The organism is Pseudomonas sp. SWRI51 (genome assembly GCF_014268825.1).
GTDB classification, from domain to species: domain Bacteria; phylum Pseudomonadota; class Gammaproteobacteria; order Pseudomonadales; family Pseudomonadaceae; genus Aquipseudomonas; species Aquipseudomonas farsensis.
Window position 1 is genome coordinate 1 of sequence record NZ_JABWRG010000008.1, and the last position, 100,778, is coordinate 100,778.

The following is a 100,778-nucleotide window of genomic DNA, read 5'->3' on the forward strand; positions in this document are numbered from 1 at the left end:
GAGCACCAGACAGGCTGCTTCGCGCTTGAACTCAGGGGTAAAGGTACGGCGTTGCTTGGTCATCAGACACCTCTTTGTGGCGAGCATTCTCGCCTAAATGAGTGTCCGGTTTCATTAGACCACTACATCTCAGCCTATCGTTTAGGTAAGCCTAGGGCCCCGCTGCGCAGATCTAAGCATCATTCTGCTCAAGCAGCGCCCAGAGGCGTGCAGCCTCGGCAAGCTCAAGCATGTCAGAAAGCTGCTCATCCTCAACATCTCTACGGCGATGCGCTGCCATCGCTAGCTCAGAAAGCACAGCAGCCCGCCAATCAGGGTCTGCGATCAAAGCCGACTGGTCGTTCATCTCCGCTATCCACCCCTCTGGCAGGCTCAGCATTTGACTGTCCACAACTGATTGATCCTCGTCGTATGAGACTGACTCATCATCTCCCGCCTCATGCCCCAGTCCGGCGCCGCCGCCACACTGGCGCTCCGCATCGTACCCCTCCCCCAGCGCTCGTTGATGTTATCCATCACATGCATCAGCCGGTCACACTGCACCGGCTGCTTGAGCGCAAACAAATCCTCCGAAAACTCGCCAGGCTGCCGCAAATCCATCAGCAGCACCTCGGCTTTGCTGTACCGGAACCCGGGGCGGTAGATCCGGCCGACCGCATCGGTGGCCAGCCGCGTCAGCAGCAACGTGTCGCACGTTGGATATGGCAGCTCCACCAGAGCGCCTTGGGCATGCTTCGGCGACTCCGCCTCATCCAGTTCAAGGCACGGCGTGCCGGCCAGCTCGCGGGCAGTCTTTTCCACTACCGCGCTGAATTTCTGCCGCAGGCCGGTCTGGGCGAGTAGACGTTTCGCGGTATGGTTGGCCAGCTTGGCGAGGGTCTTGGTACCGGCGATGCCTACGCGCACGGGGATGCCGGTGCACTGGAAGACACGCGATCGCACCTTCCGCCCTAACTGGATCAAGTTCTCCTGGATACCGCTCAGGTCAGCGAAACACTCGTCGATGCTGTAGATCTCGGTCGCGGGTACCATCCCCTCAATGACCGTCATAACGCGCTCGCTCATGTCGCCGTAAAGCGCGTAGTCACTGCTAAAGGCCATGATGCCGTGCTGGCGGAGCTTGTCCTTTGCCTGGAAATAGGGCTCGCCCATTTTTATGAAGGGCTTTGCGTCGTACGACCTGGCGATCACGCAGCCGTCGTTGTTGCTGAGCACCACAATCGGGGTCTTGGCCAGGTCCGGCCGAAAGACCCGCTTACAGCTCGCATAAAAAACGTGGTTCGGTCCCAACTACGATCCCGATAGTCCGGAAGTGCAGGAGCGGCGCCACATGTCAATCGCCATCATGGAAAGGGCAGCACGCCCACCGAGGCAGCATAAGCCATGATCGCCTTCGCTAGCATGGCCTATTCGGGGCTCTCGCGAATGACGTGCAGGGAAATGCATCGACCTAGACGTAATTATCGCTCCCAACATGATGTCACGGACGGTTGTTAAAAACGTTGATACTAGTACCACTTGCTGCAAAAATAGCCAATGGCCATCGATATGATGCAGTCATGCCTCACGGGTAGATGGATGGAATTTTGAAAGCACTTTGGCTCACCAAAACTTCATCCGCAATCGAATCAACATTATTAATCCTCACCAAGACCAAAACCAGCTACGAGATTATTACAAGGCTGAGAATGAATGCTTAAGCACCTCCCTAAGATTTTGATTTCCTCCGTGGCACTTTTTGGCATGCTCACCAACTTATACCTAATCAACACCCTAAGCTCTCACACTGCTTATACAGGGGTTGAGGACTTTCATCCACTTAGAATGTGGGAAAGAGGCCGTGATGTTACACAGTACACAACCGTAGGCGGCTTCATATCCTTTTCACTTATTGGCGCCGTCGTCGCCGCCTACGCATCACAAAAAAAAGGACTGTCATTGCGCATGACCCTACTAGCAATGGCTAGTGCATTTTTCATATCTGGAGCCGTATTAGGAAACATACAAAACAAAATAGTTTCGAGCATTGGCATAATACTTCTTGAGAATTATCCAGAGACAGCCAAACGAGCAATTTCCACTTATTACGTTCAACGCATGATCTGGAGAGACAACGAATTCAAGAACACCCTCATTCCAACTTATGCAGGAAGCAATATAAATACCACTGAATCAGAACTATTCCGTGTAAATATGTTTTATTTAATTGACGACCCCCTTACTGTAGTAGGCGATAAAGCCAGAAACAAACAACTCATGAATCTTTACTATTTCGATGCCGTCGATGCACAGCGACAGCGAGAGCCTTGGCGTGTCAGCGACAACTTTACCTTCGACGACTTCACCAAAAACTTCCAGACACCTCAACATGATGTGCAGAGAGTATACAATACAGCCGTTATCCCTATAGTCATGGCCTCTACAATACTCAGCCTTATACTGAGCATATTAATCTTTGCTGCCCAAATGCTGGGGCTAGGGGGCGGGCACTGGGTAAAAGTCAGACTAATCGGGGTGCTTGGAGTTGCCATACTACTGTTAACTACACCAGTTTTCATAAGAGCTGATTACCATTCAGTCCAAGGCGCACAGGAGCAGCTATGCAGCCAAGCATTTTGCAATGCAAAGAAATATGCAGTCGATTGGCTATTCAGGTTTGAGCTAGGGATTGTAAGGCTGATATCAGTAGTCGTGTAAAAGGGAACAATTCTTCGCAAAGCTGTACCAGGATTTGCAATTGTGCTTTCCACGCATAAGAACATACTGGTTGAGCAGGAAGTTAACGTGCTCCAAGACGAGAGTCGGCGACACGCGCTACACCTCCCGGCACTTGGACCCGTACTGCTGAAGTCTTAGCCGAGGTGCGCTCAGCCTGCGCGCGCGCCATCGGCGAAGGAAACACCTGCGATCGCAACCTGTGCAAGTACAGCTCGAGCAAAGTCGTGCCTGACTTTCACTACTGCGCTGCGCACCACGCCGAGTGGAAGGCATTTCGTTACGCCGGCAGCGTGAATCGCGAGCTCGAAAACCTCGTCCCACTCATGGACGCGTAACCCCCCCCCCCTACAATTCAAGCCCGCCGATATGCGCGGGCCTGGAGAGCTATTGCCGTGACAAAAGAAGAATTGGCTGGCCTGCACCAGAAAGTGCGCGTCGCCATTGAGGCCGGGAAAGCAGCTGTGGCTGCTTGTACCAATGACGGAGGCAGCGCCAACCTCGACCGCATCGTCATTCCTCTGCTTGGCCTGCGCGCCAGCCAGTTGCCTACCCTGCCTGGCTATTTGCAAAGGAGTAGCGGCTACCACCAACAGGGCATCCATCTCGATACGCCTTGGCCAGGCATCGCAATAAGCACAGCGCTGGCGTGCAAGCGATGCACGCATCACTCCAGGCCCAGGGCGTCGACTGCTACGTGTACTACCAGGTCGATTGACCACAACCTGCCGCCACCGGCGGCGTGGAGACCATCCCATGGAACATACGAGCGAGTTCCTCGAAGACGACGAGGTAGTGCGCATCACCGGCTACCAGATCCCGAGCAAGCAAATCGCCTGGCTGGCCAACAACGGCTGGCAGTACACGCTGACTCGGGCGCGGCGACCAGTTGTAGGCCGGGTGTATGCCCGCCTCAAGATGGCGGGCGTTAAGCCGGACGCTACGAACGCAACAACCGAAACCTGGACATTGGACTTATCGCGCGTGGGGTAGTGGATGCGCAACAGGAAGGCATCGAACAAGGACCTGCCGCCCAGAATACTGCGGCGGGTCCGCAAGATGAAAAGCGGAAAGCTGCGGGTTGGGTACTACTACGACGGGAGAGGGATGCAGACGGGAAGCGGCAGGAAGTGCTGCTCGGGACTGACCTCGCTGAGGCCAAGCTTGAATGGGCGCGCCTGGGGCACAAGGCGAAGCCGAAAGTGATGGCTACGATGGGCGAGCTTTTTGACCGGTACGAGCGGGACATCATCCCGCGCAAGTGCGCTTTCGGCGGCACGTCAACGGCGAGCTGACTGGCCTTGGCCTCTTCATCGAAGCGCTTCTGGAGCGGCGAAAGCTGCAAGGTGTGCGCAACTCACGCCTCATCACCAATGACTCGGGGCTGCGGATGAGCTGGGAAATGCTGAGGAACCGATTCAGCGAAGCGCGTGACAAGGCCGCCAGGAAGCTGACCGCCGATGGCAACGCAGACCTGGCCGCCAAGGTTCGGCAGTTCCAGTTCCGGGACATCCGACCGAAGGCGGCGTCCGAAATCGAAGACCTCACCCATGCCAGCAGGCTACTCGGGCACTCCAAAGAGGAGATAACGAAGCGGGTCTACCGTCGAGTTGGCGAGGTCGTGAGCCCGACAAAGTAGGATGAGTTGCGGAACACATGCCAAAAGTTGCGGAACACTTCTGCTTTTTTGAGCGCAAGAAAAAACCCCGCAGACGTTAATCTGCGGGGCTTTCGAATGTGGAGGCCGAGGTCGGAATCGAACCGGCGTAGACGGATTTGCAATCCTATACAAGAAAGCCCCGCTAATGCGGCTTGCGGCACGTTATCAGTTCCAAAACAAAGTCGAAACGGAGGGGCTACAGGCCGCATTCTACAAGGGTCGGGGTTTCAGTTTTGGAACCGATTTTTCTGCTGTCGCGCACCGTTGCAGGTGCCCCTTCCTGAGGCCTGAACAGGCCCTGCGCCGCATCATCTTCTTCGCCGCCCCCAAAGGGAGATCTCCCTATACCTAATAGTATGCAGACGTCCCGTTTACCAAATTTTCACGCTCGCTTAGGCAGCCTGAAACTATCCCTACGTGATAGACCTTGCCCGCCTCGGCGGGCTCTCTTTTGCCTGCCAGTTCTGTAAGCCACTTTGCTGCCATGGGGCGGGAGCATCCATAGCCGCCGGCAGCTATCGACCCATAGCGGCCACTCACAGCGGCCAGCATTGCCTCATTCTTTGCGGACAATACATTTGGCGCTTATGGAGCTTTGTGCGAAAGGCGCAGGGTGAGAGAATCTCCACCCCTCCAGCGCGGCAACAGGTTCGTTTCCAGCAAAAATAAAAGTGATCGGCACCTGTGCCCCCGAGGCGGCCATTACCTGCCAGACTCAATGCTGTTTGTCTGATGCGATCTTAGCGCCGCAGAGGACGAGGATCAGTAACGCTGAGGTGAAGAGCAAAGAGAAGCTTAGGGACGTCGCATGAGCGATCAATCCAATCGCAGCCGGCCCCATCAGTATGCCTAGGTAGCCGATCGCATTGACTATCGCCAGCGCTTGAGCCACGGGCATTACAGTCTGATGCCCGGCCGCGGAGCAAAATATCGGAACGAGATTCGAGATTCCTAATCCGACGAGCACGAACCCCCAAACCGAAACAATCCAGTGGTCGATGCCCACCGCCAACGCCATGCCGCCCATAGCCAACAAACTTCCTATCAGTAGCACTGTTCGCGACCCGACTTTGCTGACGATCCAATCACCTGACAGCCTCCCTACTGCCATGGTCACCGAAAACGCGGCATACCCGATGCCCGCAATATCAGAATCCACGTCCCGGTTTGAAGTCAAATAGACAGCACTCCAGTCGAGCATAGAACCTTCAACCAGAAAAGCGATGAAGCACAGCCCCGCCAGTAGCAACACTAGCCTGGTTGGCTTCATCTTAGCCGGCGCTCCCTCTAGCTCCGCGAACGGGAGCATGTGACGACCAAGAGATAAGAGCACCACGCCTAATCCAAGAGCTAATGTAAGTATTGACTGTACAGGATTGAGGCCTAACCAGAGCAGGAGGCTTACCGTGCCGGCGCCGAAAATGTTGCCGACGCTGGCCAGGCCATGAAAGCCAGACATCATCTGCTTGCCGTGGTGACGCTCGACAAGCGAGCCTTGAAGATTCATGTTTACATCGGCTGTACCGATGGCGGCCCCAAAAATAAACAAAAAAAACAAGAGTGCCCAATATGAAGTGGCAGTTGCCAGACCAACAAGGGCAACAGCGGTAACAGCGCTTGCAAGATAGACAGTTCTCCTGCAGCCAATTCGATTCGCTAAACGGGCCACAAACGGCATCATGCACATTGATCCGGTACCAAGGCCCAAGAGGAGCAGGCCTAATTCCGCCTCACCTATCTGCGCCCTTTCCTTAGCAAATGGAACCAAAGGTGCCCATGCGCCCATGCAAGATCCCGCGAGGAAGAAAGCATATCTGGAGGCGGAAAGCGTATGAGAGGTAAAAAAAGCTCGTTCCGTACTATTCATCTAATAAAGCCTGTAGTTCGCAAGCGGACACTAAGCCCGTAACTTATGGTTCAGATCGGTAATAAAATTTTTGCTGACGCGTGCGACCTAGAGAGCTAGAGCCTTTCCCAGGTAGAGCTAGCTAGTAAGGACGCCAGATGAGTAGCCGAATTTTTCGCCGACATCTTAGCTACCGTTCATCGCGCAACCATCAAAAATAGCATTGATGAGTTGTGACCAGAGAAAGTCTTCATAGGGCGTTTTGGCGTTGAACTGACTGCAAAGTGTCTTCGTCTACTTCCTCAAGCCAATAATCGATTCGTCGAACTTCGCGTCATACAAACAATCATCAATAACACCGGTCAATGTGTTCATCCAAAAAATTTCCTGACCCACTAGCTATTTGTTTCGGGCTCTTGCCCAGCGCAAGAAACCGTACAGGCGTACGATTTCTATCCTACTGCGAGCGCTGATCGAGGTCAATGAAATCGTACGGTTGTACGATTTCTTGCCCTATGCTAATGTCAGCTGGCAGAGATAGGAGTATGCATGACGAACGAGAAACGGAAGACTTGGCAGCAAGACCCTCATCGTAGGGAGAATATCCTCAAGGCAACCCTAGACTGCATCGAACTGCACGGGGTTGTATGCACAACGTACCGAAAGATTTCCGAACTGTCGGGCGTGCCTCTCGGTTCACTTACACACTACTTCCCGAGCATGCAGGAGCTGCTGCTGGAGGCATTCCAGCTGTTGGCTCAATGCGTATCTACTCGATTTGCAGCAGCAATTCGAAAAGCAAAGACTAAAGAAGACGCTTGCAATGCGATCGTGGATGTTATCTTTGAAAGATTCACATTCGGCACTAGAACGATCCAGCTGACTTGCGAGCTCTATATTTTCGCGGGTCGTAACTCTGTAATGAAGAATGTTATGAAAGACTGGATGCTTGAAATCAGAGGATCACTCGAACTCTTTTTCTCCCCCTTGTCAGCAGTCGCGTTAGATGCTCTGATTGAAGGAGTCATTCTTCATCGATCGGTAATCCCCATTGCTCGTGAAGACGCTTACAAAATGATAGCCAGGCTATCCGATTTGTAATAGTCATTGTTTGCAGACAGAAAAATAAAGCGTTATCTGGCCAGCATATCCAAACTACGTAGGTATAAGCGGCACGGTAACGTCCTGCCTGATGATTGAAAGAGGTTGCCGCTCTCGCTGCGGGATGTAAACCGACGCCGTTGCTGCGTTTCTTGTAAGGGTATGAACGTCCGCTCTGGGTCGGTTAGCGACCGTCCACCGTATCGAGTTCACCCTTGTTCTCCCCTAACGCGGAGGACAACCCATGAAAACCGCTGCTATCTACACCCATCGCCCATGGAACAAGGGAAAGCTAGTCGGGCAGAAAGCTCCGCTCCGACTCAGAGATATCTGGGCCATCCGGGTAAGGCTCCAGATCGCGGAGAAATCTAGGGATCTGGCGTTGTTCAACTTGGCAATCGACAGCAAGCTGCGAGCCTGCGACTTAACCAAGCTTCGTGTACGGGACGTAGCCCATGGAGAGCATGTGTCGTCACGAGCGATCGTGATGCAGCAGAAAACTCACCATCCAGTGCAATTTGAGATCACCGAGCAAACCCGTATGGCTTTGGAAGCCTGGATGCATCAGGCTCATCTCCGTAGCGAGGACTGTCTGTTTCCGAGCCGGCTACACGGTTCAGATCATCTCTCCACCAGGCAATACGCTCGAATAGTGAAAGCCTGGGTGACAGCCATTGGCCTTGATCCGGCGCTGTACGGCACCCACACGCTGCGGCGAACGAAGGCCTCGTTGATCTATCGTAGAACCAAGAATCTGAGGGCAGTCCAACTCTTGCTTGGCCATACGAAGCTTGAAAGCACCGTCAGATATCTGGGGATTGAGGTCGACGATGCCTTGGAGATGGCAGAGCAGACGGAGGTCTGACCATCCAAAGCGACGGTCAAGGGCAGACCGTCGCTAACCGACCCAAAGCTGCCGTTCGTTTGAGGGAATATGTCGGCCATAAGCGGACATATCGGACAATGATGTGGAGCTGCTCCCGTCACTTACGCATCTACTTCGTCAAACGCAACGCCTCAAGTACAAGAGCGAAGGCCGGGGAAGGTTGTCTGCGGCTGGGGTAGTAGAGGTGATAGCCAGAATAAGGCTCGCACCAGTCCTCCAGTACCCGGATCAATCGGCCCTCTTCAAGGTAAGGGAAAAACTCGTCTTCGGGCAGGTAGGCGATGCCCAGGCCTCCGACTGCTGCGTCAGCGATATGGGTGGTGGTGTTGAACACCAGTTGCCCGTCAACCCTCACCCTCAATTTCTTGCCTTTGCGCTCGAACTCCCATGCCTCCACTCCCCCGTAGGTGGGAAAACGGATGTCGATACACCTATGCGAAGCAAGGTCGTTAGGATGCTTGGGTGTGGGATGTTCAGTGAAATAGCTGGGGGCGGCAACCACGGCCATACGCAGATCGCCGCCGATCGGCATGGCGATCATGTCTTGCGCTACGGTACCGCCAAACCGCACCCCGGCATCGAAGCGGTCAGCCACGATATCTCGGAAGCCGTAGTTGATATCGAATTCGAGCTTGATGTCTGGATAGGTCGCCAGAAGGGGTATCAGCTTGGGCAGCAAGGTCGTCTTGATGATGTTGTCGCCACAGGTAATACGAATCTTGCCCGCCGGCTTGTCCCGCAATTCGGTCAGCGCATCTAGCTCGGCTTCGATCTCATCGAAACGGTGGCCGATGGTATGCATGAGGCGTTCACCCGCCGCCGTCAGCGAAACACTGCGAGTGGTGCGTGTAAGCAGGCGAATCTGCAACCGCGCCTCCAACGCTGACACAACCTGACTTACCGCAGATTGGGTTACACCCAGGTGTGCTGCCGCGCGGGTGAAACTGCCTTCGCGAGCCACCGTCACGAAGGCTTGCAGGTCGTTGAAATTGTGCCGAGGCATGCGTCAATCCTCTTATTCAGTAGCAGAGGTTATAGCGGCTTTTAGCATTAATTAGCTAATCAAAGTCTCAATCTTTCACGACAATGCTCTAGGCCCTCGTGTGTTTTGCACGCGAGCGGCCCAAGCAATCGTCAGAACACTCGACGATCGATCTTCAACCCGTGAGAGATGACCCAATGAAGAAACTCCTTGTAGCCCTGGGCCTTCTGCTCAGCTCGGTCACAGCCCTCGGAGCCGATATGTCCAACGGTGCAGACAATTTTTTCAAGAGCGACAAGGTGACCATGGAGAAGGTCGCCTTCAAGAACCAGTACCAAATGAAGGTCGTGGGCAACCTCTTCATCCCTAAAGGAGTAGGTATGACCGCCCGAAGCCCGGCAATCATTGTTGGCCATCCCATGGGCGCGGTTAAGGAGCAGAGTTCCAACCTGTACGCCCAGAAACTGGCGGAGCGAGGCTTCGTGACCCTGGCGTTAGATCTGTCGTTCTGGGGCGAGAGCGAGGGCAGCCCACGTAACGCCGTTCTCCCAGACCTCTACGCAGAAGACTTCAGTGCGGCTGTCGATTATCTCGGAACTCGGGCGTTCGTAGATCGGCAGCGCATCGGCGTGCTGGGCATCTGTGGCAGCGGCAGCTTCGCGATAAGTGCGGCCAAGATCGATCCGCGAATGAAGGCTATCGCAACGGTCAGCATGTATGACATGGGCGCCGCCAATCGCAACGGCCTCAAGCATTCGCAAACTCTGGAGCAACGCAAGCAAGCAATCTCAGCAGCAGCCGAGCAGCGCTATGTGGAGTTCGCCGGCGGCAAGACTCAGTACACCAGCGGCACCGTGCACGAGCTGAGGGACGATACCAATCCGATCCAGCGCGAGTTCTTCGACTTCTACCGCACGCCTCGTGGTGAGTACACGCCGGCAGGTTCCAGCTCCGAGCTGACCACCCACCCAACGCTGACGAGCAACATCAAGTTCATGAACTTCTATCCGTTCGCGGATATCGAGACCATCTCCCCTCGCCCGATGCTGTTCATCGCTGGCGAGAACGCCCATTCGCGCGAATTCAGTGAGGAGGCATTCCGCCTGGCTGGTGAGCCCAAGGAACTCTACATCGTCCCCAGCGCCGGACACGTCGACCTGTATGACCGGGTGAAACTCATTCCTTTCGAAAAGCTCACCCAGTTCTTCCAAAACGGCCTGAAGTGATCCGGTGGGCACCATGAATACCTCATTTACTGTTCACGCTGACCAGCCACTGTCCCGCCCTAGTCACTGGGGCGGGGTGTTGGCGATGACGCTCTGCGTCTTTGCCCTGATCGCCTCGGAGTTCATGCCTGTCAGTCTGCTGACACCGTTGGCAGTCGATCTGCATGTCAGCGAAGGAGCGGCAGGGCAAGGCATCGCGATCTCCGGTGCCTTTGCCGTGCTGACCAGCCTGTCGATCACCTGGCTAGCCAGAAGCATGGATCGCAAAACGCTCCTTCTTATCCTTACGAGCCTTATGGCGATATCCGGCGCTGTTGTAGCGCTCGCACCGAGCTTCACCCTCTACATGGTCGGACGAGCGTTGATTGGTGTTGTCATCGGCGGATTCTGGTCTATGTCAGCGGCAACGGCGATGCGCCTGGTGCCAGATGATCAGGTGCCCAAGGCGCTGGCTGTTTTCAACGGCGGTAATGCGCTGGCCACGGTGATCGCGGCGCCACTAGGCAGCTATCTGGGGTCGGTGGTCGGCTGGCGCGGCGCGTTTCTCTGCCTGGTGCCGGTAGCGGTCATCGCACTGGTCTGGCAATGGTTCAGCCTGCCCAGCATGCCGGCCCAGGTGCGCAAGCGAGGTGCGGCCAACGTTTTCAGGCTGCTTGGGACTCGTTCGGTGTCCTTCGGCATCGCGGCTTGCGGCGCCTTCTTCATGGGGCAGTTCGCGCTGTTCACCTACCTCAGGCCGTTCCTGGAAACGGTGACGAAGGTTGACGCCACAATGCTGTCGCTGCTCTTGCTGGTGATTGGCGTTGCCGGCTTGGGGGGGACGTTGTTGATCGGCGCCCTGCTGAAGAAGGGACTGTACCGCACGTTGATAGCTATTCCGCTGCTGATGGCGGTGATTGCCCTCTCGCTGATCCCAGTTGGCAGCGCAGTAGTGCCGGTGGCGATCCTGCTGGGCCTGTGGGGACTGATGGCCACGGCAGCGCCTGTGGGCTGGTGGAGCTGGGTCGCTCAGGCGATGCCCAACGACGCCGAGGCCGGTGGTGGGTTGATGGTGGCAGTGGTGCAATTTGCCATCGCCTCGGGTTCGATGTTGGGGGGCTGGCTGTTTGACCACAGCGGCTACCAGAGCACCTTTACTACCAGTGCGGCCATTCTATTGATTGGTGCGGCTATGACACTCATGGCCATGCGTGTACAACCAGGCCGAAGTCAGGATTCTCCATGATCAGCCTGCATTTGTGCCGTGCGGGCATCTGGCTCTGCCTGCTGCTGATGCTCAGTGGCTACGTAATTGCGGCGCCTAAGCCGAAGGAGAAACTTATGTGGATGACCATTGGTGACAAGCGCTTCGCTATTACCTTGGACGATAATGAAAGCGCACGGGCACTCGCTCAGTTATTGCCCTTGACTCTGGACATGACCGAACTCAACGCCAATGAGAAGTACGCGACCTTGCCGCAGCGGCTTCCTACCCGTGCGGCGAGGCCTGGCACCATCCGCAATGGAGATCTGATGCTATACGGCAACGATACGCTGGTGATCTTCTACCAAACGTTTGAGTCAATCTACGCCTACTCCCACCTGGGACGAGTTGATAGCCCCGATCAGCTTATCGAGACTCTGGGGAAGGGGAATGTGTCCGTTCACTTCTCTATGGACTAGGTGGTGCATCGCTAGACCTGATGAGTGTCTGATACAAGCCGTTTGCTGTCCTCCACGAACGGCAGCTATGGGTCGATAGCTGCCACTCGCCGAGAGATAACTTGACCTCAAAGAGTCGCGCAGCTTTCGTGTTCGAGGAGCGCCCAAAGCCGAGCAGATTCTGCGTATTCCAGCATGTCGGAAAGCTGGTTTTCATCAAGATCCCCTCGGCGATGCGCTGCCATCGCTAGCTCAGCAAGCACAGCTGCTCGGCCATCCGGGTCAACGATCAACTCCGGCTGGTCGTTCAGCTCAGCGAGCCAGCCCGCTGGAAGGCTCAACATTTCACCGTCCACAGATGATCAATCCTTGTCGTGTACGACTGACTCATCATCTCCCGCCTCATACCCCAGTCCGGTATCGCCGGCACACTGGCGCTCCGCATCGTCCCCCTCCCCCAGCGCTCATTGATGTTATCCATCACCTCCATCAGCCGGTCACACTGCACAGGCTGCTTGAGCGCAAACAAATCCCCTGAGAACTCGCCAGGCTGTCGCAGATCCATGAGCAGCACCTCGGCTTTGCTGTACCGAAACCCGGGGCGGTAGATCCGGCCGACCGCATCGGTGGCCAGCCGCGTCAGCAGCAACGTGTCGCACGTTGGATATGGCAGCTCCACCAGGGCGCCTTGGGCATGGCGCGCTTCGTCTGGGTTGAACATCCCGGTGCGGATGCTCACCCGCAGGCGCTTGCACACCGAGCCTTGGACCCGAAGCTTTTCTGCCGCGCGGCCGACGTAGGTGGCCACGGCCTGCTTGATCGGCGCCAACTCGGTCAAACGCTTGCCGAACATCCGACTGCAGCAGATCTCCTGCTTCGGCGGCTCCGCCTCATCCAGTTCAATGCACGGCGTGCCGGCCAGCTCGCGAGCAGTCTTTTCCACTACCACGCTGAATTTCTGCCGGAGTGTCCAAGGGTCGGCCTTGGCGAGATCCATTGCCGTAAGGATGCCCATGGCTTCAAGGTGCGCCGTCATGCGCCGGCCGATTCCCCACACCTCTTTGACCTCGGTGTTTCGCAGCACCCAATCGCGCTTGAAGGGATCGGTGATATCGACCACCCCGCCGGTCTGGGCGAGTAGGCGTTTCGCGGTATGGTTGGCCAGCTTGGCGAGGGTCTTGGTACCGGCGATGCCAACCCCCACCGGGATGCCGGTGCACTGGAAAACCCGCGAGCGCACCCTCCGCCCGAGCTGGGTCAAGTTCTCCTGGATGCCGCTCAGGTCAGCGAAACACTCGTCGATGCTGTAGATCTCGGTCGCGGGTACCATCCCCTCAATGACCGTCATCACGCGCTCGCTCATGTCACCGTAAAGCGCGTAGTTGCTACTGAAGGCCATGATGCCGTGCTGGCGGAGCTTGTCCTTTGCCTGGAAGTAAGGCTCGCCCATTTTCACGAAGGGCTTGGCGTCATATGACCTGGCGATCACGCAGCCGTCGTTATTGCTGAGCACCACAATCGGGGTCTTGGCAAGGTCTGGTCGAAAGACCCGCTCACAGCTCGCATAAAACGAGTTGCAGTCGATCAGCGCGAAGACCTGGTCACTGCGCATGGTCGCGCACGCTGTAACGGACCACGCCCCAGACGACCAAATCGTCGCCCTCCATGATGTAGCGCGGGGGATACGCCGGGTTTTCCGACTTGAGGATCACCGCGCCGTCGCGACGATGCAGCCTCTTGCACACCGGCTCGCTGTTCACGGCAGCGATGACGATGTCGCCATGCTCAGCCTCGCGCCCACGGTCTACGATCACGATATCGCCTGAGTAGATGCCGGCACCCTGCATGCTATCGCCCTCAACTTTCACCAGATACACATGCGGCGCGCGGAGGTCGAATAGCTCATCGAGGGAAATGTGACCTTCGAGGTGGTCAGCCGCAGGCGATGGGAAGCCGGCCGGAACTCGAAATGAGTAAAGCGGAAGAGGCTCGGCGCCTCCGGTCGGGGAACCCAGGTAGGTGACTGTCATGGTGGTAGGCTCAAGGCTGACTGTATGCATATACAGTAGATATGGCGTCGCGATATCGGTCAATCCAGAACACCGAATTTTCTGACGAACGAGAGGTGGGAGATGTGCGGACGTTATTCAATCTACGAGTCGATGGATCACTACCTTCGCCAGCTTTCGTTGGATCTGGTGGTTATCAATGGCTATGACCACGAACCCATCTCGCGTTACAACGTGGCGCCAGCGACTCGCGTCGAGGTCATTCGCCAGGCAGAGGACGGCCTGAGCGTGGAAAAGGTCAGGTGGGGATGGTCGCCGTTCTGGGCGAAGGGGAAACGTCCCGATCCGATCAATGCTCGGGCCGAAACGGTGGTGACGGGTAAGTTTTTCAAGGGGCTATGGCCTGCGGGCAGAGCACTTGCTCCTGCCAACGGCTGGTTTGAGTGGGTGCCTGACCCGTCCGACCCAAAGCGCAAGCAGCCATATTACATCACCAGTGCTGACGGGGCGCCGCTCTACTTCGCTGCGCTGGCTGAAGTGCATCAGGACATTGAGCCAAGCGAGCGCGACGGGTTTGTGATCATCACTGCCGCAGCTGATCAGGGGCTGGTGGACATCCACGATCGCAAACCCTTGGTACTTACGCCAGAAGTGGCAAGGGAATGGTTGGACCCCGCGACATCACCCGACCGCGCCGCCGCTATAGTTGAGAGCGGATGTCGGCCGGCGGAAGACTTCAGGTGGTATCCAGTGGGGAAAGCCGTAGGCAACGTGCGAAACCAAGGGCCAAAACTGATTGAGCCAGCTTAGTGACGAATGAGCGGCTGATGGTCGCATGGAGCTGGGAGGCCGTCACCGCTTGAGGCTATTGGCTCACAAAATCCCCAAATCCCTGAGTCATTCTGAAATAATGGCACTTCGTCATTATCTGAGCAAAGGACTCTCATGAAACGCTTTTTAATTCGGTCAATCGGCGCGATCTGTGCCCCCTCAATTCTACTTCTGGGCCAGTCATTTTGGGCTTCTGCGGCAGCAAAAGACCTGAAATGGTGCTCGGACGTTACGGTTACTGGCACAATCGGGCGCAGCATTTATGAAGCACACAACGGGATGAAACACTCCATTGAGTTCATGGATCTCAACGAAGCGATCAGAGTCCTACCGGCGGGGGGCGACTGCGATTTCGACAAAGTTGTGACTGACCGTATACAGCTGGCCGGGCACTACAGCAAACCCGAAACTGGCCAGACCCTGACAGTAACGGGTCGCCTTCTGCCGCAGGGGGCACCTGCCGATCGATATGAAGTAATTCTATTTGTGCCCGAGCAACGCTAGCATTGCCCATGCTGTGAACCGGTAATAACCGGTCTCTCGTGCCGAGGCGGCCGACGCCCACTTTAAGCAGGTTGCCAGCTTTCCAGGCCACTTCGATGTCTGATAAGGGGTTGGTGCCCAAGTGCGTAGAGCTGATAGTCCGTTACCGCTTGGTAGGCCGATTCAGCGATCAAGCGCAGGCGTTCCACCTGGTCCGGCGCCTCGCCGGCGGCCTGGACATCGAGGTAACGGCGAGGCGCCGCTATCGCCTCTTGAATCGGGGGTTCACCCGCCTCGATCATCCCTTCAATTGCCCGCTTCGCAATTCCTTCCTGAGGATTTCCTCAACGCATTATAGGCAAAGGCAGCCTGACGGTATCCATGCTTCCCGCCCAGCGACAAATCAGAACAACTGACCCAGCTCGGCAGGTTTCCAGTTCATGATTACCAACTCACCAGTGACGTCCGCTTTTCCAATTCGTTGATTAGCCGTCGTGTAGCGGATATGGCTGCAGGTGATCAGTCGATCACTGAGCGCCTACGCGTTGAGCGCGAGCAGCTCCATCGGGTCAGGGAAGCAGCCAAAACGATGACACTTGGTGAGGCCGTCCGCGAGCTAGGTATCGGCCGGACAGAGCTCCACCGCATGTCGAAGGCCCACGGTTTCCTGTTCAGGTCGAACAACAAAGAGCGCCAGCAGCGCGAGATTGCCCGCGAGGCGAGAGCCGCTGAAAAGGCGCGGATAGTGGACCTGGTGCGCGCCAACAGCGGCAAAGGCTTGAGCCGTCACTTCGTCGCTGGCCGTCTTGGCATCAGCGACGGATACCTCAAAAAGATCATCGAGGAAAACGGCCTCGACTTTCCGCTATACGGGGACCGACCTTGAAACGCATCACCGCGCGCGTTCGGCATGGCCGGCGCCAGCAACAAATCAATCTGCCGCCCAGCGGCTTGGGAGGTATCGGTCATGGCAATGGATCAGTCGGAGCGCGACAAGCGTCGGCGCGAGAAGGCAGCCAAGGTGAAGGAAGCGGATCTGCGCCTGAAGGTTCGACCAGGGACTAAACAGGCCCTCCTAGAGCTGATGGAGTGGGCCGGGATCGAGGAACAGGGCGAGGCGATGACGCTAATGATTCATCACGTGGAAGCGCTCGGGCATCACGCATTGTTCAGGATCGCGCGCCACGAAATCGAAGCTCACCGCTCTGTGGCGCGGACTGAGCCGCTTCGGCTGTCAGCCAGGAAACGAACCGGGCAGCACCTGCGCGCAATGTGCGGCTGGGCAGATGCTACATACAGCCAGATCATCGAGGCGCTGATCCACGGTATCCACGCACTGGGTAGGCTGCACGCGGCGAAGTTTCTTATCCCGCCGCGGCACGAGATCAGCATATCGCCGCGTCTAGTCCTGGCTTTCGACCGGAAGAGCATGCTGATGATTCAGCAGGAACCAGGGGACGAAATAGTCTACCCATCTTTTCAATGAGTTCTTAAAGAACTTGAATAGGAAACAGGTCCCTTCTAATCTTTGCGAGCGACTCCAAGCATGAATCAACACTAGACCTCAAATTGAGCTCATTGAGACTTGAATTATATTCACCGCCCGCAACAATCTGCTCCCATAGCCCCTTCACATTTGAAGCATTAAATCGAATATCCACAAAAGCTGCTGTATGCTCCGAAGACTCGAAGCGCAGAGCATCGACTGACGCAAGCATCAACTGACAGTCAGCAAGAGCATTAATTGCCCGAGGGAGCAGCTCTTTCGGATCATGCGGGCCGGCTGAGTGAGCTAGATTACTAATGCGCTCTATCAACCCAACGCAAATATCAGCTATGCCGAACGCCTTGACCACATACTCTCTCCGCTCGTTAAGATCATCGTAAATCTTTTGGCGCCTTTGCTGCCCAGCTATGTATGTTGCCCCGCCAATTGCTGCAATTGATCCGACAGCCTGCACCCAGCTTGCGATTTCACTACTATTTAGATCGTAAACTCTAATCATTAGTGAAACGACAAAAATAGACGCAAGCACCCAAACGAAATTCTGCACAGACAACCAAGGCTTAAACAAGCTTTTCCCATAATCATTCAACATTGTCTTCCAACTTTCGCTTTATTGTTACGAACCTGCCGAATTGTGGCAAACCCCATATTACCCCAAAAATTCCACCATGCCGCATCCGGCCACGGAGGGCGGCGCATGCATGGAGAAAACCATGAGCTACTTCTACAAAACCGAATCACCGACAGTGTTGGCTGCTGTGCGCGCCTGGGACCAGAAAAAGGCCGATTGGGACGCTCAACGAGTGCGGCTCGGCCGGGCCTTCGGCGGCGCTGCCTCTCCAATGTTCAGCGGGTCACGCAATTACGTCGGAGGCATCAAACTCGGCGCCAGCCGCGACCTTGATGTGCATTGGTGTCGACCTGACGATTACGGTTACCGGGCTCTGCGCCGAGCGCCAAAGCACGCCAAGGGTACCGGCAAGGACGTACGGGCCGCCGAGAAGGCAGAGCACCAGCGCTTAGCAGGTCTCTGGAAAGAGCACTGCCCGGAGGCTATCGACCGGGATGATATGTGGGAGGCCGTCGGCGTCGACCGCGGCGGCATCTGGCTTAGTGGCGGAGTGTGCTTCGAATACGGCGGCGTCGTATGGCTGAATCTTGGCTCTCGGTCTTCATCCGACGATGTCGATGGACTGACGGAAATTGTCGGCAGCGAGTACGAAGCAGCCCGCGAACAAGTGCTCAAGCTGCGCAAAGCCGCATGAGTTTTAGGCTGTCGGCTCGACTCGGTATTTCCTGATGACCAAGCCGGCGGGTAACTCAGTCATCCCGCGAATGTTCACAAGAATTTCAGATTCGCCTGGGTTCACAGCCTCGTCGGTGCCCTCAAAAAACTCTATGCCGCTTGCCGATAAGTGCTCGGTATCAACCTCATAAATCCATCCAGACTCAGAGTTTTCATATGTTGCGAACCAGCTTGCGACCTTTTCATTTGAAGTGAACGAAAGGTACGAAGTTCGGTTAGCGGAGCTGCAAGCGTTGTGAAGATATCTGGCATTGGATGCAGAGCGGCCGAATTCGATGACCGTCGTTCCGAACTGAACATGGGGATCACCGCACTGAGCCTCCAATTCATCATCGGTCCCACTACTGACAAGCTTCCCGCCATTTAGCAAATCCAGCGAAACGCTGACGCCTCTGTAGATTCTCATCCAGCCCTCTTTAGTAATTGATCTGGCATGAGCACGAATACCCCACTTCAACGAATCACGCCACCCCGGCGAGGGCGGCGCCTGCAATGGAGATTGCCATGGCCCAGTTCTACCTACAGGACAGCCGAAGCCATGTCGGTGACGGCATGATGTTCTGGGCGAAGGAAGGTCGCGGCTACGTGACCAACCTGGACCAGGCCGAGCTGTTCACCTTCGAGGAAGCCTGCCGTCACCGCGACACCGATATCCCGTGGCCGAAGGAATACATCGACGCCCGCGCGCATTACGGTGTCGACTGCCAACTGATGGATAATGATCGCCGAGTCGCCGAGCTCTCGGCCGGCGCCCGAGTCTACGTGCATGTGCCAGGCGACTGGAACGGGAACGACGTCTACTGGGTCAGCGAGATGCGCGGCAAGGTGACCGAGAACCTGCAGCACGCTCAGTGCATGGATCTCGAAAACGCTCAGTTCACGTACTTCAACCACGCCGGCCAGGGCACCCGGGTTTTCTGGCCTGCCGCCTACATCGACACGATCCGCAGGCGCCTAGTGCACCGCCAGAATGTCGACCACAAGCTGGCGCTGCGCGTAGCAGGCGTGAAGATGCCCCGGCCGCCCAAAGTCGCCAAGCGCCGCGAGCCGATGCTCAACTGCTGCGGCTGCGGGCGCTTTATCAGCTGGGATGGACGATTTCTCAACAACTGCAAGAACTGCGGCGCGAACAACTGCCCCTGATCCGACCACTATGCGGATGAACGCAGACTCTTTGCCACCGATTTGTAGAGTTCCCAGAAATTGGCGCGCATGCGTCGCAGTGCTTCGTCACTTATCGTACCAGCGTGAAGTTCTTTCCTGTACGCGTCTATCTGTCTGAAGTAACCAGTCTCCATAGGCACCGAGAAGTCAGATTCCTTCAAGTGTTGAACTTCGCAGGCCGCCTGCAGCGCGCACTCACGGTCGGTACCCGATCGAGCCACGAGGGCTTCGATTGCGTTCTCCAATGCATAGTAGATGTCGGAACGATTTCTCATAGCTGGCCCACTCATTAGCTGAACGCCACACCAATACCCCACTTCAACGAATCACGCCACCCCGGCGAGGGCGGCGCCTGCACGCAAGGACAACGACATGACCGAACAACAGCACGACGAAAGCAAACTCGAGCGGGTCATCCGCAAGATCAAGCGCTGCTTGGCCCTGTCCAAAAGCTCGAACGAAAACGAAGCGGCCACAGCGATGCGCCAGGCTCAGGCGCTGATGCGCGAGTACCGCCTCACCGAGTTGGATGTGCGCCTGAGCGACGTGGATGAGGTTCAGTCGGAGAAATCCAGGGCTAACCGGCGGCCAACCTGGGATCGACACCTGAGCGGAATCGTGGCCAGGGTATTCGCCTGCCGACCACTCTCGTACAAGCACTGGTGCAAGTCGTCCGGGCGAATGGTTGAGCGGGCCTTGTTCGTGGGCGTGACGCCTGCACCACAGATCGCGATGTATGCCTACGAGACCTTGCTCGCCAAGCTGACGCAGGCACGGCGCGACTATGTGGCTCAGGTCAGGAGCGGCAAGCGACGCAGAGACTACTCCCCTGAGACAGCCGGCGATCACTTCGCAATCGCGTGGGTTTCAGTGGTGCACGGCAAGATCCATGAACTTGTGCCCCGCGGCGAAGAAGGCCCGGCGCTCGAGCAACACTCCAATGGGCGCGACCTCGTGGCAGTAGAGAGCCAGGACAAGGCACTGATAGAGCAGTACCTGGGCGGTCGCGAGATCGGCAAGCAGCGCAAGTCGGGGCCCGTAGAGCTCGATATGGCTGCCCAGATTGCAGGGATGCTCGCCGGGCAGCGGGTACAGCTCAATCCAGGCATGGCTCACGGCGAACAGGAACAGTTCAGGTTGGGAAGCGCATGACGACGAATCCCTACCAGATCACTGGGCCGGCGCAGATCGGCTTCAGTGGCGGACGCAGTTCCGGGTACATGCTGTATCACATCCTCGAAGCGCACGGCGGCAAGTTGCCCGAAGGGGTACACGTCACCTTCCAGAACACCGGCAAGGAGCGCCCTGAGACGCTCGACTTCATTCTGGAATGCCAGCGACACTGGAATGTGCCTATCACCTGGCTGGAGTTCGACGGCGTTTACGGCCGGGGCCTGACCTGGAAGGTGGTCAGCCACGAGACCGCAAGCCGCAAAGGCGAGCCGTTCGACCTGATGCTGCAGTACTACACGGACTACCGACGCGAGGAAAAGGGCGAGCCGCCCATACTGCCGAACCCCGTAAACCGCATGTGCACGGACCGGATGAAGATCAAGGCCAGCACCTGGTACATGCGCGATGTGCTGGGCCTGGATTCGTGGGATGCGATTATCGGCATCCGGGCAGACGAGCCACGGCGCTATCACCGCATGATGGCTGCGAACGAGAAAGGCGGTAACCGGTGGGATAACGTGACGCCCATGTACCAGGCCGGCGTGCTGAAGGTCGACGTGAAGAGCTTCTGGGCCCGTCAGTTGTTCGACCTGGGCATCGACTCCGACCTGGGCAACTGTGATCTCTGCTTTCTCAAGTCACCAGAGAAGATCATTAGAGGAATCATAGAAAACCCTGACGCCGCCCGCTGGTGGATCGAGGCTGAAGAACGTACCGGCCAGGTTTTCCGCCGCGACCGCCCGAATTACAAAGCACTGGAGTGGATGGCTGACCAGCTAGACCGCCAGATACCGCTAGATCTCGACTTCGCTGAGGATGAAGACCTCATCGACTGCATGTGCGGCGATTAGCTAGGCTTTAAGGCAGAAATGATCCCCGTCACCATGCCGCCAGCCCCAAACAAGATGGCCACCCAAAACGTTACGGCCTCTCTACGAGCTTTTTCTTCTTCGCGAATAATCTTTCGAGCTTCAAGGACGCCCTTTTGAGTCAGGTACATTGGCTGTGACTGATCATTTTCAAAATCGACCCGATCCCAAAGGCTTTTATCCTGCCGATCTGGAAGCGGAACAAGTAGAGCCTCTGCTTTCCTCTCCAGATATCTAGTAACGATTGACTGCCGCCACTCATAGATGCTGTCAGAGATCCGTACGTATTCCTCCCAATCATCCGCGGGCTCTTGCGGGCGTCGAGTTTCATTCTCCGCTTCTGCGCGTCGAACTTTCGCAAGCTCGCGCCGGTGCTCCAACCAGTGAAAACCGAACATTCCTGAGTCCTTCAAATTTTTGTCGAAATATACCGGCGAGGTATCCCCATGCCCACAGAAATCCGCGCCAGAAGCCCTATCCTCTCGCACCCTGGAAAATATTGTTTCGGTGGTACTCGAGAAACTCCGTCTGCACGGAGTTAAAAGCCTTACCCTGCACTCTTGCTGGAAGGCCCCAGGCAGCCACAACTGAAGCCGCCCCAGGGGCAATGAGCAGAGCCCCCTCGTTCGTAAAAGAGATCCAGCCACGATCTAAAAGCTTGTCGACGTGGGGAGACAGAAGCAGACCATTGTCGCCGCTCAACCTCTCTTCGTTGGTCGCGTCTCGCCAGGGTTTAATATGGCTTGCGACGAGAAAGGCCAGGTTGTCCACGCCCGTTAGACGACACCGGCTTTCAATCTTTGCTACTCGTTGCCGAAAAACTCCCTGTCCAATCCGTGCACGGGTGAGTTGCTGCTTCTCTGTCTCGGTGAGAGCTTCGTTTTCCAGACTATCGACCTCAACAGCTTCCTTCCCTTCAACCTCTATGTCATGCGCCACCTGCAAAGCGGAAGCATCAACTTCAATGGCCAACTCAACAATCAATCGCCCAAGCTTAGGTGAGATTGCTGCCAAATAGCATCCCTGGTTTCCATGACCATTCTTCTGAAGCGGCGAATATTTGGTTGGAAGCAATGGTCTGATTCGATCAATAAAAGTCTTCGGTTCCACCCAAGTCGGCAGGGGCAGCCACTCGATTAAGACTTCCCAACCCGATTGCCCCCAGTACTCAGCTGCTTCCCAGTGAGTTTTTGGGATAGCTGCTTCTGTATGGCTCCTGGTGACAATACCGATGGCTTTCACTACTCCAGCCGCGTAGGAAATTACTTTGTCACCAACCCGCACTTTAGTTAGGTTCTGATAGGTTTCGTTGAAGCTACCGTCCCTTTTCGCCTTCGGGGACCAGATATAACCGCCAGCGTATTCATCCTGATGGGTTTGCTTATGATTGACCCACCAGAAGCGAGATATTTCTTGCTCGTGAAGAACGCGCTCAAAAACTACCAGCTCCGCTCCGAGGTCAAGCGACTTACGCTCCCAGCCAGCTTCGAGCCATAGATGGGCCCAGGTGTGGGAGTCATCAGTTCTTGAATTTGCCCACCAAGCATTGTGATTTCTCGCGACCGGGGGCAGCCCGCCTACAAGTTCATCAATTTGGGCGAAGGTCAGCGCAATCGAGTCGACTGTCTGAGATCGGAGAAAATCGGCCAGGGGCGTGTACTTACTCACCGGTCACCTGTAAGCGCGAAAACTGAAATCATATTGCCATCAGGGACCAACAGCAATCTTCCCGTTCCAACAACTCAGTCTCCATCCAACGCCATGATGTAGAGCAAGGTATCCCCATGCCCACAGAAAACCGATCCATCAACACCGATATGGTCAACGAGATGCTGCCGTGCCCCTTCTGCGGTCAGCAGGACTTTCTCATCGAGCGCCTAGACAGCGACGCCTCAGTGGTGATCTGCCAAGGCCTTACTGGGCCGCATGAGGCTTGCCTGGCGCGTGGCCCAGTCGGCGTGGCACAGGATGAGGGCGAAGAGCAGCCAGGCCGCGACAAGGCAATCGAGCTGTGGAATGCGAGAGCCGAGCAGCGCCAGGGCGAGCCGGTTGCCGTTCTGTACGCCGACGGCACGGTGCTGACAAAAGCAGATTGCGGCGACGCCTTCGCCACCTGTTGCAAGGTGGAAACACCGCTCTACTTGCACGCCGATCCTGACGATGTCGAGCGGCTGCGCGCAGAGGTAGAGAAACAGCGACGCCTCAAAATGCTCGTCGCCGAGAGCCTGCAGAACACGCTGAACAATTGCTCGGTCTACCGCTACCAGTTGGCGGAGCAGAGCGCGCTACTGCAACTGGGCTTGGCGATGATCAATCGAGGAATCGTCAGCTTCGACGACCAGATCGAATACCGGCAGAAGCTGGCCGCCCTATCCGCCAGCGCAGAGCCGAGCAAAATCGGAAATCCCGAATTATCTGCCAGTGCCGCGCCGGCTGCATCGATCCCCGAGGGCTACTGCCTCATGCCCAGGCGGCTCACTGCCGAGAACGGAGCCAAGGCTCTGCTGCTTGGTGAGTTCAAACTGAACGTCGTACGCGAATGCCCTGAGTGCCACGATCTGGAAGAGCCGGTGGAAGGCTGCGAAATCTGCGATGGCGAGGGTGAATATGCGCAGCACCACACGATCCCATGGGACCAGATCAAGTTCATCTACAGCGAAGCTGTGAAGGGTCTTGCAATCCAGCCCGACGCCGTCCTGGAACTCAGATCTGTAGGTGCAACCGATGGCCAAGCCTAAGCGCGGTCGCATAGTTGTTCAGTGCTACGGCAACGTCTGCCAGGCAATGATCTGGCGCAACGATGGGCATGTACACGCCACAGATCGAATGCGCGGCATGCGCCGAGCCTTAGAACACCTGTACGCCGACCGACATCGGTGCAGCAGATGCAATTAGGAATCCAAACAATGAAGGTCCACTGGGCTGTTCATATCGACTACGACCACGACGGGAACGACGATGAGCACTTTTCGGCTTGCGGTGTGGGCCGTGGCAAGCGCGACTGCGATGAGTGGGAATCGGCCAGGTTCAAATCCGAGGTCACCTGCAAGACCTGCCTAAAGGTCATCGCAAAACAAGAGCGCAAGCACTCCTGACCACCAGAGCACATTTGTACTCCACCCAGCTTTAACCCCTCTCCCCTCTATTCACTGCCGCGAGCGAGCGGCCAAGGAATCGTCATGCCTGAAGAAATCAAGCTGATCCAACGCGTTGCCGTCGAGCGCGATCAAGATGGCTGGTGGAGCCACCCCGACGAACCAGAGTTCGAAGAGGATCTGGCGGCCTTCAAGGCCTGGCTCGTGCAGCAGGGCCTGGAGCTGAAGCAGTGGCACATGGATTCGGATATCGGCGACCACCACCCTTACGACGACGGCGAGTGCCACTGTCTCGGCTGGGAGCCGGAATGCCCTGGGCCTGAATGGTTCCTGCTCGGGATCTTCGATACAGAGGAAGGCCCGTGTGTCAGCTGGGCGCGGCGCGAGGTGAAGCCATGACCCGCATAGCCCTCCTCCTCGCACTGCTGGCCGCCGGCGCTAGCGCAGCACCCAAGCCGCAAGACAACGTCATCGACGTGCAGCATGACAGCCAGGGCGGCGTCACCTGCTACTTGCTCAACGGGGTCGGCATCAGCTGCATCCCCGACAGCCAGCTGCAGGCCGGCAACGAGCGCCAGCTCTCACCGCACGAACAACAGGACAAAGGGCCAACACCGGCCGGCGCCCAGGTGCAGTTGATTGAAGAGAGGTATTCGCTGTGAGCAAGAAGAAGACGAGCTTCACGATCGTCCCCACCGAAGAGCTGGCGGAGCTGCGCCGCGATCGAGATCGGCTGAGCGCGATTGAGTCGTGCTGCTGGGATGTCAGGTTCGATAGCCATTCCAACGGCATGGACGGGGACTACAGCATTAGCATAGAGATCGTCGGTCACTACGAGGGCAAGCCGCACGAGCGGGTCATGGGCGAGAACTACAACGAGAATCTGCGCGCCGCCATCGACCAAGCGCTGACCGCTGAGGCGTATCCACCAGAGCGACCAGAGTACGACATCTACGGCAACCCAGAGCGGAGGCGCGCATGACCGACCTGATTGAAGTGAAGAACTCTACCTACTTCCTGCAAGCAGCCATCGACGTACAGGCCGAGCGCGGCAAGCAGTACGACGCACCGGACGGCGCGCGGAGCATGGCCAAGACGGTACAGGCCTTCAACGCCATTACCGGCCATAACCTCTCCGAGGCCGAAGGTTGGCTACTGATGCAGATCGTCAAAGATGTGCGTCAGTGGCAAAACCCGGACAAGTATCACGAGGACAGCGCGCTGGATGGTGTGGCCTATTCCTCGCTGAAGGCTGAGGCCCTGGCCGCCGAGGGCAAGCCATGATCGCCCTCGCCTACATGGCCTACCTGATCTACAGAGGGGCGCGATGAGCGAGCCACCCCTTATCAGCAGTCAGCGCTACCTGAATCGCCAGGTGATCATCAGGAAGGCCACCAAATTCAAGGTGTTCGTCGTCAGAACGGTCGACCTGAAAATGCGCGGCAGGATCTATCGCATCATCCTGGATGGACACCACAACCTTGCCGCAGCACGGCTTATCGGCGCCGAGCCAACCTGGAAAGGTCCGCCACCGAAGTTCCAGCGCATCATGAAGAGCATGCCCCCTGAGAGCTTCGCCGCTTTCATGATCAACAACCTCACCGACAGCGACTGGTACTTCCATGACACCGGCCAAGTAGTCGAAGAGCTGCTCGCGCCGCAGTCGTAACCCCCCCTTACAACTCAAGCCCGCCGACATGCGCGGGCATGGAGAGACTCATGCTCGATTTTCTGGCTCGCCTGTTCAAGCGAAGGAAGAAGTCCAACCAGCGCCCGGTGCTTGCACGGACAGGATTTGCGCGCGGCCACAGCCCGGCAACTGGTAGGCAAGATCCGGTGCTTGATCCGCTCAACCCGCTAAGCCCCGTCAGCCCGCTGCATACAGCCTACCAGGCCGACACCTACGAACCATCGCGGAGCACCAGCAGCTCCTGCTCAAGTCGTGACTACAGCAGCCATGACAGCGGCGGCAGCTACTCGTCGAGCGACAGCAGCAGTTCAAGCGACAGCGGGTCCAGCTCCAGCAGCTGCGACTGACCAACAACCTGCCGCCGCCGGCGGCGTGGAGACCATCCCATGGAAACCGAGATCCTTTCGGACGAAGAGCTGGTGGCGATCACCGGCTACAAACCCCGGGCGTGGCAGCGCCGTTGGCTGAATGACAAGGGCTGGCACTTCGTGGAGAGCCGCGGCGGTCGCCCCCTGGTGGGCCGCCAGTACGCACGCCAGAAGCTAAGCGGCGTGGTGATCGACACCGTGCCAGTCGCTGCAGCACCGCCCCCGGCGCCAGCCTGGGCCCCTGATTTTTCCCGAGTGAAGTGAAATGCGACCCAGAAGTACCGAGAACCGCGATCTACCGCCGGGCATGTACCGGCGCAAGCGCACCAGGAAGAACGGAAAAGTGTGGGTCGGGTACTACTACCGCGACCAGGCCGGCAAGGAAATCCCTCTCGGTACCGACCTGGTGCAGGCCAAGCTGAAGTGGGCCGACTTCGAAGCTAAGGCCACGCCGGCCGAACTGCAAACAATGAAGGGAATTTTCGACGAGTACGAACGCAAGATCATCCCAGGCAAAGCAGCGAGGACGCAGAAGGACAACATCTACGAGCTCAAGCAGTTGCGTGCCGTGTTCGACTCGGCGCCCATCGACGCAATCACGCCGTCAATGATTGCGCAGTACCGCGACTCGCGATCAGCCAAGACCAGGGCAAACAGGGAAATTGCCCTGTTCTCACACGTTTTCAATACCGCGCGAGAATGGGGGCTGACCACTCGGGATAACCCGTGCCTCGGCGTGAGGAAGAACAAGGAAAAGCCGCGCGATTTCTATGCCAACGAAACCGTGTGGGAGGCAATGTATGAGGAGGCTCCACCGGAGCTGAAGGACGCTATGGACTTGGCATACCTGACGGGCCAGCGGCCGTCGGACGTGCTGTCCATGCGAAAGGACGATGTGGAAGGGATCTACCTGCTGGTCAGCCAAGGCAAGACAGGCAAGCGACTGAGGATTGTGCTGGAGGTAGATGGCGCCAAGAACAGCCTTGGCTTGCTGCTTGAGCGGATCGCGCGGAGAACGAGCGAGCACTTGTCGCCGTTCTTCATCATCAACGAGCACGGAAAGCGCATGAGCTGGCCGATGCTGCGAAACCGCTGGGCGGACGCCCGCGAGGCTGCCAGGGTAAAAGCAGAAATTGAAAAGAAGCCTGACCTAGCCAGCCGAATTGCCCAGTTCCAGTTCCGCGATATCCGACCGAAGGCGGCATCGGAGATCAACGATCTGAGCGAGGCAAGCATCCTGCTGGGGCACTCGAAGGAAGGAATTACAGAGCGCGTTTATCGTCGCGTCGGGGCCATCGCCAAGCCTTCAAAAAGCTGAAGTTTCGGAACTCCACCCCTTTAGTTTCGGAACTCATGGCTTTTTCGACCCACAAATAAAAACCCCGCAGACGTTAATCTGCGGGGCTTTAGAATGTGGAGGCCGAGGTCGGAATCGAACCGGCGTAGACGGATTTGCAATCCGGAGCATAACCACTTTGCTACTCGGCCTCAAGTTGGAGTCAGCTTTCGCTATCTCCTTGAAACTGCTGCGCTTTTTCAAACCAGCTGCGTTTCAATGGACGCCATTATGTCGGCAATCGTTTCACCTTGCAACCCCCTTAAAGAAAAAATTCTTCAAGAGGTTCAAGGTGTTAGCGCAGTCGCCCAAGCTTGCTCCACAAACCCACTACGGTGTTTTCCACCGCTGCGCTGGCTGCCACCCCAATACGCTCCTGCAGGCTCTTGCGTTCGGCGTAATGCAAGTGGAAGACGTTGGCTTCGCTGGCACGCTGGCTGAGGTACTCATCGCTGGTGCCCAGTTGGTCAACCAACTGCATGTTCAACGCAGCAATGCCGAGCCAGACTTCGCCGGTGGCGACCTCATCGATATGCAGCTGTGGGCGATAGCGGGCTACGAAATCCTTGAACAGCTGGTGAGTCACGTCCAGGTCTTCCTGGAATTTCTCACGGCCCTTCTCGGTGTTTTCGCCAAACACGGTGAGCGTGCGTTTGTACTCCCCGGCGGTGAGCACCTCGACGTCGATGTCGTGCTTCTTAAGCAGGCGATTTACGTTCGGCAGTTGGGCGACCACGCCGATAGAGCCAAGCACGGCAAATGGCGCGCTGACAATCTTCTGGCCGATGCACGCCATCATGTAACCGCCGCTGGCGGCGACTTTGTCGATGCAGATGGTGAGCGGAATACCCGCCTCGCGGATGCGCGCCAGCTGCGAGGCGGCAAGGCCGTAGCTGTGCACCAGGCCACCACCGCTTTCGAGGCGCAGCACCACTTCGTCACGCGGGGTGGCGAGGGTGAGCAGCGCAGTTATTTCGTGGCGTAGGCTTTCTGTGGCAGAGGCTTTGATATCGCCGTTGAAGTCGAGCACGAACACCCGGCGCTTATCTTCGGGCTTTTTCTTTTTCTGTGCCTTGTCGGCCTTCGCCTGCTGCTTGCGCAGCGCCTTGAGCTCGGCCTTGTCGAACAGGCCCGACTCCAGCCGCTCACGCAGCTCTTTATAGACTTCGTTCAGGCGTGTGACCTGCAACTGCCCGCCCGGCTTGCGCCGCCCTTTGCCGCGCAGGCCGGCAATCGCCGACAGCACCACCAGAATGGCGATGACCAGCGTTGCGGTTTTGGCGAGAAAGCTTGCGTATTCGGCAAGAAACTCCACAGTGACTCCTTGATAGACCTGCGCCCCATCGGCGCGAAACAGTGCCAAGCATACCGGTGCGCAAACCCCACTGCCAGCCAGGGAAAACGCTGGCAACACAGTTCAAACAACCTTTTCAAACGCTTGTATGTTTTTTCGTTGACAGCCCGACTGGGGCGTCCTAACCTCGCAGCAACTCCACCCAGGCCGGACTTCTTTGTGGGCAACCTCTACCTGATCCGACATGGCCAAGCCTCATTTGGTGCCGACGATTACGACGTGCTCTCGCCCATCGGCGAGCGCCAGAGTGTCGCCCTCGGTGAGCACATGGCTCAGTTGGGGTTGCAGTTGCAGCGCTGTGTCGCCGGTAGCCTGCGCCGCCAGCAAGACACCGCGCGCCTGGCGCTGCAGGCCATGCAAGGCAATGGCGCCAACGTTCCGGCCATAGACACCGATACTGCATTCAACGAATTCGATGCCGACGGCGTGATTCGCGCGCTGCTGCCCGCATTGCTGCCCGATGAGCCAGAAGCGCTACACATCCTGCGCAACGGTGCCCAGCACCGCAGCGAGTTTCAGCGTTTGTTCGCCTTGCTGGTACAACGCTGGCACGCCGGCGACCATGCCACGGATGCGCATCTGGAAACCTGGCAAGCCTTCACCAGCCGTGTCGGCGCTGGCCTGCAACGCTTGCTGGCCCAGGCTGCCAGCGGTGACGACATAGCGGTCTTCACCTCAGGCGGCACCATCGCTGCCCTGCTCCACCTGACTACCGGCATTACCCCAGCGCAGGCTTTTGCCCTGAACTGGCAAATCATCAACACGTCGCTCAGCCAGCTGAAGTTCCGCGGCCGTGACGTGGCACTGGCTTCCTTCAACAGCCAAGCCCATGTGCAGCTGTTGCGGGCGCCGGAGCTCATCACCTACCGATGAACCCGGCCTGTTTAGTCCCCCCGGGACACAAAAATCACTTAATAAGGAATACACCATGACCTCCGTCGCCGATGCCGTGAAAAAGATGCAAGAGAAGTTCAACCCATCCGCCGCTGCTGGCCTGGACCTGGTGTTCGGCTTCAACATCACCGATGAAGACAAGCAGTACGCGCTGATCGTCAAGGACGGCACCTGCGACCTGCAAGAAGGCGAGAACCCAGACGCCAACTGCACCTTGGTCATGGACAGCGAAACCCTCAAGGGCATCGTCAGCGGTGAAACCGATGGCATGCAAGCGTTCATGGGCGGCAAGCTGCGTGTTGAAGGCGACATGATGCTGTCGATGAAACTCAGCGAACTGTTCCCGTCCTGATCGACGCAGTCACCGCCACCAAAAAACCGAAGCCTGATGCGCTTCGGTTTTTTTTCGCCTGGCCTGTGGTTATGCGGTTATCAAGCCCAGTGATCGCTCGGCAACACCCGAGCCTATATACGCCTGGCACGCTTGTACCAATAACGGCGGGAAATTAGATTAACCAATCGTCTCTGCCCTGGCCCATAAGGAAACCGCATGACGCTGACCGACCAGTCCACCCAGGTGCGCCCCGGCGAGGAGCTTGATGCCAGCGTCATCGACCCTTACCTCAAAGCTCACATTCCGGGCTTGATCGGCAACCCGGCCGTCAGCCAGTTCCCGGGCGGCGCCTCCAACCTGACGTACCTGGTGGCCTACCCCGGCAAGGAATTCGTGCTGCGCCGCCCACCGTTCGGGCAAAAGGCCAAGTCGGCCCACGACATGGGCCGCGAGTTTCGCATTCTTACCCAGCTCAACGAGGGCTTCCCGTATTGCCCCAAGGCGTATGCCCACTGCACCGACGCCAGCCTGATCGGCAGCGAGTTCTATGTCATGGAGCGGGTCAAGGGCATCATCCTGCGCTCGGACATACCCGCTGAGCTTGACCTGGACGCCAGCCGCACCGAAGCCCTGTGCAAGAGCTTCATCGAGCGCATGGTCGAGTTGCACCAGGTGGACTACAACGCGTGCGGGCTGGCCGATCTTGGCAAACCCGAGGGCTATGTGCAGCGCCAGATCGAAGGCTGGAGCGCACGCTACGAAAAAGCCCTGACCCCTGATGCCCCGCACTGGCAGCAGGTAATCACCTGGCTGCACGACAAGATGCCCGCCGATCACCCGCGCCCGGCCATCGTGCACAACGATTACCGCTTCGACAATGTCATCCTCGACAGCGCCAACCCGATGCGCATCATCGGCGTACTGGATTGGGAGATGGCCACCCTGGGCGACCCGCTGATGGACCTGGGCAATAGCCTGGCCTACTGGATCGAGGCGGGCGACCCGGCCCCGGTGCAATTGATGCGCCGCCAACCGAGCAATGCTCCCGGCATGCTGAGCCGCCGGCAATTCGTCGACCATTACGCAGAATGTGCCGGCATTCGCATCGACAACTTCGACTTCTATTACTGCTACGGGCTGTTTCGCCTGGCCGGCATCGTGCAGCAAATCTACTACCGTTTCTTCCACGGCCAGACACAGGACAAGCGCTTTGCCCAGTTCATCCAGATGAACCGCTTGCTTGAACAGATGAGCCTGCAACTGATCGGCAGGTCTCCCCTGTAACCCTGGCAACGCCCGACCATAAGGAAAACCGGCATGTCCAAGACCCAGCTGTTCGACCTCGACGGCAAAATTGCCTTCGTTTCCGGTGCCAGCCGCGGCATCGGCGAGGCCATCGCCCACCTGCTGGCCCAGCAAGGCGCCCATGTGATCGTCTCCAGCCGCAAGCTCGACGGCTGCCAGCCGGTGGCCGATGCAATTATCGCGGCCGGGGGCAAGGCCACTGCAGTAGCCTGCCATATTGGCGAAATGGAGCAGATTGGCCAGGTGTTCGCCAACATTCGCGAACAGTTCGGGCGCCTGGATATCCTGGTCAACAACGCCGCCACCAACCCGCAATTCTGCAATGTGCTGGACACCGACCTTGGGGCGTTCCAGAAGACCGTGGATGTGAATATTCGCGGTTACTTCTTCATGTCGGTGGAGGCCGGCAAGCTGATGCGCGAGCATGGCGGCGGCAGCATCATCAACGTGGCGTCGATCAACGGCGTGTCACCGGGTGTGTTTCAGGGGGTTTATTCGATCACCAAGGCGGCGGTGATCAACATGACCAAGGTGTTCGCCAAGGAATGCGCGCAGTTTGGTATCCGCTGCAACGCCCTGCTGCCGGGCCTGACCGACACCAAGTTCGCCTCGGCCTTGGTCAAGAACGACGCCATTCTCAACACCGCCCTGCAGCAAATCCCGCTCAAGCGCGTGGCCCAGCCTGGCGAAATGGCAGGTGCGGTGCTGTACCTGGCCAGCGCAGCCTCCAGCTATACCACCGGCACTGCGCTGAATGTGGATGGCGGTTTTCTGTCCTGAGGGTTACAGGCAGGTAGCCGCTGCCGCCTTGCGCTGCAGGGCCACCTGGTCGTCTTTCTGCGCGTAGTAGTCCACCCGCGTACCGCCGGCCTGGGCGTAAACATCGACGAACGACTCGGCTTCGCGGGTGTATACCGTGAAGCCTCCGGTTTTACGCGCTTGCAGGTAGCCGCTGGCGTCCACGCCAAAGGCCCGCTCTTCCTGCCAGCTGAACTGGATGCACTGGGCGACCAGGTCCGGGGCCTTGTGCGAGGCCAACTGCGCGGTCGGTGCGCCGTTGCGCGCCGCTTCCATGGTTGACGATGCGCAACCCACCAACAGCAGCGCCACAGTCATCGGCAGAATCGCTCGCATGTTCCATCCTCGGGGCAAAAAAGAACGCGACTCTAGCATTGCTGAGTAGCAGAGTGAATTCTGCGCCCCAAGCCGTTGTCGCAGAACAAGACACCGTAGATAACCTGAGGACACTCCATGAACCTTCGCCCCCTGTTCTGCGCCCTGCTGCTCACCAGCGCCCTGCCCCTCGCCGCCACGGCTGCCGAGTCAAAGCAGGAAAGCGTCCAGGCCCCGGAAACCCACAACCGGGAGCTGAAAGTCGGCGACAAGGCGCCCGACCAGTACAAGCGTGAGGACAAGGCCATCAAGGACTGGCGCGCCAAGGGCCTGCCGGCTCCTGAGAAAGAAAGCCACTGGGTGCTCATGGGCAAACAGTATGTGCTGGTGCAGATCACCAATGGCGTAGTGCTGGCAATCCAGCCTGGGTCCTGATCAACCGGCGCCCGCCAGGGCCACCAGGCGCACCGCGTTGCGCCCACCGGCCTTGGCCTGATAGAGCGCAGCGTCGGCCTGGGCCAGCACACTGGCGACGGTGTCTGCAGGCCCAGGCACGGCGCACCAAAGCCCGACACTGAAGCGCAGGCCGATTTCACGGCCGGCAGAGTGTGCAGGGTTGGCCGCAATGGCCTCGCGCATGCGTTGCAGCGAATCCAGTGCCTGTGCCAGTGGTACACGGGGCAGCAACACCAGAAACTCTTCGCCGCCGTAGCGCCCCAGCTGGTCTTGGGGCCGCAGTTGCTGCTGCAATTGGCGAACGCAGTGGCACAGCACCTCATCACCCGCCAGATGGCCATGCATATCGTTGATGCGCTTGAAGTGGTCGATATCGATCATCGCCAGCGCAAGGCTCGCCTGGGCGCTGCGTGCCTGCTCCAGCGCCTGGGCAACACTGTCGAGAATGGCCTAACGGTTATAGGTACCCGTCAGCACATCGTGCAGCGCCAAGTGTTGCAGCCGCGATTCGCTGCGTTCCGTGGGTGTAGCAGACATAGGCCAAGGCGTGGACGAGCAGACCGCAGCGGTCAACAGCAAGTTGTGCGACGGTTGATGAGCTGGCCGACCAGCAACAGGCAAAAAGCCAGGATGGTCGCAACCAGGGCAACAGCGGCGAACAGCGTCGGGGTATGGGCGATCATCGTGATTCACCGTGCAGGCAGTGGCCGTCTTGGTTGCAGCCTGAGAGCAAGTCTAGGGCGCATGTCCGCAGGCAGCCATGGCCCAGCGGGACAGAACAGCAGCTATCAAACCCGGCAACGGTCAAAAGCACGGCAATATTTTGCGCAACAGAGAACCAAAATGAACGTCTCAGGTCCTAGAAACTGCCCGGTAAACCGTTACCGATCATGGACCTAGCCAATGTTTCCACGTATCGCCAGCGTTTCTCTGATCGCCGCCATGCTGCTGCTCGGCGGTTGCTCTCACCACCATCACCATGACCGCGATGACGGCTGGCGTGATCGCGATCACCGCCACTCTTCGCGCCATGACCGTGACCGTGACCGTGATGACGACAATCGCCAGTACCGTGACCGCGGCTACCGCTAACGCGTCTTTCACTGCCTGACTGGCCGCTTTATAGCGCGGCACCTTCCCTGACTTGAGGTTTCACAACATGCGTCTGACTCTGCCCTCCCTCGCCCTCGGCCTGCTGCTGTGCCAGGGTGCCTTTGCCGGTGACGGCACTGCAGCAATTGGCGGCGGCCTCGGCGGCGCCCTGGGCAACGTGGTCGGCCAGCAGATCGGCGGCAGCACCGGTGCTGCCATCGGCGCGGGCCTGGGTGGTGCAGCCGGCAGCGCCGTGGGCGCGCGCAAGGGCAACCGCACCGAAGCGGCCCTCGGCGGCGGGCTGGGTTCGGCAGGCGGCTCGCTGCTGGGCGGCAAGCTGGGCGGCAGCAACGGCTCGACCATCGGCGCAGGCCTGGGCGGTGCGGCGGGTGGCGCAATCGGCAACCACATGGGCGACAGCGGCAAGAGCAAGAAACACAAGCGTCGCCACCGCCACTGACAAGTCACGCCAAGACTGCGGGGCTTGCCCGCGGTCGCTTGGCGCACAAAAACATTGCAGCACGTCAACGACGTTTGTCGCGCAAGCTGCCACACTGGTGCAACTGCCGTTCGTGCCCCTGTGTGAAGGAACACCCCCTCCCCATGAACCATGAGTTGCTCTGGGTCCTTGGCCTGCTGGCCGTCGTCATCGTCCTGTTCATCATCAACCGCCCACGCATGGACGTGGTCGCCTTGCTGGTGATCCTCGCCCTGCCGTTGTCCGGCATCCTCAGCGTAGAGCAGGCCCTGGCCGGCTTCAGCGACCCCAACGTAGTACTGATTGCCGCCTTGTTCGTGATCGGCGAAGGCTTGGTACGCACCGGCATTGCCCTGCGCATCGGCGACTGGATGAGCGAGCGGGCCGGCAACAGCGAAGCGCGCCTCATTGTGTTGCTGATGGTTTCGGTGGCCGGGCTCGGTTCGGTGATGAGTTCGACCGGCGTGGTGGCGATTTTCATCCCGGTGGTGCTGAGCATTGCCGCGCGCATGAAACTGTCGCCCAGCCGGCTGATGATGCCCCTGAGCTTCGCCGGCCTGATCAGCGGCATGCTCAGCCTGGTGGCGACACCGCCCAACGTCGTGGTGCACAGCGAGTTGGTGCGCCACGGCGAAAGCGGCTTTACCTTTTTCAGCTTTACCCCGTTCGGCCTGGTGGTGCTGGTGCTCGGCATCGGCTACATGCTGCTGACCCGCCACTGGCTCAACGGCGAAGTGCGCAAGGACGGCCGCGCCGAAACCCGGCGCACGCTGCTGGACCTTGTGCTCGACTACAAGCTCAACGGCCGTGAACGGCGCCTGCGCATCCGCCCGCATTCCCCGCTGATCGGCCACACCCTGGGTGAGCTGGAACTGCGCACCCGCCATGGCGCCAACGTGGTCGGCATCGAGCGTCAGCACAAGTTCACCACCCGGGTGATCACCGCCGATTCCGGCACGGTGCTGCAACAGGGCGATATTCTGCTGCTCGACCTGTTCGCCAACCGCGACGACCTGCGCAGCCTGTGCCAGGCCATGCAACTTGAGCCCTTGCACTTCAAGGCTGCGTATTTCATCGACCAGTCCCAAGAGCTGGGCATGGCCGAAGTGTCCCTGCCGCCGGGCTCGCAACTGATCGGCAAGAGCATCCTGGAGCTGGCCTTTCGCAGCCGTTACGACCTTAACGTGGTCGGCCTGCGCCGCGACCAGGAGGCCATCGAGGAGCAACTGGTCGAAGAAAAGCTGCGCCTGGGCGACACCTTGCTGGTGGTCGGGCCGTGGAAGGCGGTACGCCTGCTGCAATCCAAACCGCGGGACTTCCTGGTACTGAGCCTGCCAGCCGAAATCGACCAGGTCGCGCCAGCACGCGCCCGCGCCCCTTATGCGCTGATTAGCCTGGCGGTGATGGTCGGGCTGATGGTCAGCGGCGTGGTGCCCAACGTGGTCGCGGCGCTGATCGGCTGCCTGCTGATGGGCGCCGGGCGGTGCATCGATATGAACAGCGCCTATCGCGCCATTCACTGGCCAAGCCTGGTGTTGATCGTCGGTATGCTGCCGTTTGCCCTGGCGCTGCAGAAGACCGGCGGTATCGACCTGGTGGTCAGCGGGCTGGTCGAGCTGCTCGGGGGCGCTGGCCCGAGCGCGATGCTGGCGTGCCTGTTCGCCCTGACCGCCGTGATTGGCCTGTTCATTTCCAATACCGCCACTGCCGTGTTGATGGCGCCGGTGGCAATCAGCACCGCGCAGCAGCTCGGGCTGTCGCCCTACCCGTTCGCCATGACCGTGGCCCTGGCCGCCTCGGCGGCGTTCATGACGCCGGTGTCATCCCCGGTCAATACCTTGGTGCTGGGGCCTGGCCAGTACCGCTTTGCAGATTTCGTCAAAGTCGGCGTGCCATTCACGCTGCTGGTGATGGTGGTTACCGTGGTGATGGTGCCGTGGGTGTTCGGGCTCTGACAAGCGCCCTGCGGCGATTTGACATCAATTACAGACATGAAACACACTGGCGCGACATCGTCCCAAGTGCCTGCGGCTGTTTTCCGGGATTTTCGTTCTAGCCTGCCGGTCGACCCCATGGTGTTTCCCGTTCCCTCGCGCCTGTTGCCACTGCTCACCCTGTTCGGCCTGACCTTCGGCCTTACCTTGGCTGGGATTCTGGCTCGGCCAATCGAATCGCTGTCGCTGTTCTGGCCGGTCAATGCCGTGCTGGCCGGGGTACTGCTGCGCAACCCGCGCCATGCCAGCACAGGCGGCTTCGCGCTCGTGTACCTGGGCATGGTGGCAGCGGACTTTGCCTGTGGCAGCAGTTGGAAGCCGGCGCTGTGGTTCAACCTGTGCAACCTCGGCGCAATCGTCAGTATCTGGTACCTGATGTCACGCCTGCCGCGCATCCACCGCCGGCTGCGTACCCCCCATGGCACCCTGTGCTTGTTCGCCGCCTGCGGCGCGGGGGCGATGGTCGCGGCAAGCCTGGCGTGCGTCGTGGCCGCCCCCTGGTTCGAGCAATCGGTGCGGGCAACCTGGCTTGCCTGGTTCAGCGAGCAGTTCTCCACCAGCGTGCTGGTGTTGCCGCTGCTGCTCACCGCGCCCTCCCCACGAGCGCTGGGCCGCAGTAATGCCCAGCCGATTCGCCTGGCGCCGCTGCTGGTACTGCTGCTGTCACTGGCGCTGAGCATCGGCTTCGGCGGACCTGGCGCCATCGCCTTCCCGATTGCGGCGCTGCTGTGGTGCGCGCTGATCTATTCGCCGTTTTTTGTCTCGGTACTGACCCTGATCGCCGGCAGCACGTTGATCGTGGCGGTGGCGCAGAACCTGGTGCATTTCATTGTGCCGCAGAGCGAACCTGGGGTGACCACGCTGATGTCGGCGCGCCTGGGCATCGCCATGCTGGTGCTCGGCCCGTTGGTGGTTGCCTGCGTGAGCCACGCCAATCGGGGCCTGATGGCGCGCCTTGAGCATCAGGCGACCATCGACCACCTGACCGGCGCCCTCACCCGCAGCGCCTTTACCCGGCGGGCGAATGCGCTGCTCGATAGCCGCGTGCTGCACACTCCGCACGCGCCGTTGACCCTGATGATGCTCGACATTGACCATTTCAAGCACATCAACGACCAGCACGGCCACGCCGTGGGCGACCAGGTGCTGCAGCAGTTTGCGCTCACCCTGCAAGAACAGCTGCACGAGGGCGAGCTGTTCGCCCGGCTGGGTGGCGAGGAATTTGCCATCATCGTGCCAGGCCTTGCCCCGGAGCTTGCCCAGTTCAGCGCCGAACGCGTGCGCCGCGCCGTGCAGGACCTGCGGGTCAGCCAGGCCGAGCTGCAACTGACGATTACGGTCAGCATTGGCCTGGCCGGCTGTACAGACGCCACCCAATCACCGCCGCTGGATGTACTGCTGGCTCAGGCAGACCAAGCGCTGTATCGGGCCAAGGCGCAAGGGCGCAACCGCATCGAACACGCCGAAGGGCTGCGCCAGCGCGGCTGATTCAGCTGGCCAGCAAGTCCCAGGTCAGCTTGGCAATCAACACGCACAGCAGCACCAGGAACAGCCCGCGGACGAACCCCGCGCCTTTGCGTACCGCAAGCCAGGTGCCGGTAAGCGCCCCGAGAATATTGAACACCGCCATGGGCAAGGCTATCGCCCAAAGAACGTTGCCCGAAGGAATGAAGAACACCAGTGCGGCCAGGTTGGTGGCAATGTTGACCAGCTTCGCCGAGGCCGAGGCGTGAAGGAAATCCAGGGCAAAAAAGCGGATGAACAGAAAGATGAGGAAACTGCCGGTGCCCGGCCCGAACAACCCGTCGTAAAAGCCGATGGCGCCGCCTATCAGCACCGCCAGACACTGCTCGCGCCGGCCAATCACACGCGGGGTGTGCAAGGTGCCGAAGTCTTTCTTGCAGAAGGTGTACACCGCCATCAGCACGATCATCACCAGCACCAGCGGGCGCATCAGCCCGGCAGGCACCAGCGACACAGTGGCCGCGCCAAAAAACGACATGACGAACGCGCTGAGCATCGCCGGCACGATCAGCCCCCAATCGAGCTTGACCTTGCGGATGAACGAGCGCGCCGCAAACGCCGTGCCGCACACCGACGCCAGCTTGTTGCTGCCCAGCAGCGCCGCAGGCTGTGCGCTGGGTAGCACGTTGAACAGAGCAGGGATCTGGATCAGCCCGCCACCGCCAACGGCAGCGTCAATCAGGCCGGCGGCGAAGGCGAACAGCGAAAGCAGGGCTATATCCATCATGGGGCGAGGTCCAGGTTGAGCAGTACTGCCGGCAAGACTAATCAAAGGCCCCGCTTTATGTTGAAATGCCACATTGCAAAAACTGCAATCTGGAGTGGGTATGGCCTTGGATATGTTGCGAGAAATGGACGCCTTCGTCAGCGTGGCGCACAAGCGCAGCTTCGTCACCGCCGCCCGCGCACTAGGCCGCTCACCCAGTGCGGTGACCCGCGCAATACAGGCGCTTGAAGACCACACCGGGGCCAAGCTGTTCAACCGCAGCGCCAGTGCCGTGACGCTGACCGAAGCCGGTGAACGGTTGTTACCTCATGCCGAACGGTTGCTGGATGTGCAACGTGATGCCGCCGACGAGTTGGCGGCGCTGACGGGCAGCGCGCAGGGCTGGATCCGCATCGCAGCGCCTGAAGCGCTGGCTTGTCGGGTGTTGCCACAGGTACTCAGCGGGTTTTGCGCCAAGCACCGCCAGGTGACAGTCGATGTGCAATACAGCGACGAGGCCCTGGACCCGCTACAGGGGCGCTTTGATTTCGTGATACGCGGCGCGTTTGCGCAGTCCAGCGAACTGATCGGCTACCCGCTGTGGGGTTACCGCCGCCACCTTTACGCCAGCCCCGAGTACCTGGCGCGTGAGGGGACGCCCGAGGGCATCGATGCGCTGCAGGGGCACTCGCTGATCCTGCACACCGCACCGCGCATCCTCAAAGCCTGGCACTTCTGCCGTGAGGGCAGCATCAGCAGCTTCCGACCACAACCGCGGCTACGCCTGGGCTCCGGTGTTGCCGTGCTGCACAGTACCCTGGCGGGAGCCGGCATCGCCCGCCTGGCAGACTGGCTGGCAGAGCCAGAAGTGCAGGCCGGGCGGCTGGTGCGGGTGTGCCCGGACTACCACCTGACCTCCAGCAACGGCCAAGACCCACAGATGCATGCGGTGTACCCGACGGGCGAGGTCCCTGCCCGGGTACGGGAGCTGCTGCAAGCGGTCCGTGAGGCTCGGCCACAGCCGCCTAAAAAGCCTTGAACAACCGTGTTCATTTTCTGCTCAATCCAACAGAGGCCCCGTGAAGCCTGGCCTGTAGCGTTTTATCCACAGACCTACCCACGATTTTTGTGGACAGTTTCAGCAGCGCTTGCAGGAATTTTTACAGGCGCAACAACGCAGCGTTGGCCAGCCTGACCAATTCGACCCATTCACGGGTGCTGATGACACCGGCGTGCTCCAACGCCTCGGCGTTGCGTAATGCCTGATCGTAGTCATCCTCTTGCAGCACGCCCTCACTCAAGAAGCGATTGCGCCACTCCAACATTGCAGCATTGCCTTCGTTGCATTCCACAGTGCTCATCGACTCCAACCCAGGTGATTGGCCCGTATACCCGGAGCCTGGTTAACGGGGGCGGGAGAGTACACGAGCCCTTCGGGGTTTAGAACGGTTTACCGTGACCGCCCGTCCACCAGTAATAGCACTAGGCCACAACCGGGGTATTCCCCACAAATTGCTCGCCATCGGCAGCGCCATGGCGCACGCTTCACCCCTCAGCAAAAAGGACCGGCACATCGACCATGGCGAAATGGCTACAAGGCGGCGGGCTCATGGCCGAGCGCATCCGCACCCACGACTGGGCCAATACCCCACTAGGCGCGCTGGACACCTGGCCCGATGTGCTCAAGACCACTGTCGCCCTGTGCCTGGCCTCGCGCTTTCCCCAGGCGATCCTGTGGGGTGAGCAAATGCTCACCTTGCACAACGACGCCTTCGCGCAGATTCTCGGCGACAAGCCACCTGCCCTCGGCCGGCCATTCAGCGATGTCTGGCTGGAGGCCTGGGACGACATCGAACACATGGTCCTGCGCGCCTTTGGCGGCGAAGCGGTGTTCATCGAAGACTTCCCGCTGCTGATCGCGCGCAACGGTGCGCCGGAACGCGCTTATTTCACGTTCTGCTACAGCCCTATCCGTGACCATGACGGCCGCGTGGTGGGCATGCTCGATACAGTGACTGAAACCACCGCAAGCGTAGTCGCCAACCGCCGCCTGAATTTTCTCGACAGCCTTGGGCGCGCCGCCGCCAATGCCACCGACCCCGAACGGATCATGGCCACCACTACGCAACTGCTGGGGGAGCACCTGCAATTGTCCAGTTGCGGCTACGCGGTGATGGACGTCGACCAGGACGGCTTTACTATCTGTGGCGACTGGGTTGCGCCCGGCTCGCCGCGCCTGCTGGGCCAATACCGCCTGGCCGACTTCGGCCGCCTGGCGGTCAGCCGCCTGCGCGCGGGGTTGCCGCTGGTGATCGACAACAACCTCACCCAGCTACCGCCCCGTGAGTCGGCCACCTTCCAGGCAATCGGCATCACCGCCACCATTTGCATGCCGCTGATCAAGGACGGGCGCCTGACCGCGCTGATGGCGATCCACGACAAGGCCCCGCGTACCTGGACCCGCTACGAGCAGACCCTGATCAGCGAAGTTACCGAACGGTGCTGGGCGCACATCCAGCGGGGACAGGCTCACGCCGAAGTGCGCGAAACCCTGTCGGCGCTGGAAGCGCTCAATGCCACCCTCGAACAGCGCGTCGAAGAACGCACCGGCCAGTTGCAGCACACCGAAGCCGTGCTGCGCCAGACCCAGAAGCTTGAGGCGATCGGCCAGTTGACCGGGGGGGTGGCCCACGACTTCAACAACCTGCTGACTATCATTCGCTCGTCGCTGCACTTTCTGCAGCGCCCGGACCTGGACGAAACACGGCGCAAGCGCTACCTCAAGACCATGTCCGACACCGTTGACCGAGGTGCCAAACTCACTGGCCAGTTGCTCGCGTTCGCCCGTCGCCAGGCCCTCACGCCACAGGTGTTCGAAGCAGGCCCACGGCTGGAAGCGATGGCCGAGATGCTCGACAGCGCAACCGGTGCGCAGATCCAGGTGCTGCTCGAACTGCCCAGCGAGCCATGCCACGTGCTGGCAGACCTCGGCCAACTGGAAACAGCGGTGATCAACCTCATGATCAACGGCCGTGACGCGATGGCCGGCGAAGGTACCTTGCGCCTGCGTCTGCAGGCCAACCAGCGCATGCCCCAGCCAGCAGGCGTGCCCGCGCAACCCGGGCCATTCGCCGCCATTTCGGTCATCGACGGCGGCGCAGGTATTCCAGCGCACTTGCTCGAACGCATCTTCGACCCGTTTTTCACCACCAAAGCGGCGGGCCAAGGTACCGGGCTCGGTCTTTCCCAGGTATTCGGTTTTGCCAAGCAGTCCGGCGGCGACGTTCAGGTCATCAGCACCGAAGGCCAAGGCACCACCTTCACCCTGTACCTGCCGCAGGTGAGCAATGGGGGTAGCGAGCCCGATAGCCAGCCCCCCTCGCCTGCGCACCACGGCCAGCGGCGGCGGATCCTGGTAGTGGAAGACAATGTCGATGTCGGCAGTTTCACCGCGCAGATCCTGCGCGACCACGGCTACCAGATCAGTTGGGCAACCAGCGCCGAGGATGCACTTGAGCAGATCATCAATGCCCACGAAGGCTTCGACGCTGTGTTTTCAGATGTGCTGATGCCAGGTATCGGCGGCCTGGCACTGGGCCGTCAGCTGCGCCGCAGCCACCCGAAACTGCCAGTGATCCTGACCTCCGGCTACAGCGAGGCGATAGCCGAAGGCGGCCACCAAGGCTTTGAATTCCTGGCCAAGCCCTACTCGGCTGAACAGGTATGCGAGTTGCTCGGCAAAGTGCTGGACAACGAGCCCGGCTGAAGCCTGCACTCAGAGGGCCATGACCATCTCGTGCCAGGCCATGCCGCCGTGGCCAGACGGCGACGGGCGCACGTACTGGTAGCCCATCTTGCGGTACAGCTCCACATGCTGCTCTTTGCACATCAGGTGGATGGTCTGCTTGTGCAGCGCGCGCATGCGCTGGATGAATTCCTCCATCAGTTGCCTGGCATAACCCTTGCCCTGATGCGCGGTATCCACCACCACCGACATGATCACCACGTTGGGCGCCTGCGGGTCATGGCCGACCAGCTCCTTGAACGCTTCATCGGACATCACCACCTCGAAGGCACAGCCGCTGTTGATGAACCCAACGATACCGCCCTGCGCCTCAAGCAGCAGAAAACCCTCGGGGTACTGCGCAATACGCGTGCGGATCTTTTCAAGCGTGGCAGCTTCGTCGCCTTCGTAGGCGCCAATTTCAATGGCGTAGCAGCGTTCGGCGTCTTGCAGGGTGGGTGAGCGAAAAAGCGCGGTAGTCACGTGAGTTCCTGGGCAATCAAAGTGGGTTGGGCTGCCATGGTAGCGTGCATTGGCGGCGGGTGCTGGCCGCGCAAGGTTTTCAGCGGCAGGCCATGCCGTTATCCTTTATGGCCCCTAAGCAGATTTTGCAGGATGGCGCCCATGGTCAGGCCCCTTTTGCTGCTGACGGCAGCCTTGACAATGAGTACTGCGCCGCAGGCTCAACAGATGCAACGCCAGTTGGGCGATTACGATCTCAAACTCGGCACCAGTTCCTCGCGCAGCATGGCCCAAGGGCTGATTTCGCCGAGCGCCACGGGCGCCTTCCATGGTGGCCTGGATGTCAGTCACGCCAGTGGCTGGTACGTGGGCCAATACGCCCCGAGCATGGGGTTGTCGCCTGCCTCGACGCTGCGCCTGGACAGCTACATGGGCTACAAGCGGCGCTTTCACGACAGCCTGGGCCTTGAGGCCGGGTTGATTCATTACAGCCAGCCGACTCTGGCGGGCAACGACAGCTACGCCCTGTATGGCGGGGTTTCGGTGCTGGGCAGCCGTTTTGGTGGGGCCTGGCGCGACAACCCGGACAACCGCACCGGTACTTTGTTTGCCAACCTTGGGCGGCTGCCGCTGCTGGGGCTAGACCTGACCGTCAAGCTTGCCCATCACCAGTTGGGTACGCCCTACACCATCGGCGATGGTAGCCAGGTGGACACGTTCAACGACTGGACCTTGCAGTTGTCACGACCTTGGCAGGGCATTGACCTGGATTTGATCTACAGCAGCTCTGATTTGCAGGGCGGGGGCTGTGCGGCATATTCCGGCGTCAATACCTATTGCGAGGGCATGCTGACGCTCAAGGCGCAGCGGAGCTTTTTCTGAGGGTAGTTTTCAGGATCCGTACCGATAGACACCCATCACTACTGCGAGCCCCAAGGCGAACGGCATTAATAATGCAGCCAGGCTCTGCCTGGACTGTATCCGCAGTCACATTGGCAATCTCTCAAAGGCTGCTTGCCAGTTGTTCCAATTCCTCCCCGGCCAACCGGTAGCGAATCCATTCCGGTTGCGCTTTTGCGCCGATTAACTCGTAGAACTTTATGGCAGGCGTATTCCAGTCCAGGACGCTCCACTCCAGACGCCCACAGCCTTTTTCCACGGCCAAGCTGGCCAGATGCTTCAGCAGCGCTTTGCCTGCCCCCAAGCCCCTGTGCTGGTTAGAGACATACAGATCCTCTAGATACATGCATTGGCGTCCTATCCACGTGGAATAGCTCAGAAAGTACAGTGCGAAGCCCACCGGCTCCTCACCCTGCATGCATATCAGGGCCTTTGCCGGGGAGGCCTCATTGCTTAGGTCGCGTTCGATATCCGCTACGTCAGCCGTTACCTCATGCTCAGCATTTTCGTACCGAGCAAGCTCGGTGATGAAACGCAAAATCAGTTTTGAATCGCTGGCGGTGGCAGGTCGAATATGTAGACTCATAAAAAAACCTTCTGAGGGAGGAATGTCCATTGAATGGTTCGATCCGGGAACATCCGCCGCGATAGAGATGCCTGGCAGAGAACCCCGCGGCAGCGTCAGATCAGGCACCACACCCGCGCTTGGCGCTTTTTTTCAGCAAAGCCTTCACCCGCGCCGCCGCGCGCTGCACGGTGGCCATTTTTTCGGGGCGCTTCATGCCGCGCCATTTGCGGATTTCCTCACGGGTGCGGCCGCAGCTCACGCACAGCTCGCTGTTGAGCTGGCATAGCGACACGCAGGGGTTTTCGATGTCTTTGGCCATGGTCGTTCCTGTCGAGGGCGGGCATCATACCGCAGGCCAAACGCAAACTTTCAGCCTTCCCCTAAACTCCACACGCAGATGGCCGTTACCTGATTGTGCACTCACAGTGCCTTGTTCGCTGACGCTTGCAACCCGAAACCGCCCGGAACCCCCGATGAATGCCATTGCGCAAGCCACCGTTGAACTGCCGCTGAGCAAGCGCCTGAAGGCCAGTTCCAGCAGTGACCACGACAGCGTCGACAACCTGGTCATGGCCGCGCGCCCGTTCGCAAGCCTTCAGCGCTACGGCTGCTTTCTGCGTGTGCAGCACGCCTTCCATGGCGCCATAGACGCCCTGTACCAGCAGGCACCACTGAACCTTCTGCTGCCGGGACTGTGCGACTTGCCCCGCTATCAGGCAGTATGCGCCGACCTGGCAGACCTTGGCCTTGAGGTGCCGGCCAAGCCTGCGCCTGTGGCGCCAGCCGATGCCTGGCACGCCATGGGCTGGTTGTACTGCAGCGAAGGCTCGAACCTGGGGGCGGCGTTTCTGTTCAAGCAAAGCCAGCTGATTGGCCTGAGCGAGACCCACGGCGCCCGCCACCTGGCTGCACACCCCGAGGGCCGAGCCTTGCACTGGCGCCATTTCGTCGCGCTGCTGGACGGGCTGGCTCTGGACGACAGGCAGAACCAAGCCGCCATCCAGGGCGCTCGGGACGCCTTTGATTTTTACCGCCAGGCGCTCGCTCAGAACTTCTGATGCAATTGCGCCAGGCGGCGCAGTATAGCCAGCACCTGCCCTTGCTCAATCATCGTGGCCCAGTGGCCATCGCAAAAACGTTCTCCACGCTTGCAATAGGTCAGCAGCCCGCGTAGCTGCGCCAGGTCCATGTGGGCAATGGCCTGAGGGTCGTCGCGCAGGGCATTGCCGGCCTGGATGCTGTAGTTGACATCGGTCCAGCACGGGCGGTCGAGTACGGCAAAGAATGCCTGCACCCACGGCACATAGACCGGCCACGGATTATCGCCGCGCACCTCGCTGGCCTTGATAGCGACCCCACCTGGGTACAACAGGGGCAGATAGCCGAGCAACTCGTCCACCTCTGCCGGCCCCGGCCATGCCGCATCGGCCTGCGCCGAACTGTTGAACAGCTTGGTCATTCGCGCCCCGCTCCCCTTAGAAATCGACCGTTGCCGACAATTGCAACGACCGCGGATAACCTGGCGAGATCGCCCCGTACGAAGCCACCCCCGACCAGTACTCATGGTCCAGCACGTTTTGCACCGTGGCCCGGAAGGTGGTTGGGCGGCCTTCGATACGCGTCGCGTAGCGCGCCCCCACATCGAAGCGAGTCCAGGCATCGAGCGACTGCGTATTGGCTTGGTCAACGTACTGCCGGGCAGTGTATATCGCCCCGCCCGTCAGGGTGAAACCGTTCCACCACGGTGTGTCCCACTCACCCCACAGGTTGGCCTGGGCCTGCGGCACACCCACCGGTTTGTTGCCCTTGTTGGCGGCATTGGCCGAATCGGTCAAGGTGCCGTCAAGCGCAGTCACTCCGCCCATCAACCTCACACCAGGCGTCACTTCGCCGAACATGCTCAGTTCGACGCCACGGTTGCGCTGCTTGGCTTGCACCGAGAACAGGTTGTCCGCCCCCACCTCACCACTGGGTTTCTCGATCTGGAACAGCGCCAGTGTGGTCATGAAGGTGTCGCGCTCGAACTTCACCCCCAGCTCGTGCTGGCGGGTCTCATAGGGGGCGAAGGACAGGCCGCCATTGTCGGCCGTAGCCGGCGCGATATCACCTTTGCTCAGGCCTTCGACATAGTTGTAGTAAAGCGAGACGTTATCCCAGGGTTTGACCACGACACCCACAACCGGGGTGATGGCACTGTCCTTGTAGCGGGTGGATGTGGCGGGCGTGGCGCCATAGTTGCGCGATTCGATTTGCTGGCGGCGCAGGCCCAGGGTCAGTTGCGCGCGTTCATCCAGCACAGACAGCGTGTCGGTGAGCGCGACACCGGAAAGCTCCGATTCTGAAACCCGCAGCACTTTTGGTGCGCTCAGGTACTGCTGCGGTGTGTCCACCGGATGGTAGATATTCGACAGCACGTCCGTGCCGGTGGTAATGCCGCGTGACAGCTCATCCTGATACCGCGTGGCCATGGCTGTAACCGTATGGTTTACCGGCCCCGTCTCGAACAAGCTGCGCAGGCCAACGTCCACCGTGGAGCGGTCAACGTTGAACTTGTAATAGCCCGGCTTGTTGCTGGTATTACCCGCCGCATCGAGGATTCTGGGCACCTGGTCGGACAACCGTGCCACGTCTGCGCGCCCGCCGCCGGCATGGGCGAACACCGTGAGCGAATCGCTCACATCGTATTCGCCGCCCAGCAGCGCCGACTGCTCGCGGGTACGCGACCAGCCCCAGCTCTGTGGCAGGTTGGTGCGCCCGTTGGGGGCATCAGGCACACCGAAGCCAGGTGCAACGGTGAATGGCCGTGAGGCGCCATCCCAGTGCTCCTTCTGGCTGATGAAATCAAGGTTCAGGCGCAGGCGTTCGCCTTGGTAGTCCAAAGCGATGGCGCCGATGTCCAGCTCACGCTTCTGCTCGTCGATGGCGGTGTCGCCCTGGGCAAGGCTGCCATTGAAACGCACGCCCCACTGGCGGTCTTCACCGAAGCGGCGGCTGATATCAACGTGTCCGCCGGTCTGGCTGGCAGAGCTGTAGCTGGCGGTCAGGCGGGTCAGGTCCTCGGCCAACGGGCGCTTGGGCACGATATTGATCACCCCGCCCACGCCGCTGTTGGGCGAGATGCCGTACATCAGCGCGCCCGGCCCCTTGAGCACTTCGACGCGCTCGGCATATTCGGTGAATACCCGATAGTTCGGCGCCACCCCGTACACACCATCGAAAGCCAGCTCGCCAAGGTTGCCCTCGCCCACCGGGAAGCCGCGAATGAAGAACGAGTCGACGATGCCGCCGGTCTGCCCGGTTGAGCGCACCGATGGGTCACGTTCCAGGGCGTCGGCCACAGTCACGGTCTGCAGGTCGGCGAGGGTCTTGGCGGTGTAGCTGGTGACACTGAACGGGGTGTCCATCACATCCTTGTTGCCGAGCATGCCCAGGCGCCCGCCCCGGGCCACCTGGCCGCCGGCGAACTCAGCGGGCAGGCTGTCCTGTCGCTGCGTGCTGGCCTCGATGTTGGTGGCGTCCAGGGTAATGCCATCTCCCACTTGCGGCCGCAACAATTGGTAGCTGCCATCGCTGCGCTCGACCAGTTGCAGCCCACTGCCCATGAGCAGTTGCTGCATGCCGCTGGCTGGCGAATAAGCGCCGTCAAGGCCAGGGCTGTGCCGGCCATCGGTCAGCGCCGGGTCGAACGACAGGGCAACGCCTGAAGCTACGGCAAAGCTTGCCAGCGCGTGGCCGAGCGGGCCGGGGGCGATGGTGTAGTTGCGCACAGCTACGGTGTCCAGAGGCTGGGCCAGCAGCAACGGGCTGGTGCCACCTGCCACCAGGGCAATGCTGAGCACCAAGGCGGTGCGACGTCTTGCAACAGGCATGACTGAAGGGTCCTTTAAGCTGGAATAAGGGGTTTTCACACCTGTTGCCAGCCGAGCCCGAAAAAAGTATCAGCCCTGACGCCATTTATTTTCGCCGCCACCCTCAGCGCGCGGAAACCAACGTCCAATAACCGCCCATGTGCTGCTCCACGCTCAGCCCGTAGGTGGCCGCCAGCATGCCCAGCGTCTGCTGGCGATCTGCGACCGGGAACGCACCGGACACCCGCACGCCGGCAACCTGCGGGGCGCAACGGATGACGCCGCGGTGGTAGCGCGAGAGTTCGCCGAGCACCTGGTCAAGGCGCATGCGGTCGGCCAGCAGCATGCCTTGGGTCCAGGCGCTGAGGCTGTCGTCTGTGGGCTGCAACACGCCAACGGTGTGCGCATCAAAGTCGGCACGCTCACCGGCGCGGACCACCTGAAACGCACCCTCGCCAACGGCGCCTGGCTCGATACGCACAGCACCTTCAAGCACCGCAAGGTAGGTGCGCCCTTCACGCTCGCGCACAGTGAAACGCGTACCCAACGCCTGCATACGGCCTTCGGCAGTGCCCACGCGCAGTGGCCGTTGCAGGTTGTCGGCGCCGCTCTGCACCAGAATTTCCCCGCGCAGCAGGTGGATATAGCGCTGGGCCGCGTCGTAACGCACATCGATTGCCGAGTCGGTATTCAGATACACCCGTGTGCCGTCCGCCAGCGTCAATTGCCGGCGCTCGCCAACAGTGGTGCGGTAATCGGCCGCCCACCCGTGCTGCTGATACTGACGCCAGCCCAGCCAGCCTGTAGGCGCCAGCGCCAGCAACAGTGCCAGGCGCGTGATCGCCGCTCGCCGAGCGGGGTCAGCCGGGCGCTCAAGGGCCGATAGCGCAAGCTCCGGCGGCAGCCCTCCAAGCTTGCCCAGCAAGCGCTCGGCACGTTGCCAGGCACGCTCACGCTCGGGGCTGCTGGCGCGCCAACTGGCCAACCCGGCCTGCTCGGCCTCACTGACCTCGCCTGCGCTCAGGCACATCAGCCACTCAGCGGCTTCTTCCAACGCTTGGGTATCCGGCGCCTGCCGGGCAATGGGGCGCATTTAATCGAGCAACTGCAGGCACTGAAGAAAGGCCTGCTTCATGTAGCGTTTGACGGTGATCAGCGACACATCGAGCTGGTCGGCAATGGCCTGGTACTTCATGCCACTGAGCTGCGACAGCAAAAACGTACGCCGCACCAGCGGCGGCAAGGTATCGAGCATCGCGTCGATTTCATGCAGCGTTTCAAGAATGATCAGCCGGGTTTCCGGCGACGGTGCTTCGGGGGCCGGCAGTTGCACAATGGCAGCCAGATAGGCGCGTTCAAGGGATTTACGCTTGCACCAATTGGCCAGAATCCCGCCGGCGACGCAACTAAGGTAGGCGCGTGGTTCCTCGAACACATCCACCTTCGAGGCAAGAATGCGGGCGAAGGTGTCCTGGGCAAGGTCCGCCGCATCCATGGCGTTGCCCAGCCGCCTGCGCAACTTGGCATACAGCCAGCCATGGTGGCCGCTATAGAGTTGTTCGACGCTACGCACGTGGTTGCCGCTGACGGGCAGCACTTCGCTCATGGGGCGATGCTTTCTGCAAGTGAGAATTGTTACCAATGTTAATTGAGCAGCCGAGCACTGCGCAACCCGCAAATACGCGCCCGCCTGCCCCTCTATTAATCCCGCAATCAACCCATGCAGCCCACGATTGATCGCATCCGCGCATCAATTGATGAAAAAACAACGATTATCCCCAGCCCTGCTTTGGTCGAGAATCCAGGTAACAAGCACTTACAAATTTTAAAAAACGCTGGAGATCCACCATGAGTCTGCCTTCACATCCGGTGCCCCAGGGCAAATCCAAAGCCGGGATGGTGTTCCGGGTTACGTCCGGGAACTTCCTTGAACAGTTCGACTTCTTCCTGTTCGGCTTCTACGCCACCTACATCGCGGCTGCCTTCTTCCCTGCCGCCAACGAATTCGCCTCACTGATGATGACCTTCGCCGTATTCGGCGCAGGCTTCCTGATGCGCCCACTGGGCGCCGTGCTGCTGGGGGCGTACATCGATGACGTCGGCCGGCGCAAAGGCCTGATCGTCACCCTGGCGATCATGGCCAGCGGTACATTGCTGATCGTGCTGGTACCTGGTTACAACACCATCGGCCTGTGGGCCCCGGCCCTGGTGCTGATCGGGCGCCTGCTGCAAGGTTTCTCGGCCGGCGCCGAGCTTGGCGGTGTGTCGGTCTACCTGGCTGAAATGGCCACGCCGGGCCGCAAGGGCTTCTACGCAAGCTGGCAGTCCGCCAGCCAACAGGTCGCCATTGTGGTCGCCGCAGGCCTTGGTTTTGCCCTGAACCAGTGGCTCTCCACCGCCGAAATTGCCGACTGGGGCTGGCGCGTGCCGTTCGCCATTGGCTGCCTGATCATCCCAATGATCTTCATCCTGCGCCGTAACCTGCAGGAAACCGAAGAGTTCACCGCCCGCAAGCACCGCCCAAGCATGAAAGAAGTGATGGCAACCTTGCTCAGCAACGCCGGCATTGTGCTGCTCGGCATGCTGATGGTGGCCATGACCACCACCGCCTTCTACATGATCACCGTGTACGCACCTACCTTCGGCAAGACCGTGCTGCAACTGAGCACCAGCGATGCGCTGATCGTGACCCTGCTGGTGGGTGTATCGAACTTTATCTGGCTGCCAATCGGTGGCGCCCTGAGCGACCGTTACGGCCGTAAAACGCTGCTGGTGGCCATGTCGGCGCTGACCCTGCTCACTGCCTACCCTGCGTTGTCGTTCCTGGCCCAGGCGCCAAGCTTTGCGCACATGCTCGAAGTCCTGCTGTGGTTCTCGCTGCTGTACGGCCTGTACAACGGCGCGATGATCCCGGCGCTGACCGAAATCATGCCGGTCGAGGTGCGTGTGGCTGGCTTCTCCCTGGCCTACAGCCTGGCGACCGCTGTCTTCGGCGGCTTCACCCCGGCGATCTCCACCTGGTTGATCCACGAGACCGGCGACAAAGCCGCCCCCGCCTACTGGATGATGTTCGCAGCGCTGTGTGCCTGCACCGCCACGCTGGTGATGTACCGCCACTTGGCTACGCGTGCGCCAGTTACTGCCCAGGCATGACGCCACTGCCCCGTTACACTCAGATTTGGAAGTAGCCCTATGAAAGTATCGTTCAAGCCAGTACTGGCCCTTGCGCTTGCCGCCTGCTGCAGCCTGACCCAGGCCGCCGACCTGACTGTCATGACCTCCGGCGGCTTCACCGCCGCCTACCAGCGCCTCGGCCCGCAATACGCCGCCAAGAGCGGCGACACCCTGACCACCGTGCTCGGCCCCTCGATGGGCAAGGCACCCCAGGCCATCCCCAATCGCCTGGCCCGGGGCGAGCACGCCGACGTGGTCATCATGGTTGGCTACGCCCTCGATGAGCTGATCAAGCAAGGCAAGGTTGACCCAGCTTCGCGGGTTGAACTGGCCGACTCGCGTATCGGCATGGTGGTCAAGCAAGGCGCGCCCAAGCCTGCCATCGCCACCGCCGCGCAGTTCAAGCAAACGCTGCTGGCCGCCAAATCGGTGGCCTACTCCGACAGCGCCAGCGGCGTGTACGTGGAAAACGAGCTGTACAAAAAGCTTGGCATCCAGCCGCAAATGGCCCCCAAGAGCACCATGGTAGAGCGCCTGCCTGTGGCAGAGCAGGTTGCCAAGGGTGAGTACCAGATCGGCTTGCAACAGGTGGCCGAGCTGCTGCCGGTGCCGGGCGTGACCTTCGTTGGAAAAATCCCCGAAGAGCTGCAATCGGTGACCCGCTTCGCTGCCGGCATCCCTGTCGGCGCCGAGCACCCGGCTGCGGCCAGGCAACTGCTTGACTACCTCGCCTCCCCTGGCGCCCAGGCAGATGTGCGCGCCAGCGGCCTGGATTCAGTTGCGCGCTAAGGTCCCGGGCAGTTCGCGAATCAACCGCTCCATTTCCAGCGCCGCCGGTGTCAATGTACGCCCGCGGCGCTTGAGCAAGCCCATCTGCCGCCGCACTTCGGGTTCCACCAAGGCCACTTGGGTCAATACCGGATGCGCAGCCCCCGGCATCGCAATCGACGGCACCGCCGCCACCCCCAACCCTGCCTCGATCAGCCCCAGCACGGTAGTCACATGCCGCGCTTCACACACGCTCTCGCGCCCAGCCGACACACCACTCAACGCCCTGTCGAGCACAAGCCGGTTGCCTGACGAGCGACCCAGGGTGATGTGGGCATGCTGGTAAACCTGCGCCCACGTCACGCAGGCCTCCTGCGCCAGCGGGTGATCCTTGCGGCAGGCCATCACGTAGCGCTCTTCGAGCAGCGGGCTGAACTCGATTTCCGGCGCCAGGTTGCCGGTAAAGCTCAAGCCGAAATCGGCCTCGCCCGAGGCTACCGTAGCGGCCACTTCGTTGGCCGAGGCGTCGAACAGGTGGATCTTGATGCGCGGGTATTGGCTGTGAAAGCTGCGAATGGCATCGGGCATGAAGTAGTACGCAGCCGACGGCACGCAGGCGATGGTCAGGCTGCCGGTACGCAGTGCACCACCATCCCCAACGCTGAGCAGCGCCAGGTCCAGGTCGTCGAGCAGGCGCTCGACCTGGGGCAGGAACGAGCGGCCGACGTTGGTCAGGGAGACTTTTCGGGTGGTGCGTTCGAGCAGCTTGACGCCAAGCGCCGATTCAAGCTTCTCGATACGCCGGCTTAGAGCCGATTGGGTAATGCGAATGGCATCGGCGGCGCGCCGAAAGCTGCCCTGCTCGACCACGGCGCGGAAGGCTTGCAGGTCGTTGAGGTCGAAGTTGATGCTCACCTGGGGGTGGCTCCGCTGGTTTGATCGAAAATATGCATCAATGGTATTTCGAATAGGCCAGCGGGGCCAGTGTGCTCGGGCGTGCCGCGCACTCAACGCTTTATTTGATAAACCGCACCTGGCTGTTGATCTTCTCGATCACCGCACCTTTACGTTCATTGAAACGGGCCTTGTTCTGCTCGAACAGGTTGTTCCCCTTGGTATCGATCGAGATGATCAGCGGCCCGAACTCGCGCACCCGGTTCACCCAGAGGGTTTCCGGCATGCCCAGGTCTTGCCATTCGGCCCGCTCGATCTCTTCCACCTGGGTGGCCGCCAACACCGCACACCCTCCCGGAAACACCGCATGCACGGCTTTGTTTTCCAAGCAGCCGGTGGTGGTTTCCGGGCCCATGCCTCCTTTGCCAACAATCAGTTTGACGCCGGTCTGCTCGATGAACTGTTTCTCGAACTTTTCCATGCGCATGCTGGTGGTCGGGCCGATGGAGACCATCTCGAAGCTGCCATCGTCCTTCTTGCGCACGATCGGCCCGGCATGGAAGATCGCCCCGCCGCGCAAGTCGACGGGTAACTCGCGCCCCAGCTCGATCAAGCGCCGGTGGGCGACGTCACGGCAGGTCACCAACTGCCCGGTGAGATACACCACATCACCCACATTGAGGTCGGCCAGGTCTTCGTCGCTGATTGGAGTGTTGATGATCTTTTTCACAGGACTACACCTTCATGGGAGAGGATGTCATAGGAGAGATCGGCATTGATGCGGATCTTGCCGCGTCGGTGCGCCCAGCAACCGGTGGACACCGCTACGCCGATGGTCGAAGGGTGCCGCGCCGAGGACTCGATGTTCACACCCATGACGCTGCTGTTGCCGGTCAGGCCCTGCGGGCCGATCCCGATCTCATTGAGGCCGTCTTCGAGCAGCTTCTCCATCATGGCCGCGCTTTCGTTGGGGTGGGCCGAGTCCACCGGGCGCAGGATGGCTTTCTTCGACAGCCGCGCTGCGGTTTCCACCGAGGTCGAGACACCCACCCCGACCAGCAAAGGTGGGCAAGCATTGACCCCGCGCGAGGTAATCACATCGAACACGAACTCGGTCACCCCCTCATAGCCTTGCCCCGGCATCAGCACCTTGGCCGAGCCCGGCAAGGTGCAACCGCCACCGGCCATGTACACATCGACGATGGCGTAGTCGGCATCGGGGATGATCTCCCAGTCCAGCCAGGGGATCTTCGAGCCGGTGTTGGTACCGGTGTTCTTCTCGATGAAAGTTTCCACGGCGTTATGGCGCAGCGGGCCCTGAATGGTCGCTTCCTTGGTGGCGTCCTCAAGGATGCCTTCCATCTCACCGAGCAGCGGAAAACGCGCACCGGCCGAGATGAAGTACTGGATCACCCCGGTGTCCTGGCAACTGGGGCGGTTGAGCTTGTCAGCGTACTCCTGGTTATCGGCCATGGAGTCGTATACGGCGATCGCCAACGGGTTGGTTTCAGCTGCGCGCAGCTTGGCAGTTTTTTCTTTGACGTCCTTGGGCAGGCGCTTGCCGATATAAGCCGTAAACTTGGCCAGTACATCAGTGAGCGTTGCTACGGCGGCTTCTTTATCCAGGGTGCTATCCACGGTGTTGTCTCCTCTTTGCATCACAAGGCTTTGGTCAGGCGTTTCGGGGAAAGATCACGGCGCTCACAGGCGCTTCGGGTTCTGGCTCAGACTGCGGATCGTCCGGCACTTGGCCGTCGAGCACCTGGGTCATGCGGTGCTGGTCAAGGGCGCCGACCCAGCGGGCGATGGCCACAGTGCCGACGGCGTTGCCAATGGTGTTGGTGATGGCGCGTGCCTCTGACATGAAGCGGTCAACCCCAAGCAGCAGGACCATGCCCGCCACCGGAATGTTGTCCATGGTCGCGAGGGTCGCGGCCAAGGTGATGAAGCCTGAACCTGTAACGCCAGCCGAGCCCTTGGAGGTGAGCAGCAGCACCCCGAGCACGATCAGTTGGTCCATCAAGGTCAGCGGGGTGTTGGTGGCCTGGGCAATGAAGATCGCGGCCATGGTGTAGTAGATGCACTGCCCGTCGGGGTTGAAAGTCAGCCCTGAGGGGATCACCAAACCAACTACAGGCTTGGATACACCGACGCGCTCAAGCTTGGTCATCAACTGCGGCACGACCGATTCGGACGAACTGGTACCCAGCACCGTGAACAGCTCTTCCTTGAGGTACTTGAGCAGCTTCCACAGACTGAACCCCGAAAGCCGCGCAATGAACCCGAGCACGATGACCACGAACAGGAAGCAGGTCAGGTACATGGTTGCCATCAGCTTGCCCAGCGACACGATAGAGCCCAGGCCGTACTTGCCCACGGTGAACGCCATGGCGCCACAAGCCGCCAGCGGTGCCAGGCGCATGACCATGCCAACGATGTGGAACATGCCGTGGGAGAAGGATTCAAGTACATCCACCACCGGCTTGCCACGTGGCCCAAGGTGCGCCAAGGCAATACCGAACAGGCTGGAGAACAGCAGGATCTGCAGAATTTCGTTTTTGGCGAAGGCGTCGGTGACACTGGCCGGAATCAGGTGCAGCATGAAGTCGGTGAAACTGCCAGTGCCGCCTGCCGCAGCGCTTGTGTAGGTGGCAATGCTCTTGGCATCAAGAGTCGCCGGGTCGACATTCATGCCCTGCCCCGGCTGCACCAGGTTGACGACCACAAGGCCCAGTACCAAGGCGAAGGTGGACAGCACTTCGAAGTAAATCAGCGCACGCGAGCCAACACGGCCCAACTCCTTCATGTTTTCCATGCGCGCAATGCCCAGCACCACGGTGGCAAAGATCACCGGGGCGAAGACCATCTTGATCAGCTTGATGAAGGCATCGCCCAACGGCTTGAGGTCGGTTGCGAACTGGGGCCAGAGCACCCCGAGCAGAATGCCCAGGGTCACCCCGATGAGCACTTGTACATACAGTTTTCCAAGGTATCGCTTGGCCATTGCCGTCTCCGAATTATTGTTGTGAGTCGGATTGATTGGCGTCTGGGCAGCCCCGGCAGGCAGCTGGTTAGCCCAGTTTTTTTGTGGTTAATCACGCCAGGCAACGGTAATGGTTTTTCCAGAAAGCTGTAATACAATCGAATTCACATCATTAGTTCCCTGGAGTTACCAATGAACCCGGTCTCGGAACTGGCTTTCTTTGCCCAGCTGGTGCGCCTAGGGAGCCTGGCGGCCACCGCGCGCGAACTGAATCTCACCCCGCCTGCGGTTTCCAAGCGCCTGGCGCAGCTGGAACAACGCCTGGGTGTACGGCTGCTCAACCGCACCACGCGCAGCATCAGCCTGACCGCCGAAGGCGAGACCTACCTGGTCAACGCCCGGCGCATCCTCGAGGAAATTGCCGAGCTTGAGCGCCAGGTGTCCAGCAGCCGGGCCGAGCCCAAGGGGCTGCTGCGGGTCAATGCACCGCTGGGCTTTGGCCGCACCCATGTGGCACCGGCCATTGCCTCGTTCGCCCGGCGCCATCCGCAGGTCGAAGTGCAGTTGCACCTGACCGACCGGCCGATCAACCTGCCCGACGATGCCATCGATGTCGCCATCCGCTTTGGCGAGCTGCCTGACTCGCGCCTGATTGCCCGCCGTATCGCCGTCAACCGCAGGCGGCTATGCGCAAGCCCCGATTACCTGGCCGCCTGCGGTACGCCACAGGCCCCCAAAGACCTGGCACAGCACAACTGCATCGTGCTGCGCCAGAACGATGCAGCCTTCGGCCTGTGGCGTTTCGCCCGCGGCAAGCAGAGCGAGTCGGTAAAGGTGCATGGCCGGCTGAGTACAAACGATGGCGAGGTGGCGTTGAACTGGGCGCTGGATGGCCAGGGCATTCTTATGCGCGCCGAATGGAATCTGGCAGAACACCTGCGCAGTGGGCGGCTGATAGAGGTATTGAAGGACTACGACACACCGCCTGCGGATATCTATGCGGTGTATCTGGAACGGCTGAACTTGTCGGCGAAGGTATCGTTTTTCATCGAACACCTGCGCGCGTTCTTCAGCCAAGGGGCCGATTGGCCGCAGGTGTAAGCAGCGGCCACTGGCCGCCCTCAATTGCGCAAGGGCCCCAGCCCGTTCCACAAGCGCTGGGGGTTCTATAACAAGCTGCGTTCAGTCGACGATGAACAACTTGGCGCCGCTCGCCGTCGAAGAGCGATGCGCCTCGGCATTGTCGGCCACCTGATAGCTCATGCCTGCGGTGAGCGTGAACTGCCGGCCATCATCAAGCTCGGTGTCCAGTTGGCCCTCAAGGCACAGCAGGATATGCCCCTTGCTGCACCAGTGGTCAGCGAGATATCCAGCGCTGTATTGCACCTGGCGCACACGCACAGCGCCAAACTGGCAAGTCCGCCAATGGGCCACGCCTTGCTCGCCGGGGTGCTCGGTGCGTTCGATCTGCGACCAGTCGGTGATACCGAACGGGATAGCGTTGATTTCCATGGTTGCCTCATGCAATGACAGGTGGCCAAACGTACCCACACCCCACTGCCGGCAACAGATACAGAGCGCTCGTTTTTACGCCATACACCCTGCACGCGCAGGCTAGCGAAACGCTTTCCAGTTCTGCAGAACAGGGTGTGGAGCGCACCCGAAAGCTGGCTCGGCAAACCAAACCAGAACAGGGCTGTAGTGATCGTACTCTCACGCGGATTGCGGGCATTTTGCCATTATCTGACACCCCACTCTCGCCCAAACATCTGTTGACAACCCCAAGATAGAGCGGCAACCATCCCGCCCCTTTTTATGCGATGGATTATCATTAGCATTACTATTATTTCTAATGAGTACGCCTTATCGAACAATCAGGAGTCAATGGATGTCCGCTCGCTTCACTCCCCTCGCTGTCAACGTTCGCCAAGCCGCACTGGCAATCGGCCTCTCTGGATCGCTTCTAGGCAGCGCTTGGGCAGCGCCCGTCAGCTACAGCATCCCGGCGGGCTCGCTGGCAACGGCCATCAACGCGTTCGCCAAGGCCAGCGGCGTCGTCGTCAGCTTCAGCAGCGAGGATAGCGCCGGCCTGCACAGCGAAGGACTGCAGGGGAGCTTCGAGCCCGAACAGGGCCTGGCGCAACTGCTACAAGGCACCGGCCTGCAGGCCCAGCAAGCCGCCGAAAACCACTATTTGCTGGCCCGCCCCAGCAGTGGCGCAGCCTTGGAGCTGGGCGCAACTACGGTCTCCAGCGTGCAACTGGGCGCCACCACCGAGGGCACCGGCAGCTACACCACAGGCTCGGCCAGCACCGCTACCGGGCTGCGGCTCTCGCCGCGTGAAACCCCGCAGTCGGTCAGCGTGGTAACCCGTCAGCAGATCGAAGACCAGAACCTCACCAACGTTACCCAGGTGCTGGAGCAAACCCCGGGCGTGGTGGTCGACAGCATGGGCCCGGCCGGCAGTGACGCCAACCACATCTATGTGCGGGGCTTCGAGGTAAACAGCATTCAGGTCGACGGCATCAACCGGCCCACTAGCTTTGGCGCCAAGGACGACCTCGCCGACATGGCGACCTATGACCGCGTCGAGGTGGTGCGCGGCGCAACAGGGCTGATGTCCGGCACCGGTGACCCCGGCGCTACCGTCAACCTGATCCGCAAGAAACCAACCTTCGAGACCCAGCGCAAGCTAACCCTTCAGGCGGGCTCCTGGGACAGCTACCGCACCGAGTTGGACGTCTCCAGCAAATTGTCGGAAAGCGGTCACGTACGTGGCCGCCTGGTCGCCTCGACCACCGACAATAAAAGCCATGTCGACCGCCAGAGCCTGGAACAGCAGGTGGGCTACGGTGTGGTCGAATGGGACCTTACCGACAGCACACTGCTGACGGTAGGTGCCGAATACCAGGAAATGGACAACCAGGGCGCTGGCAACCACGGCTTCCCGATGTTCAATACCGACGGCAGCCACTTCAGGCCTTCGCGCTCATTCAACTCGGCCGCAGACTGGAGTTACCACAAGCGCCGCACCAAGACGCTGTTCACCACCCTGGAGCAGCAACTGGACGATGGCTGGCAGCTCAAGCTCAGCGCCGAACATAACCGGCGCAGCTATGACGATGCGTTTGCCACTGCGGCCGAAGGCACGGTCAACCCCGATGGCAGCGGTATCAACACCTGGACTGGCCGCTGGGCCGGCGCGCCTCGGCAGACCTCCTTCGACCTGTCGGCAAACGGCCCGTTCGAGCTGCTGTCGCGCGAGCACCTGCTCTATGTGGGCGCCAGCCACTACCGGTCCTACTACCGCAACGATGGGTTTGATTTGTGGACTAGGCAAAGCATCGACGACATCAACAACTGGGACGGCTCGCTGCCAATACCGGCCTCCATCTACGCGAAGACCACCAAGGACGCACTGGATGAAACCCAGGACGGCCTGGTGGCGTCGGTGCGCTGGAGCCTGGCCGACGACCTTTCGCTGATCACCGGGGCACGGGTCATCGACTGGCAACGGGACGAGTCACACTATCGTTACTCGACTGGAGAAACACAACGCTCGTCGCGCAGCGAAACCGGCGTTGTCACGCCTTACCTGGGGCTGGTGTATGACATTGACGACAACTGGTCGGCCTATGCCAGCTACACCACTATCTTCAAGCCGCAGAGCAACAAAACCGCGGCCGGCAGCTACCTCGACCCGCTGGAAGGCGTGAACTACGAACTGGGCCTCAAGAGCGAGTTCTGGGACAAGCGCCTGACTGGCGCACTCAGTGTGTTCGAGGTGCATCAGGACAACCTGGCAGTCCCCGACGGCCTCCCGCCGGGGCCGAACGGCGAGCAGACTTACCGCTCGGAGTCAGGCACTAAAACCCGTGGTTTCGAGATGGAAATGGCCGGGGAAATCATGCCGGGCTGGCAGGCTTCGGCCAGCTACACCTATGCCGAAGCCCGAGACGCCGATGACAAGCGCCTGCTCACCGAAGTCCCGCGCGACACGTTCAAGCTGTTCACCAGCTATCGCTTGCAATCGCTGCCGCAGTTGAAGGTTGGCGGTGGGGTGCGCTGGCAGGGCGCCGAGTCCTACAGAAACTCTGGGCCAAATAAAGAGACGTTTTACCAGGACGCCTACAGCATCGTCGACCTGATGGCGCAGTATGCGTTCACCCCGCAAACCAGCGTCTCGCTGAACCTCAACAACGCCCTGGACAAGACCTACTACACGGCAATTGGCGCGCGTGGTTGGTACGGCACCCCACGCAGTGCCACGGCTACGTTGGTCTACGCCTTCTAACCCAAGCCCGGCGCCCAGCAGCTGTGCAGCTGTGCGCCTCGGAAAAGCGTGATCCGTCGCTCGCCATGGGATATCTTGCCGTCCGCCCCTTGAGGGATCAGGCGAATAAAGCGGCGAAGACAGGATGGCGGCAATGCACCACACAATGGAACGTAGTTCGATAGCGGCCGCTGGCAAACGGCTGGCTCTTCTGGTGTTGATCGCCGTGGGCGCAGGCTTGGTCGGTTGCGCATCAAGCGGCTACGACCGTGGGGATGGCCTTGCCGGCACGGTGGGCCATAAAGTCGTGCGTACCTACTTCGCCACCGACCGGATGCTCACCCACGATCCGGACCCGCGCAAGATGTTCACCGAGGCAGGCAGCGAAATCAGCTACGGCGTATGCGAGGTCAGCATTCCGCCCGACCACGATGTCGGGCGCCTGGAGTCGCCTTCGGTATGGCGGCTCGAGTTCAAGGAAAACCCTGACCGGCATGTGGTGTTGCTCGACACCTGGGTCAAACCCAGGAACGAGTTCTACGCAGGCCTTGCCAATCGCGTTGCGCAAAGCCAGGGCAAGAACCTGCTGGTGTTCGTGCATGGCTACAACGTGTCGTTCGAAGATGCCGCGCGGCGCACCGCGCAAATGGCCAATGACCTCAATTTTGATGGCGCGCCGGTGTTCTACAGCTGGCCCTCGAAAGCCCGCGAGTCCCTGTACTTCGTCGACCGCCAGACGCTCGAGCGCTCCACGCCCCGGCTCAAGGCGTTTCTGGCCGATGTGTTCGCGCAATCGAATGCCGAGAACGTTTATATCGTGGCGCACAGCATGGGCAATCAGGGGCTGACCAAAGCCCTGGCCGAGCTGCGCGAAGAAGACCCCGGCATCAAGAGCAAGCTCAAGGAGCTGATCATCGCCGCCCCCGATATCGACACCGCCGTGTTCAAGGAGCAGATCGCCCCTGGCCTGGTGGCGGCGGCGCAAAATATCACGCTGTACGCGTCATCCCGGGATGTCACCATGACCCTGTCGCACTACTTCAATGGTGAGTACCGCCTGGGCGATACCCGAGGCGGGGTCCCCGTGATCCCCGGCATCGAGACCATCGATGCCTCCAATGTGGACACTGACTTCTATGCCCATTCCTATGTGGGCAACAGCAAGTCGGTGGTCATGGACCTGTCGGCGCTGATTCAGTCCCACGCAAGGGCCGCGCAGCGAGCCAAGTTGAAAGCGACGAAAGCCAAAGGCGGCAATTACTGGACGTTCGAGCCCTAAGCGCTCAGGAAGTCAGCATGGGTATCAGCGCCGCAATGGCTGCACAAGCCTGGACTACCACAGTGGCCAGCAGCCATTTCGGCCATCTGCGGATCCACCAGTAGATAGCATTGAGGATGAGCGTTATCAGGTTGGTGAGCCAAAGCACCACCAGCGCGAGGGCGCCCGACAGGTCGACCGGCGATGAGCTGTTCATCTGCAGGGCGTAAAGCGCCAAGCCGAGCCCCAAGATCAACGCAGCAACCGAAAGGTAGCCAATACAACGGGTGAGCTGCAGTGCACTTGAAGGGTTCATAGGCCGGCCGATGTGTCCAGGTTGACGTCATTCAGGGGAAACTCATGGCGCACAAAGTTTACACATTCGCCTTCGTACCATTGCACCATCAACCTGCACAGTTCCAAGCCGGTTGTTGCAGTAGCTTGCGAGGCGCGCTGAAAGTCCTCGCCACTGCTCCCGTATGCCTGGCTTGTGGATTGGATGAACCCATGGATGGCGGTATTGCGCGCCTTGCGCCAGACGTCCACTTGAGCTAATAACTGTTCCGGGTCGTCAAAGGCAGCAGTACGGTGTTGTGATACCTCGTTCAGTAGCGCGTGCAGCGAAGCCCCGTCTCGGGTAATGTCGTTCGCGATGAGGAAGTTGAACAGGCAATTACTGAACAGGCACTCCTGCAAAGCGATGGCTTCAAGGTAAAACCCGCTCTCCAAGGCGCTTCCCATGCGACACAAGGCCGCCTGATAGGCCTGATGTCGCGCTTTGAGTTCGCTCACCGCGGCGCCGTACTCGATATTTTTATGCCGGCTGAGCTGCAAGGCTTCAAACAAAGAATACCCAGATCGTTGTATCTGAGCCCGATCAAACTGCTTCTGAAATTTATAAAACGCATTATGGTAGCCATTAATGAAAGTCTGGACCGCGTACCCGATATCGTCTGCCCAGGCGAAGTACTTGCTAGGTGATTCAGGCTCAGGCAATCCTGCAAGGGTATGCCCTATCGCATAGATCCAGTCATTGGAAACGTGCACGAGTGCGCCGATATGGATGCAGGTCATACGCTTTTCAGGAAAAACATACGCCAGCCCAGGCTGCCAATCAATGATGCCCTGCCGCTCAATTTTCTGAGCGGCTTCATCGGCGCCCAAACGGTCATGAATCAATTGCAGCAAGAGCGCATACACCGCGATGGGCTGCGGAGCCAAATGAAGCTTTTCATCAAAACCGAAGCAGTGCGACAAATACACGCAAAAGGGCTCCAGCACGAGCCGCCCATCGCCGCGAATAAATGTATAGTTGGTGATGTCATCTATAAAAGCCTGACGCTCAGGAGAAACATCAATGACCATTGCACAGCCTCCAGTTCCACTACGCCCCACGGCGCAGGGTCAATTCCATGTCAACCCAAGGGTCAAATCAACGAGTCAATTTTCCGGACAATCAAACCGTTCTTCACGCGTAAGCGCACATAGGGTATCAGCGTTTCAGGGTTTCGATACACTGCCGGGGAATACCCTAGCAACTCGGCATAGTCGGCCGCTTGCTTGCCCAAATCACCGAACTTGGCATCAAACATTTGATCCTCAGCGCTGCCCTGTAGCCGTTTGTATTGCCGTTTGCAAAAAGCGCAAATCTCGACATAGAGTGGCATGAATAGCGGGCCGGCTGTGTACTTAGCACCCTGTAGCGCACGATAGAAAAAATCTCTCGCCTGCTCATGTTCACCCTGCCCGGCAGCTTGGACTGCCTGGCGCCATTGGTCCATCCAATGAGTAGGCTGCGCAATGCGCTCGTACCATCGCTCTGCGCCTAGCGAGCGGTACGCGGAGCCGTAAATGAAGTCTAGTGCGCGAGGAATTTTGAAGTCACCGTCCTCCAAACAGCTCCATTTCATGAGTGTTTGCGTGTACGCTCGATAAATGCTCATCACAGGGTCGATATCGCCTGGTTGTAAACTTTCCAACCTTTCAGAGATTTTATCCAACGTATGACTTACAGGGAATACCGCTCCGAGGCTTGCTGGCGCTGGATAAGGATTACCGTGCCAAGATGGGGCTCCTGCGGTACAGGTGGTGAGTTGAAGATTGAGGTTGTGACGCATGAACGCCTGGAACACGCGCGTCGCAAAGGTTCTAGAATCTATCTTTTCAGTGAGTAACGACGCGAGTGGACGGATCGTCTCGAAGACATGGCTGAACTTAATCTTGTTTGCCTTGGAAAATCGGGCTAACGTTTGCTTGGATCGGGTATCAGCAGCTATTGATTTCAGATCACGAGCCCATACATCAGCGGCGCTTGCGGCGGGTGTCTTGGCGCTTTCGTGAAACTGAAATAATCGATAGCGAGAAACCCCGCACTGCTGCAGCGCGCCATCTATAAAATCAAGCAGGGGCCACTGACTACTTTTGGACATGCACGATGGCCATATTCTGCCTGCTGGGGAGTCCTCGACCAAAACATCCAGCACCTGCATTAACGTAAACTTTATAAAAAAGGCATACGTATTGACACCGGTCGCCGGGCACTCCCGCAAGAACTCCTGATAGTGCAGCATTGCAGCCCGATAAAAACAGATTGCCAGTTGCTGAACCTCATAGCGCTCATAGCGTTCAGCAATCAGTGCTTCAACATAAACAGTCAGTTCCGTGCACTCTTCATAGGAAGCAAAATCGGAGCGGGCAGCCCCCTGCACCAGACTTTGAACAGAGCGGTCTTTCCTGATAAGCGTGGCCGCTTGCGGAGCGATCTGCGAAGTGACTGCAACTAGTTCACCCAAAGATCCATACCTGCCATCCGGCCTTTTGATCGCCTCAAAAGCCTGCCCCAAGACTCTACGCCTTGTTTGTTCCGTCGCCGGAACAGTGAAGGTGAATTCACTATTGTCGCTATTCCATATCCCCAAGCAGTCACACAGCGTCTTGTGGAACTCGCCCAATGACGGCATTTTACTGTCAGTTAGTGTCACGATATCGCCCCGCTGCTCTATATATTTCCATATTAAGCGAACGCGCGTTCAATTCTAGGTATCAAAACCGCGATGGTGGCATTCACGATGCACAGGGCATAGGTTACCCTCTCACGGAACGCTATGGCTTTGTACGTCGGGCTTGGAAGCCGAGCCAGCATTGCACAAGCTCGAACACGCTGTTGAGGGAACAAATATGACACCCACTGGAAGCTGGCTGGATTGGCTAAAGGCAAAACAGACACCCGCCGCGTCATGGGCTGACCAGCGCCGCAACGAGGCATTGGAGCTGATCGCCAGCACCGCGCAAAGCGGCAGTTGGGCGCAGTTGAGCCGGCATCACAATGGCTTTGTACGTGAAGTGGCGGTGCGTGAGCTGGCCAGCACGCCATCGCCTGAAGCACTGGTTGAACTGATCGAGCGCCTCAATGACTGGGTGCCGCAAGTGCGGGAGCTGGCCGCCGCTGGCATCAAGGCCTACCTCAACAGCCCCGGTGCACCCGCATTGCTTTGCGCCCTCGACCCACTCATGGCGCTAGCTGCTCGCCAGCGTGCCGACCACGGCCCGACGCTGGCCAAGGTGCGCGCGGTGCTGCAAGGCGCCGATGTGCGCGAGGTGGTCTACGCGTGTTTCCAGGTTCGCCATGGCAAAGCCGCGTGCTACTTGTTCGCGCTGTTGCTGGAGGTGGTCGAGCCGCCTGGGCCGCTGCTGCGTGATGGCCTGGCCCACCGTGAACTGAACGTGCGCCTGGCGGCGATTGCGGCCTGCGAAGCCAACGCCGGTGCCGAGGCCGTGGGACTGCTGGAAGCTGCGCTGCCACGCTCGACTGCCCGTGTGCGGGTGCGGCTGCTGCGCGCTCTGGTGCCCCTGCTCGAAGACCCGAAGGCGGTGCTGCAGGCGGCGCTGCTGGATGCCTCCCCGGCGGTACGCAGCTTTGCGCGTTGGGAAGCGCCACGCCATGGGGTGGACGCTCACGCCGTGCTGGCCGCGCAACTGGCACAGCCTATGCCGAGCCTTAAAAAACACTGGCTGGGGCTACTGGGGCTTGCCGGGGAGATTGGCGGCGAGCTGCCCGAAGCCTGGCGCAGTGCGGCATTGTTGGCTGGCTATCCGTCGGTGCGGCTTGCCGCCGTGCACCTACAGGATGATGCATCGGCAGGCACCCTGCTCGGGCTGCTCGAAGATGACGCCGACAAGGTCTTCGATGCGGTGATCGCGCGCCTTGGGAAGCTGCCCTGGGCTGCGCTCAACGCGCCGGTCAGCGCAAGCCTGGACACGCACTGGCAGCGTTTGCCAGAGCAGCGCCGGCGCCAGGTGCTGGGGTTGATGTCGCCGTGGCAACAAGCTGCCTACCTCGTCAAGCGGATGCAGGCAGAGCCTGTGCTTGAGGATTTCTGGTTGCAGGAAATCACCCGCTGGTGCAACCGCCAGTACCGGATAGTCGACCCGGTAACGCCAGTTGCCGAGCGTGAGACGCTGGAGCAGACGCTCAAGGGCCTGGCTGCATCCGGGCTTATCGAGCGGGGATGCGTGGCGCGTGTGGTGAAGTGATCAGCACCTGGGCCAGCCTCCCGCAAAATCACAAGCGACGCGTTCGCGTGCAGGAGCGCGTCAGGCTCTAATCTGGAGCTACAATCCGTAACCTGCGCCACGCCCGAGCCCACCCGCATGCACATAATCATCCCAGACGACTACCAGAACGTCATCCGTACCCTCGACTGCTACCGCCGCCTGGCTGGCCACGAAGTCACCGTGCTGCATGACCGCGAACCTGCCTCGCTTGATGAACTGGCCGCACGCTTTGCCAATGCCGATGCACTGGTACTGACCCGAGAACGCACGCGTATCGACGCGGCCCTGCTGCAACGCCTGCCGCGGCTCAAACTGATCAGCCAGACTGGCAAGATCGCCGGCCACCTCGACCTTGCTGCCTGCACCGCACACGGTGTGGTGGTGACCGAGGGGCGCGGCTCACCCGTGGCGCCGGCAGAGCTGGCCTGGGCGCTGATCCTCAACGCCCGTCGCCAACTGGTGCCCGCCATCGACGCAATGCGCCAGGGGCTGTGGCAGGTCAATCTGGGCCAGGCCGTTGCCGGTCAGGTGCTGGGCATCTGGGGCTACGGCAAGATCGGCCAACGGCTGGCGCGCTATGCCCAGGCATTCGATATGCAAGTACTGGTGTGGGGCAGCGAGGCCAGCCGCGCCGCTGCCCAGGCTGACGGGCACCGGGCGGCGGTCTCGCGCGAGGCGTTTTTTGCCGAGGCGGATATCCTCAGCCTCAACCTGCGGCTGTCCGACAGCACTCGCCACCTGGTGACGCTGGATGATCTTGGGCGGATGAAAGCCGACGCGCTGCTGGTCAACGTCAGCCGCGCCGAACTGATCGCACCAGGCGCCTTGGAGCAGGCATTGGATGCCGGCAGGCCGGGGTTTGCGGCGCTGGATGTGTTCGAGCAAGAACCGCTACTGAACCCTCATCACCCGCTGCTGCGTAACCCGCGCGTGCTGTGCACGCCGCACCTGGGCTATGTGGAAAAAAACGGCTATGAGCTGTACTTCGGCGATGCGTTCAACAACGTGCTGGCCTATTGCGCCGGAGCCCCGACCCAGGTGGCCAACCCCGAAGCACTGGGTCACTCGTAGTCGTCGCTGACCTCCAGCGGGTAGATGCCCACCTGACTGATCGGGTAGATGCCCAGCCGTTTGCCGGTGACCTCGTCGTGGGCCACGGCCTGGCGTGCCGGTAGCGCATTGCCGGTGGTAAGGTCCTTGGCGGGCGCCTTGTCATTGGCGGCGAAAATCAGCCTGCCTTGCCTGCCCTTGACCACCGTGCCGGCCGGGTACTCCATGCCCTGGAGTTGCAGCGCCTGGGCAAGCTGTGCCGACCAAGAGACAACCTCACGGCGCTCGCTATCGAGCACCAGGCGCAGCGCCAGCACGCTCATGCGGCCCAGGCGGATGGGCGTTTGTGACTCATCGGCCTGTAACTGCCACCCGTCCTTGCCGATGGCATTCAACGTGACCGCGTCCGGCCACTGGATGCCGCCCGCGTGGCTGCCAGCGGCGAGCGTGCAGCGCCCCAGGCGCCAGTCAGCGAAGACGAACGGTGCGTTGAAGGGGTAGACCATGTGCACCTCGCTTTGTGGCGAGCATTGCCAGCCTTCAATCCAGGCTGGGGCCGCGATGGCCAGGTCAGCCAGGCCACGGGCGCCGTCGAGTTCGAGGCGGCTCACCTGCATGCCGAGAATCTGCCCGGGAGTGCGTTTGAATTCGGCGCGCTTGAGGCTTGCCAGGCCGTACGGTAGTGGGTTGCCGCTGAGGTCGCTGAGTGGCGCAAGGCGTTGCAGCCAGACGTTGGTACCTGCTGGCAAATGCAGGTCACCCAAGGTTTGCGCCTGCCCAAGCGTTGGATTCAGCGCCTGGCTTTGCTGCCACTCTTCAAACCACTGATAGAACAAGCTCAGCATCGGCAAGCTGCCCAGCAGCAAGAGCACGGCCAAGGGGATGAAGCGGCGGCGCAGCGACCAGAAATAGGCTCGCCGGCGGGGGATGCACAGGGCGACCAGGCCTACCGTCAGCGCCAGCAAGCATTGCAGGGATAGCAGCAGAAGCAGGAAGGCGACAAGCATGCCTGCGGGGTTTACCGGGATCATCGACTTCCTTGTGGATTTGCACGCTGGCTGGCGCAGGGTATTACAGAATTTGAAAGGAGCAAGCGTTTTAGGGTTACTGCCCCGCGATGAGCATGGGTACCCATGCGACTCTGGCTGGATGCTGGAAGCCAAACCGTTGTGGCGAGCGGGCTTGTACAAAACCATGGAACCGCCCACTGGAAAGACCCAGCAAATGAACTCGCGACGAACCCAAGGTATACTCCCCAACCGTCGCGCCCTTGAGCGCTGCGTTGCCCAACTTCTGCAGGATGCACCATGTCGAGCCAGCAAATCGCCCCCCTCCCCGACACCACCCTCACCGCCCCCCCCGCGCCGCTCACTGAGGCTCTGAACCTGCTGCAGCAGGCACAGGCACGGCTGGCCGAGCGAGTGCGCACCATCAGCCGCGGGTTCCTGGCCGTTATTTCGGTGTTCTGTGCCTTCTTGCTGATCAAGTGGGTATGGGCCGGGCACTACTTCGGCGGGCCAATCCTCGCAGGCATCATCTGGTGGGTACTGGGCTTTCTTTATGGGCCGGTGTCGCTGCTGTGGCGCCCGCAGCAATGGGCGGTCGACAAAGCCTGGAAGCATGCCGATGAAGTGCGCCGCGAGGCCGGCAAAGCGTTCATGGAAAGCCAGGCCCTCGGCGCCTACCGCTGGATCACCCGCAACGGGCGCATGCTCGGCGTTTACCCCGACAGCGGCATGCTCTACCTGCTGGCCGACTACAGCGGTGAACGCCATGCGTTGATGGACGCCACCCGCGTGGTCAAGCAGGTGCGCGTCGATGAACAGGCGCAAACCAACGTCACCAGCAATACCACCACCACCCACAGCAGCCGCCACGTCTACGGTTTTACCAACAACTGGGGCATGCTCGGCGGCGGCAAGTCACGCTCGACCACCACGACCACCAGCACCACGGTGCGCAGTTTCACCCTGCAGGTGCAGTTGCAGTGCGAAGGCCAGCACCCGTTCTGGGTGGAAATGCCCTTCGGCGCCGACTGGCAAGAAGCGCAAAACTGGAAACTGCTCATCGAGCAGGCCGTAGGCCGATAAGCCGGCCCGATACCCACTCAGGCCCCGCCATGGACGAACTGCGCAAGATCGACCTGAACCTGCTGCTGGCGCTCAACGCGCTGCTCAGCGAAAAGCATGTCACCCGCGCAGCCGTTCGCCTGCACCGCAGCCAGCCCGCTGTCAGCCACGCGCTGGCGCAGTTGCGCACGCACTTTGACGACCCGTTGCTGGTGCGCCAGCAAGGCCGTATGGTCCTTACGGCGCGTGCCCAGTCGCTGGCCAAGCCACTGCAGGATGCGCTGGCCAGCCTCAATGGCCTGCTCGCTGCGCCCAACTTCGACCCGGCCTCGGCGCAGCGGCGCTTTCGGCTGTCGCTGTCTGACTATGCCTCGCGGATCATCCTGCCGCCGCTGGTGAAATTCCTGCGGCGCAACGCCCCCGGCATCGACCTGGCCATCAGCCAGGCCAGCCGCGAGGTCATGATGGCGCAGTTGCAGGACGGCGAACTGGACCTGGCCCTTGGGGTATTCAACGACGTGCCCGAAGGCATCACCTTGCAAGCGCTGTTCAGCGAGGACTTCATCAGCGTGGCAGACCGCAACAGCTTGCCAGCCAGTGGCGCGCTGCCGCTCGAGCAATGGCTGGCGCGCCCCCATGTGCTTTTGGCGATGCGCCCGGATGCCTTCGATGAGATCGAGCGCGCCCTCGCCGCCCTCGGGCTCAGCCGCCATATCGCGCTGGTGTTGCCGCACTGGAGCGCAGCCCTTGAAGTGCTGCCAGGCACCGACCTGGTGCTGACCGTCGCCAGCCGCGCAGCAGCCTCGGTCGAGTGCTACGACGCCCTCGCCCGCTTTGCCCCTCCCTTTACCGCGCCACGCATCGCGTATCAGCAGGCCTGGCACGCGCGCAAGGACAACGACCCCGCGCACCGCTGGCTGCGCGAAGCGCTGTACGCCTGCAGCCAGCCGCAGCAGGGCTAGGCCGGCCTACTTGCCGCCGTGCACCGCGACAGCTGCCGGCGCAGAAGTGCCGACGCCCTGCACCAGCAGCACGCCACCCATAATCAACAGCACACCCGCCACCTTGGCGATGCTGACCGGCTTCTCGGCAAGCCCCATCAAACCGAAGTGATCCACCGCCACTGCCGTGAATATCTGGCCGGCAACGACCAGCATCAAGAAGCCCCCAGCGCCAAGCTTGGGTGTCAGCGCGGCCGCGCCCGCCACATACAACGCACCCAGCACGCCGCCGATCCACAGCCACCAAGGGCCTTGTAACGCCTTGCCCAGGTTGGGCGCCGCAACCCGCAGCACCAACAACGCCGCCACCACAACCACGGTACTGACCAGCAACGATGTCAGCGCGCCCCACAATGGGTGCCCAAGCGCACGGCCCACAGCGGCATTGCTGGCGGCCTGGAACGGAAGTGCTGCGCCGGCTAGCAAGGCCAGGCCTGCCGGAAGGAACGCAAAAAAAGTGGCTTTGCTGAACATGGTCTGCCTCTGCATAAAAGTGGTTGGCAGACGATCCAGCATAGCCATCATGGATGGAAATCGAAAATATGCACCCTCCATATTCGTATCCCGAATACCACCAATCACCCGAAACCTGTCCCGGACGCCGACGCACGGCTATCTCGCCCATGGTGAAACCGCCCCTGCCCTGTGTATGCTGCTCGCGCCCCATGTACCGGACGTTCCTCTCCCATGCCCGTTGACCTGCAAGCCCTCTACCCGAGGCTGATCCACCTGATGCTGGACGCCGTTTTCGTGGTCGACCGGGACAACACCATCGTCTTCGTCAGCGATGCCTGCGAGGCCCTGCTCGGCTATCAGGCCTGCGAGCTGATCGGCACACCGATCACCCGCTACATGCACCCCGACGACCTCGAAGCCACCCGCGCATCGATTGTGCGGGTGATGAACGGCCAGCCCCACTTTGACTTTCGCAACCGTTATGTCCGCAAGGACGGCGCGGTGGTGCACATCCTCTGGGCGGCGTTCTGGTCGGACGAAGTGGGTGCGCGCATTGGTGTGGCGCGCAACGTAACAGCACTGACCGAGGCCGAGCAGGAGCTACGTTTTCTTGCCCATCACGACCCGCTGACAAGGCTGAGCAACCGTTCGCTGTTCAATCAGCGCCTGGCGGCTGCGTTGCAGGCAGCGCAGCGCCAACAGCAGCCACTTGCGCTGTTGTTTCTGGATGTCAACGGCTTCAAGGCAATCAACGACCTGTACGGCCATGCCTTGGGCGACCGCGTGCTGTGCGCGGTGGCGCGGCGCCTGGAAAGCTGCGTGGGCAGCTCGGGCACTGTGGCGCGGATGGGCGGCGACGAGTTCACCATATTGCTCACCGACAGCTACACCGCTGCCGCGGTGAGCGAGCGCATGGCGCAGATTCTGGCGGTAATGGCCGAGCCGCTGGGCGATGCGTTTGGCGGCCTGGCAATGCCATCGTGCAGCATTGGCGTGGCCTGCTACCCGGCAGATGGCTTGGATGCAGACGCGCTGCTCAGCCATGCCGATGGCGACATGTATGAGAAAAAACGCCGCAGGTATAGCGCCCGAGGCTAGATAGGCTCCGGGCTTGGACGGTCGATGCGAACGCTATGCGCTGTAGGAGCGGCCTTGTGTCGCGAAAGGCCCGCTTTGCGGCCCCGGCAATATCAGCTGGGTGCACATATCCTGGGGCCGCTTCGCAGCCCATCGCGGCGCAAGGCCGCTCCTACAATTTAGGTGCCTGGCCTGACATAGGCCTTACTTGGCGGCGTAGCCGTTGCAGGTACCCTTCTCCACCGCCATTTTGCCCAGCGGCGAGCCAGAGAGTTGAGTAACCATGCCGTCAACTTCAGCCTTGTACTGCGGCTCGGACTGCACTTTCAGAATCTCGGCCTTCAGCGGCGCCTCGACAGGCTCCTTGGCCAGCAGGTTGGCGACTGTGCCATTCAGGCCGGGTACGGCCTTGTTGCAGACCTGCTCCATGGCAACGATGGTGACCGCTACCTGGTGGTTCTCTGCCTGCGAGCTGGCCAGAGCGACGTTGCCAAGGCCAAGTGTTGCCACGCAGAGCGCCGCAGCGCTGATCCGTGCTGAGAACATGCAAAACTCCTTTTCCCGAAAATGAACGAGGCCGATTGCGGCCTCGGAGTCGTCGGACCACGGAATCTGCATTAGGTTGCATTAAACGCTTCGAGTCAGCCCGCCATCGACCTTAAGGTTCTGGCCGGTGATATACGCCGCCCCATCGCTTGCCAAGAACGCTACCGTCGCAGCAATTTCCTCGCTGGTGCCATAGCGCTTGAGCGGCACCATGTCGCGGCGTTGCTCGGTGGCCGGCAAGCTGTCGATCCAGCCCGGCAATACGTTGTTGATGCGCACATTGTCGGCCGCGTAGGTGTCGGCGAATATCTTGCTGAATGCCGCAAGCCCCGCACGGAACACGGCCGATGTGGGGAACATCTCGCTGGGTTCGAAGGCCCAGGCGGTCGAGATGTTGATGATCACCCCGCCCTTTTGCTGCTGCATGATCGGCGTTACCAGCCGCGCCGGGCGGATTACATTGAGCAAGTACACCTCCATGCCCGTATGCCAGTCATCATCGCTGATCTGCAGAATCGGTGCGCGCGGGCCGTGGCCTGCGCTATTGACCAGCACATCCACCCGCCCCCACTTGGCCATTACCGCATCGACCAGGCGTTGCAGGTCGTCGACCGACTGGTTGCTGCCCGTGACACCAATGCCGCCCAGCTCGGCCGCCAGCGCCTCGCCTTTGCCCGAGGACGACAGAATGCCCACCTTGAAGCCATCGGCGGCCAGGCGCCGCGCCGCTGCTGCGCCCATGCCGCTGCCGCCGGCGGTGATGATTGCCACTTTCTGAACTGACATGCTGCCTCCTGATGAACTGCGTTCGAGTGCAGTCACCCTAGCAGCCAGGTGCAGAGGCAGGCAGACAGCGCAGCAAGCGTCAGCCAGTAGCTCAGCTATTGGCTGCCTGCTGCCGGAGCCAATCCCTGACCACCCGCAGCGCATCCCCAGCCTGAGCCTTGCGTGGCCAGACCAGGTAAAACGCCTTGTCCAGCCGCCACTGCAAGCTGAATACCTGCTCAAGCCTGCCCGCCGCCAGGTCGGCCTCGACGAAAGCACGGCTGGCCAACGTAATACCTTGCCCGGCCACAGCGGCCTCGATGGCCAGCGACGTCTGGTTGAAACGCACATTGCGTGCCGTTGCCGGCGGGTGGCCGGGAAACACCGCAGCGCTGAACGCGGGCCAATAGTCATGGGCATCGTGCAAGGCTACGAAACGTTGCAGGGCTTCGAAGCTATCGGGACGGCCCTTCTCGCCCAGCAATCCGGGGCTCGCGACCGCCACCACGTGCGGCTGCATCAATAGCTCGACGTTCAAGCCGGCGCCGAACGGCGGTGTGCCATAGCGTACAGCCAGGTCTACCGCATCGGTGTGAAAGTGCGAGAGCCGGTCGGTGGCCAGCAGCCGCAGGTCGATATCGGGGTGGGCATCGGCAAAATGGCCAAGCCTTGGGATCAGCCACTTCGAGGCAAAGGTGGGGGTCACGCTGACGGTCAGTTGCAATGGCTGCGGCCGCAGCAACTGGGTTGCCTCATCGATTATCGCCAGGCCGCTACGCACGCTGGTGCTATAGGCGCGCCCAGCATCGGTCAGGCCCAGGCCACGCGGCAGACGCTCGAACAGGCGCACTTGCAGGCTCGCCTCCAGGCCCCGAATCTGCTGCGCCACGGCAGCCTGGGTCACACCCAGTTCCTCGGCGGCAAGGCGAAAATTGAGGTGGCGGGCGGCCACCTCGAACATGCGCAGCGCATTGAGCGACGGCAGCGCTGGGAATCCGGCAGGCATGGGGTGCAAATCTATTGGCTGAGGTCACAGCAGGCTAACGCCACGCTTGCCCCATGGGAAGGCCAAGGGATCAGGTAGGTGGCACGAACGGCTTGTAGTTCGGGTCGCGGTACAGGTCGTTGCCGTATGAGGTTGTTCTCTCCGGGCCGCCATCGGGGTAGGTCACATCGGGGTTTGGCTTGAGCGTCCAGGCCCCGTCAGCACCCTGTTCAACGGTTGTCGGGAAAAGCTTGCAAGACCCCTCGTCGCCGGACGTCATGCGGAACTGATAATAACGACCGGGCTGGGGTGTGAACTTGGCGGTGACGAAGCAGTAACGCGTTTTTTCGCCTTCCCAGCTCATGTGAACCTCGGTTTCTTTACCTGGGTGCACAGCGGTTTCATAAAAGTCGAAGGTCAGGTCCTGGCCGGCTTTAGGCATGCCGATGTCCTGGGTGTGAATGAACGGCAAGGGCCCGGTACGCACCACCCCGCCTGAGCGCACGCCATTGCTGTACTGATAGATGCTGGCATGCTGGGTGAAGTTGATGATGCGTATGAACGCCGGGTTCGGCTCGTTTTGCGGTGCGGAGAAATACTCGGTACGGGGCAGGTACTGACAGCCGGCCAACAGCGGCAAGGCGAGTAAATAGACGTGCAGACGCATGGTCGGGTCCCTTGACTTGTGTGCCAGCAAAGACCACTCAAAAGCTCGATGATTCCCTGAACAGTTGTACGGTCACAATCCTCTGTTCAACTGCACCCGCCGTTTTGCTGAAGACGCCACCGGCGCAAATCCTACGCAACGCGACGAAAAGCGCCCTGCGCCCTTTCGAACTGTGGCAAGTGAAGGCACAATGCGTGTCCTTTTTTTGGCCGGCCTGGCCGGGGGCCTATTAGATGATCAAAACGCCGTACTACCTCATCGATAAACAAAAGCTGCTGGGCAACATGGAAAAGATCGCCTACGTGCGCGAAAAATCCGGTGCCAAGGCCCTGCTTGCCCTCAAGTGCTTCGCCACCTGGTCGGTGTTCGACCTGATGCAGCAGTACATGGACGGCACCACGTCGTCTTCGCTGTTCGAGCTCAAGCTCGGCCGCCAGAAGTTTGCCGGCGAAACCCACGCCTACAGCGTGGCCTGGGCCGACGATGAAGTCGAAGAGATGCTCGAAAACTGCGACAAGATCATCTTCAACTCGATCGGCCAGCTGCAACGCTTCGCCGAACAGTCCCAAGGCAAGGTCCGCGGCCTGCGTGTCAACCCACAGGTCAGCAGCTCCGATTACCTGCTGGCAGACCCTGCGCGCCCCTTCAGCCGCCTGGGCGAATGGGACCCGGTGAAAATCGAGCAGGTCATCGAGCAGATTTCCGGTTTCATGTTCCACAACAACTGCGAGAACGGCGACTTCAGCCTGTTCGACAAAATGCTCAGCCACATCGAAGAGCGCTTCGGCCACCTGCTGCACAAGGTCGAATGGGTAAGCCTGGGTGGCGGCATCCACTTCACCGGCGAAGACTATGCCGTGGACGCGTTCTGCGCGCGCCTGAAGGCATTCTCCGAGCAGTACGGCGTGCAGGTTTACCTGGAGCCTGGCGAAGCGGCTATCACCAACAGCGCCTCGCTGGAAGTGACAGTGCTCGACACCCTGTACAACGGCAAGCACCTGGCCGTAGTCGACAGCTCGATCGAAGCACACCTGCTCGACCTGCTGATCTACCGCCTCAACGCCAAGATGGCCCCCAACGATGGCGAGCACACCTATATGGTCTGCGGCAAATCGTGCCTGGCCGGTGACATCTTCGGCGAGTACCAGTTCGACAAACCCCTGGCCATCGGCGATCGCCTGTCGTTCATCGACACGGCGGGCTACACCATGGTCAAGAAAAACTGGTTCAACGGTCTGAAAATGCCTTCCATCGCGGTCAAGCAACTCGACGGCAGCGTCGAAGTAGTGCGCGAGTTCGGTTTCGACGACTACGTTTCCAGCCTGTCCTAAGACGGCTACCACAGTAAGGAGCATGGGATAAATTGAAGAAGAACGTTCTTATCATTGGTGCAGGAGGTGTCGCCAAGGTGGTGGCCCACAAGTGCGCACAGCATAACGACGAACTGGGTCGTATTGCGATTGCGTCACGGAACATCTCCAAATGCCAGGCCATCATCGACAGCGTCAAGGCCAAGGGTAGCCTCAAGGTACCCGCCGACATCCAGGCCTTCTCGCTAAACGCCCTCGATGTCGAGGCAACCAAGGCACTGATCCGCGAGACCGAATCGCAGATCGTGATCAACGTAGGCTCAGCGTTCCTTAACATGTCGGTGCTGCGTGCCTGCATCGATACCGGTGTGGCTTACCTGGACACCGCAATTCACGAAGAACCGGGCAAGATCTGCGAAACCCCGCCCTGGTACGGCAACTACGAGTGGAAACACCTCGAGGAATGCCAGCAGAAGAACATTACCGCCATTCTCGGCGTCGGTTTCGACCCGGGTGTGGTGAACAGCTACGCAAAACTTGCGCAGCAGCAGTATTTCGACCGCATTGATTCGATCGACATTCTCGACGTCAATGCCGGGTCCCACGGCAAGTACTTCGCCACCAACTTCGACCCGGAAATCAACTTCCGTGAGTTTACCGGGCAAGTCTGGAGCTGGCAGAACAGCCAGTGGACCAGCAACAGCATGTTCGAGGTCAAGCGCACCGACGACCTGCCGGTAGTGGGGTCGCAGAACCTGTACCTGACCGGCCACGACGAAGTGCACTCGATCTCGAAGAACCTCGGCGTGCCGAACGTGCGGTTCTGGATGAGCTTTGGCGAGCACTACATCAATGTGTTCACCGTGCTGAAAAACCTCGGCCTGCTCAGCGAGCAACCGGTCAAGACCGCCGAAGGCCTGGAAGTGGTACCGCTGAAAGTGGTCAAGGCCGTGCTGCCGGACCCAGCCTCGCTGGCCCCGGGCTACACCGGCAAGACCTGCATCGGCGACCTGGTCAAAGGCACCAAGGACGGCCAGCCGCGCGAGGTGTTCATCTACAACGTGGCTGACCACGAAGAGGCCTACGCCGAAACCGACAGCCAGGGCATTTCCTACACCGCTGGCGTGCCGCCAGTCGCTGCGGCGCTGTTGGTTGCCCGCGGCGAGTGGGATGCCGGGCGCATGGTCAACGTCGAGGAACTGCCAGCCGAGCCGTTCCTCAAGGCGCTTGATGTAATGGGCCTGCCGACCCGTGTCAAAGATGAAAAAGGCGACCGTCCGTGGGACGCTGAAGCCTGAGTAACACACCGCAAGGGCGCCATCTGGCGCCCTTTCTGCATCTATAGGCCAGCCACTGCCCAGGCGCTCGGACCTTTCGTTCAGGCCACGCCTGCGCTATCTTCGCCGCGCTGCCGGCAACCCCGCCATGACCTGCGCAGCGAAGGAACCGCCTGCATGCTTTCCAGCCGTACCCTCACCCTGATCCTGGGTGTCGCTTTCATCATGCTCGACCAGTGGGTCAAGCTCATCGCCCTGGTAGGCCTCAAGTCCCACAGCTATGTGTTCGGCAACCAGCATGCCTGGCTGGATGTGGCGCTGAGCCTGAACCCCGGCGCCTTCCTGAGCCTGGGCGCCGGCATGTCGCCGCTGGTAAAGCAATTGATCTTCGTGGCCATGGTTGGCGTGGTGTGCTGCTGGGCGATTGTCTGGGCACTGCGCAACTGGGCAGCCACCCCCCTCAAGGCAGGTGCGGCGTATTTCATCGCCATGGGCGGTGTTGCCAATCTGATCGACCGGGTGACCCGCGACGGCCATGTGGTCGACTACCTGGTGCTCAACCTCGGGCCGCTGCACACCGGCGTGTTCAACCTCGCCGACATTGCGATCATGGCCGGTGCCGGTGTGCTGCTGTGGACAGGCCTGAAAAAGCCACAAAGCTGAATAAGGTGATCGGGCGCTAACCTCAAGGTCGTGATGTTCATACCTGAAACGGCTGCACGCTCTGTTATAGCTGCCACACCTATAAAAAGAGACGCCTGTATGACCGCGCCCACCCCTGCCCCGCAGCGCCTGTTCGCGCTGTTCTGCCTGGCCAGTTTCCTGCTTTCGCTGTCATACGGCTGCACCTTCCTGCTGGCCAAACTAATGGCCGCCCACGGCGGCGGCGAGTCGGATGCCGGAAAGGTGATTGCCAGTGCCATGCTCAGCACCTTCGTGGCGGTGGTTTCCTGCGGGCACCTCAGCGACCGCATCGGCGCACCCCGCACCGTCGCCGGCGCGGCACTGTTGCTGGCCGGGGCCTGCCTGGGCTTTGCCTGGGCACCGGCGCATGCCAACGTGCTGCTGCCGTTCGGCGTGCTGCTGGGGTTTGGCTGGGGCACGTTCTACACCCTCGGCCCAATCATCGTGGCGATGACCATCGAGCCGTCGCAACGGATGAAGTACTTCGCCCTGCTTTCGGGCAGCATGATGACCGGCATCGGCAGCGGGCCACTGACCGGGCGTACCTTCGAAGCCCTCGGCCTGCCCCTCGAAACCGCGTTCGTCAGCGCCGCTTGTGCCAGCGTGTTGGGCGGGCTGCTGTTCGTTGCCATCGCCGCGCCGCTGCGCCAGGCCCAGGCCGGCGTGGGGCCGCTTGGTGCGAGCCGGCTGAGCCTGCGCGCGGCACTGCGGGTGCTGGCGTCACCGGCAGTGTTCCCGATCATCATGGTCGGCCTGGGCGGCGCCATTTTTGCTGGGTTGTCGAGTTTTCAGACCAGTTATGCAGCCGCGCGGCAACTCGACTATTCGCTGTTCTTCGTGGGTTTTACCTGCGCCGCCATCAGCTGCCGCCTGCTGGTAGCGGGGCTGATCGTCAAGCGCGACCCGTACCTGTTTGCCTGCCTGCTCAGCGGGCTGATGGTGCTGGCGGTCTTGATGCTGAGCTTTACCGTGTACAGCGGCGCCGCGTATGTGCTGGCCGCAGCGGTGCTGGGGGTGGGCTACGGGCTGACCTACTCGGTAATCAACGGCCAGGCTGCCAATCAGGCACCGGCTGGTCATATGGCCCAGGCATTGGTGCTGTTCAGCCTGGCGTACTTTATCGGTGTATTCGGTTTTCCGTGGCTGGCCGGGCAGGTCATCGAGCAGGCTGGGGTGGCTGGGTTGCTTGAGGTGGTACTGCTGCTGGCACTGACCAATTGGGCGATCAGCCTGGGGCGGCTGGGGTGGCGCTGGCGGGCTCGGCGGCTGACAGGGGCGCTGGGGATAGGCAGTAAGCAGCGCGAGATAAACTCATAGGATGTGGCCTACATAGAGCGAAGAAAAGCCCGGTCTGGACCACAGCCTCATCTTAAGAAGGTCCCAGCTCCCCAGCCCATCTCACCCTGAAGAAGATCGCTGACTCGTTAGAATTCACACACTCGACAAACAAATTGGCGATGCCGTTGGCCTACTGAATCAGTCAGGCATTTCGACAACTGGCGCTTGCTATCAGAACAATCTCGAAATACTGTATGAATACTCAGTATTACTGGATTGCGCCCATGCAGCTTATCGCCAAACTCGGCATCCTCGCCGACGCCGCCAAGTACGACGCCTCCTGCGCCAGCAGCGGCGCGCCCAAGCGTAGTTCGCGCGGGCGTGATGGCCTTGGCGCTACCGACGGCATGGGCATCTGCCACAGCTATACCCCCGATGGCCGCTGTGTTTCGCTGCTCAAAGTGCTGCTGACCAACTTTTGCCTGTACGACTGCCAGTATTGCGTCAACCGCCGCTCCAGCAACGTCCCCAGGGCACGTTTCACCCCCGAAGAGGTGGTCCGCCTGACGCTGGACTTCTACCGGCGCAATTGCATCAGCGGCCTGTTCTTGAGCTCCGGCATCATCCGCTCGGCCGACTACACCATGGAACAGCTGATTCGCGTGGCCCGGCTGCTGCGCGAGGAACACAACTTCCGCGGCTACATCCACCTCAAGACCATCCCCGACGCCGACCCGCTGCTGATTGAAGAAGCCGGCCGCCTGGCCGACCGGCTCAGTGTCAATATCGAATTGCCCACCGATGCCAGCCTCAAGCTGCTGGCGCCGGAAAAACAAGCCAGCACCATTCGCCAGGCCATGGGCGTGATCTACCAGGGCCAGCAGGCGGTGGCCAATGAGCCGCGCGCACCGCGCTTCACGCCTGCCGGGCAAAGCACCCAAGTAATTGTCGGCGCCGACGCCACCGATGACAGCACCCTGCTGCGCAACGCTGAATCGCTGTACCAAGGGTTTGGCCTCAAGCGCGTGTATTACTCAGCCTTCAGTCCGATCCCCGACAGCCCCGGCAGTGTGCCGTTGGCCGCCCCGCCGCTGCTACGCGAACACCGCCTGTACCAGGCCGACTTCCTGCTGCGCGGTTATGGCTACAAGGCCGGTGAGTTACTCGGTGAAGTGGGCAACCTGGCGCTGGACATCGACCCAAAGCTTGCCTGGGCGCTGGCCAACCGCGAAGTCTTCCCGCTGGATGTAAACCGCGCCGAGCCGGCGCTGCTGGCGCGCATCCCAGGCATTGGCCTGCGCAGCGTGCAGCGCCTGGTGGCATTGCGTCGCGAGCGGCGCATCCGTTACGACGACCTGATTCAACTGCGCTGCGTGCTGGACAAAGCCCGGCCCTTTATCGTCACCAGCGACTATCGCCCGGCGCAGGCAGAACTGCGCAGCGGCCTGTTGCGCGCAAGGCTGCGCGAGCCGCAGGCACCGGTGCAGATGGGGTTGTGGGGGTGATAGCACTCGACTGCGACGACTGCTTCGCCACCTGGCGCGACCAGGCCCGGCGCCTGCTCGGCCATGGCATCGACCCTGCCGAAGTCACCTGGGGCCAAGGGCCGATGGACGACCTGCTGGCCGTACCCGCGCCTTTGCCCGAAGGCGACGGGCCGTTTCGTGCCCGCATTCCGGCGGCATTGCTTGCGCAACTGGAACAGGCCAGCCGTTACCGTGGCGAGCAACGCTGGAACCTGTTGTATGAGGTGCTGTGGCGCGTCGCCCACGGTGACCGCACTGCCATGCTGGCGGGTGAGCGCCTGGGCAGCGAGCTGCATCGGCGTATCAAGCAGGTCAGCCGCGAAGCTCATCACTTGCATGCCTTCGTGCGTTTCGTGCCGCTGCCCGAGGCCTTGGCCGAAACGCTACAACTGGACCTGATCGCCTGGCATGAGCCGGCCCATGACATTCTCGACAGCGCCAGCGGCCATTTTGCCGAGCGCCTGGGCCGCCAGCGCTGGCTGATCGCAACGCCGCGTGATGGCATTCGCTACGACGGCAGGGCGCTGGATTACCAGCGCAACTGCCCGCCCCAGTGGCAAGACTGGGCGCGCAACGGCGAAGACCCAGGCGCCGAACTGTGGCTTACCTACTACCGCAATATCTTCAACCCGGCCCGGCTCAACCCCGACGCCCTGCGCCAGCACTTGCCTGGGCGCTTCTGGCGCAACTTGCCCGAAGGGCCGTTGATACCGCAACTGGTCGGCCAGGCCCGCCACGGCAAACAGCGTGACGGGCAAGCGCTGGAAGTCGGCATGCAGCGCGGCAAACAGGTGGCCAAGACAGCCGAGCAGATGGCTGCTGAATTGTCAGCCCAGCGCTTGGCGAAAACGCCTGCTGCTGGCTAGCGCCAGCACCAGCCCCACCACTGCAACGCTGCCGCCCACCAGGCCAATATCAGCCACGCCCAACTGGCTGCTGACAATACTGCCCAGCAACGCCCCGCCCCCAATGCCGATGTTGTAGATGCCCGAGAACAAGGCCATGGCCACATCGGTGGCATCGGAGGCCAGCTTCAGCGTCTTCGATTGCAGCGCCAGGCTGAAGCTTAGAATCGCGATACCCCACACCATGCTCAGGCCGGCGAACAGGTAGAAGTTGCCCGACAGCGGCAGCAGCAAAAGCAGGCATGCCGCCAGCGCGCCAATCGAGCCCACCAGAAAACCCTGTGGGAAACGCTCGCTGTAGCGGCTGAACAGCACCGAGCCCACTACCCCGGCACCGCCGAACAGCAATAGCAGCAATGTGGTGCGATCGCCGCCAATCTGCGCCACGTGCAGCGCGAACGGCTCGATGTAGCTGTAGGCGGTAAATTGCGCGGTGATCACCAGCGTTACCAACAAATAAGTAATCACCAGCGCCGGGCGTTTGAACAATACCGGCAGGCTGCGCAGCGAGCCTGAGTTCTGGCTGGGCAACAACGGTAGCGACTTCATCAGGCACAGCATGGTGGCCAGCGCCACCCCGGCAATGCACAGGAACGTCACCCGCCAGCCCAGCGCTTCGCCCACGACCCGACCCAACGGGATACCCAGGACCATCGCCAGGGTGGTGCCGGTGGCCAGCAGCCCCAGGGCCTTGGCCTGCTGGCCGGGCGGTGCCACCCGCACCGCGAGCGAGGCCGTGATGGCCCAGAACACGGCATGGGACAACGCGATACCGATGCGGCTTACCAGCAGCATGGCGAAACTCTGCGACACCCACGACAACAAGTGGCTGACGATGAACACCACGAACACGAACAGCAGCAGGCGCCGCCGCTCGATGTTGCGCGTGATCAGCATCATCGGCAACGAGGCCAGCGCCACCACCCAGGCGTAGATGGTCAGCATCAGGCCGACCTGGGCGGTGCTCATGTCGAAGCTGCGGCCGATATCGCTAAGCAGCGCGACCGGTACAAACTCAGTGGTATTGAAGATGAACGCCGCCAACGCCAGGGCGATGACGCTAAGCCAGCTGCCGCCACCGGCGGTGGGCGGCATTTGGGTTGGAATAGGACCATTCATGGGTAAAGGCTTTTCTCCACAGACAGGGCAACAGAACGCGCACCCCAGGCGATGATTCAGCCTGGTCGACGCACGGTTTATTGTTGGAAGGATGCCCGCATGGTACGCATCAAGCCTGGGCCTCACAACCGCGCGCGCAGACGGAGTAACATGCACGTTTGCATGGCAACACCCCCTGGTAACAACGCGGAACAAGGAGCGCGATCCGCCCATGGACAAGCAACACCCGCAGCAGCAGTGGCGCGAAGCCGTACTGGCCTACGCCGAAGCCATCAACCACTATGTCGAGCAAGGCCGCAGCCAAGGCTGGGATAACCTCAAAGAGCCCAGCCACGCCAACACCGAGCACTTGCTCCCAGCCTGGCGCGAGGCGCTCGAGGCGATCAACCAGCCGGGTACCAGCGCGGCGCAGCGCCAACAGTTCCGCGAGGCCTGGCCACCGGCGCACCAACCGCTGGTGCCCCTGCTGGACGAACACGGCCAAGGCATCAGCCAGGTGCTGATGCTCGATGACGGCAGCCTGCTGGCGCGGGTCGGCATGCCCTACGAAAGAGGTCAGGTGCTGCGCATCGATGGCGATGTGGTCACCCCCCTGATCGGCGTCGAGCACTTCGGCCGCTGCCCACAGCGTCGGTTCTATGCGCTGGCCAACGATGAGGGCATTCGTGTCACCGACGGCTGGGGCGGCAAGCTGGTAACGCGACTGCCTTGGCCAAATGGGCTCGAAGGTTTGCCGGCCGGTTACCCGTTCGAGCCGCTGGACATGCCGCCACGCCCCAGCGCGCTGATTCCCTTCCCCGATGGGCAACGGGTGTTGCTGGCCAGCAGCGATGGCATCTTCGTACTTGAAGCCCACGGCGCGACCCGGCTGCTGCCCAGGGGTGACGATATTCTCGAAGAGCTCAACAACGGCACCGACCCGGATGACGTCGGCCTTGGCCTGAGCATGGAGCATGTGGCGATGTCGCCGGATGGACGCCTGATTGCACTGGGCGAACAGTGCGGCCGGCATCTGGTGCTGGGTGAACAGTTGCAGCGCCTGGCGGTGATTGGCCCGGCCAGCGAGTACCCGCACTTCGCGCTGTTCAACCAGGCCGGCGACCAGGTGCTGTTGAATGCCTGCCATTTCTACCATGGCGCCAGCGTCGGCGTGCGGGTGGCTGACCTGCCAGGGCTGGATACCGACTACTACAGTGAAGATGCCCGAGCACCGCTGTTGCAGGACGGGGCGCGGCTGTATGCGGGGGTGGCGCGCCAGGACGAATACATCGTTGGCGATGCCCACGGTTACCTGCGCGCCTTCAGCGAGGACGGCACCGAGCACTGGCAGCATTACCTGGGGTCGACCATCAGCGCCATGGACATCAGCGCTGATGGCCGCACCCTGGTGGCCGCCAGTTACGCCGGGTTCATCTCGGTCATCGCGTTGGATCGCGGCCGGCCTGCATGGCAGATCGGCACCGGCAACCACACCGAGCTGCGGCGCTGGCTGTGCTGGAAAGGGTTCGAACAGCCACTGGCTTGGTAAGCCGTGAGGGTGGGGCAGCCTGTGATGGCCCTATCGCAGGCTGTCGCCAGCTCCTACAGGGATCTGCGCAAGACGCCAATATCGCAGCTGACGCGGTCTCTGTGGGAACTTCTGTGGTTATGTACAAGCACACATCTCTTTGTGGCGAGCGGGCTTGCCCCGCGTTGGGCTGCGCAGCAGCCCTAAAACCCAAGGAAAACCCTCAGGGCTGCTGCGCAGCCCAACGCGGGGCAAGCCCGTTCACCACAACTGTCTCTGTATGGCGCCAGCCTGCGATAGGGCCATCACAGGCGCACTCGGCCTCGCGATCAGGCCTGCAGGGTTGCCATGTCGATGACGAAGCGGTACTTCACATCACCGGCAATCATGCGTTCGTAGGCTTCGTTGATCTGGCGGATATCCAGCATCTCGATATCGCAGGTAATGCCGTGCTCGGCGCAGAATTCCAGTACTTCCTGGGTCTCGGCCACACCACCGATCAACGACCCGGCAAGCACCCGGCGCTGCATCACCAGGTTTGCGGCATGCACCGGCGGCTCGATCGGCTCGATCAGGCCAACCAGAATGTGCACGCCACCAAACGCCAGGGTTTGCAGGTACGGGTTCAGGTCGTGTTGCACCGGGATGGTATCGAGCAGGAAATCAAAACGCCCGGCCGCAGCGCGCATCTGTGCTTCGTCGCTGGACACGATCACATGGTCCGCACCTTGGCGGCGCGCCTCTTCGGCCTTGCTTGCCGAACGGGTGAACAGCGTCACCTCGGCGCCCAGCGCCTTGGCGAACTTGATGCCCATGTGGCCCAGGCCACCCATGCCAAGCACACCGACCTTGTGGCCAGGGCCTACACCATGGGCCTTGAGCGGCGAATAGGTGGTAATGCCGGCGCATAGAATAGGCGCGGCGCTGGCCAGGTCCAGGCCCTGCGGGATGCGCAGCACGAAGTGCTCGCTGACCACGATGCTGTTGGAGTAGCCGCCCATGGTGTTGCTGCCATCGACCCGGTCGGGGGTGGCATAGGTCATGGTCGGGCCTTCAAGGCAGTACTGCTCCTCATCCTGGCGGCAGGCTGCGCACTGGCGGCACGAGTCGACCATGCAGCCGACGCCAACCAGGTCGCCAACCTTGTAGCGGCTGACTTCGGCGCCCACAGCGGTAACCCGGCCAACGATCTCGTGGCCCGGCATCAGCGGGTACACCGCGATGCCCCACTCGTTGCGGGCCTGGTGGATGTCAGAGTGACATACGCCACAGTAGAGAATTTCGATGGCCACATCGTCGGCGCGCGGGCTGCGGCGCTCGAAGGTCATGGGAGCCAGAGGGCTGGTTGGGGTTTGCGCGGCATAACCGATGGCTGTGTACATGCAGGGCCTCCTAAAGTGAAACGGTTCAGGCGAACCATTTTGCGCACTCAAGCCGCCCTCGCCCACCGCCGATTCTCCGGTATGCATGCCTGATTCTCCGAACCAGCTAAAAGCTGCTGGCGCTGACCGGCTATTCTGCGAAGATCGCACTGTCCGATTCTCTGCCCCAGGTAGACCATGCACCTGACTCGCCACGTGGATGCCAACGCCACACTCTGCACCCTGATCCGCACCCTCGCCACCCGCCCCGGCTTCGTGCCCACGGCGCTGCCCGAAGTCCAGGTACTGACCTGGGACCATTACGTGGCCAGCAGCCCGCAGATCTACGAACCCAGCCTGATCATCCTCGCCCAGGGCAGCAAGTTGGCGCGCCTGGGCCCGCGCACCCTCGAGTACGGCGCCGGGCATTATCTGGTGCAGGCGTTGTCAGTGCCGTTCATGTGCGAAACCTTTGCCACCCGCGAGGCGCCGCTGCTGGGCGTCGCCGTGGCCATCGACCGCGCCATGCTGGGCGAACTGGTGCAACGCATGAACCTGGCGCCAGACCCAGCGGTGCAGGTGCAAACGCCGCAGTCGATGAGCTCGGCAGCGCTGGATGGCGCCATGCGCGCCAGCGTCGAGCGCCTGTTGCACTGCCTGCAAGACCCGCTCGATGCCAAGGTGCTGGGCGCTGCGCGGGTCCGCGAGGTGCTCTATACCGCCCTGCGCGGCCCGCAGGCCGGGGTGTTGCGCGCGCTGGTGGAACAGCAGGGGCACTTTGCCCGGATCGGCGCCGCCATGGCCTACCTACGCGCTCACTACGCCGAACCGCTGGGTGTGGACGAACTGGCCGGGCGTGCCAACATGAGCGTGTCGACCTTCCACGAACATTTCAAACGCGCCACCGACCTGGCCCCCATGCAGTACCTCAAGCGCCTGCGCTTGCTCAAGGCGCAGCAGATGCTGATCGGTGAAGGGCTGGGCGTGGCGCAGGTGGCGCACCGCGTGGGTTACCAGAGCACCTCGCAGTTCAGCCGCGAGTACAAGCGCGAGTTTCAACGTGGCCCGGGGGAAGAGCAGCCGTATCAGAGTTTGCCGGTCTAACTCAGCTTCTCCAAAGTGCGAGTTGCGGCGCGGTTTCAACGCCACTCAGCCATCCAACGCCCACTCGGCCAACGGCAAATAACTCCCCTTGCGCGACTCATACAAGGCAAAGCGCCGTGCATTGAGAAAGAACGCCGGCGCTTCTGCGGCCTCGGGCGGTTCGCCGCGATAGTCGCGCGACAAGGTCAGGTGCGGCCGGTACTCGCGACTGGCAACCGCAAACCCCAGCGGCAGCAGTGCCTGCTCTAGCGCATACACCAGTTGCAGCAAGGCCGGCGGGTTCTGCTGTGGCGCCAACACCAACGCGCCAGCGCGTGGCCATGCCTGCAGGCGGTCGAGCACCAGGCGCACGGGCGGCGGGCGGCGCTCCAGCCGCTCTATCGCCGCACAAATCGCCGGCACCTGCGCCGCGTCGATATCGCCCAGAAACAGCAAGGTCACATGGAAATTGTCAGCCGGCACGGGCTTGCCACTGCGCAAGGCCAGACCGCGGCGCCAATTGGCTAGGTCGCGGCGCTGGGCATCACTGATGGGCAGTGCAAAAAACAGCCGTTTGAAGGGGGCGCCGCTAGGACGTTGCTCCTGAGCCATCGGTTGCTCCTTTAGGGCGTGGGGGGGGGTGAAACGATTGCGCTATCTGTAGGCCATTAGCCCTAAGTCGCCCGGATTTATCTTAACAAGACCCAGCTCGAAGTTTATGCTGGCGGGCTAGAGCCATGGCGCATGGCCATTTTTTGACAAGTAAACGTCCATGAAAATTGCACTCGTACTGATCTTCGCCCTCTCCATCGCCTATGTTCACTTGCGCGGCCGGGTGCGGCACAAGCTGACCCGCCAGCTCGGTGACCATTCAAGCTTCCTCGCCCCGATCAACAGCTTCCTCTACCTGTTTTCCAAGCTGCCGGCCAAGCCTTACCTGCCGGTCGAGGCGTTTCCCGAGCTGCAGCCGCTCAAGGACAACTGGCAGGAAATCCGTGCAGAAGCCCAGCAACTGCTGCAGGCAGGCGAAATCAAGAAGTCCGAGAACTATGACGACGTTGGCTTCAACTCGTTCTTCAAGACCGGCTGGAAGCGCTTTTACCTGAAATGGTACGGCGAGAGCCACCCTTCGGCCACCACCCTGTGCCCACGCACCACAGAGCTGCTGCAGGGCATCGGCACGGTCAAGGCGGCGATGTTCGCCACCCTGCCGCCCGGCGCCAAACTGGTCCGCCATCGCGACCCTTACGCAGGCTCCTATCGGTACCACCTGGGCCTGGACACGCCGAATGACGACGGCTGTTACATCAATGTCGATGGCGAAAAATACGCCTGGCGCGATGGCGAAGCGGTGATGTTCGATGAAACCTACATCCACTACGCCGCCAACACCACCGAGCACAACCGCATCATCCTGTTCTGCGACATCGAACGCCCGCTCAAGTACCGCTGGGCCACGGCTTTCAACCGCTGGTTCAGCCGCAACGTCATGGCCGCTGCCGCCGCACCCAACGACGCCAATGACAAGACCGGCGGCATCAACCGCCTGTTCACGCGCATCTACAAGATCCGCGAGCGTGGCAAAGCGTTGAAGAAGCGCAACCGCACCCGTTACTACCTGGAAAAATGGGCAGTGGTCGCAGCCCTGGTGCTGGTGTTCATTTACATCTGAGCCTGCCCACAAGCTTGCGATGGGCCGCAGTGCGGCCCAGACTGCACGGCCCCGCCCGCACAGGTAGCCCCATGATCCATATACGCCCAATGACCGCGGACGACTTTCCGCGTTTCTGGCCCACCTTTGAGGCCATCGTCCAAGCCCGCCAGACCTACGCTTTCGACCCCACCCTGAACCAGGAGCAAGCCCGCCAGCTGTGGCTGGATGCGCCTCTGCATACCTGGGTGGCGGAAGATGACGGTGAATTGCTGGGTTCGTACTACCTGAAGGCCAACGCTGCCGGCCCCGGCAGCCATGTCGGCAACTGCGGCTACATGGTGTGCGAGAACGCGCGTGGGCGCGGTGTGGCCCGCATCATGTGCGAACACTCGCAGAAGCTGGCGCGCCAGGAAGGGTTTCTGGCGTTGCAGTTCAACTCGGTGGTGGCCAGCAATGAGGTGGCCGTGGCGCTGTGGCACAAGCTTGGCTTCGAAACGGTCGGGCGCCTGCCCAAAGCCTACCGGCATGCCCAGCTAGGGCTGGTGGACTGCCTGGTGATGTACAAGTGGCTGGCCGACGAGCCGGTGGTGGAAAAGCCTGCGCTGCTGATCGGGCGCAAGAACATTGAAGCGCGGGTGTCGCGCCGCCGCGGGCGCTAGGGCTGCGATAACACGCGGGCCTGCTGCAGTGAACAGCAGGCCCGCGTGCAATGGCCTTAGAACGCCAGGCCGACTTTGACGCCGAACTCGTCGCGCTTGAGGGTGGTGTTGTCCAGCACCGGCGAATCACCGTCAGCCTTGTATTCGGTGCGGGTGTAATACACGCCCGCCTGCACCGGCATGCCGCCCTGGCGGTTCATCAGCAGGCTGACTTCAGCGTACGGGTTGGTGCGGTCCTTGGTATCGACGCTGTCGCTGCCGAAGTCATCCACTTTCAAACGTGCCCGACCGTCGATGCTGCGGCGCGCGCCCACTTCGACACGCAGGGTCGAGGTGTCAAACTGGTGGTTGTAGCCCAGCGCGGCCTTGGCAAACGGCGATTTGTAGGTCAGGCGTGTATCCAGGTCGTTGATCTCGGGCTCGAAGCGCGTCCAGCTATAGCCACCGCCCACCACCACATCGACAGCGTTGCGCGCATCCAGCGCAGCACGCCAGCCGAGGTCCAGGTCAACCTGGGCTTCTTTGAGCTTGTTGTCGTTTTTCTTGCCGAACTTGGCTTCGCCGCCCAATTGGTAGATCAACCCCGATTCGGCAGTCATCTTGTTGCCGAAGTTGGCGAACACACCGCCCTGGCCCATGTGGGATTTGTCGGACTCGCTACCACCTTCGAACTTGAACGTGTCGTACGAGCCGAGCAGGCCGAAGGTGAACAGCGGGTCGGTTGGGGCGGCGCTGGCGGCCAGTGGGGCGCCGAGCAGCGCGAGCAGGCAGGCGTGACGCAGCGGGTTGCGGGTAAGCATTGGCGACGGTCTCCATGACGGTAAAGGTTTGACGAACGAGCGCTTCGAGACCACACAACTTGAAAAAGTTCGGAAAAAATTCAGCAAAAGCCGATAAATCATTGCTGTGTCACATATTTGTGTCTGGCGTACTGGCGTCGGGCCTCTTTACACATTGCCCATCGCTGCGAACCCGTGGCATAGATAGCTGCCCACCCCGCCTGCACCTTGTCTTTCAGGAGCCCGCCCCATGAGTAATTCCCCCTACGTCCCGCCCAAGGTCTGGCGTAACGAAGCAACCGCCGGTGGCCAGTTCGCCAGCATCAACCGCCCCGTTGCCGGCCCCACCCATGAAAAACCGTTGCCGGTCGGCAAGCAGCCGCTGCAGCTGTACTCGCTGGCAACACCCAACGGGGTGAAAGTCACCATCCTGCTTGAGGAGCTGCTCGCCCTTGGCCATAGCGGCGCAGAATACGACGCCTGGCTGATCCGCATTGGTGATGGCGATCAGTTCGGCAGCGGCTTTGTCGGGGTCAACCCGAACTCGAAGATCCCTGCCCTGCTCGACAGCAGCGTGCAGCCGGCGGTCCGGGTGTTCGAGTCGGGCTCGATCCTGCTGTACCTGGCCGAAAAGTTCGGCGAGCTGCTGCCCACCGACCTTGCCGCACGCACCGAAACCCTCAACTGGCTGTTCTGGCAGATGGGCGCGGCGCCCTACCTGGGGGGTGGTTTTGGCCACTTCTATGTGTACGCGCCCGAGAAGATCGAATACGCCATCAACCGCTTCAGCATGGAAGCCAAGCGTCAGCTCCATGTGCTTGAACGGCGCCTTGTAGAAAGCCCGTACCTGGGCGGCGAGCACTACAGCATTGCCGATATCGCCGTGTGGTCGTGGTACGGCCAGTTGGTGCTCGGCAACCTGTATGGCGCCGCTGAATTCCTGGCAGTACACGAGTACCCCAACGTGCAGCGCTGGGCCGAAACCATCGCCCAGCGCCCGGCAGTGCAACGCGGCACGCGGGTCAACCGCACCTGGGGCGATGAGCAGACCCAGGTGCCGGAACGCCATTCGGCGGCCGACCTGGGCTAACCCGGCAAGCGGCCAGCGGCGCGGCTAACGCAGCGCGCCGCAGCCCAGCAATGCCGCGCTGCAACGAAGCATTTCCCCCCTGCATGCCTGCGTTCGACAGGGCCTTCTTGCTACACTCGCCGCCATGATTTTCCACCTGCACAACTGTGGTGACAGCATGATCGAGGTAACCGAGGTTTCCATCGCCGAACTGCGCGAGGCGCTGCAGAGCGGGCGCACGACAGCCGTTGAACTGGTCAAGGCCTACCAGGCGCGCATCGACGCCTATGACGGCAAAAACACACCGACCGCACTCAACGCCGTGGTGGTGCGCAACCCACAGGCGCTCGAAGAGGCCCAGGCCTCAGACGCCCGTCGCGCCCTGGGCAAGACCCTCGGGCCGCTGGACGGCATCCCCTACACCGCCAAGGACAGCTACCTGGTCAAGGGCCTGACTGCGGCATCCGGCAGCCCGGCATTCAAAAACCTGGTGGCCCAGCGCGACGCCTTCACGGTCGAGCGCCTGCGCGCTGGCGGCGCCATTTGCCTGGGCAAGACCAACATGCCGCCGATGGCCAACGGCGGCATGCAACGCGGCGTCTATGGCCGCGCCGAAAGCCCGTACAACGCCGCCTACCTGACCGCACCGTTCGCCTCCGGCTCCTCTAATGGCGCCGGCACCGCGACCGCCGCAAGCTTCAGTGCCTTTGGCCTGGCTGAAGAAACCTGGTCCAGCGGCCGCGGCCCTGCCTCGAACAACGGCCTGTGCGCCTATACCCCGTCGCGTGGCGTAATCTCGGTGCGCGGCAACTGGCCACTGACGCCGACCATGGATGTGGTGGTGCCGTTCGCCCGCACCATGGCCGACCTGTTGGAAATCCTCGACGTGGTGGTGGCCGACGACGCCGACAACCGCGGCGATTTGTGGCGCTTGCAGCCATGGGTGCCGATCCCGTCGGCATCCAGCGTGCGCCCTGCGTCCTACCCGGAGCTTGCGGCGGGCACCGAGCCGCTCAAGGGCAAGCGCTTTGCGGTACCGCGCATGTACATCAACGCCGACCCCGAAGCTGGCACCGCCGAAAAACCCGGCATCGGCGGCCCGACCGGCCAGCGCATCCACACCCGCGCCAGCGTTATCGACCTATGGCAGCAGGCGCGCCAGGCGCTGGAAGCAGCAGGCGCCGAGGTGGTCGAAACCGACTTCCCGCTGGTGTCCAACTGCGAGGGCGACCGCCCGGGCGCCCCTACCGTGTACAACCGTGGCATGGTCAGCAAAGCCTTCCTGCATGACGAACTGTGGGAATTGTCCGGCTGGGCCTTCGATGACTTTCTGCGCGCCAACAACGACCCGGCCCTGAACCGCCTGGCGGACGTCGACGGCCCGCAGATCTTCCCCCACGACCCAGGCACTTTGCCCAACCGTGAAGACGACCTGGCCGCCGGCATGGACGAGTACGTCAACATGGCCAAGCGCGGCCTGAAGCGCTGGGACCAGATTGAAACCCTGGCCGACGGCCTGCGGGGCCTTGAGGCTACGCGCCAGCTCGACCTCGAAGCCTGGATGGACGCCCACGGCTTGGATGCGGTGCTATTCCCAACCGTGGCCGACGTCGGCCCCGCCGACGCCGATGTGAACCCCGCCTCGGCCGATATCGCCTGGAGCAACGGGGTGTGGGTGGCCAACGGTAACCTGGCGATCCGCCACCTGGGCGTACCGACCGTCACCGTGCCAATGGGCGTCATGGCCGATATTGGCATGCCGGTTGGCCTGACCTTCGCTGGCCGCGCCTATAGCGACAACAATCTGTTGAAATTTGCCGCTGGCTTCGAGGCCACCGGCTCGCGGCGCATGATCCCACCGCGCACGCCCAAGCTGGCATAAACCGGCGTCGGCTGGCCCAGTTGGAATAATCAACAAATGGTGGAATAATCACCAAAATGTTGAACTGGGCTAGCCCGCATGTCCCCCGCCGAACAACGCCACCTCACCTTCACTGTGCTCAAGGCCAGCCTTCAGGCCTTGGGCAGTGTTGCGCCGCGCAACGTCGAAATTCTTCTACACGACCTCGACAACCCCGAACATTCGGTGGTGGCAATTGCCAATGGCCATCTTTCCGGCCGCCAGGTCGGCAGCCCGATCCTCGCGGCCCCGGAGCAGGACCAAGGCTTCAAGGCCTTGATGCAGGCGGGCCACGGCGAGCCCGGTGACGGCCCGGTGGTGTTGCCCGACTACCCCACCACCGTCAAAGGCCGCAGCCTGCGTAGCGCCACGGCGATTTTCCGCGATAGCAGCGGCCACCCGTTCGCCAGCCTGTGCATCAACACCGACATCACCGGGCTCGAGGCTGCCAAGGCGTTCCTGCAGCACTTCGAGCCACTCGGCGCTGCACCTGCGGCAGCGGCCAACGAGCCGGCTGACATGGCTGAGCTGATGGCCGAGATCATCCAGGCCTCGCTGCACAGCAGCGGCCAGGGGCGCATGAACAAGCAGGCCAAGGTCGAGGCCGTGCGGGTGATGCAGGACCGCGGCCTGTTCATCGTCAAAGGCGGCGTCGAGAAAGCCGCCGAGGCGCTCGGGGTGACGCGCTACACCATCTACAACTACCTGGAACAGCTGCGCGGCGAATGTGCGCCGGCAGATCATACATAAGGATTGAAGCCTTCATGCCCTTGCACATCCAAACGCCATTGATCGAATCCCGCCCGCTGTCGTTGACTGCAGGTAGCGCCGTCTGGCTGAAGCTCGAAGCCCTGCAACCGTGCGGCTCGTTCAAGTTGCGCGGGGTCGGCCACGCCTGCGAAGTGCACCACGCCAGTGGTGCGCGTCACCTGGTGTCGTCTTCAGGTGGCAATGCCGGGCTGGCGGTGGCCTACGCCGGGCGCCAACTGGGCATGGCTGTCACGGTGGTGGTGCCGGAAACCACCAGCGAACGGGCACGCGAACTGCTGCGCCTGGAAGAAGCCAAGCTGGTGGTGCACGGCAGCTCATGGCAAGAGGCCAACGCTCACGCGCAAACGCTGCTGGGCCCGGGCGATGCGTTCATTCATCCATTCGACGACCCACTGCTGTGGGCCGGGCATGCCAGCATGGTCGATGAAGTGGCAGCCGCTGGCCTCAAGCCCGACGCAGTGGTGCTGTCGGTGGGCGGCGGCGGGTTGCTCAGCGGCGTCGTGCAGGGTTTGCAGCGTAATGGCTGGCACGATGTGCCTGTGCTTGCGGTGGAGACTGAAGGCGCCGCCTCGCTGCATGCCGCGATGGCTGCCGGGCACACGGTGGAACTGCCGTGTCTAAGCTCTGTGGCTACCTCGCTGGGCGCCAAGCGGGTCGCCGAACAGGCGCTGGCGTGCACCCGCGAACACCCGGTTCACAGCCACCTGGTCAGTGACCGTGAGGCGCTGCTGGCCTGTGAGCGGCTGCTGCATGACCACCGCTTGCTGGTGGAGCCTGCATGCGGCGCGGCCTTGGCCTTGCTGGAGCGGCCTGAGGTGCTGGCCGGGTATCGGCGGGTGCTGGTGATTGTTTGCGGGGGGGCTACGGCGACACTTGGGCAGATCCGTAGCTGGTTGGGGTAATCATGAGGCTTTGCTCATGCACAAGCCTGTGAAGGCCTCATCGCAGGCTGGCGCCAACTTGTAGGGTAGAACTTGAAGGGAGGAGGAGGCAGGAAGCCAGCTTCTGACTGTTCACAGGGGCTAGAAGATGATCGGCGAAACCCTTTCCGCGCCCCTCAAGCCAGTGAACTCAAGGCGCTCCAAGCGCCATCCACCCCCATTCGAATACCGATTGTGAAAATTTTGTAAATTTTCCACTCGACTGGACTGTTCCGGCCGGTCCTTTCCTGACAAACTTATTGCCAATCGTTCTCATACGCACTAGCAATAAGGATACGTCCGGCATGTCCCGCCCCACTTCCCGCCGTTGCACGCCCGCACGCAGCCTGCTGGCCATGGCAATCTGCATGGCAACCATCACCTCGGTAATGGCCGACGAACCCGCCAACGGCAACGCACCAGGCGTGCTCGAACTCGGCGCCACCGCGATCAACGACAGCAGCCTGGGCAGCACCACCGAAGGGTCGCAGTCGTACACCACCGGCAATATGTCCACCGCCACCAAGCTGCCACTGAGCATGCGCGAGACTCCGCAGGCGGTCACCGTCATCACGCGCCAGCGCATGGATGACCAGAACATGAGGAGCATCAACGACGTGGCCAAGTACACGCCGGGATTGTTCCTCAACCAGTCCAGCGGCCCCGGCCGGCAGACCTACACCGCCCGTGGCTTTGACGTCGACAACATCATGTACGACGGCATTCCCAGCTCGTACTCCGGCTGGGAAGTCGGCGCGCAGCCCAACCTTGCAATGTTCGACCGCGTCGAAGTCGTGCGTGGCTCGACGGGCCTTGTTACCGGCGCTGGCACCCCTTCGGCGGCCATCAACCTGGTGCGCAAGCGCCCGTTGGCAGAACAGAAAGTCACCCTCACCGGCGCCGCCGGCAGCTGGGACAACTACCGTGGCGAGCTGGATGCCTCCAGCCCACTCAACGACGAGGGCACCCTGCGTGGCCGCGTGGTGCTCTCGTACAACCCGAGCAACAGCTTCCGTGACGGGCAGAAAGAGGACCACGGGCTGTTCTACGCCGTGACCGAAGCCGACCTGAGCGACGACACCACCCTGACCCTTGGCTTCTCCCATCAGAAGGACAAGACCAATTCCTTCTGGGGTTCCATACCGGTCGGCCTGGACGGCCATCACCAGGACCTGCCGCGTTCGTACAACCCGGCCACCGACTGGGAAAAGAAAGACCAGGAGATCAACACCCTGTTCGCCGAGCTGCGCCATCAGCTGGTCAATGACTGGAAGCTGCAGGTCAACACCACCTACAGCCAGCAGAACGCGCTGTTCCGCGGCTCGTACCAGTCACGCTGGTACAACCCCGTGCCGCTGGGGCGCACCACGTACCAGTCGGGCTACGATGAAACCCAATTGGGCCTGGACGCGTTCGCCAGCGGCCCATTCCAGGCCTTCGGCCGCACCCATGAATTGGTACTTGGCAGCAGCAAGCGCGTCTACGACGTGAATTTGCACGACTACGACAATTACCTGGACAACTACCCACTCAACGGCGCCAAGCCCAACTTCAAGCACATTGGCAACAGCCGCTCCGTCATCGACCAGGAAGGCGTCTACGCCACCACCCGGTTGAGCCTGGCCGACCCGCTGAAGCTGATCCTCGGCGGCCGTGTGGACTGGTACGACTACGACCAGCATGACGGCGACGGCCGTGCCGACTACAAGGTAACCCGCAATATCACCCGCTACGGCGGCCTGATCTACGAGCTGGACGACCACCACTCGGTGTACATGAGCTACACCGACATCTTTACCCCGCAAAGCGGCAGGGACGGAGGCGGCTCGCCGATCGTGCCGATCGTGGGCAAGAACTACGAGGTGGGCATCAAGGGCGAGTACTTCGACGGCGCGCTGAATGCCAGCCTGGCGGTGTTCCGCATCGACCAGGAAAATCGCCAGGTGGCGGTCACCATCCCGAATTGCCCGCAGCAAACCTGCTATCGCGCCTCGGGTGAAGTCAGAAGCCAAGGTATCGACGCCGAACTGCAAGGCGCACTGACCGAGAACTGGCAACTGGGCGCGGGCTACACCTATGCTCGCGTGCACACCATCAAGGACAGCGAAAACCCAGATTCGGTGAACAAACCGCTGAAATCCGACACCCCGGAGCACCAGTTCAAGCTGTTCACCACCTACCGCTTCCAGGGCCCGCTGGAGAAGCTGCGCGTGGGTGGCGGAATGACCTGGCAAAGCCGCATGTACAACGATTTCGCGGTCAACGATGGCAGCACCTACCGCCTCAAACAGGGCGCGTATGCGGTCACCGACCTGATGGCCGGCTATCAGGTCAGCCAGCACCTGGACCTGCAGCTCAACGCCAACAATATCTTCGACAGGAAGTACTACTCGGCTATCTCCAAGTCGATCGTCTACGGCGGTGACGTTTTTGGCGACCCACGCAACTTCATGCTGACCGCCAAATACACCTTCTGAGGCCTGCCAGGCGCATGGACGCGCCTGCCCTCAAGTCCGAAGCGCACGCGCCGATACAGGCCCAAGCCCTGATGGGCGCCTCCGTTTCCGACATTTCAAGGATGAACCATGTTGCGCCGCACCCTGCCCGCCATCCTGACGCTGCTGCTGGCCCTGCTGGCCGTTGGCTGCAGCACCACCAACCCTCAAGCTGAAGCTACCCCCGCGCTAGGCCCACGCCTGCCGCTCAGCGAAGCCCGCCAGGCCTGGATCGCACGCATTCTGGCCCAGGACCCGCTGTACACCCAGACCAGCCAGCCAGCACCGCGCCAAAGCAACGCGCAGATCGTCGCCAAGCACCGTGCCGAGCGCAGCCTCGACTTGCCGGATGCCTACTGGGCGACGTGGAAGGACAACCTCGATGCGTTCAACGCCGATGCCGCGCAGCACAAAGAGGCCCAGCGCCAGCGCTATATCAGCACCTTCATCGACCAGCTCAACCGCGCTGACGACCTGACCCTGGAGCGGCTCGCCGAAGCCCCCGGCGACCTCGACCCGGCCAGCAGCCGCGCCTGGAAGAACCGCCTGATCGAGCGCTACTCGCGCTACATCATCGACTCCGAACTGGACCGCCCGATCATCGACGCACACCTGCAACGCATGGCGCTGATGGACCGCCAGTACGGTGTTTGCGCAAAAGACCCGGACTGCTGGGACAGAGCGCCGCAGCCGTAGGGTTTGACGCGCGCCAGCGTAACGTTCAAGGTCGACCCTTCGTGCTGGACACCAGCCCCCCTGACACGGAGAGCGACATGCATTTCGACCTGATCCAGAGCCTGAGCCTGGCCGGCAAGCGCGATGTGCCCAATGACGACCGCATCGGCTGTGGCGAACGCCATGCCTGGGTGATTGACGGCGCCACCGACCTGGGCGAGCCCGGCCTGCTCGGCGCACGCGGCGGCGCTGCCTGGCTGGCCAGCGCTGCACAACGCGCCTTCAGCGGCGCATCCGGGCCTTTGCCGAGTATGTGCGACAGCGTGTTCGAGCGCCTGGCCGAGGACTTTGTCCGCGACCGTCAGCGCGAGCCACTGGCGGCCTGGGAACTTCCGCGTGCAGCCTTTGCCGCCGTGGCGCTGGAAGACCAGCAGTTGGTCTGCGCGCACTTGGCCGACTGCGTGGTACTGCACCGCAGCGCCAGCGGTATCGCCTTCCTCACCCCGGAGCCAGACCGCCAGGCAGAGCGTGCCGAAGCTGCGGCACTGGGCCCCGGCACCGGCGCCTATGGGGTACGCACACCCGCCGTACTGGCCGACCGCCGCGCAGCCCGCGAGCGGCCTCGGGCGGTCCTTGGGGTTGACCCACAGTTGGCACGTTCAGGCACGCTCTATAGCCGCGTGGCGGTTGCGCGAGGCGATGATGTGCTGCTGATGAGCGACGGTTTTGCGGCGCTGTTCGACACCTACCAGGCCTTTGACCCGGCGGGTTTCGTCGAGCGCTTGCTGGCCCACGGCCTGGATGATCTGGCCCGCACCCTGCGCGACATCGAACAGCAAGACGCAGCCTGTTTGCGCTACCCACGGTTCAAGATGAGTGATGACGCTTCGGCGATATGGTTGCGGGTGGGTTAGCGCGACAGGCGCACAGCCTGGCGTTGCCCCAGGCTGCGATAACCCAGGCCGAGCACAGCCAGTGCCAGCACTACCAGTAGCGCTACCAATTCACGGCTGTAGCGCGCAGCCCACGCCGGCAAGCCCACCACCTCGCGATAGACCTGGATATCCGCATTGCCGTTTGCATCGTGAATACCGATGCCGCCCTGGCGGATTTGTGAGTAGTCCGCGTCGAAGTACACCCACACCCGCGCAGTGCCTGCCGCGGCAATGGCTGGAATCTCGACGCTGTTGACTGGCGCCTGGATCAGCGTGTCATTGCCGGCATCGTCGCGCACCTGTACCAAGCCTTTGGCCGGCAGGCGGATCTGCACGGCTGTCACTGGCGCCTGGCGAGGGTTGACCAGCTCGATCAATAGCCCTGTGCGGTGATCCACAAGCCCGGCTTCGAACGGCCTGGCGAACAGTTGCAGGTAAGGCGCCTGGGCCAGCTCGACCAGTTTTTCGAGCTGGCCGTGGTCAAGGGCAGCGCCGCCGATATCGCCGATACGGGCCTGCAAACGCTCGTACTTCAGCAAGTCGTTGGCCTGGCTGATGCGCTCGTTGAACTGCCCAGGGTAAGTCAGATGGGTGTAGGTGAGGCGCGCTTGCAGGCGGTCGTCCTTGCTCGACAGCCCGTAGACCACGCCAGCGCTGGCCGCGACGACCAACAAAGCAACGAGGGCTTTCCCGACTTTTTCCCAGCTCACCTTGGGGTTCCTTGTTTGTCTGGCGGTGATTGAAACGTAATGGCTGGCAAAGGGTGCCAAGAACGGCAGGCGGGGGCAAGCTTTCCCCGCTCTGCCATGGATGCTGATGCCGGGGTGGATCAGGAGAAGATGGTGTGGTGCTCGGCCGCGAAATCCCCTGCTGCGAGGATCGGTTGCAGGTACACCTGATAGTCGTCCCAGGTTTCGAACAGCGCCGTATGGGGGATGAAGTCCTCGCCGTCTGCGGTGATGTTGAGCAGGATCACCCCCTCACCTTTGCGCACGATCTCCCGCGCGGTGGCTGCAAACGGGGCGTGGGTGATGAGATAGCCCAGCGCCACCAGGCCGAGCACAGAGCCCTTCTGCGCGGCGCTGGCGCGTAGCAGGGGTTCTTCGGGGGCGTCGGACAGCAGCAGCGTCAGGGTGTGCAGATGGCGGGCCGCATCCTCGACCGAGGCGGCGATCTTGCTGCCATGCTGCAGGGCTTCTTCGGCACGCGGGCGGGCGATGATGTTCTCGTGGGCAAAATGGTCGTAGGACGTGAGCAGTATCGTGCCGAGCGTCGAAGGGTTCCGTGGGAAATGACGGGCCTGTTCCATGTGCACACTCCTCGGGTAGGGATAACTCATCAGAGCACGGCGGGGGCGAAACGCCAAGGGTTGATCGCGGTGGCGGACGGGGTCCCCAGGGTGGCGGCCCCGGCGGCCCTTGTCGCGGGCTGTTGCCAGCTTCCACAGGAATCTGCGTCAAACCTCAATATCGCGGCTGTACAAGGGCTCTTTGGGAGATTCCATGGTTTTGTACAAGCCTCCTCTCGCCTGACATATCTCTTTGTGGCGAGCGGGCTTGTCCCGCGTTGGGCTGCGTAGCAGCCCTGAGGATTACCCTTGGGTTTTCAGGACTGCTGCGCAGCCCAACGCGGGACAAGCCCGCTCGCCACA

109 protein-coding genes, 1 tRNA gene and 3 pseudogenes are annotated in these 100,778 nt (G+C 61.0%); 67 read left to right on the forward strand and 46 right to left on the reverse strand.

Annotated features, from left to right (window positions below):
- Positions 1–172: 172 nt before the first annotated feature.
- Both HU720_RS04655 and HU720_RS04660 read right to left on the reverse strand, forming a co-directional pair.
- Positions 173–346 (reverse strand): hypothetical protein, encoded by a 174-nt coding sequence (locus HU720_RS04655; protein WP_238337623.1) that lies wholly within the window; start codon positions 344–346, stop codon positions 173–175.
- 26 nt (positions 347–372) lie between these two features.
- On the reverse strand, positions 373–1,290 hold the full coding sequence (locus HU720_RS04660; RefSeq protein ID WP_186517667.1) for a DUF4113 domain-containing protein: 918 nt from the start codon (positions 1,288–1,290) through the stop codon (positions 373–375).
- 402 nt (positions 1,291–1,692) lie between these two features.
- On the opposite strand from HU720_RS04660, the gene HU720_RS04665 reads away from it, so the two are divergent.
- From HU720_RS04665 to HU720_RS04680, 4 genes and pseudogenes are all read left to right on the forward strand, one after another.
- Positions 1,693–2,697: a hypothetical protein gene (locus HU720_RS04665; protein WP_186517669.1), complete on the forward strand. Its 1,005-nt coding sequence runs from the start codon at positions 1,693–1,695 to the stop codon at positions 2,695–2,697.
- Between the two features lie 413 nt (positions 2,698–3,110).
- Positions 3,111–3,433 (forward strand): annotated as a pseudogene (locus tag HU720_RS24590) (hypothetical protein).
- A gap of 38 nt (positions 3,434–3,471) precedes the next feature.
- Positions 3,472–3,708, forward strand: coding sequence for a DUF4224 domain-containing protein (locus HU720_RS04675; protein ID WP_186517673.1), 237 nt, complete (start codon positions 3,472–3,474; stop codon positions 3,706–3,708).
- A 3-nt stretch (positions 3,709–3,711) separates the two neighbouring features.
- Positions 3,712–4,354: pseudogene (locus tag HU720_RS04680) on the forward strand (hypothetical protein).
- A gap of 736 nt (positions 4,355–5,090) precedes the next feature.
- Here HU720_RS04680 and HU720_RS04685 read toward each other — a convergent pair.
- Positions 5,091–6,242 (reverse strand): MFS transporter, encoded by a 1,152-nt coding sequence (locus tag HU720_RS04685; protein WP_104926638.1) that lies wholly within the window; start codon positions 6,240–6,242, stop codon positions 5,091–5,093.
- Positions 6,243–6,770: 528 nt separating this feature from the next.
- Between HU720_RS04685 and HU720_RS04690 the strand changes: the two genes are divergently transcribed.
- Together HU720_RS04690 and HU720_RS04695 are read left to right on the forward strand one after the other, a co-directional pair.
- Complete coding sequence (locus HU720_RS04690) at positions 6,771–7,322, forward strand: TetR family transcriptional regulator (protein ID WP_104926637.1); 552 nt, start codon at positions 6,771–6,773, stop codon at positions 7,320–7,322.
- A gap of 244 nt (positions 7,323–7,566) precedes the next feature.
- Positions 7,567–8,187 carry a tyrosine-type recombinase/integrase gene (locus tag HU720_RS04695; protein WP_033698632.1) on the forward strand — a complete coding sequence of 207 codons (621 nt, stop codon included), beginning with the start codon at positions 7,567–7,569 and terminating at the stop codon, positions 8,185–8,187.
- A gap of 130 nt (positions 8,188–8,317) precedes the next feature.
- Here HU720_RS04695 and HU720_RS04700 read toward each other — a convergent pair whose 3' ends face one another.
- Positions 8,318–9,211, reverse strand: a complete 894-nt coding sequence (locus HU720_RS04700; RefSeq protein ID WP_104926636.1) for a LysR family transcriptional regulator — start codon at positions 9,209–9,211, stop codon at positions 8,318–8,320.
- A gap of 176 nt (positions 9,212–9,387) precedes the next feature.
- On the opposite strand from HU720_RS04700, the gene HU720_RS04705 reads away from it, so the two are divergent.
- Genes HU720_RS04705 through HU720_RS04715 form a run of 3 tightly spaced genes read left to right on the forward strand, consistent with a single transcriptional unit; the run spans position 9,388 to position 12,078 of the window.
- A complete protein-coding gene (locus tag HU720_RS04705; protein ID WP_110606498.1) occupies positions 9,388–10,416 on the forward strand; it encodes an alpha/beta hydrolase in 1,029 nt (342 codons plus the stop codon).
- Between the two features lie 13 nt (positions 10,417–10,429).
- Positions 10,430–11,641 carry an MFS transporter gene (locus HU720_RS04710; protein WP_104926634.1) on the forward strand — a complete coding sequence of 404 codons (1,212 nt, stop codon included), beginning with the start codon at positions 10,430–10,432 and terminating at the stop codon, positions 11,639–11,641.
- Between the two features lie 47 nt (positions 11,642–11,688).
- Positions 11,689–12,078: a cyclophilin-like fold protein gene (locus tag HU720_RS04715; protein WP_225806722.1), complete on the forward strand. Its 390-nt coding sequence runs from the start codon at positions 11,689–11,691 to the stop codon at positions 12,076–12,078.
- Positions 12,079–12,185: 107 nt separating this feature from the next.
- Here HU720_RS04715 and HU720_RS04720 read toward each other — a convergent pair whose 3' ends face one another.
- From HU720_RS04720 to umuD, 3 genes are read right to left on the reverse strand one after another with little or no spacing between them, the layout of a single operon-like run.
- Positions 12,186–12,413: a hypothetical protein gene (locus HU720_RS04720; RefSeq protein ID WP_346656554.1), complete on the reverse strand. Its 228-nt coding sequence runs from the start codon at positions 12,411–12,413 to the stop codon at positions 12,186–12,188.
- Positions 12,395–13,669: a Y-family DNA polymerase gene (locus tag HU720_RS04725; protein ID WP_186517676.1), complete on the reverse strand. Its 1,275-nt coding sequence runs from the start codon at positions 13,667–13,669 to the stop codon at positions 12,395–12,397. The genes HU720_RS04720 and HU720_RS04725 overlap by 19 nt, the downstream gene beginning before the upstream one ends.
- Positions 13,659–14,087, reverse strand: a complete 429-nt coding sequence (umuD, locus tag HU720_RS04730; protein ID WP_186517678.1) for a translesion error-prone DNA polymerase V autoproteolytic subunit — start codon at positions 14,085–14,087, stop codon at positions 13,659–13,661. Before umuD ends, HU720_RS04725 begins: the two co-directional genes overlap by 11 nt.
- A 102-nt stretch (positions 14,088–14,189) precedes the next feature.
- On the opposite strand from umuD, the gene HU720_RS04735 reads away from it, so the two are divergent.
- The gene (locus tag HU720_RS04735; protein WP_186517680.1) at positions 14,190–14,876 is read left to right on the forward strand and encodes an SOS response-associated peptidase family protein; all 687 of its coding nucleotides are present in this window, start codon (positions 14,190–14,192) and stop codon (positions 14,874–14,876) included.
- Positions 14,877–15,011: 135 nt separating this feature from the next.
- Positions 15,012–15,401, forward strand: coding sequence for a hypothetical protein (locus HU720_RS04740; protein ID WP_186517682.1), 390 nt, complete (start codon positions 15,012–15,014; stop codon positions 15,399–15,401).
- A 62-nt stretch (positions 15,402–15,463) separates the two neighbouring features.
- Here HU720_RS04740 and HU720_RS24210 read toward each other — a convergent pair whose 3' ends face one another.
- Together HU720_RS24210 and HU720_RS24215 are read right to left on the reverse strand one after the other, a co-directional pair.
- Positions 15,464–15,682: a hypothetical protein gene (locus tag HU720_RS24210; protein ID WP_238337624.1), complete on the reverse strand. Its 219-nt coding sequence runs from the start codon at positions 15,680–15,682 to the stop codon at positions 15,464–15,466.
- Between the two features lie 101 nt (positions 15,683–15,783).
- Positions 15,784–15,885 (reverse strand): annotated as a pseudogene (locus tag HU720_RS24215) (DNA adenine methylase); the annotation flags it as partial.
- On the opposite strand from HU720_RS24215, the gene HU720_RS04745 reads away from it, so the two are divergent.
- Complete coding sequence (locus tag HU720_RS04745; RefSeq protein ID WP_186517684.1) at positions 15,886–16,266, forward strand: hypothetical protein; 381 nt, start codon at positions 15,886–15,888, stop codon at positions 16,264–16,266.
- Positions 16,267–16,347: 81 nt separating this feature from the next.
- Positions 16,348–16,866: a hypothetical protein gene (locus HU720_RS04750; protein WP_186517687.1), complete on the forward strand. Its 519-nt coding sequence runs from the start codon at positions 16,348–16,350 to the stop codon at positions 16,864–16,866.
- Positions 16,867–16,870: 4 nt separating this feature from the next.
- Here HU720_RS04750 and HU720_RS04755 read toward each other — a convergent pair whose 3' ends face one another.
- Positions 16,871–17,479 carry a hypothetical protein gene (locus HU720_RS04755; RefSeq protein ID WP_186517689.1) on the reverse strand — a complete coding sequence of 203 codons (609 nt, stop codon included), beginning with the start codon at positions 17,477–17,479 and terminating at the stop codon, positions 16,871–16,873.
- Between the two features lie 121 nt (positions 17,480–17,600).
- On the opposite strand from HU720_RS04755, the gene HU720_RS04760 reads away from it, so the two are divergent.
- Positions 17,601–18,152 (forward strand): hypothetical protein, encoded by a 552-nt coding sequence (locus HU720_RS04760; RefSeq protein ID WP_238337625.1) that lies wholly within the window; start codon positions 17,601–17,603, stop codon positions 18,150–18,152.
- A 3-nt stretch (positions 18,153–18,155) separates the two neighbouring features.
- Here HU720_RS04760 and HU720_RS04765 read toward each other — a convergent pair whose 3' ends face one another.
- Positions 18,156–18,599, reverse strand: a complete 444-nt coding sequence (locus HU720_RS04765; RefSeq protein ID WP_186517693.1) for a hypothetical protein — start codon at positions 18,597–18,599, stop codon at positions 18,156–18,158.
- Positions 18,600–18,697: 98 nt separating this feature from the next.
- On the opposite strand from HU720_RS04765, the gene HU720_RS04770 reads away from it, so the two are divergent.
- From HU720_RS04770 to HU720_RS04780, 3 genes are all read left to right on the forward strand, one after another.
- On the forward strand, positions 18,698–19,336 hold the full coding sequence (locus HU720_RS04770) for a hypothetical protein (RefSeq protein ID WP_186517695.1): 639 nt from the start codon (positions 18,698–18,700) through the stop codon (positions 19,334–19,336).
- Between the two features lie 393 nt (positions 19,337–19,729).
- Positions 19,730–20,509 carry a DUF2786 domain-containing protein gene (locus tag HU720_RS04775; RefSeq protein ID WP_186517697.1) on the forward strand — a complete coding sequence of 260 codons (780 nt, stop codon included), beginning with the start codon at positions 19,730–19,732 and terminating at the stop codon, positions 20,507–20,509.
- Positions 20,506–21,381, forward strand: coding sequence for a hypothetical protein (locus HU720_RS04780; protein WP_186517699.1), 876 nt, complete (start codon positions 20,506–20,508; stop codon positions 21,379–21,381). The genes HU720_RS04775 and HU720_RS04780 overlap by 4 nt, the downstream gene beginning before the upstream one ends.
- Here the strand turns inward: HU720_RS04780 and HU720_RS04785 are convergent.
- Both HU720_RS04785 and HU720_RS24595 read right to left on the reverse strand, forming a co-directional pair.
- On the reverse strand, positions 21,378–21,797 hold the full coding sequence (locus HU720_RS04785; RefSeq protein WP_186517701.1) for a hypothetical protein: 420 nt from the start codon (positions 21,795–21,797) through the stop codon (positions 21,378–21,380). The genes HU720_RS04780 and HU720_RS04785 overlap by 4 nt on opposite strands.
- 76 nt (positions 21,798–21,873) lie before the next feature.
- Positions 21,874–23,067 carry an HNH endonuclease gene (locus HU720_RS24595; protein ID WP_186517703.1) on the reverse strand — a complete coding sequence of 398 codons (1,194 nt, stop codon included), beginning with the start codon at positions 23,065–23,067 and terminating at the stop codon, positions 21,874–21,876.
- Positions 23,068–23,183: 116 nt separating this feature from the next.
- On the opposite strand from HU720_RS24595, the gene HU720_RS04795 reads away from it, so the two are divergent.
- The 10 genes from HU720_RS04795 to HU720_RS04845 all read left to right on the forward strand — a co-directional run bounded on the left by HU720_RS04795 (position 23,184) and on the right by HU720_RS04845 (position 27,870).
- Complete coding sequence (locus HU720_RS04795) at positions 23,184–24,137, forward strand: Lar family restriction alleviation protein (protein WP_186517705.1); 954 nt, start codon at positions 23,184–23,186, stop codon at positions 24,135–24,137.
- Positions 24,138–24,305: 168 nt separating this feature from the next.
- Complete coding sequence (locus tag HU720_RS04800; protein ID WP_186517706.1) at positions 24,306–24,494, forward strand: hypothetical protein; 189 nt, start codon at positions 24,306–24,308, stop codon at positions 24,492–24,494.
- An 84-nt stretch (positions 24,495–24,578) separates the two neighbouring features.
- A complete protein-coding gene (locus HU720_RS24225; protein WP_238337626.1) occupies positions 24,579–24,893 on the forward strand; it encodes a hypothetical protein in 315 nt (104 codons plus the stop codon).
- The gene (locus HU720_RS04815) at positions 24,890–25,156 is read left to right on the forward strand and encodes a hypothetical protein (RefSeq protein ID WP_186517709.1); all 267 of its coding nucleotides are present in this window, start codon (positions 24,890–24,892) and stop codon (positions 25,154–25,156) included. Before HU720_RS24225 ends, HU720_RS04815 begins: the two co-directional genes overlap by 4 nt.
- Complete coding sequence (locus tag HU720_RS04820) at positions 25,153–25,476, forward strand: hypothetical protein (protein ID WP_186517710.1); 324 nt, start codon at positions 25,153–25,155, stop codon at positions 25,474–25,476. Before HU720_RS04815 ends, HU720_RS04820 begins: the two co-directional genes overlap by 4 nt.
- Positions 25,473–25,778, forward strand: a complete 306-nt coding sequence (locus HU720_RS04825; RefSeq protein WP_238337627.1) for a hypothetical protein — start codon at positions 25,473–25,475, stop codon at positions 25,776–25,778. The genes HU720_RS04820 and HU720_RS04825 overlap by 4 nt, the downstream gene beginning before the upstream one ends.
- A gap of 43 nt (positions 25,779–25,821) precedes the next feature.
- Positions 25,822–26,163 (forward strand): hypothetical protein, encoded by a 342-nt coding sequence (locus tag HU720_RS04830; RefSeq protein WP_186517711.1) that lies wholly within the window; start codon positions 25,822–25,824, stop codon positions 26,161–26,163.
- Positions 26,164–26,213: 50 nt separating this feature from the next.
- Positions 26,214–26,531 carry a hypothetical protein gene (locus HU720_RS04835; protein ID WP_186517713.1) on the forward strand — a complete coding sequence of 106 codons (318 nt, stop codon included), beginning with the start codon at positions 26,214–26,216 and terminating at the stop codon, positions 26,529–26,531.
- A gap of 39 nt (positions 26,532–26,570) precedes the next feature.
- Positions 26,571–26,816 (forward strand): DUF4224 domain-containing protein, encoded by a 246-nt coding sequence (locus HU720_RS04840; RefSeq protein WP_186517715.1) that lies wholly within the window; start codon positions 26,571–26,573, stop codon positions 26,814–26,816.
- Between the two features lies 1 nt (position 26,817).
- Positions 26,818–27,870, forward strand: a complete 1,053-nt coding sequence (locus tag HU720_RS04845) for a site-specific integrase (RefSeq protein WP_186517717.1) — start codon at positions 26,818–26,820, stop codon at positions 27,868–27,870.
- A 96-nt stretch (positions 27,871–27,966) separates the two neighbouring features.
- Here the strand turns inward: HU720_RS04845 and HU720_RS04850 are convergent.
- Both HU720_RS04850 and sohB read right to left on the reverse strand, forming a co-directional pair.
- A tRNA-Cys gene (locus HU720_RS04850) sits at positions 27,967–28,040 on the reverse strand.
- Between the two features lie 143 nt (positions 28,041–28,183).
- Positions 28,184–29,203 carry a protease SohB gene (gene sohB, locus HU720_RS04855; protein WP_186517719.1) on the reverse strand — a complete coding sequence of 340 codons (1,020 nt, stop codon included), beginning with the start codon at positions 29,201–29,203 and terminating at the stop codon, positions 28,184–28,186.
- 198 nt (positions 29,204–29,401) lie between these two features.
- Between sohB and HU720_RS04860 the strand changes: the two genes are divergently transcribed.
- The 4 genes from HU720_RS04860 (at position 29,402) to HU720_RS04875 (ending at position 32,555) form a co-directional block, all read left to right on the forward strand.
- Entirely contained in the window at positions 29,402–30,115 is a 714-nt protein-coding gene (locus HU720_RS04860) for a histidine phosphatase family protein (protein WP_186517721.1), read from the forward strand.
- A gap of 55 nt (positions 30,116–30,170) precedes the next feature.
- On the forward strand, positions 30,171–30,488 hold the full coding sequence (locus HU720_RS04865; protein WP_132841644.1) for an SCP2 sterol-binding domain-containing protein: 318 nt from the start codon (positions 30,171–30,173) through the stop codon (positions 30,486–30,488).
- Between the two features lie 198 nt (positions 30,489–30,686).
- Positions 30,687–31,754, forward strand: a complete 1,068-nt coding sequence (locus HU720_RS04870) for a phosphotransferase family protein (protein ID WP_186517723.1) — start codon at positions 30,687–30,689, stop codon at positions 31,752–31,754.
- 33 nt (positions 31,755–31,787) lie between these two features.
- Entirely contained in the window at positions 31,788–32,555 is a 768-nt protein-coding gene (locus HU720_RS04875; RefSeq protein WP_186517726.1) for an SDR family oxidoreductase, read from the forward strand.
- Positions 32,556–32,558: 3 nt separating this feature from the next.
- On the opposite strand, the gene HU720_RS04880 is transcribed toward HU720_RS04875, so the two are convergent.
- On the reverse strand, positions 32,559–32,909 hold the full coding sequence (locus tag HU720_RS04880) for a hypothetical protein (protein ID WP_186517727.1): 351 nt from the start codon (positions 32,907–32,909) through the stop codon (positions 32,559–32,561).
- 117 nt (positions 32,910–33,026) lie between these two features.
- Between HU720_RS04880 and HU720_RS04885 the strand changes: the two genes are divergently transcribed.
- Positions 33,027–33,323: an RcnB family protein gene (locus tag HU720_RS04885; RefSeq protein WP_186517729.1), complete on the forward strand. Its 297-nt coding sequence runs from the start codon at positions 33,027–33,029 to the stop codon at positions 33,321–33,323.
- Here the strand turns inward: HU720_RS04885 and HU720_RS24230 are convergent, their stop codons facing one another.
- The gene (locus HU720_RS24230; protein WP_238337628.1) at positions 33,324–33,725 is read right to left on the reverse strand and encodes a GGDEF domain-containing protein; all 402 of its coding nucleotides are present in this window, start codon (positions 33,723–33,725) and stop codon (positions 33,324–33,326) included.
- Positions 33,726–34,247: 522 nt separating this feature from the next.
- Between HU720_RS24230 and HU720_RS04895 the strand changes: the two genes are divergently transcribed.
- The 4 genes from HU720_RS04895 (at position 34,248) to HU720_RS04910 (ending at position 38,396) form a co-directional block, all read left to right on the forward strand.
- Positions 34,248–34,436: a hypothetical protein gene (locus HU720_RS04895; RefSeq protein ID WP_186517731.1), complete on the forward strand. Its 189-nt coding sequence runs from the start codon at positions 34,248–34,250 to the stop codon at positions 34,434–34,436.
- Positions 34,437–34,503: 67 nt separating this feature from the next.
- A complete protein-coding gene (locus HU720_RS04900) occupies positions 34,504–34,896 on the forward strand; it encodes a bacteriocin (RefSeq protein ID WP_186517733.1) in 393 nt (130 codons plus the stop codon).
- Positions 34,897–35,039: 143 nt separating this feature from the next.
- The gene (locus HU720_RS04905) at positions 35,040–36,869 is read left to right on the forward strand and encodes an SLC13 family permease (RefSeq protein ID WP_186517735.1); all 1,830 of its coding nucleotides are present in this window, start codon (positions 35,040–35,042) and stop codon (positions 36,867–36,869) included.
- Between the two features lie 102 nt (positions 36,870–36,971).
- The gene (locus tag HU720_RS04910; RefSeq protein ID WP_186517858.1) at positions 36,972–38,396 is read left to right on the forward strand and encodes a GGDEF domain-containing protein; all 1,425 of its coding nucleotides are present in this window, start codon (positions 36,972–36,974) and stop codon (positions 38,394–38,396) included.
- A gap of 1 nt (position 38,397) precedes the next feature.
- Here HU720_RS04910 and HU720_RS04915 read toward each other — a convergent pair whose 3' ends face one another.
- Entirely contained in the window at positions 38,398–39,159 is a 762-nt protein-coding gene (locus HU720_RS04915; RefSeq protein WP_186517737.1) for a TSUP family transporter, read from the reverse strand.
- Positions 39,160–39,259: 100 nt separating this feature from the next.
- On the opposite strand from HU720_RS04915, the gene HU720_RS04920 reads away from it, so the two are divergent.
- On the forward strand, positions 39,260–40,177 hold the full coding sequence (locus tag HU720_RS04920) for a LysR family transcriptional regulator (protein WP_186517739.1): 918 nt from the start codon (positions 39,260–39,262) through the stop codon (positions 40,175–40,177).
- Positions 40,178–40,298: 121 nt separating this feature from the next.
- On the opposite strand, the gene HU720_RS04925 is transcribed toward HU720_RS04920, so the two are convergent.
- A complete protein-coding gene (locus HU720_RS04925) occupies positions 40,299–40,490 on the reverse strand; it encodes a hypothetical protein (RefSeq protein ID WP_186517860.1) in 192 nt (63 codons plus the stop codon).
- A 227-nt stretch (positions 40,491–40,717) separates the two neighbouring features.
- Here HU720_RS04925 and HU720_RS04930 point away from each other — a divergent pair, with 227 nt between their 5' ends.
- Positions 40,718–42,904 carry an ATP-binding protein gene (locus tag HU720_RS04930; RefSeq protein WP_186517741.1) on the forward strand — a complete coding sequence of 729 codons (2,187 nt, stop codon included), beginning with the start codon at positions 40,718–40,720 and terminating at the stop codon, positions 42,902–42,904.
- A gap of 9 nt (positions 42,905–42,913) precedes the next feature.
- On the opposite strand, the gene HU720_RS04935 is transcribed toward HU720_RS04930, so the two are convergent.
- A complete protein-coding gene (locus HU720_RS04935) occupies positions 42,914–43,405 on the reverse strand; it encodes a GNAT family N-acetyltransferase (RefSeq protein WP_186517743.1) in 492 nt (163 codons plus the stop codon).
- Between the two features lie 141 nt (positions 43,406–43,546).
- On the opposite strand from HU720_RS04935, the gene HU720_RS04940 reads away from it, so the two are divergent.
- The gene (locus tag HU720_RS04940) at positions 43,547–44,266 is read left to right on the forward strand and encodes a TorF family putative porin (RefSeq protein WP_186517745.1); all 720 of its coding nucleotides are present in this window, start codon (positions 43,547–43,549) and stop codon (positions 44,264–44,266) included.
- 121 nt (positions 44,267–44,387) lie between these two features.
- Here the strand turns inward: HU720_RS04940 and HU720_RS04945 are convergent, their stop codons facing one another.
- Together HU720_RS04945 and HU720_RS04950 are read right to left on the reverse strand one after the other, a co-directional pair.
- Positions 44,388–44,870 carry a GNAT family N-acetyltransferase gene (locus HU720_RS04945; RefSeq protein WP_186517862.1) on the reverse strand — a complete coding sequence of 161 codons (483 nt, stop codon included), beginning with the start codon at positions 44,868–44,870 and terminating at the stop codon, positions 44,388–44,390.
- A gap of 100 nt (positions 44,871–44,970) precedes the next feature.
- Positions 44,971–45,171, reverse strand: a complete 201-nt coding sequence (locus tag HU720_RS04950) for a DUF1289 domain-containing protein (protein ID WP_186517747.1) — start codon at positions 45,169–45,171, stop codon at positions 44,971–44,973.
- A 154-nt stretch (positions 45,172–45,325) separates the two neighbouring features.
- Here HU720_RS04950 and HU720_RS04955 point away from each other — a divergent pair, with 154 nt between their 5' ends.
- Positions 45,326–45,910: a biliverdin-producing heme oxygenase gene (locus tag HU720_RS04955; RefSeq protein ID WP_186517749.1), complete on the forward strand. Its 585-nt coding sequence runs from the start codon at positions 45,326–45,328 to the stop codon at positions 45,908–45,910.
- Here HU720_RS04955 and HU720_RS04960 read toward each other — a convergent pair.
- The 4 genes from HU720_RS04960 to HU720_RS04975 all read right to left on the reverse strand — a co-directional run bounded on the left by HU720_RS04960 (position 45,898) and on the right by HU720_RS04975 (position 50,306).
- Complete coding sequence (locus HU720_RS04960) at positions 45,898–46,311, reverse strand: DUF6508 domain-containing protein (RefSeq protein WP_186517751.1); 414 nt, start codon at positions 46,309–46,311, stop codon at positions 45,898–45,900. The genes HU720_RS04955 and HU720_RS04960 overlap by 13 nt on opposite strands.
- A 16-nt stretch (positions 46,312–46,327) precedes the next feature.
- Complete coding sequence (locus tag HU720_RS04965; protein WP_238337629.1) at positions 46,328–48,721, reverse strand: TonB-dependent receptor; 2,394 nt, start codon at positions 48,719–48,721, stop codon at positions 46,328–46,330.
- Between the two features lie 103 nt (positions 48,722–48,824).
- Entirely contained in the window at positions 48,825–49,793 is a 969-nt protein-coding gene (locus tag HU720_RS04970) for a FecR domain-containing protein (protein ID WP_186517753.1), read from the reverse strand.
- Positions 49,794–50,306, reverse strand: coding sequence for a sigma-70 family RNA polymerase sigma factor (locus HU720_RS04975; protein WP_186517755.1), 513 nt, complete (start codon positions 50,304–50,306; stop codon positions 49,794–49,796).
- A 242-nt stretch (positions 50,307–50,548) separates the two neighbouring features.
- Between HU720_RS04975 and HU720_RS04980 the strand changes: the two genes are divergently transcribed.
- On the forward strand, positions 50,549–51,853 hold the full coding sequence (locus HU720_RS04980; protein ID WP_186517757.1) for an MFS transporter: 1,305 nt from the start codon (positions 50,549–50,551) through the stop codon (positions 51,851–51,853).
- A 39-nt stretch (positions 51,854–51,892) separates the two neighbouring features.
- The gene (locus tag HU720_RS04985; RefSeq protein ID WP_186517759.1) at positions 51,893–52,663 is read left to right on the forward strand and encodes a substrate-binding domain-containing protein; all 771 of its coding nucleotides are present in this window, start codon (positions 51,893–51,895) and stop codon (positions 52,661–52,663) included.
- On the opposite strand, the gene HU720_RS04990 is transcribed toward HU720_RS04985, so the two are convergent.
- The 4 genes from HU720_RS04990 to HU720_RS05005 form a co-directional block, all read right to left on the reverse strand.
- Positions 52,649–53,557, reverse strand: coding sequence for a LysR substrate-binding domain-containing protein (locus HU720_RS04990; RefSeq protein ID WP_186517761.1), 909 nt, complete (start codon positions 53,555–53,557; stop codon positions 52,649–52,651). The genes HU720_RS04985 and HU720_RS04990 overlap by 15 nt on opposite strands.
- Before the next feature lie 100 nt (positions 53,558–53,657).
- Positions 53,658–54,266 (reverse strand): L(+)-tartrate dehydratase subunit beta, encoded by a 609-nt coding sequence (ttdB, locus tag HU720_RS04995; RefSeq protein WP_186517763.1) that lies wholly within the window; start codon positions 54,264–54,266, stop codon positions 53,658–53,660.
- Positions 54,263–55,162 carry a L(+)-tartrate dehydratase subunit alpha gene (ttdA, locus tag HU720_RS05000; protein ID WP_186517866.1) on the reverse strand — a complete coding sequence of 300 codons (900 nt, stop codon included), beginning with the start codon at positions 55,160–55,162 and terminating at the stop codon, positions 54,263–54,265. Before ttdA ends, ttdB begins: the two co-directional genes overlap by 4 nt.
- 46 nt (positions 55,163–55,208) lie before the next feature.
- Positions 55,209–56,540 carry a dicarboxylate/amino acid:cation symporter gene (locus HU720_RS05005; protein ID WP_186517765.1) on the reverse strand — a complete coding sequence of 444 codons (1,332 nt, stop codon included), beginning with the start codon at positions 56,538–56,540 and terminating at the stop codon, positions 55,209–55,211.
- Between the two features lie 171 nt (positions 56,541–56,711).
- On the opposite strand from HU720_RS05005, the gene HU720_RS05010 reads away from it, so the two are divergent.
- On the forward strand, positions 56,712–57,620 hold the full coding sequence (locus HU720_RS05010; RefSeq protein WP_186517767.1) for a LysR family transcriptional regulator: 909 nt from the start codon (positions 56,712–56,714) through the stop codon (positions 57,618–57,620).
- Positions 57,621–57,701: 81 nt separating this feature from the next.
- On the opposite strand, the gene HU720_RS05015 is transcribed toward HU720_RS05010, so the two are convergent.
- Positions 57,702–58,031, reverse strand: a complete 330-nt coding sequence (locus tag HU720_RS05015) for a DHCW motif cupin fold protein (RefSeq protein ID WP_186517769.1) — start codon at positions 58,029–58,031, stop codon at positions 57,702–57,704.
- Between the two features lie 376 nt (positions 58,032–58,407).
- Between HU720_RS05015 and HU720_RS05020 the strand changes: the two genes are divergently transcribed.
- Together HU720_RS05020 and HU720_RS05025 are read left to right on the forward strand one after the other, a co-directional pair.
- Positions 58,408–60,813: a TonB-dependent siderophore receptor gene (locus tag HU720_RS05020; RefSeq protein ID WP_186517771.1), complete on the forward strand. Its 2,406-nt coding sequence runs from the start codon at positions 58,408–58,410 to the stop codon at positions 60,811–60,813.
- Between the two features lie 133 nt (positions 60,814–60,946).
- Positions 60,947–62,071 (forward strand): alpha/beta hydrolase, encoded by a 1,125-nt coding sequence (locus HU720_RS05025; protein WP_186517773.1) that lies wholly within the window; start codon positions 60,947–60,949, stop codon positions 62,069–62,071.
- A gap of 4 nt (positions 62,072–62,075) precedes the next feature.
- Here HU720_RS05025 and HU720_RS05030 read toward each other — a convergent pair whose 3' ends face one another.
- The 3 genes from HU720_RS05030 to HU720_RS05040 form a co-directional block, all read right to left on the reverse strand.
- Positions 62,076–62,366, reverse strand: a complete 291-nt coding sequence (locus HU720_RS05030; protein ID WP_186517775.1) for a hypothetical protein — start codon at positions 62,364–62,366, stop codon at positions 62,076–62,078.
- Positions 62,363–63,415: a hypothetical protein gene (locus HU720_RS05035; RefSeq protein WP_186517777.1), complete on the reverse strand. Its 1,053-nt coding sequence runs from the start codon at positions 63,413–63,415 to the stop codon at positions 62,363–62,365. Before HU720_RS05035 ends, HU720_RS05030 begins: the two co-directional genes overlap by 4 nt.
- A gap of 62 nt (positions 63,416–63,477) precedes the next feature.
- Positions 63,478–65,031: a hypothetical protein gene (locus tag HU720_RS05040; RefSeq protein WP_186517779.1), complete on the reverse strand. Its 1,554-nt coding sequence runs from the start codon at positions 65,029–65,031 to the stop codon at positions 63,478–63,480.
- Positions 65,032–65,227: 196 nt separating this feature from the next.
- Here HU720_RS05040 and HU720_RS05045 point away from each other — a divergent pair, with 196 nt between their 5' ends.
- Positions 65,228–66,583: a PBS lyase gene (locus HU720_RS05045; protein WP_186517781.1), complete on the forward strand. Its 1,356-nt coding sequence runs from the start codon at positions 65,228–65,230 to the stop codon at positions 66,581–66,583.
- A 117-nt stretch (positions 66,584–66,700) separates the two neighbouring features.
- Positions 66,701–67,675: a D-2-hydroxyacid dehydrogenase family protein gene (locus HU720_RS05050; protein WP_186517783.1), complete on the forward strand. Its 975-nt coding sequence runs from the start codon at positions 66,701–66,703 to the stop codon at positions 67,673–67,675.
- Here the strand turns inward: HU720_RS05050 and HU720_RS05055 are convergent.
- Positions 67,666–68,685: a hypothetical protein gene (locus tag HU720_RS05055; protein ID WP_186517785.1), complete on the reverse strand. Its 1,020-nt coding sequence runs from the start codon at positions 68,683–68,685 to the stop codon at positions 67,666–67,668. The two genes, HU720_RS05050 and HU720_RS05055, sit on opposite strands and share 10 nt — an antisense overlap.
- Positions 68,686–68,961: 276 nt before the next feature.
- On the opposite strand from HU720_RS05055, the gene HU720_RS05060 reads away from it, so the two are divergent.
- Positions 68,962–69,744 (forward strand): hypothetical protein, encoded by a 783-nt coding sequence (locus tag HU720_RS05060; RefSeq protein ID WP_186517787.1) that lies wholly within the window; start codon positions 68,962–68,964, stop codon positions 69,742–69,744.
- A 29-nt stretch (positions 69,745–69,773) separates the two neighbouring features.
- Positions 69,774–70,685, forward strand: coding sequence for a LysR family transcriptional regulator (locus HU720_RS05065; protein ID WP_186517789.1), 912 nt, complete (start codon positions 69,774–69,776; stop codon positions 70,683–70,685).
- Positions 70,686–70,691: 6 nt separating this feature from the next.
- Here the strand turns inward: HU720_RS05065 and HU720_RS05070 are convergent, their stop codons facing one another.
- A complete protein-coding gene (locus HU720_RS05070; protein WP_186517792.1) occupies positions 70,692–71,198 on the reverse strand; it encodes a DMT family transporter in 507 nt (168 codons plus the stop codon).
- A 213-nt stretch (positions 71,199–71,411) separates the two neighbouring features.
- On the opposite strand from HU720_RS05070, the gene HU720_RS05075 reads away from it, so the two are divergent.
- Positions 71,412–72,278, forward strand: coding sequence for a sensor domain-containing diguanylate cyclase (locus tag HU720_RS05075; RefSeq protein WP_186517794.1), 867 nt, complete (start codon positions 71,412–71,414; stop codon positions 72,276–72,278).
- 183 nt (positions 72,279–72,461) lie between these two features.
- Here HU720_RS05075 and HU720_RS05080 read toward each other — a convergent pair whose 3' ends face one another.
- From HU720_RS05080 to HU720_RS05095, 4 genes are all read right to left on the reverse strand, one after another.
- Positions 72,462–72,803, reverse strand: coding sequence for a hypothetical protein (locus tag HU720_RS05080; protein ID WP_186517796.1), 342 nt, complete (start codon positions 72,801–72,803; stop codon positions 72,462–72,464).
- 81 nt (positions 72,804–72,884) lie between these two features.
- A complete protein-coding gene (locus tag HU720_RS05085) occupies positions 72,885–73,589 on the reverse strand; it encodes an SDR family oxidoreductase (RefSeq protein ID WP_186517798.1) in 705 nt (234 codons plus the stop codon).
- A gap of 91 nt (positions 73,590–73,680) precedes the next feature.
- Positions 73,681–74,574 carry a LysR substrate-binding domain-containing protein gene (locus tag HU720_RS05090; protein ID WP_186517800.1) on the reverse strand — a complete coding sequence of 298 codons (894 nt, stop codon included), beginning with the start codon at positions 74,572–74,574 and terminating at the stop codon, positions 73,681–73,683.
- A gap of 70 nt (positions 74,575–74,644) precedes the next feature.
- Positions 74,645–75,220 (reverse strand): hypothetical protein, encoded by a 576-nt coding sequence (locus HU720_RS05095; protein WP_186517802.1) that lies wholly within the window; start codon positions 75,218–75,220, stop codon positions 74,645–74,647.
- A gap of 233 nt (positions 75,221–75,453) precedes the next feature.
- Here HU720_RS05095 and HU720_RS05100 point away from each other — a divergent pair, with 233 nt between their 5' ends.
- The 6 genes from HU720_RS05100 to HU720_RS05125 all read left to right on the forward strand — a co-directional run bounded on the left by HU720_RS05100 (position 75,454) and on the right by HU720_RS05125 (position 82,161).
- Positions 75,454–76,551: a carboxynorspermidine decarboxylase gene (locus HU720_RS05100; RefSeq protein ID WP_186517804.1), complete on the forward strand. Its 1,098-nt coding sequence runs from the start codon at positions 75,454–75,456 to the stop codon at positions 76,549–76,551.
- A 32-nt stretch (positions 76,552–76,583) separates the two neighbouring features.
- Complete coding sequence (locus tag HU720_RS05105; RefSeq protein ID WP_186517806.1) at positions 76,584–77,828, forward strand: saccharopine dehydrogenase family protein; 1,245 nt, start codon at positions 76,584–76,586, stop codon at positions 77,826–77,828.
- A gap of 156 nt (positions 77,829–77,984) precedes the next feature.
- The gene (locus HU720_RS05110) at positions 77,985–78,470 is read left to right on the forward strand and encodes a signal peptidase II (RefSeq protein WP_186517808.1); all 486 of its coding nucleotides are present in this window, start codon (positions 77,985–77,987) and stop codon (positions 78,468–78,470) included.
- Positions 78,471–78,569: 99 nt separating this feature from the next.
- Positions 78,570–79,808 carry an MFS transporter gene (locus tag HU720_RS05115; protein ID WP_186517810.1) on the forward strand — a complete coding sequence of 413 codons (1,239 nt, stop codon included), beginning with the start codon at positions 78,570–78,572 and terminating at the stop codon, positions 79,806–79,808.
- A gap of 245 nt (positions 79,809–80,053) precedes the next feature.
- The gene (locus HU720_RS24235) at positions 80,054–81,274 is read left to right on the forward strand and encodes a putative DNA modification/repair radical SAM protein (RefSeq protein WP_186517813.1); all 1,221 of its coding nucleotides are present in this window, start codon (positions 80,054–80,056) and stop codon (positions 81,272–81,274) included.
- The gene (locus HU720_RS05125; RefSeq protein WP_186517815.1) at positions 81,265–82,161 is read left to right on the forward strand and encodes a TIGR03915 family putative DNA repair protein; all 897 of its coding nucleotides are present in this window, start codon (positions 81,265–81,267) and stop codon (positions 82,159–82,161) included. Before HU720_RS24235 ends, HU720_RS05125 begins: the two co-directional genes overlap by 10 nt.
- Here the strand turns inward: HU720_RS05125 and HU720_RS05130 are convergent.
- The gene (locus HU720_RS05130) at positions 82,123–83,319 is read right to left on the reverse strand and encodes a sugar transporter (protein ID WP_186517817.1); all 1,197 of its coding nucleotides are present in this window, start codon (positions 83,317–83,319) and stop codon (positions 82,123–82,125) included. The two genes, HU720_RS05125 and HU720_RS05130, sit on opposite strands and share 39 nt — an antisense overlap.
- A gap of 211 nt (positions 83,320–83,530) precedes the next feature.
- Here HU720_RS05130 and HU720_RS05135 point away from each other — a divergent pair, with 211 nt between their 5' ends.
- A complete protein-coding gene (locus HU720_RS05135; RefSeq protein ID WP_186517819.1) occupies positions 83,531–84,847 on the forward strand; it encodes a hypothetical protein in 1,317 nt (438 codons plus the stop codon).
- Between the two features lie 308 nt (positions 84,848–85,155).
- On the opposite strand, the gene HU720_RS05140 is transcribed toward HU720_RS05135, so the two are convergent.
- The gene (locus HU720_RS05140; protein ID WP_186517821.1) at positions 85,156–86,208 is read right to left on the reverse strand and encodes an NAD(P)-dependent alcohol dehydrogenase; all 1,053 of its coding nucleotides are present in this window, start codon (positions 86,206–86,208) and stop codon (positions 85,156–85,158) included.
- A gap of 177 nt (positions 86,209–86,385) precedes the next feature.
- On the opposite strand from HU720_RS05140, the gene HU720_RS05145 reads away from it, so the two are divergent.
- Positions 86,386–87,291, forward strand: a complete 906-nt coding sequence (locus tag HU720_RS05145; protein ID WP_186517824.1) for an AraC family transcriptional regulator — start codon at positions 86,386–86,388, stop codon at positions 87,289–87,291.
- A gap of 45 nt (positions 87,292–87,336) precedes the next feature.
- On the opposite strand, the gene thpR is transcribed toward HU720_RS05145, so the two are convergent.
- Positions 87,337–87,882, reverse strand: coding sequence for an RNA 2',3'-cyclic phosphodiesterase (gene thpR, locus HU720_RS05150; protein WP_186517826.1), 546 nt, complete (start codon positions 87,880–87,882; stop codon positions 87,337–87,339).
- A 160-nt stretch (positions 87,883–88,042) separates the two neighbouring features.
- Here thpR and lpxO point away from each other — a divergent pair, with 160 nt between their 5' ends.
- Positions 88,043–88,942, forward strand: a complete 900-nt coding sequence (gene lpxO, locus HU720_RS05155) for a lipid A hydroxylase LpxO (protein WP_186517835.1) — start codon at positions 88,043–88,045, stop codon at positions 88,940–88,942.
- Between the two features lie 71 nt (positions 88,943–89,013).
- A complete protein-coding gene (locus HU720_RS05160; RefSeq protein ID WP_186517836.1) occupies positions 89,014–89,583 on the forward strand; it encodes an N-acetyltransferase in 570 nt (189 codons plus the stop codon).
- A 56-nt stretch (positions 89,584–89,639) separates the two neighbouring features.
- Here HU720_RS05160 and HU720_RS05165 read toward each other — a convergent pair whose 3' ends face one another.
- Positions 89,640–90,383: an outer membrane beta-barrel protein gene (locus tag HU720_RS05165; RefSeq protein WP_186517837.1), complete on the reverse strand. Its 744-nt coding sequence runs from the start codon at positions 90,381–90,383 to the stop codon at positions 89,640–89,642.
- A gap of 229 nt (positions 90,384–90,612) precedes the next feature.
- Here HU720_RS05165 and yghU point away from each other — a divergent pair, with 229 nt between their 5' ends.
- The 7 genes from yghU (at position 90,613) to HU720_RS05200 (ending at position 99,106) form a co-directional block, all read left to right on the forward strand.
- Positions 90,613–91,452 carry a glutathione-dependent disulfide-bond oxidoreductase gene (gene yghU / locus HU720_RS05170; protein WP_186517838.1) on the forward strand — a complete coding sequence of 280 codons (840 nt, stop codon included), beginning with the start codon at positions 90,613–90,615 and terminating at the stop codon, positions 91,450–91,452.
- A 157-nt stretch (positions 91,453–91,609) separates the two neighbouring features.
- Positions 91,610–93,313: an amidase gene (locus tag HU720_RS05175; protein WP_186517839.1), complete on the forward strand. Its 1,704-nt coding sequence runs from the start codon at positions 91,610–91,612 to the stop codon at positions 93,311–93,313.
- Positions 93,314–93,391: 78 nt separating this feature from the next.
- Positions 93,392–94,081, forward strand: coding sequence for a PAS domain-containing protein (locus HU720_RS05180; RefSeq protein WP_186517840.1), 690 nt, complete (start codon positions 93,392–93,394; stop codon positions 94,079–94,081).
- Positions 94,082–94,095: 14 nt separating this feature from the next.
- Entirely contained in the window at positions 94,096–95,004 is a 909-nt protein-coding gene (locus tag HU720_RS05185) for a pyridoxal-phosphate dependent enzyme (RefSeq protein ID WP_186517841.1), read from the forward strand.
- 323 nt (positions 95,005–95,327) lie between these two features.
- Positions 95,328–97,499 (forward strand): TonB-dependent siderophore receptor, encoded by a 2,172-nt coding sequence (locus HU720_RS05190; RefSeq protein ID WP_186517843.1) that lies wholly within the window; start codon positions 95,328–95,330, stop codon positions 97,497–97,499.
- A gap of 108 nt (positions 97,500–97,607) precedes the next feature.
- Positions 97,608–98,213 (forward strand): hypothetical protein, encoded by a 606-nt coding sequence (locus tag HU720_RS05195; RefSeq protein ID WP_186517845.1) that lies wholly within the window; start codon positions 97,608–97,610, stop codon positions 98,211–98,213.
- 77 nt (positions 98,214–98,290) lie between these two features.
- Positions 98,291–99,106 carry a protein phosphatase 2C domain-containing protein gene (locus HU720_RS05200; RefSeq protein WP_186517848.1) on the forward strand — a complete coding sequence of 272 codons (816 nt, stop codon included), beginning with the start codon at positions 98,291–98,293 and terminating at the stop codon, positions 99,104–99,106.
- On the opposite strand, the gene HU720_RS05205 is transcribed toward HU720_RS05200, so the two are convergent.
- Complete coding sequence (locus tag HU720_RS05205) at positions 99,103–99,837, reverse strand: hypothetical protein (RefSeq protein WP_186517850.1); 735 nt, start codon at positions 99,835–99,837, stop codon at positions 99,103–99,105. The two genes, HU720_RS05200 and HU720_RS05205, sit on opposite strands and share 4 nt — an antisense overlap.
- 119 nt (positions 99,838–99,956) lie before the next feature.
- Entirely contained in the window at positions 99,957–100,436 is a 480-nt protein-coding gene (locus tag HU720_RS05210) for a hypothetical protein (protein WP_186517852.1), read from the reverse strand.
- Positions 100,437–100,778 lie beyond the last annotated feature (342 nt).

Coding starts and splice junctions, on each gene's coding strand:
- HU720_RS04815 (WP_186517709.1), top strand. CDS start 24,890: ATGACCCGCATAGCCCTCCTCCTCGCACTGCTGGCCGCCGGCGCTAGC.
- yghU (WP_186517838.1), top strand. CDS start 90,613: ATGAGTAATTCCCCCTACGTCCCGCCCAAGGTCTGGCGTAACGAAGCA.
- HU720_RS05080 (WP_186517796.1), bottom strand. CDS start 72,803: ATGTTCTCAGCACGGATCAGCGCTGCGGCGCTCTGCGTGGCAACACTT.
- HU720_RS05135 (WP_186517819.1), top strand. CDS start 83,531: ATGGACAAGCAACACCCGCAGCAGCAGTGGCGCGAAGCCGTACTGGCC.
- HU720_RS05015 (WP_186517769.1), bottom strand. CDS start 58,031: ATGGAAATCAACGCTATCCCGTTCGGTATCACCGACTGGTCGCAGATC.
- HU720_RS04725 (WP_186517676.1), bottom strand. CDS start 13,669: ATGCGCAGTGACCAGGTCTTCGCGCTGATCGACTGCAACTCGTTTTAT.
- HU720_RS05055 (WP_186517785.1), bottom strand. CDS start 68,685: ATGATCCCGGTAAACCCCGCAGGCATGCTTGTCGCCTTCCTGCTTCTG.
- HU720_RS05030 (WP_186517775.1), bottom strand. CDS start 62,366: ATGAACCCTTCAAGTGCACTGCAGCTCACCCGTTGTATTGGCTACCTT.
- HU720_RS04705 (WP_110606498.1), top strand. CDS start 9,388: ATGAAGAAACTCCTTGTAGCCCTGGGCCTTCTGCTCAGCTCGGTCACA.
- HU720_RS04975 (WP_186517755.1), bottom strand. CDS start 50,306: ATGAGCGAAGTGCTGCCCGTCAGCGGCAACCACGTGCGTAGCGTCGAA.
- HU720_RS04750 (WP_186517687.1), top strand. CDS start 16,348: ATGGCAATGGATCAGTCGGAGCGCGACAAGCGTCGGCGCGAGAAGGCA.
- HU720_RS05065 (WP_186517789.1), top strand. CDS start 69,774: ATGGACGAACTGCGCAAGATCGACCTGAACCTGCTGCTGGCGCTCAAC.
- HU720_RS04970 (WP_186517753.1), bottom strand. CDS start 49,793: ATGCGCCCCATTGCCCGGCAGGCGCCGGATACCCAAGCGTTGGAAGAA.
- HU720_RS05070 (WP_186517792.1), bottom strand. CDS start 71,198: ATGTTCAGCAAAGCCACTTTTTTTGCGTTCCTTCCGGCAGGCCTGGCC.
- HU720_RS05020 (WP_186517771.1), top strand. CDS start 58,408: ATGTCCGCTCGCTTCACTCCCCTCGCTGTCAACGTTCGCCAAGCCGCA.
- HU720_RS04985 (WP_186517759.1), top strand. CDS start 51,893: ATGAAAGTATCGTTCAAGCCAGTACTGGCCCTTGCGCTTGCCGCCTGC.
- HU720_RS04685 (WP_104926638.1), bottom strand. CDS start 6,242: ATGAATAGTACGGAACGAGCTTTTTTTACCTCTCATACGCTTTCCGCC.
- HU720_RS04905 (WP_186517735.1), top strand. CDS start 35,040: ATGAACCATGAGTTGCTCTGGGTCCTTGGCCTGCTGGCCGTCGTCATC.
- HU720_RS05035 (WP_186517777.1), bottom strand. CDS start 63,415: ATGGTCATTGATGTTTCTCCTGAGCGTCAGGCTTTTATAGATGACATC.
- HU720_RS05175 (WP_186517839.1), top strand. CDS start 91,610: ATGATCGAGGTAACCGAGGTTTCCATCGCCGAACTGCGCGAGGCGCTG.
- HU720_RS04880 (WP_186517727.1), bottom strand. CDS start 32,909: ATGCGAGCGATTCTGCCGATGACTGTGGCGCTGCTGTTGGTGGGTTGC.
- HU720_RS05140 (WP_186517821.1), bottom strand. CDS start 86,208: ATGTACACAGCCATCGGTTATGCCGCGCAAACCCCAACCAGCCCTCTG.
- HU720_RS04980 (WP_186517757.1), top strand. CDS start 50,549: ATGAGTCTGCCTTCACATCCGGTGCCCCAGGGCAAATCCAAAGCCGGG.
- lpxO (WP_186517835.1), top strand. CDS start 88,043: ATGAAAATTGCACTCGTACTGATCTTCGCCCTCTCCATCGCCTATGTT.
- HU720_RS04690 (WP_104926637.1), top strand. CDS start 6,771: ATGACGAACGAGAAACGGAAGACTTGGCAGCAAGACCCTCATCGTAGG.
- HU720_RS05045 (WP_186517781.1), top strand. CDS start 65,228: ATGACACCCACTGGAAGCTGGCTGGATTGGCTAAAGGCAAAACAGACA.
- HU720_RS04785 (WP_186517701.1), bottom strand. CDS start 21,797: ATGTTCGGTTTTCACTGGTTGGAGCACCGGCGCGAGCTTGCGAAAGTT.
- HU720_RS04735 (WP_186517680.1), top strand. CDS start 14,190: ATGTGCGGACGTTATTCAATCTACGAGTCGATGGATCACTACCTTCGC.
- HU720_RS24235 (WP_186517813.1), top strand. CDS start 80,054: ATGCAGCTTATCGCCAAACTCGGCATCCTCGCCGACGCCGCCAAGTAC.
- HU720_RS04955 (WP_186517749.1), top strand. CDS start 45,326: ATGAATGCCATTGCGCAAGCCACCGTTGAACTGCCGCTGAGCAAGCGC.
- HU720_RS04795 (WP_186517705.1), top strand. CDS start 23,184: ATGCCCACAGAAAACCGATCCATCAACACCGATATGGTCAACGAGATG.
- HU720_RS04775 (WP_186517697.1), top strand. CDS start 19,730: ATGACCGAACAACAGCACGACGAAAGCAAACTCGAGCGGGTCATCCGC.
- HU720_RS04745 (WP_186517684.1), top strand. CDS start 15,886: ATGGCTGCAGGTGATCAGTCGATCACTGAGCGCCTACGCGTTGAGCGC.
- HU720_RS04920 (WP_186517739.1), top strand. CDS start 39,260: ATGGCCTTGGATATGTTGCGAGAAATGGACGCCTTCGTCAGCGTGGCG.
- HU720_RS04765 (WP_186517693.1), bottom strand. CDS start 18,599: ATGAGAATCTACAGAGGCGTCAGCGTTTCGCTGGATTTGCTAAATGGC.
- HU720_RS04755 (WP_186517689.1), bottom strand. CDS start 17,479: ATGTTGAATGATTATGGGAAAAGCTTGTTTAAGCCTTGGTTGTCTGTG.
- HU720_RS05085 (WP_186517798.1), bottom strand. CDS start 73,589: ATGTCAGTTCAGAAAGTGGCAATCATCACCGCCGGCGGCAGCGGCATG.
- HU720_RS05115 (WP_186517810.1), top strand. CDS start 78,570: ATGACCGCGCCCACCCCTGCCCCGCAGCGCCTGTTCGCGCTGTTCTGC.
- HU720_RS24225 (WP_238337626.1), top strand. CDS start 24,579: ATGCCTGAAGAAATCAAGCTGATCCAACGCGTTGCCGTCGAGCGCGAT.
- HU720_RS04715 (WP_225806722.1), top strand. CDS start 11,689: ATGCTCAGTGGCTACGTAATTGCGGCGCCTAAGCCGAAGGAGAAACTT.
- HU720_RS04770 (WP_186517695.1), top strand. CDS start 18,698: ATGGCCCAGTTCTACCTACAGGACAGCCGAAGCCATGTCGGTGACGGC.
- umuD (WP_186517678.1), bottom strand. CDS start 14,087: ATGACAGTCACCTACCTGGGTTCCCCGACCGGAGGCGCCGAGCCTCTT.
- HU720_RS05190 (WP_186517843.1), top strand. CDS start 95,328: ATGTCCCGCCCCACTTCCCGCCGTTGCACGCCCGCACGCAGCCTGCTG.
- HU720_RS04840 (WP_186517715.1), top strand. CDS start 26,571: ATGGAAACCGAGATCCTTTCGGACGAAGAGCTGGTGGCGATCACCGGC.
- HU720_RS04930 (WP_186517741.1), top strand. CDS start 40,718: ATGGCGAAATGGCTACAAGGCGGCGGGCTCATGGCCGAGCGCATCCGC.
- HU720_RS05165 (WP_186517837.1), bottom strand. CDS start 90,383: ATGCTTACCCGCAACCCGCTGCGTCACGCCTGCCTGCTCGCGCTGCTC.
- HU720_RS04710 (WP_104926634.1), top strand. CDS start 10,430: ATGAATACCTCATTTACTGTTCACGCTGACCAGCCACTGTCCCGCCCT.
- HU720_RS04900 (WP_186517733.1), top strand. CDS start 34,504: ATGCGTCTGACTCTGCCCTCCCTCGCCCTCGGCCTGCTGCTGTGCCAG.
- HU720_RS05100 (WP_186517804.1), top strand. CDS start 75,454: ATGATCAAAACGCCGTACTACCTCATCGATAAACAAAAGCTGCTGGGC.
- HU720_RS05075 (WP_186517794.1), top strand. CDS start 71,412: ATGCCCGTTGACCTGCAAGCCCTCTACCCGAGGCTGATCCACCTGATG.
- HU720_RS04845 (WP_186517717.1), top strand. CDS start 26,818: ATGCGACCCAGAAGTACCGAGAACCGCGATCTACCGCCGGGCATGTAC.
- HU720_RS04965 (WP_238337629.1), bottom strand. CDS start 48,721: ATGCCTGTTGCAAGACGTCGCACCGCCTTGGTGCTCAGCATTGCCCTG.
- HU720_RS04950 (WP_186517747.1), bottom strand. CDS start 45,171: ATGGCCAAAGACATCGAAAACCCCTGCGTGTCGCTATGCCAGCTCAAC.
- HU720_RS04655 (WP_238337623.1), bottom strand. CDS start 346: ATGAACGACCAGTCGGCTTTGATCGCAGACCCTGATTGGCGGGCTGCT.
- HU720_RS04780 (WP_186517699.1), top strand. CDS start 20,506: ATGACGACGAATCCCTACCAGATCACTGGGCCGGCGCAGATCGGCTTC.
- HU720_RS05195 (WP_186517845.1), top strand. CDS start 97,608: ATGTTGCGCCGCACCCTGCCCGCCATCCTGACGCTGCTGCTGGCCCTG.
- HU720_RS05200 (WP_186517848.1), top strand. CDS start 98,291: ATGCATTTCGACCTGATCCAGAGCCTGAGCCTGGCCGGCAAGCGCGAT.
- HU720_RS04895 (WP_186517731.1), top strand. CDS start 34,248: ATGTTTCCACGTATCGCCAGCGTTTCTCTGATCGCCGCCATGCTGCTG.
- HU720_RS24210 (WP_238337624.1), bottom strand. CDS start 15,682: ATGATCGAGGCGGGTGAACCCCCGATTCAAGAGGCGATAGCGGCGCCT.
- HU720_RS04760 (WP_238337625.1), top strand. CDS start 17,601: ATGAGCTACTTCTACAAAACCGAATCACCGACAGTGTTGGCTGCTGTG.
- HU720_RS04675 (WP_186517673.1), top strand. CDS start 3,472: ATGGAACATACGAGCGAGTTCCTCGAAGACGACGAGGTAGTGCGCATC.
- HU720_RS05110 (WP_186517808.1), top strand. CDS start 77,985: ATGCTTTCCAGCCGTACCCTCACCCTGATCCTGGGTGTCGCTTTCATC.
- HU720_RS04945 (WP_186517862.1), bottom strand. CDS start 44,870: ATGAGTCTACATATTCGACCTGCCACCGCCAGCGATTCAAAACTGATT.
- HU720_RS04700 (WP_104926636.1), bottom strand. CDS start 9,211: ATGCCTCGGCACAATTTCAACGACCTGCAAGCCTTCGTGACGGTGGCT.
- HU720_RS05185 (WP_186517841.1), top strand. CDS start 94,096: ATGCCCTTGCACATCCAAACGCCATTGATCGAATCCCGCCCGCTGTCG.
- HU720_RS04870 (WP_186517723.1), top strand. CDS start 30,687: ATGACGCTGACCGACCAGTCCACCCAGGTGCGCCCCGGCGAGGAGCTT.
- HU720_RS04960 (WP_186517751.1), bottom strand. CDS start 46,311: ATGACCAAGCTGTTCAACAGTTCGGCGCAGGCCGATGCGGCATGGCCG.
- HU720_RS05130 (WP_186517817.1), bottom strand. CDS start 83,319: ATGAATGGTCCTATTCCAACCCAAATGCCGCCCACCGCCGGTGGCGGC.
- HU720_RS04800 (WP_186517706.1), top strand. CDS start 24,306: ATGAAGGTCCACTGGGCTGTTCATATCGACTACGACCACGACGGGAAC.
- HU720_RS05180 (WP_186517840.1), top strand. CDS start 93,392: ATGTCCCCCGCCGAACAACGCCACCTCACCTTCACTGTGCTCAAGGCC.
- HU720_RS05005 (WP_186517765.1), bottom strand. CDS start 56,540: ATGGCCAAGCGATACCTTGGAAAACTGTATGTACAAGTGCTCATCGGG.
- HU720_RS04665 (WP_186517669.1), top strand. CDS start 1,693: ATGCTTAAGCACCTCCCTAAGATTTTGATTTCCTCCGTGGCACTTTTT.
- HU720_RS05145 (WP_186517824.1), top strand. CDS start 86,386: ATGCACCTGACTCGCCACGTGGATGCCAACGCCACACTCTGCACCCTG.
- HU720_RS04865 (WP_132841644.1), top strand. CDS start 30,171: ATGACCTCCGTCGCCGATGCCGTGAAAAAGATGCAAGAGAAGTTCAAC.
- HU720_RS05160 (WP_186517836.1), top strand. CDS start 89,014: ATGATCCATATACGCCCAATGACCGCGGACGACTTTCCGCGTTTCTGG.
- HU720_RS04695 (WP_033698632.1), top strand. CDS start 7,567: ATGAAAACCGCTGCTATCTACACCCATCGCCCATGGAACAAGGGAAAG.
- HU720_RS24230 (WP_238337628.1), bottom strand. CDS start 33,725: ATGATCGATATCGACCACTTCAAGCGCATCAACGATATGCATGGCCAT.
- thpR (WP_186517826.1), bottom strand. CDS start 87,882: ATGGCTCAGGAGCAACGTCCTAGCGGCGCCCCCTTCAAACGGCTGTTT.
- HU720_RS05050 (WP_186517783.1), top strand. CDS start 66,701: ATGCACATAATCATCCCAGACGACTACCAGAACGTCATCCGTACCCTC.
- HU720_RS04940 (WP_186517745.1), top strand. CDS start 43,547: ATGGTCAGGCCCCTTTTGCTGCTGACGGCAGCCTTGACAATGAGTACT.
- HU720_RS04830 (WP_186517711.1), top strand. CDS start 25,822: ATGAGCGAGCCACCCCTTATCAGCAGTCAGCGCTACCTGAATCGCCAG.
- HU720_RS05025 (WP_186517773.1), top strand. CDS start 60,947: ATGCACCACACAATGGAACGTAGTTCGATAGCGGCCGCTGGCAAACGG.
- HU720_RS05210 (WP_186517852.1), bottom strand. CDS start 100,436: ATGGAACAGGCCCGTCATTTCCCACGGAACCCTTCGACGCTCGGCACG.
- HU720_RS04885 (WP_186517729.1), top strand. CDS start 33,027: ATGAACCTTCGCCCCCTGTTCTGCGCCCTGCTGCTCACCAGCGCCCTG.
- HU720_RS05060 (WP_186517787.1), top strand. CDS start 68,962: ATGTCGAGCCAGCAAATCGCCCCCCTCCCCGACACCACCCTCACCGCC.
- HU720_RS05010 (WP_186517767.1), top strand. CDS start 56,712: ATGAACCCGGTCTCGGAACTGGCTTTCTTTGCCCAGCTGGTGCGCCTA.
- HU720_RS04825 (WP_238337627.1), top strand. CDS start 25,473: ATGACCGACCTGATTGAAGTGAAGAACTCTACCTACTTCCTGCAAGCA.
- HU720_RS04740 (WP_186517682.1), top strand. CDS start 15,012: ATGAAACGCTTTTTAATTCGGTCAATCGGCGCGATCTGTGCCCCCTCA.
- HU720_RS05095 (WP_186517802.1), bottom strand. CDS start 75,220: ATGCGTCTGCACGTCTATTTACTCGCCTTGCCGCTGTTGGCCGGCTGT.
- HU720_RS04835 (WP_186517713.1), top strand. CDS start 26,214: ATGCTCGATTTTCTGGCTCGCCTGTTCAAGCGAAGGAAGAAGTCCAAC.
- HU720_RS04875 (WP_186517726.1), top strand. CDS start 31,788: ATGTCCAAGACCCAGCTGTTCGACCTCGACGGCAAAATTGCCTTCGTT.
- HU720_RS05090 (WP_186517800.1), bottom strand. CDS start 74,574: ATGCCTGCCGGATTCCCAGCGCTGCCGTCGCTCAATGCGCTGCGCATG.
- HU720_RS04915 (WP_186517737.1), bottom strand. CDS start 39,159: ATGATGGATATAGCCCTGCTTTCGCTGTTCGCCTTCGCCGCCGGCCTG.